Origin of the sequence: Lactobacillus sp. ESL0679 (genome assembly GCF_029433515.1) — a bacterium.
Lineage (GTDB): Bacteria > Bacillota > Bacilli > Lactobacillales > Lactobacillaceae > Lactobacillus.
The window spans coordinates 1-108,218 of record NZ_JAQTIG010000008.1; the positions used below are offsets into that span (position 1 = coordinate 1).

A 108,218-nucleotide genomic window follows, 5' to 3' on the forward strand; every position below is an offset into this window, starting at 1 on the left:
TGAAGATGGTGGTCAAAGTAAGTTGGAAGCAATCAGCGCAGCAGCAAGCTATAAGCTAACTGGTGGGACAACCACGCCGGCTAACACTGAAGACTTAATGTCTGATGCGATGGAAACTGAGAATTACTCAGTTGTCACCACAGCAGGCTATCCAGAAAATAGCAACATCCATAGCTTGTTAGTTACTACTGTCAAGCGTTTAAGAGATACGGAAGGCATGAAGATTCGTGGTGTGATTCCAGCAAGCTCAAGTATCAATAATGTCAACTACGAAGGCATTTCAGTTGTCTCTAACGGCTTAACGTTGAGCGATGGCACCGATTTATCTGTGACTAATGCCACTGGTTACTTTGCTGGTTTGTCTAGTTCAGTTGATGGTTCAGTTTCACTGACCTATACAGAAATTGAAGATGCAATTAGCGCTAATCCACGGTTGAACAATGAGAAAACTATCGCGGCATTGAATGCTGGTCAGATTGTCTTTTCAACACGTCCGGGTCAACGAGTTGTAATTGAGCAGGACATCAATTCACTGACGAAGTTTACCAAGGATAAGCCTAAGAGCTTCAGCAAGAATAAGGTTCTGCGAGTATTGGACGAAATTGCCACTGACACTGAACAAGTATTTGAACAAAGCTATTTGGGTAAGGTTGGCAATAACGCAGCTGGTCGTGATTTATTTAAGGCTAATCGAGTAAGCTACTTACAAGGTTTAAACGACAGTAACGTAATTCAAGATTTCAGTGCAACCGATATTACGGTTAATCCGGGTGAAGATAGTGATTCTGTTGTTGTTGATCTGGCAGTAAAGCCTGTGGATGCAATGGAGAAACTCTACGTCACGATTAACGTAGGATAAGGAGGTAAAACATGGGATTAGAAGCAGCAGAATTTTTAAGTGGGAAAGATACTATTTCCACTAAAGAAGCTACAGTAACTATGACATTTAATGGCCAAGTTTATAAGATGCTTGAGTGTAAAAAGTTTTCTGCAAAGTTAGAAAAAAATAAAGAGGATATTCAAACTCTGGGAACGCACTGGAAGCGGAAAAAGACAACGTCCATTGAAGGGACAGGGACTATTGGAGCATATATCATTAACTCTAATTTTATTAAAATGGCTCTTCCTTATATTCAAAATGGTAAGGATGCTTATTTTGATATTACATTTACAATTGAAGATGAAACAACCGCTTGGGGTAAGCAAGTTATTCAATTACATAATGTAAACTTTGATGACATTCCAATCGCTGACTTCGAAGCAGATGATGGTGTAATGGATGAGGAAACTGATTTCACATTTGAGGGCTTTGATTTAATTCAAGGCTTTGATAGTACAACTTTTTAAGGAGATAAATGATGGCTGAAAATATTAAAGACTTTTTAATGGAAAATGTTGAGAATCCAATTAAGACAGAAGAAGTTAAATTTAAGCGGTTTAAATCGCCGTTTAAAATTAAGTCGTTAATGGCAGATGAATTAACTAAATTACGTAACGACGCAACTAAACAAGTTTTAAATAAAAAGACCCACCAATATGAGGCTAGAACAGATCAGAACAAACTAACTGACTTGATGATTGAAGCAAGCATTGTGTCACCGAATTTGCACAATGCAGAATTAATGAAGAGTTATGGTGTGGTGGACGGAGATCCGACTGAATTACTTCAAAAAATGCTTACTATGAGTGAGTATGGTGAATTAGCTACTAGAATCAATGACTTATCTAGCGTTGAAGATGCTCAAGCTGTTAAGGAAACGGCAAAAAACTAATAGAAAATTCAATTGGTGATTTCGCTGTTTATCATTATGTACTTAATGAGTACCATTGGACACCAAAACAATGGAGTTCTATGAGTATGCGTGAACAAGCTTTAGTGGCTGGATCAATTGAAGTAAGAGTTAAAAAAGAAAAGGAAGAAGAACGAAAAGCAAAAAGAAAGGCAAGGTCTAAGCATGTTTAGGTCTTGCCTACTTTTTGTTATTTAAAGAGAAAGGAGGTAAATATATGGGGGTAATTGAAACAACTATCAAATTAAATGATGCTTTTAGTGGTACGCTACGAAAACTTGAATCAGGCTTGAATGCTGGTATGAGTGGCTTTAGCAAGCTTAAAAGTTCACTTGGAAATAGTTCTTTTAGCGGAGCAGAAAAGCAATCCAATAGTCTTTTTAAGTCAATGGTTGGCGCACAGGTTGTTGTTGGTGCAATTAGCAAAGGCATAGGACTAGTAAGCAACGGCGTAAATGGTATGATTGGCGAATTAAATGAAGCTAGCGTGTCATGGCAAACTTTTGAAGGCAATATGTTGCAGATTGGCAGAACACCTGCTCAGATTGCAAGTGCTAAGGCTTCGATGCAGGACTTTGCTCAGAAAACAATTTATTCTGCATCTGATATGTCTTCAACATATAGTCAATTAGCAGCTGTTGGTATAAAAAATACAGGCAAACTGGTTAAAGGCTTTGGTGGACTGGCTGCAGCTGCAGTCGATCCACAGCAAGCTATGAAAACACTATCGCAACAAGCAACACAGATGGCAGCTAAGCCTAAAATCCAGTGGATGGACTTTAAGTTGATGCTTGAGCAGACTCCTGCAGGGATGGCAGCTGTTGCTAAAACAATGGGTAAATCTACTAAGCAATTAGTTGCTGATGTTCAAGCTGGTACTGTAAAAACTAAAGACTTTCTTGATGCCGTTGCTAAAACAGGTACTAACGCTAATTTTAGTAAAATGGCTACAGAATATAAGACTGTTGGACAAGCTATGGATGGTCTTAAAGAAACTTTAGCAAATAAATTACAGCCACAATTTCAGAAATTGAGCAAAGTCGGTATTAATGCAATCTCCCAATTAACTGATAAGATTTCATCTATTAATTTTGATTCAATCACAAATAAAGCACTTGGAGCAATCAATTCAATTAAAAATACTATGAGTAGTTTAACTAAAGGATTTAGCTCTAGTGGAATGTTTTCTGGCTTTAATAAAACAGTTCAACATTTTAAGAAAGTTTTTGGGTTACTTGAGGGCAAAAATCCCAAAAAGCCACTAGCAATGGATGGCATGATGAGAAAATTAGCCCCTCCCAAGCTTGATTTAAAAAGCCCTCTATTGAAATCTGGCACAATGAAGCTTTTAGTTACTCCCCAAGTGTCTACTAAAGGAATTGATTTTAAGAGCTTAGCGCAAAAAATTGGAGGATCAATTAATGATTTATTAGCCGGCTTTAATCAGTCTAATGCACTTGAATCAGCTAAGGGAATGATCGATGACATTACTAACTCTGTAAACAACCTAACTAGTAAGACGTCCAAATCCGGACAAAACAGTTTCTTTGAAGAACTTGGCAAGCTGGGTGGTGGTGCTATTGCCGGTGCTGCTAAAGCAATCGGAACCATAGCAAGTGTGATTGGAAAATTAGATCCGGGTATGATTACTGCAATTGGTACAGCGTTTATCATAATGAAAGGCGGAATAAAGGGACTAAAGTTTACGGCTATTGTATGGGGGCTTAATATGCTAAGCAAGATGAATCCAACTGAAATAAAGCTGGTAGCTGGTGCTTTAGGAGCTTTAGCAACTGCAATTGGTGCATTCAAAGTGATTAAAGGCTTCCAAAAAACGATTGATAGTGTTAAAGGTGCTTTTGATTGGTTTGGTAATAAGAAAAAAGTACAAGCACCGAAAATAGAGGCTCCTGCAGACAACGCAGTTAAGCCGTTTGAAGCTTTTTCAAATTTGGCAGGTGGATTACTTAAATTCGCTGGAGCATTACTTTTAGTTTCGGCAGCAGTATGGGTGTTTGCTCAGGCTTCATCTTCGATTAGCAAAAATGGAGGATTAAGTACCTTTATTGGCATGATTGCTACAATTGGTGTGCTTTTAGGACTGGTTATTTTGCTCGGCCCTGCACTTGGAGCAGTAAGTGTAGATTTCTTACTTTTTGGAGCTGCTCTATTAATAATTGGATTGGCAATAGTAATTGCATCGGCTGGACTAGCTTTGCTAGGAACACAGCTGCCTAATATTGCTAATTATGGCTTATCTGCAGCATTAAGTATTCTTGCATTGGCTGGAGCAATTGCAGTGTTTGGATTAACTGCCATAATCGGTGCAGTTGGAATTATTGCTCTTGCATTGGGAATTACAGTTTTGGGCATAGCAATGGTAGTTGGAGCAGTTGGAGCTACTCTTTTTGCAGCATCTTTGATGCTACTTTCAGTATTTGTACTAATAGCAGCACTTGGTGTCAGTATGCTTGGCTTAGGATTATTAGTTGTTGGTCCGTTATCTTTGATTGCTGCAATTGGCTTAATGCTTATGGCTGCAGCATTAGTTATTATCGGCGGTATTGCGATAATAGCTGGTTTAGGCTTAATGATATTGGCAGTTGGCTTAATTATGGTTGCTCCGTTGTCGATGATTGCTGCAGTTGGATTACTTCTTTTAGGAGTTGCAGCAATCGTTCTTGGAGCAGGCTTGATGATAGTAGCAGCAGGTTTAATCGCTGTAGGAACAGGATTCATAGTAGTTGGTGCTGGAATATTGATGATGGTATCAATGTTTATTATGGCAGGGTCGATGATGGTTAGTGCTATTTCTAGTGCTATGAGTGGTGTAGTTAATAGCGTACGTAATGGCATAAGTAACGCTGTTAATGCTGCTAGAGGCTTTGCCAATAGTCTTGTAAGTGTTGGTAGAGACTTGATTCAAGGACTGGTCAATGGTATCCAATCAATGATTGGTAGTGCTATAAGTGCTGTTTCAAGCGTTGCAAGTAAAGTGGTAGGTGCAGCCAAAAGTCTGTTCCGTATTGGCTCACCATCTAAATTATTCAATCAATATGGACGATGGCTTGATCAGGGGTTAATTATTGGTCTTAATCGTGATGCTGGTGCCGCAGCAGATGCATCTGCAAATATGGCACAAGGAGTAGTTGATGCTGCTTCTGGAATGGAAATTAGTAAATTTAATGGAGTTAATCCAGGAGATTTGTTAGCTAATGGCTTTAATCGGGCATTAGATTCAATCGGTGATGTTGTAGATGCAATAACTGGCCTGGACGGAAGCAGAGCTAATATTGGCATATCAGGAATCGGAACTTTAGATTCAAAAACTATTAATTCTGATACAGTTGGATCAGATTTAATTGGTTCTGGCAGCTATGTGGATTCTAATTCGACAGCTGATTATAGTAATAGCCAAGTAGTGACCATTGCTAAAGGTGCCATTGTTGTTAATGGCTCAGACAAGCCACAACAGACGGCTGATGACATAATGACAGCAATTGAGAATCGTATGGTTGAAATTGATAATAGGAGGCTTTAATGGACAATGATGATAAGTTTGCCGTTTACATAACCAACTATGCTGATAACTCAACAATTGAATTGCCACTTAATCCGAGTGACCTAAAAATCAAGTATGAGTCTGATGATAAGACACAAACGGTAATTAACTTGGGTGAGATTAATCAGTTGGGCCCACTGAAGCTTAGCACGATCGAAATTGCGAGTACCTTCCCTAAAGACGATCATTTTGTTTCAACAACAGATTTTCACGAACCGACCTACTATATCGATTGGCTGGAGGAAATTCAGAAGAGTAAAGGTCGAGTGCAGCTAGTAGTCGCTTCTACTGAACTAAGTAGGACAATGACGATTGCTAGCTTTGAGCCAGGTTTCAAAGACGGTTATGATGGCGAGTATATTTACACCTTGGAGTTAAAAGACTATCGGAAAGCAACGTATAAGAAAGTTAAAAAGAAGAAGAAAAAGCGCAAGTCTGGTCATAAGAAGAACCGTAATAGCCCTGCTAAGAAAATTGGTCGTGGCTCAACTGTGATTGTGAATGGCCGCTTGCACTTAGATAGTGATGGCCGTGGCCCAGGAGCTTATGAGAAGAATGCCAAACGTAAGATAACCAACATAGCAACGGGTCACAAGTACCCAATTCATGTTTCAACGTTATCAGGTGGCGCTCGTGGTTGGGTTAAGAAAGGTGATGTGAAGCGAGCATGATAACCTTTTTTCAAATTTGGTCACGAGATAAAAAGAAAGGCTACGATGTTAAAAACATTGTCGCTAATCTGAAATGGGTAACTGATTTGAATTTTTCGGCTGGTCAGCTTAATTTTGATTTAGTTTATCAGGGCAAGACTTATCTACCAGCACTTGGCAGCATTGTTAAGTTTTACTGGGATCATCATAAGGTCTTTTATGGTTATGTGTTTAATGCCAAGCTAAAACATGATAAGACAGTCAGTGTCGTAGCGTATGACAAGACGCGATACTTGAAGAATCAAGATTCTATTGTCTGGAAGACAGGAACAATTGCTGATCGTTTTACTAACGTATGCAAGCGTGCCGGCATCAATCATAAAGTTATTAATAAGCCTAAACATAAGGTAGCTGCGGAAGTGTGTGATGGCAAGTCGTATTTTGACATGCTTAAATCTGCAATATCTAAGACACTGCGAGCAACAGGGCACATGTACTTCATTTACGCTAATTACTCAAGGGTTGAATTATGTCGAGCGCCTCGTAAGAAGCTGAAACTGATTTTGGATCCTGATTCTGGCATGACTAGCTTCACTTTTTCTAAAGACATCGATAACACGGCAAACGTGGTTAAGATTATTCAGAAAAATGTTAAGAAGTCTAAGTCGAAAACAGCTACTGCTTCAGGTGATGATCCTTCTAAGACTAGCTTTAAGGCAGTAACTAAGAAAATGCCGAGCGTTAAGCGTTGGGGCAAATTACAGATTACGCAGAATAAGAAGTCGAAAGCTAATCATGCGCAAATGGTTAAGCAAGCTAAAAATGTCTTAAAGCAAAAGGATTTAGCTAATAAGACATTGACTGTTGATTGCATTGGCAACCTTGATTTGGTGGCTGGCAATTCAGTTGAAGTAAAAATTGTAGGTTATAAGACAATCAAGAATTGCGGGATTCTAAAGGCAACGCATAATTTTAGCACTGATTATAATTGCAGTTTAGAAATGAAGGTGATGGCATCATGGCTGGTGAACGACTCTACAGAATGATGCACGAGAGAGGCGGCTCAGACAATGAGTATTGTGATATTGTTTATGGCACGGTTGATTCAGTTGACCCACTAAAAGTGCAACTGGCTAACGACATGATTCTGACCGATGATTTTATCGTTCTGGGCAAAAATATTGGCAAGATTGTGCTGAATGGCAGAGTTAAAGTCTATGCTCACAGCGACAAGGTTGGCAATGCGTCAGGTAATCGTCCTGAATTGATTGAAAAGGTCAGATATGAGCTTGATAACAGTTTGAAAAAGGATGATAAGGTGACCATGATTCGTATGGATGGTGGCCAGCAATTCTACTTGTTTGAACGTGAACCCAAGAAGCCGCTAAAGCTTGAATAGGAGGTGATAAGTCGTGGACGATGATGATGTGATTATTGATGAAGATGATGACCTAGATACAGTTGACGAAGATCAAGATAATGATGAAGAAGTTGAGGAGGATCAACCGACACTGACTTTTCAAATCAAGAATGGCCGCATACGTAACAAGGTTGATGGATTACCTGCGATGGTGCAGGCGATGTGGAAAATTCTGAAAACTGAACGCTTTGTCTATCCAATTTATAGTGACCAGTATGGCAACGACTTACCAGATTTATTTGGCAAGTCGTTTTCTTATGCTCGTGTTGAAATTAAGCGAATGTTGGAAGAAGCACTGCTTGATGATGACCGAGTAACCGAAGTGACAATTGACAGCATTGAGCAGTCAGACAGCACCACGTTATCCGTGACCGGTACTTGCACCACAATTTATGGCGATGTGCCAATAGAAAGTGAAGTGAAGATAAGTGACACCAGATGATTTAGCAGCGGAATTTGAAGAGCATGACGTTGACTACTATATGGAAGAAATGCTGGACGCAGTACCAGACGACATTGATAAGCGTGAAGGTTCCGTTATTTATGATGCGATTGCACCTGCAGCTTTGGTCATGGCTCAAGAAAATCAGCGTATGGCAACGATTATTAAAGAGACATATGTAAGAACAGCAGACGGCGAGTTCTTAGATTATCGTGCTCAAGAGCGAGGGACGGCTCGATATGCGGCGACACAAACAGAGGTCAAAGCGAAGATAACTGATAGTGATGGGCAACCATTAACAAATATACAGATAGGCGACCAATTCGCAAGTATTGGCGAAACGCCTATTTTTTATACCGTTACGCAAATTTATGATGACTTAACGGTTGCGATGACCGCTGACGACCCTGGGACAACACCTAATGGCTATCTAGGGCAAATTCTGCCAGTTACGCCAAATGACGAGTTGTCCTGGGCGGAAATTACGGAGATTATTGCACCCGCTCGAGATGAAGAAACTGACGACCATTTGCGAGCCAGACTGCTGGGTTCAGATGATTGGATTGCCTACGGTGGTAATGTCGCGGACTACCTAGCAATGACAAGCAAAATTACCGAGGTCGGTGCAACACAGGTTTATCCAGTCTGGAATGGTGCGGGAACAGTCAAGCTGGTCATTCTGAATAACGATTTAATGCCAGCTAATCAGGATTTAATTACAAAGGTTAAAAATTTGATTGACCCTACCGATAGTGAAGTTCAAGGTTATGGCTTAGCACCGATTGATCATCAGGTTACTGTAACTGCACCCACAGACTTGACCGTTGATATTGCGACAAATATACAGATTGACAGTCAACACAGTGCAGATGCAGTGAAACAGCAAATTAATGACCAATTGACCGAGTATTTTAAAAACTTGCGAGCAAGCTGGAATTTAATTGATCCGAAAACTGGTCGTGGTTACGCCATGATGATTTACCGATCAAAAATACTGTCGCAAATCATGCAAATTGAAGGCGTAATGAATGCCACAATTCCTAGCTTGAATGGGAAAGATGAAGATGTGTCGTTAGTGTTTGATAATAATACTTCGCAATTACCAATCTTGGGGACGGTGACACTGAATGAGTAATAACTTGATGAATTATTTACCAGATTACTACCAAGATGTGTACGAAATGCAGGCAATTATGCATGCACACGGGCAAGTCTTAGATGAATTTGAGAGTAGGCAAATTCGGACGCTACTCAATCAATTTGTCACGCAGACCGATAGCAAGGGCATTGCAGTATTTGAAAATCAGGTTGGTGTGCAGCCAAGTCCTGGTGATGATTTAGCTACCAGACAGAACAGAGTGCTGATGCACTTACTGCCACCAAGACCAATAACAATCAGATATTTGCGAGAGTTATTTCAGACATTGAAAATACCAGTCAACATTACGATTGATTATGGTCAAAGAAACGCTATCGTTGAAGGCAATAGTAGCAGTATTACTGATACGCAAATTGACAATATACGTTATATTTTGAACGTTTATTTGCCAGCTAATATGATTTATGAAATCAAGATTGCCTTGAAGCAGGCACTAATTGGTAATGACTTATTTATTGGCATTGGCATGAAGTCAAAAGTAACAACGGTAATTGATGCGAATGTGTCGCAGATTTTTTAAAGGAAGTGATAAAAATTGTCAAAATATAATAAGACCGTACTGACGAATGCTGGGATTGACTTAGCTAAGAAAGTAAACGCTGGACGAGCCAAATTCAGCATTACTAAAGCAGCTACTAGTTCAGAGAACTTGTCTGATAAAAGCATTGCAGACTTGCAGAATATGACTGAACTGCCAAGCATTATGCAATATGGCTTGATTACTGACGTTGAGGACTCAGCGTTAGATAAAGATACCGTAATTGGCATGGATTTAAAGTTCAATAACAAAGAATTGGCACATGGTTACAGCGTTAATGCGATTGGCTTGTATGCCAAAGAAGATGGAGGCAACGAATTTTTGTATGCCATTGCCACAGCTGTTGATCCGGAGCATATGCCTGACTTTAACAACAAGGCAATGTTCCAATTCAACATAACTATGTATGTGGTAGTTGGGCAGTCTAGTAGTGTTACGATTAACGTCACTGAAGAAGGCGTGGCGACTAAGCAAGATTTGGCAGCAGTTGAAGTAGAAGTAGGCAAAAAAGCTAACGCCACCGATGTTTATGATAAGACTACCATTAACCAGAAGTTTGGACTTAAAGCTAATAAAACTGACGTTACCAATCAAATCAATCAAGCTAAGGGTGAGGCTGAAAAATATGCTTACGACCAAGCTAAAATTAACGATGATAACTTTAAAGCGTTAAAGCAGCGAGTTGATACTGACGAAACTACTAAGGCCAATAAAGCCGATGTTTATAATAAGCAAGAAGTTGACGATAAAGTTGCTGCAGCAGGTAAAGTTAAATCGGTAAATGGTGGCATGGGTGATGTGCAGCTAGGTGGAACTAACCTTTTTATCAAATCGACATTGCAACATGGCTGGCTAGACCATACAGCTCAAGGCGGCGTCCAGTATAGTGAAGTTGATTATCATACGGACTATATTTGGGTAAATGGTAAATCAAAATTTACCTTAATCTTTTATCAACCCAGTGAGTACGTCAAAAGTCACTATACCAATGCTCAAATCGACTTTTATGATGAAAACCAAAGTTGGATAGGTCGGGTTGATACTGGTAATGGATGGATAGTGGAAGCTGATGATATATGGCTTCCCTTTAGTCTAGCTGATGGTACTTTTTGGCTGCGAGTATCGATAAACTACGGCAGCACGGCTGAAAAAGATAGCAGTAAAACTAAACTTGAGTACGGTACAGTTGTGACGGATTGGTCACCAGCTCCAGAAGACATGATTAGTGATAAGGATTTTGAGCAGTTCAAGCAAGACAATCAGAATGCTTTGAATAGCAAAGCGACACCTAATGATGTGGCTCAAGCTGAAAATCGTGCTAATGCTCATGCAGACAGTGTTGCAGGCACTGCACAATCGAATGCCCAAAATTATACTAGTTCTCAGTTAGCTAATTACTATAATAAACAACAAGCTGACAATGCCTTAACTCAAAAAGCACCTTCGACCGTTGATGGTCATGATGTGGCGCACCTGCTGCACAACTTCGTTTCTCTATGGGGCGGCGATGCCGAACGTGAGCCACAAATCAACGGAAATTCAACCCACTTTTTCGATCAAATTGAACTGGTCGGTAGAGTACTTACTGCCAGTGGATTTTTTTCGACAGATAGTAACAATTTCACGTTCCCAATTCGAAAAGATGACGGGAGTTATTCAAATGAACAGTTGGCTACTGCATTAAAGTTAATCAGTGAATATGTGTATGCTGCTAAAGGTTATACAGATACAAGTGTCAATGCGATACCTCGTTATTCTGAAAATTTATTAATTAATTCTTCGACTTACTTACAGTCAATTGGTGGGAATGGGCTGATAAATGAAACTAAGGTACCAGCTGCTAAGGGAGATAAGTTTTCCATCGGTGCTTGGATTGATAACACTAAAGACGCAGGCGATGATTGCGTTGCAATATGGCTTTACGATGCTCAAGATACAGCTATTGCTGTTGCTAAAGGGAATGTTATTGCAGCTGGAAAATCAGGATACTCAAACGTAACTACTACTATTAGCTATGATCAAACTACTTATGTTACAGCTCATATTTCTGGAACAGGTACGCAGTATAAAGAAGTTAAGTTGGCGAAATGGGAAAATGGTTTGCCGCCTAATATGACGTATAATCATAATCCTGCTGATGAGGAATTGGATGCTAATCTAGCTTTAGATAAAGCTAAGAAGTATGCAGATAGTGCAGCAACTAGCGCTCAAAACAATGCTAACAGCTATACTAATGGTATTTTGATTGCGCCTAAACAAGATATTAGCAATCTTAAAGGACGTGTAACTGCATTGGAAAATCGCGAGTATGCTAAAGATGCAGGTACCGATGCCGACGCGTTAACATATTCGCAAGCACACCCTAGTGTGATTGTGTTTGGCGACTAGAAAGGAGCGGAATAAATGATTTTTAACGGTAAAAAGCATAGTCATTTTTTCTTAAATGGTTTTAAGTTTGAGTACAGTCTGAGAGATTTAATTGGTAAAACTATTACGGTTAAGACTGACACCCAAGCTTATGATGAGCATGGTCATCAAATTGCGATTGCTAATAACAATCAAATAGTCAAAGTGGTCAATTATTTAGAAAATAAAGATGTTCGGTTAATTTACGCTTGGGTTTTTACCACTAATCAAGAGTCTGAATATTGCTATTTAAAGCCAGAAAATATTTTGTTTGGTAATCAGCTTGATGCTTTAAGTAAAAATGGGGGGGTAAAAGCCCTAGCTATCAGCCTTCTTAGACGTTTCTTTAGCATGGAGGTGATTCCATGCTGATGTACAATGGCAAGCAATATGACCATTTATTTTATGCTGGACAGAAGCTAATGCTGGAAAATTATTTACCAAAATATTTTAGTTTTACAAATAGTGGCAATCAAAATGCAAAAGAATATTCTTTAAATTTATATGATGGTAAACCAGTTTTTATCAAATCTGATAAAAATATTTTAGGAGTTGATTCTGCTTATGTAGAATTTGGTAATTTTCATCGAGTAATGATAAATCAAATTGTTAGTTATAATGATGAAGATTACGCTCTGGTTAGATGTATATCCCATGCTGCAGATTATGCAGGTGGTGACATCTATACTGAAATTACTTGGATTAAAATGAGCGATTTTGGCGGAGCGGTATTAATAGAAAATTAATTTGCACTCTTAATGAGTGCTTTTTTAATAGAAAGGATTTTTTAAAATGACAGAAGAAGCAAAAACATATATTTATTACAGAAGTGACAATCAAGTGCCGTATGCAATTGATAGAGAGGAACAGCCTTTTGGTGATTATATTCCATATCCTTTTGTGGCTGAGGCACCAGACCCGTCAATTCAATCGCCTAAGTATGACTGGAATAAGCGTGAATGGTTTGAATATCAGCCTGATGCGCAGGGGCAATTGATCAATCAACTGTCAGCTGATGTTGAAAACGTAAAGACTGATACAGAATCAATTAAGGAAGATAAGACGGCAATTGACCAGACACTTACTTCGCTTCAAACAGGGCAAACAACAATTGGACAACAGGTCGGCAATGTTGTTGATATGATGTCACAAATGATGGCAGCCATGGCAGAAACACCCACAGCTGATACTGGAAAGGAAGCTAAATAATGTTTAATTTGAAACAATTTGCACCAATGATGGAAAAAGTATATCAATCACTTTATAATTCAAAGATTTACGATAAAGCTAAAATTGCTTCGTTTGTAGCACTGGGCACGATTGACGCTGCAGCGTATAAACGAATTATAGGGGAAGATTATTCAGAAGCATCTACTGAAAATAGTAAGTAGGTGCTATTTTATTGGACTGGAACAGCTTGATACAAGTAATTATAGAATCAGGTATTATTCAATTTTTTGTTGGTCTTTGGACCGGTCATCGTAAAAAAGTAAAAACAAATCAGCAATTAACTTCAGAAATACCAGACATTGAGAAGACATTAAAAAATCTGAACAACAAGCTAAATGATATTGGTGACGGTGTAAAAGAAGTGTTGCATTCAGAATTAGATGGCTTGTGTTTTAAAATCAAACGTCAAGATGGTGGCACGGAAGAGCAAAACAATCGTTTGGATAATATCTACAAGAGTTATAAGGCACTACATGGTAATGGTGCTGGAACCAAATTATATGAAGAAACTAAAAAATTACCGATTATTGATAAGGAGACTGAAAGATGAGCATTAAAGATTATTTAGACTTAGGTTATGCAGGTTTAGTAGTTGTTGCTATTGTGGCTTATGTTGGCGTTAAGGTCTACGGCGAACATCATACTATTAAAAATAAATGGGTGGCTGAAATTCCTAATTTAGCAGCGGCCTTTGTTCACGAAGCAGAAACTACTGGCGGTGATGGCACAAAAAAGATGGACATCGTAATCACTAGTGTGGTAAATATTTTAACCAGTCACGGTGTCAAAATTGATCCTACCATTGAAGCTGCGATTAAGGCGTATGCCGAAAAGGAAGTAGCTAAGATGAATGCCAATAAACCTACTACAAAACCAGCCGATAAAGCAGAATCAGTAGATAATTTTGACGAAACTAAGGTTAAAGATGAAGTAGGAACTGATAGCAATGCTTAATGTTATTGACGTTTCGAACAATAATGCAGGTCTTGACCTAACTAAAATCAAAGCTGATGGCGTGATTGCGAAAGTAGCCGAAGGTACCAATTTTACTGATTGGACCATGCCTACTTTTATGAGGCAAGCTGATAAAGCACATATACTTAAAGGCCTGTATTTTTTCGCAAGACCTGGTGATTGGAAAATACAAGCTGATTTCTTTCTCAGAATTGCCAAACCATACCTCAGTGATGTTATCTTGGTGCTTGATTATGAGAGCACCGTAGTAAATTATGGCGGTGTGCAGTGGGCTAAGAACTGGCTTGACTATGTTTATAGCAAGACTGGCACTAAGCCATTAATTTACATGGGTCTAGCTGACGAAAATTACTATGATTGGACAACTGTTGCTAAGAAATACTCCTTGTGGGTGGCGCAATACAACGATATGAATATTCATTATGGCTTCAAGGTTCGTACGCTTTACGGTAAGGTAAATCACTGGCATAAGATGGCCATATTTCAGTACACACCTAACGGTAGACTAACAGGTTATCCAGGACCTTTGGATTTGGATACTTATTATGGTAAGAAAAGTGATTGGGACAATCATAAGCATAACGATACAGGAAGTGATGAAGAAATGACTTGGAAAGTTAAGGTACCGATTACGGCATACGGTGGCTTTTTAGTAACCAAGCAAGCTGGAGCTACCTTATGGGACGGACCCAACAATGATAAAAAGCTAGGCATGTTAGGATATGGCAAACCGATTGTTGTTACTGGGTATGAAAAGGGATTTTACAAAACTAGCAAAGGCTACATTGACCCACGAACTGGGGTCTTTAAGAAAAATCCGTTGCTGGATAATCCTGACATCCACAGTGTGATTGAAGTAACTGGTAATGCTAAAGGCCATGCAGAAGCTGATGGTCCAGTGACAGGGCGAAAGTTTAAGAAAGGCGATAGGTACAAAGCTTATAAGCTGCGTAAGAACTACCTGCTGATTGGTGCAGGTAAAGATAAATGGATTAATGGCGAAAAAGTAGGATTAATTTTATAATAGCGATGATATGTTATTTAAACATATTGATACAAAGAAAGACCGCTCTGGAGGACAAAACCTCTGGGGCGGCCTTTTTTCGTTCATAAATCGAAAAAGATTCAAAAGGGCCATTATTGATGTAGCAGTGTTAACAGCAATTTTCGAAAAAGAATCAAACGTGTTATAATTTAGCTAATCAAGTAATTGCCACGTTTGTGGCCGACAGCAGCTATTAAATTAGCGTAGTAAGCAATCTGATCAGTTACTGAAGCTGTCTTAATAAAACAAATACCACCCGTTAATTCGAGTGGTATTTTTGATAGCTATGTTAGCCAAAATGTTAGCCAACTTTTTTATTTCTTAGGTTTTCTAAAGGTTTCTTTTTATAAAAAATAGCTATTTAAAGGCATTTCTGCTTACTAAAGTTTTCTAATATTTATATTAGATAGACCACCGGGGTCATTGAAATATGGCGGTAGTGCCTTAAAAAGTAAAAAGACTGCGGATATTGACCGCAGCTTTTTTTACTTTAGGTAGCTATTAAATCCTTCGTGTTTATGCGCGAAGGAATTTTTTGTGTTTTATAGATTTAATAATTGCTTCTTCTTAGCATCATATTCTTCTTGGGTGATTAAGTTATCGTCTAATAGTTGCTTATATTCTCGTATTTCTGCTGGAATATCAGTTGGCGTGGCAGGACTCTGAGATTCTTGTGCTTGCCAACCATCTAAAATTGCAATGACATGATTTAAATCTGAATATGCATGTCTAACAATAAAACCATCTGCCTTATTATCTTTAGCATTTAAAAGATTAACACTAGCGGTTCTACCATTAGTTAGGCTGATAACTACGCTCAGCTTATCGATATATTCATTCATTTTGCCACCAGTGGTACCAGCAATAATGGCACCTGGTGTGCCAGCAATGATTGCACCAACAGCTGCACGAGTAATAGTGTGGTGCTTAGTTTTATCATGGCCTTTTTCATTTACGTGGTATGAAACAATATCATCGGCATTTGCAGTAAATATGAGTCCATGAAACAACGTATTATCATAAATTTTTCTTTTTTCAATATCGAAGTAATAACCACCATAGCAAACAGATTCTGCCTTGATAGAGTCTTGTTCTTGTTTGTGCTGTTGCTTTGCAGCTTTTTCGGCATCTATTTCTGCTTGTTCCTTCTGTGCCTGTTTTAAATAAATATTATGAAAATCTACCCCTTGTTTAATAGATTTCCTAAAGTCCTCAATCGTATGTTCAGAAGCCCAGCCATGGGATTGAGTAGCTTTATACTTAGCTGCACAGTCTAGGCAGACGTAGGTAGAGTCTTTAAACTTTAGGGGATCATCTACTTTATAAATATCTTTTCCACAAAATGAGCATTGTGCTATAGATTGACGAAAACGATGGCTTACAGGAGCAACTTTTCTTTTGATAGCTTCTAACTTTACCGGATCATCAATCAATTCTTTTATTTCTGCAATAGTTTGATTGCCTATAAATTTATTCATATGTGCTTGATTAGCACCACCAGAAAAGTTACCCGTTTCAAAACAGTTTTCACAAATCACACTATCTTTTAAAGAAATTTGAATATCCCAAAAGCCCAACTCTTTACCACAAATACCACATTTCTTTGTTGCCATGATTAAAACCTCCTTCTCGATTCAATAACTTTACCTAAGATTTTACCTGGATTTTCTTTATTTAAAATGATTGGTTCCATTGAGGTAACGTAAGGCAAAAATTGTTTCACTTCTTGGTGATTAACAAAATACATTGATACGTAACCATCAGAATTTATTACTTAAATCTGAAATTATTGTACTACTTTTATTAATAGCTTTATATATTTTAATTATATAGTTGATTTCTGAATGAAATAACTAAATTTGATGCGCAAGAGACTTAAAAACAAATAAGCTGAAATTTTTCAAACCAACGGATTTTTAATAATTAATCCTGCTAAGACAGCAGCGATTACCAAGCAACTACCCCCAAATATTAGTAAAATTTTTCTAGTTTTGTGACCTTGACGCTTATCTAAGCTGTAAACAAGACTAAAACTGGCAAAAACAATGAGGAGCCCAGCAATTAATAATAAAGCAAAACTGTGATTCATATAAACGACCTTTTCTAAATTCTGTCTTAATTAAACCATACAAGCTTGTTTTTGGCCTATTAAATCGGGTATGATTATATCAAGATGGAGGCTTTTATGACTAAAATTAAGGTAATGACGGTTTTTGGCACTAGACCTGAGGCAATTAAAATGGCGCCGCTTGTGCTCGGATTAAAGGCTGATGAGCGGTTTGACGAGGTGACGGTGGTTAGCGCGCAGCACCGTGAAATGCTTGATCAGGTTTTGGAAATTTTCAAAATTCAACCGGATTACGACTTTAATATAATGAAGCAGAATCAAACGCTTGAAGAAATTACGGCTAAGGTAATGATTGACCTAGCTAAAGTAATTAAAAAAGAAAAGCCGGATATTGTCTTGGTGCACGGTGATACGACGACCAGTTTTGCGGCTAGCTTGGCCAGCTTTTATGAGCAGAGTACAATTGGTCACGTTGAGGCTGGCTTGCGCACGTGGAACAAGTATTCGCCATATCCCGAAGAAATGAACCGGCAGATGACTGATGACTTGGCAGACCTGTATTTTGCCCCAACTAAATTAAGTAAGGCTAATTTGTTAAAAGAAAATCACCAAGCTGACAATATTTTTGTCACAGGAAATACCGCAATTGATGCACTCAAACAAACGGTCCAAAAAGACTATCATCATGATGTTCTTGACCTGATTGAACCGGGGCACAAAATTATTTTGGTAACGATGCATCGCCGTGAAAATCAGGGTGAACCAATGCGGCGCGTATTTAAGGTAATGAAGCAGGTAGTCGATAGTCATGAGGACGTTGAGATTATCTATCCAGTTCATTTATCGCCACGTGTTCAACAAGTTGCCCGTGAAATTTTGGGTAATGACCCGCGAATTCATCTGATTGCTCCATTGGATGTAGTTGACTTTCATAATTTAGCCAAACGCAGCTACTTCATTATGACAGATTCTGGCGGGGTGCAGGAAGAAGCCCCATCGCTTAATAAACCAGTGCTAGTTCTGCGAGATACGACTGAGCGGCCTGAAGGTGTTAAGGCGGGAACATTAAAGCTGGTTGGAACTGAAGTTGATGCAGTACGTACGGCAATGCTTGACCTGCTTGAAGATAAGGCTGCTTATCAAAAAATGGCGAATGCCAAAAATCCGTACGGTGATGGTCACGCTGCTGAGCGAATAATGGACGATATTGCTTATTATTTTGATAAATCAAAGATGACTAAGCCAGCAGATTTTGAATGATTGAAAATTTATCTGCCTAAATTAAAGCCGATAAAGACTAAAATAATGCCACCTAAGTATGATAACAGTGCGTAAATCCAAAAGGTTTTGTAGGAATGGTTATGCCACAGAGCTACTAATTCAGTATTTAAAGTTGAAAAAGTTGTATAGCCACCCAAAACACCAGTGCCGAGTAAAGCATAGAGATATGGCTTAGCACCGCCACCAAAGAGTAATCCCAGCAAAAACGCTCCAGAGAGGTTAATCACTAAGGTTGCCACTGGCAAATTCTGGGTAAAATGTTTTTTGCCGTAATTAGTTAACCAGTATCGTACTAAGGAGCCAAGCGCGGCACCTAGTCCAGCAAGTAAGAGGGTCATCTTATGCTTCCTTTCTGGTTAAAGTAGCGCTTAAGCTATTGCCGCAATATTTCCCCAAAAAGGCGGAGAACATGCCAACGATAATTGAGCCAGCAAAGTAAATGAGTGCAATCTGTGACTTATTGTCTGTCAAGAGCTTTAGCGTATCAAGATTGAAGGTTGAAAAAGTAGTAAAAGCACCAATAAAGCCAGAACAGAGCCCGACGTTAAGCCAGTCACGCATGTCTTTAAATTCTAAGAAAAGATAAGTGCAGAAAGTTAATAAAAAGCAGCCGACGATATTTCCTAAAAAGGTACCGTAAAAACTAAAGTAATTGTTTAGCAGTGCGCGAGCAATACCGCCTAAAAAGGCGAATCCGGCAACACTTAGATAATTGATAAATTTATGCAAATTAACCATTCACTTTCAAATTAGCATTATTTTCTTTAGTAAAATTATAAAACAAAAAAGTCAAAAACTCATTTAAGAATTTTTGACTTTTATTTATTATTTTTATGCTTTTGCATTCGCTGTTTAGCTCGCTGCATCATCGTTGTTTCCTGTGCTTGGAACACCGACCGTGTAGTTAGGTAATTGAAAATCCCGACTAATACTTGATCAATAATTTTAACTGGTAAAGCATTAAGGTGCAACCATGAAATACCAACGGACATAATCATTTGGTCAGGAATCAAGCTAATAATTCGATAGGTAAAAAAGACGATTAGCTTGTGCCAAGTTGAATGATCCTGGTCGACATTATTAATAAAGACGGCCTTCTGGTTAAAGAAGTAAGAAGCTAGATTAGAAATTACAAACGCAATAATGTTAGAAAAGAAAACTGCTCCGCGCCACCATTTGTGCAGGATCATAAAGACAACTGTATTAATTAATGCGGCAATAAACCCAAAAACCATGTAAACAAATAGATTGCGGTGGCGTTTAACAAATTTAATGGGATGACGCCATGGATTAATCCTATTAGCCATTTAACCGATCAGCCATTTCCTCTGCAGCTTTATCGATTGCAGCGATTGCATCATCGTCTGGCGCATTTTCAATCGTTACTGGTGCGACAACTTCTTCAGCACCAACTTGTTTGAACATTTTTTCAAAGTCAAAAACATTCTCACAAAAATGGTCGTTGTAGGTCTTGTCACCGCTGCCCATTACTGCAAAATATTTGCCGCTTAAATCTAGCTCTTTTAGTTGTTCATAAAAGTCGGCAACATCGTCAGTCATCTTGCCCTCACCATAAGTGTAGGTCACAAAAATGCACAAGTCGCTTGCCAAGTAGTCGCTAGCGTCCGTGAACTCGGCCTCGCTAGTCTCTACATCAAAATCATAATCCTGTAGATCTTCTTCTAAAATCTCTGCCATATCTGCATCATTGCCAGTCATACTAGCGTAGACAATCCTTGCCTTCATGCTGTTCATACCTTTCCTATTTAGTTCATCATATTATTATACATAATTTAGGCAGATTGATGAAATTCTTTAGTAAACTTTTAAAAAACGCTATAATGTAAGCAAAGATAATTTTTAAGAGGAGAGTTTAGTTTTGATTACAATTAAATCCGTTCGGGAACTTAAAGGGATGCAGGCTTCAGGTCGATTACTGGCATCAATGTTTGAAGGCTTGCGTGATGTGATTAGGCCGGGAATTACGACTTGGGATATTGAAGAATTTTGTCAAGAATTTGTTAAGAGTCGTGGCGGGCGCTTATCTGAGCAAGGGTTTGAAGGCTATAAGTATGGCACTTGTATTTCGGTAAATGACCAGATTGCTCATGCAACACCGCGTAAAGATACGGTTTTAAATGAGGGCGACCTTGTTAAAGTTGATGTTACTTGCAACCTTAATGGCTTTGAGACTGATTCATGTACCACTTATCCAGTTGGTCAAATTTCAGATGCTGATCGCGATTTGATGGAAACGACCAAGAAGGCAATGTATCTGGGAATTGACCAAGCGGTTCTAGGCAATCGGATTGGTGACATTGGGGCAGTAATTCAACATTTTGTCGAAGACGAACACGGCTATGGCGATGTTAAGGAATTAGTCGGTCATGGTATCCAGCCAAGTATCCATGAAGATCCAGAAGTACCTCATTGGGGTAAGGCTGGCCATGGCTTGCGTTTGCGTGAGGGCATGACAATTACGGTTGAGCCAATGGTTGAAGCTGGTGGCGACTGGCGCATTGAGCAAAAGTCGGTTAGTGATCCTAATGATGATTGGGTTTATTACGCTACACCAGATGGCTCCAAGTCAGCACAGTTTGAGCATACTTTTGCCATTACCAAAGATGGTCCTAAGATTCTAACTTTACAAAAGCCTTATGACGGTTACGAAAAATACTTGCCGCATTTTGATGAAATGGATGATTAAGGTTGCATGAATAAAAGAAAAGAGACAACACCAAATCGTGTTGCCTTATTTTATAAGACGCTATCGCTCAAATTCTCGCAAGGTGAAGTGTTAACCAGCGCGATTGTCATTGCTTATTATGTTTTGTTTTCGATTTTTCCTTTAATTATTATTATCGGAAACATTTTGCCGCTGTTTCATATTGATACGACGCCAATTGCCAGTTATCTTGACCTGATTTTTCCAGATCGGATCGCCAAATTTATTATGCCGATTATTAACTCACTGTTGAAGCGTAAGTCGACTGGCTATATTTCGTTTGGTATTATTTTGGCCTTGTGGTCGGTTTCGTCGTTAGTTAACGCGATTAGAATTGGGATGAATCGCATTTATGGCGTGCGCATGACGGAATTAAAGCAGAAGTGGCAGATAACGGTGTGGACACGGTCAATTACTATTTTATTAACTAACCTAATGATTGTTATTTTTACTTTGCTAAGTTTAACCTTGATTTTTGGGCAGCAAGTGTTGGAATTTTTACGGCCAATTTTTTCTTTTTCAGTTGGTGAAATTGAAAAAATCTTCAGTTACCGTTACCCAGTTGTTGGCATTATTTTGCTTGGTGCGCTATTTTATTTAAATTACGTTTTGCCTAATGTTAAGCTGAAAAAGCGGGTAATCTGGCCAGGTGTCTTTACAACCTTAATTGGCTGGCTGCTACTATCTTATTTGTTTAGTTTTTACCTCCATCATTTTCACATCAGCTGGGAAAATTATGGCATTATTGGTACTTTTATTATTTTCATGTTATGGCTCAACATCTCTTCTATCTTGTTATTATTTGGTACCTGTGTTAATGCGGCGATTGTTTCACTTCGTGTTGGTAAAGTGAAATATTCTGTCGGTCATTTAGCAGAGTATATTCAAAGAAAACGCCACCAATAAAGTTGGCGCAATTGTGCAAAATCTGGTATATTGGATTTTAAAGTATGGATAAGAGAAAGCGTAAAAATATGAAAGTAAGGAAAGCTATTATTCCGGCAGCGGGATTAGGGACGCGGTTTATGCCCGTGACTAAAGCAATGCCCAAGGAAATGCTGCCAATTGTTGATAAGCCGACGATTCAATTTATTGTTGAGGAAGCTAAAAGTTCAGGAATTGAAGATATTTTAATTGTTACCGGTAAAAATAAACGGTCAATTGAAGATCACTTTGATTCTAATCCCGAGCTTGAGCAAAATCTGCAGGAAACAGGGAAAACCAATTTGCTGAAGATGTCGCGGGAAATTACGCAACTAGGGATTAATATCTACTATACCAGGCAGCCACATCCCTTAGGCTTAGGGGATGCCATTGCCCGCGGACGCAGCTTTGTTGGGGATGAGCCGTTTGTTGTTATGCTGGGTGACGACTTGATGCTGGACAAAGTGCCGCTAACTCAGCAACTAATCAACCGTTATAACAAGACCCATGCGTCAACAATTGCCGTCATGCCGGTGCCGCACAAGGAAGTTTCTAAGTATGGTGTCATTGAACCAGATAATGAAATTGTGCCGGGGTTAATTAATGTTAAGTCTTTCGTAGAAAAGCCAGATGTTGATAAAGCACCCAGTGATTACGCCATTATTGGTCGCTACTTACTAACGCCAGAAATTTTTGATATTTTGGCTAACCAAAAACCGGGACGTGGTGGCGAAATTCAACTGACTGATGCCATTGATACAATGAATAAGACCCAGCGTGTTTTTGCTCATGTGTTTACGGGTGAACGTCACGATGTGGGCAATAAGGAAAGTTACCTTGAAACTTCTATTGAATATGGCCTTAATCATCCTGAAATTAAAGATGATCTGCGCAAGTATATTATTAATTTGGGCCACAAGTTAGAGACTCAAGATAAGAAAAAGAAATAAGTAATATGATTTTAAAGCATTTTAGACGTTTTGTTTAAAATGCTTTTATTTTTATGAAAATGACTTTAAACTTTTTCTTAACCTCATCCAAACTCCTAGGTAAACATGCCAAAATCCGCTAAGATTTGGAAGTGAATCTGGTAGTAGGAGAATTTATTAATGAAAGACATTTTTGTTGTTGCTGCTAAAAGGACACCCTTTGGTCGTTATCGCGGGCAATGGACTGACCAAAACGCAGTTGACCTAGGCCAACTGGTTCTTACTGAAACTTTGCGCAGTATTGGCGTTGAGTCTAGTGAACTTGACGCTTTATTTATGGGCAACGTCTTGGGGAGCGGCTTGGGCCAAAACATGGCCCGACAAGTGGCGATCAATGCTGGCATGAAAACAACCAGCAGTAGCGTAACTATTAATGAAGTCTGCGGGTCAAGTTTAAAGGCGTTGCGCTTAGCTCAAGGGCAAATGGAGCTCGGCGACTTTGATTTTGTTGCTGTTGGTGGTAGTGAAAGCATGACTAACGCAGTTTATTACAATGAGGTTCGTAATCAGCCGGCAGAAAATAGTATCATGATGTCCGACGGCTTGACCGATGCTTTTTCCAGACAACTGATGGGAGTGACAGCGGAAAATGTTGCTGAAAAGTACCACATTTCACGCCAAGAAATGGATAGTTACAGCGTGCAGTCACATCAAAAAGCCGCACAAGCTGTTAAAGAGGGCTATTTTGCTTCCGAAATGATTTCGCTTAGCATTGATGGTCGCCGAATTAGCCAAGATGAAAATATTCGGTCTGATACCAATATGGCAGCATTAGCTAAACTATCTCCTGCGTTTGTTGCAGATGGTCAAGTGACTGCGGGTAATTCTTCGCCGCTCAGTGATGGTGCAAGCATGGTGCTTTTAGCAACTGCTACAAAAGTAAAGGAGTTGGGACTCAAGCCACTAGCACGTCTTGGGGCATTTGCGGAGTCCGGCACTGATTCAGCTTATATGGGTTTTGCGCCGTATTATGCTGTGCAAAAGTTGTTAAGAAGAACAGATCACAAGATTACTGATTATGACGTGGTGGAAGTTAACGAGGCATTTGCGGCGCCAAGTGTTGCTCTTGCGCATGCTTTAGCAATTCCACAGTCGCACCTAAATATTTTTGGTGGGGCAATTGCAGTGGGGCATCCCTTAGCAGCCACGGGCACAAGGCTAGTAGCAACCGCGATTAATGCACTTAACCACGTTAATGGCAATCGCGCCTTGGTCACGTTGTGTATCGGTGGCGGGCAAGCAATTGCCTGCGAATTAATTAGGGTGGAATAGATGAAGTTTTATCAATTAACGCCAGAAGAGCGGCGAGCTCTGCTTACAAAGCAGGGGATAAAATTAGATGCAATTGACCCAGCAACATTGCATCAGCTTGACCAATTGAGTGAAAATGTCGTGGGACAATTACGCTTACCAGTAGGATTGGTCCCAAATTTGCTGGTTAATGGCCAGCGCTATTGGGTGCCGATGGCAACAGAAGAACCCTCAGTTGTGGCAGCTGCTAATCATGGCGCTAATATTTTTAGCAAAAATAGTGGTGTGATTGCTCAAAGTGACCGGCAAGGGCTAGATGGTCAAATTATTTTGCAAAGTACGAGTGATTTTGAACCAACTGCCTTGCGGACATTATTTCCCCAACTAATTGAACAAGCTAATCATGAATTTGCCAGCTTGGTTAAGTACGGCGGTGGCGTAAAACGGATTGAGATGCGGCAAGAAGCTGAATTGGTCTACTTGAAAGTACTAGTTGACCCGGCCGAAGCAATGGGCGCCAATAAGGTTAATTCAATTTTGGAATTTTTGGCTGGAAAAATGGAAAAATTGCCGGGAATTAAGGCAAAATTGTTTGCGATTTTATCAAATTATCCGAGTCAATTAACAACTGTGCGAGTTAAGTTAATGGTAAATACAATTGGCGGGCTGGCGGTTGCTAACAGGATTGCATTATTAAGTAAGATTGGGCAAACCGATGTGTACCGTGCTGTGACTAACAATAAGGGTATCATGAATGGCGTTCATGCTGCGCTTATTGCAACGGGCAATGATTCGCGTGCTGTTGATGCTGCATGTGGTGTGCTAGTTAGTCAATCGGGGCAATATGCTAGCTTAAGTAAGTGGTATGTGCAGGGTGATAATTTATGCGGTGAATTAACTTTACCATTAGCAATTGGTACAGTTGGCGGCTCAATTACGGCCCGCTCTGATGTGCGTCAGAATTATCGTATTTTAGGAAAAAAGATTACAACGGCAGAACTAGCTAATGTGATTGCAACAATTGGTCTAGCTAATAATTTGGCTGCCTTGCTGGCGATTTCAACCGATGGTATCCAAAAGGGACACATGAAACTGCAGGCACGTAATTTAGTTGCGAATTTATCCGCAACAACTCAAGAAAAAGAGCAAGTCTTGCAATTATTAACGCAAAATCGTGAGTATTCACAGGCCGCAGCCGTTAAATTTTTACAACAAGTTAGAGAAAAGGAATAGTAATGCAAGTTGGAATTGACCAAATAGGATTTTATACACCCAATAAGTATATGGATATGGTAGATTTGGCTCATGCGCGTAATGAAGATGTTGATAAGTATTTAATCGGTATTGGTCAAAGTCAGATGAGTGTGGCCGACCAAACGCAAGATGCCGTTTCAATGGGGATTAATGCGACGCAATATCTACCGCAAATTGATCGCGAGCAGGTTGGACTTCTGATTTTTGGAACTGAAAGTGGTGTGGATCAATCTAAGTCAGCTTCCTTATTTGTCAAAAGTGCCCTGAACTTAGCACCTGAAGTGCGAACTTTCGAAGTGAAAGAAGCGTGCTTTGGCATGACGGCTGGTGTGATGATTGCCCGTGATTATGTTCGCCTGCATCCTCACCACAGTGCGATTGTTATCGGTAGTGACTTAGCTCGTTACGGTATCGGCACTTCTGGGGAAGTGACGCAGGGTGCGGGCAGCGTGAGTTTGCTAATTAAGGCTAACCCGCGCATTTTGACTTTAAATGACGGTCATAGCGCCTTTAGTCAGGACATTAACGACTTTTGGCGGCCCAACAATTCAGTGACGGCGCTAGTTGATGGTAAGTATTCCACGCAGGTTTACTTAGACTTCTTTCAAAGAACCTTTACTGATTATCAAAAACTAAAAAAGCTGCAAACAAGTGACTTTACGGCCCTGATCTATCATTTGCCTTTTACCAAAATGGGCTTGAAGGCTAACCGGTTGGCGATTGCTGACCAAGATGAAGCAACAAGTGAGCTGCTGGCGACTAATTTTACAACGGCCGCACGTTATGGCCGGGTGGTGGGAAATATCTACACAGCATCACTTTATTTAAGCTTACTTAGTTTACTCGAAAATAGCATTTTACCAGCTGATGCCTTAATTGGTCTGTTCTCATATGGTTCTGGTGCCATGGGGGAGTTCTTTTCGGGAAAAACAGTAGCAAATTATGAAAAAATGCTCAATCCTTCTGGAACTAAAAAGCTGCTGCAGCGACGGCAAAAGTTAGCGATTCCAGAATATGAACGAATTTTTACCACGGCTCTGAGTGATCCAATTGATGGGACAACATTAATTAGTGACGAGGAGGCAGGTTACTGGTATTTTGCAGGGACGAAAAACCGCATTCGCCAATACCGCCAAAAATAATAAAAGCAGGCTAAATTGACAGCCTGCTTTTTAAGTTAATCTAACTGAATTGGTCTCCGGTAAAATCTGGACGCCATAAAGCGGCAAACGTTTATTGCCATTTTGTACCCACAAAGGGATGCTGCGACCATGCATGTGTTTAACCAAGTGGAAGATTTTGACCTTAGTCATTGGCATTTGCCCTGGATAGAGCAAACATTCGCTTGCCGTGATTTTTAACCGAGCAAGCGGCAGCACTTTTTGCTCAATTGTTAAATAAAAGGTTGTTTGTTCGCTTAAATCGTTGGTTAATTGGAGTAAATCTGTAAGTCTCATTTTATTATACCTATACAAAATTAAAATGCTATACTAATGATATTGTATTTTTGATAGAAAGTTGGCTTAACTCTTTGAAACAATTAAAACACAAAAAATTATGGCTTTCATTAGTTACTGTGATTTTATTAATCTGTCTAATATTTACTGGTGCAGGCTTTTACTTCTTTAAAGTTGCCTGTGTTCCGGGACACAAGAGCTTTTTATCTTCTTCAAGTAAGGTAATTAAGAAGTCTGCCCCGCTATATAAGCAAAAGACGTGGTTCAAGCAGGTTAAAAAAGAAAAATGGTATATGCAATCTGCCGATGACAAGTATCGTCTAGATGCAAATTATATTCCTAGCAAAAATTCGCGTAAGACGGCGATTGTTTTGCCCGGCTACATGGACGTTAAGGAAAATATGGGCAAGTACGATGCGCTTTTTCATGAGTTAGGCTACAATACGTTAACACCGGATCCGCGTGCTCAAGGCAAGAGCCAGGGAAAATATATTGGCTATGGCTGGGTTGAAAAGGCTGATGTCAAAAAGTGGATTAATCGGGTGCTTGCCAAGAACGGTCAAAATCAGCAAATCGTTGTCTTTGGTGTCAGCATGGGCGGCGCCACAACAATGATGGTCAGTGGGTTGCAGCTGCCGAAGCAGGTTAAGGCGTTTGTTGAAGACTGTGGCTATACCAGTGTTAAGGACGAAATTGAGCATGAGGCTAAGGCGCTGTACAACATGCCAGCTTTTCCAAGGTTCCCATTAGTTGAAATTTTAAGTGGGATTAATCGCGTTAAAGTTGGTTATTTCCTTAAAGATGGATCAAGCATTAACCAGTTGCAGCAAAATCACCGACCAATGTTGTTTATTCATGGTGGTAACGATACTTTTGTGCCAACTAAAATGGTTTACAGTAATTATCGCGCTACTAAAGGCCCCAAAGAGCTTTGGGTTGCACCTAAGTCTAAGCACGCTCACTCTTATGAAGATCATCCTCAGGCATATAAAGCTCATGTCAGCAAGTTTTTAGCGCAATACGTTAAATAATAGCTAGTATTTGCAAGCGCTTACAATAGATGGTATGATAATTAGGTGGATAGTGTATCAGCAAAATCTAATCTCTTAAATTGTATATTGTCAAAATGCTCTGCTAATAATGAAATAATAGTAGGAATAATACCTTATCCGCAAACAAAAACAGTTGCCGCTTAGCGACAACTGTTTTTTATTTACGTAAGGTTAATTTGGCAATACATTCGCATCGCGGTGTTTGTGGTAACATGTCCACGTTCTCAATTAAACGCACGTCGTAGGCTTCGGTTAGTAAAATTAGGTCTTGAGCTAACGTTGATGGATTACAGGAAATGTAAACAAAGGTTTGTGGTTTAATCTTGAGCAGCGTTTTAATTAAGCTCTTAGCCAAACCAGTTCTTGGTGGATCAACGATTAGGGCATCAACTGCTACGCCAGTTTCTTGCAAGTGCGGCAAAACCTTTTCGACGCTGCCTTGAAGATAGTCGGCGTTTTTAATATGGTTGAGTTCAACGTTATGCTTGGCATCTTCAACGGCTTCAGGAATAGTTTCAATTCCGATAACTTGTTTTACTCGGTCAGCGGCTAGGATACCTAGGGTACCAACGCCGCTATATGCGTCGATTAAAGTTTCGTCTTCTCGGAGGTCTAAGAACTTCAATGCCTCAGAATACAAATTGGCTGTTTGCTGCGGATTTAATTGGAAAAAGGCGCGCGGTGACAGGGCGAACTTTTTACCTAAAATTTCTTCAATAATCTTGTTTTTACCAGCAAGCTTTTCGGTTTTATTACCCCAGACTTGTGGGTTGCGCCAGTCGGTTTCGTTTTGATAAACGCTAGCAACGTCAGGCAGGTTCATGATTTCTTTACTTAGTGGCAGTAAATTCTTGATTTCGTGACCAACCGTAATTAGGGTTACCTGAATTTCTTTAGTTGCCTCAGCTTCGCGAACAACGATGGTCTTTAAGCCCGGTGTATGTCTGTATGGATTAGCCACAGCCACGTGCATCTTTTCAACCAAAGCCTTGATCTGCCGTTCAACCTTTTGCGTAGACTTACTTTGCGTTGGCATGACTGGTAAGTCATAAAGGTGGTGCGAGTTAGGAGCGAACAAACCTAAGTTGGTCTTGCCGTGGTCTTGTTCAATTTGGTATTGTGCTTTGTTACGGTAATGCCATTCGTCTGGTGCTGCAATGGTCGGCTTAACCTTATATTTTTGGTAGCCACGAGGATGAAATTTTTCTAAAGCCTCGAGCACATTGTCCCGCTTAAATTCCAGTTGCTTAGGATAAGCCAAATGAGCTAATTCTAGGCCACCAATTGCTGGATTGACACCCTTAGGAAAGGCAACGCGGTCAGGACTTTGTTCTTTAATGCGGACAAGTTCGCCCTGAAGATAGTGGGGAAAGTCCTTAATGATTTTGGCAACTACGACTTCACCCGGTAAAGCACCCGGAATAAAGATAATCTTCTTGCGGTAATAGCCAATCCCCTCGCCGTTAATTCCAAGGCGTTTAATGGTGATAATGACGTCTTTTTCTTTTGCTTGTTTTTGTTTAAAATTTTTGCGCATAATGTTCTTTCTACAATAAATAATTAACTGTTAATTATTTATTGTACTCCTCAGAAAAAGTTTTTAGCAAGAAACACGAAAATTTGCTAGCATATAAAGGTAAGGTAAAGAGTTAGAAAGGTGAGGCCAAAATGCCAATCATTACTAAAGTCAGCAGTCAAAAGCGGCCGGGGCGCTATAATATTTTTCTCGATGGGCAGTACGCCTTTTCAGCTAGTGAACAAACCGTTGCCGAATTTATGTTATTAAAGGGTCAGGAGTTAAACCTAAACGAATTAACAGCAGTTAAAAAGTTTGATGTGTGCAGTAAAGCAACGGCACTGGCTTCAAATTATCTCAGTTACCAAGCCCGGACGGTTTATGAGGTCTTGCAGTATTTACAAAAGCATGGCATTGAGGACGAGGCTGCGCAAAATGCGGTAAGCCAGTTAAGTGCGATGGGCTTTTTGGACGATCGCAAATATGTCACTTTATCAATTAAGCAGAGTCTGCGCAGCGGCACTGACGGGCCATTGACGTTAACGCGCAAGTTAACCCAGAAGGGAATTGATCCGGCGATTGTTCAAGAAGAATTGGCAGAAGTGGCAGATGAGGACTGGCTGGACACAGGATTACGCGTACTAAAATCCCTAAAAAGTCAAGTTGGCAAGGTTTCAGAGCGTGAGTTAAATCGTAAAATGAATTCAAAGCTGTTGAGTCACGGCTTTTCTAGCGGCATTGCCAGTTTGGTCGTTGAAGAAGCTGACATGAGACCAGACAGTGATGCTCAAGTTGAGGCGCTTAAAAAGCAGGGCGTCAAAGCCTATAAACGTTTTCGCCGGCTGCCGGAAAGCGAGCGCGAACGCAAAATTCGTAATTATCTGTTTACTCATGGCTTTGCCAGCAACGAAATCGACGCGTTTTTAGCTGGTGAGATTATACCGCTGGATGAATTAGCCGAATACTAGGAGGATTATAATGAAACAAGCACAAGAAGAATTAACTTTTGTTGGTAGACCTTTTCCAGATGCGATGATGGATCAGGAAAAGACTTTTTCCGGTTGTAATTTAGAAATGGAAAACAATGTGGTTTTCCAGAAATTTTTAAAAAGCAATCATTTAACAGGTAAGCGCAGCAGTCTAGTGGTGTTTGGCCCAGAAAACTTCATGTATTGGTATGGTGTCATTGCACCTAAAGAAGTTAAAGTACCAGCTGGCTTAATGAAGTTTGTCTTGCCGCAAACTCAGGTAGCCCGAGTTGAATTACCAGAGCAAAGTCTTGCCTTTTTCAATCAGCCACTTAACTTCGTTTTACCCGAATTAATTGGCAAGGTAACTGACGCAGGAATTCAGGTATATGAAAATATGGGCGATAGTACCACACCATATATCTTGCAAAGTTTAGATTTGGATACAAAAAAACTGTCCCAAGACTTGTATCTTGAAGACAGTAAATAATTAATGTTGTTTGGGGTCGATTGATAAGTTGTCGTATTCGACATATGCCCCAAGGCAAGTTGACAGTAACATAACCAAAAAGACAATGCCAACGGATTTACCAACAATCTGGTCGAGTGTCAGGCAATTGCGGACTAAAAACGTTGCCGCAAAGCAAAGGATAAAGTCGAGTGCCATGTTGGCAAACAAGAGAAGATAGCGCCGTCTGATACTGAAGAAGCGCAATAATTGTTTAAAGAAGCCGTCATCAACAGAGATTGCCAATAGGTCAACGGGGCGTTGAATTGTCGCCTTAATGGCAAACATGATTGTGGCACCAACTAGTGCGCCAATGGTAGTTCTGAATAAGTCGGCCGAATGCAGTACTAGTGCATCATAGCCAATACCGATAATTAGTAGACTGCATAGGTAGGGAATTAGCAATAAAAACGTAAAAACAAGCAGAACATGACTTTTTTTCATTAAATTAACCTCGTTTCTTACGTGCTATTCTAACATATCGCGGGCTTACATGATATAATGTTATTATTTATGTTGATGTTTTAAGAAAGAGAGCAAAAATTATGACTAGCGACCCTGCCAAGGGGAATTTATTTAAGCGAATTAAAAATAAATTTTCCCCTGCAAGCGATGAAGAAACCAAAGAACATTTAGCCACGGAAATTACGACACTGCGTGAGCATAATAAAATTAGTGAAACGGAATGTTCCATGCTAAATAATGTTTTGGATTTTCAAGGGCGGATGGTCCGCGAGGTAATGGTTCCGCGGATTGACGCGTATATGGTGGATTGCTGTGATAGCTTTCAGGATAATCTTGACGACATTTTGCGTGAGCCTTATTCACGCATTCCTGTGTACAAGCAGGATAAGGATAAAATTATCGGGGTCATCCATATTCGGACAGTGCTGCGGAAGGCGCGAGAAAAGGGCTTTGACAATATCGATTATGAAGATGTGATGAACCCGCCGCTATTTGCACCAGAAACAACCGATTTAAGTGAATTACTAGTTGAAATGCAGCAGACGCAGCAGCAACTAGCTATTTTGACGGACGAATACGGCGGCGTGGTTGGCATTGCTACAATTGAAGACTTAATTGAAGAAATTGTGGGTAATATTGATGATGAAGTCGATCATGCTGAGGTCTTATTTAATCAAATTGGTCCTAATAAATACGTCATTTATGGTAAGATGCCGCTAGTAGACTTTAACGAACAATTTGGCACTGACCTCGAAATGGAAGATGTCGATACAATTGCCGGTTTTATGATTACTAAGCTAGGAATTATTCCGGCCAAGGGTGAAAAGTTATCGGTTAAGCTTGATAACGGCATGGTATTGACAACTAGAAGAATGATGCGGTCACGGCTTATGACGGTGTTATTAACAATTCCAGAAGAAAAACAACAGGAAGAAGAACAAGATAATTAATGAGTAAAGAACTTTTAGATAAAGTAAAAAGAAGAAGAACATTTGCAATTATCTCGCACCCCGATGCTGGGAAGACGACGATTACGGAGCAAATGCTTCTTTTTGGTGGGGTAATTCGTAGTGCCGGAACGGTTAAGGCACGTAAAACCGGACATTATGCCACCAGTGACTGGATGGAAATTGAAAAGCAGCGTGGGATTTCAGTTACCAGTTCCGTGATGCAGTTTGAATATCAGGGCAAGCGTATTAACATCCTTGATACTCCAGGACACCAAGACTTCTCAGAAGATACTTATCGAACCTTAATGGCTGTAGACTCGGCTGTGATGGTAATTGACTCCGCTAAGGGGATTGAGCCACAGACCAAGAAGCTGTTTAAGGTTGTTAAGCAGCGTGGTATTCCAATTTTTACCTTTATGAACAAGTTGGACCGCGATGGTCGCCCGCCACTAGACTTAATTGCGGAATTAGAAGACTTACTTGGCATTGAAGGCGTTGCGATGAACTGGCCGATTGGGTCTGGACAAACGCTGCAGGGACTGTATGATATTGCTAATAACCAAGTGGAATTGTATCGCAAGGATGGCGAAGATCGCTTCTTACCTTTAGATAAAGATGGTAAATTATCGGCAAGTGAACCATTTGGTCAAAATCCACAATTTCAAGATACCTTGGATGAGATTGATTTAATTAAGGAAGCGGGCAATACCTTTGACTTTGATAAGATTATCAAGGGCGACCAGACACCAGTGTTCTTTGGCTCAGCTTTAACTAATTTTGGTGTGGAAACTTTCTTAAAGAGCTTTGTGCAATTAGCACCGGCTCCTGAAAGTCACGTAGTTAACGGTGATGAAAAATTAAGCCCCGACGATTCTGAATTTTCTGGCTTTGTCTTTAAAATTCAGGCTAATATGAACCCACATCACCGCGATAGAATTGCCTTCGTCAGAGTTGGTAGTGGTGAGTTCAAAAAGGGACTTGATGTTACTTTAGCTCGGACTGATAAGCCAATCCGCTTAAATAATGCAACCGAATTTATGTCTAGCGAACGTGTGCAGGTTACAGATGCCGTTGCTGGTGATATTGTCGGCTTGTACGATACCGGTAATTTCCAAATTGGCGATAGTATCTACGCTGGTAAGCGTAGAGTTGTGTATCCAGCGCTACCTGAATTTACGCCGGAACTATTTGTGCGTGTTACTGCTAAAAATGTGATGAAGCAAAAGTCCTTCCACAAGGGGATGACGCAGCTGGTTCAAGAAGGGGCCATTCAGCTTTACCGTAATTACCAGACTGATGAGTATATTTTGGGTGCCGTTGGTCAACTGCAGTTTGAGGTCTTCAAGTTCAGAATGAAGAATGAATATAACTCAGATGTAGAAATGACGAGTATTGGTCACCGGGTTGCTCGTTGGATTGATCCCGATCAGCTTGATCCGGCAATGTCGAACAGTCGTAACTTGCTTGTTAAGGATCGTTACGATCAACCGCTCTTCTTATTTGAAAATCAATTTGCGGAGCGCTTCTTCAAAGACAAGTATCCAGATGTTAAATTAACTGAAAAACTATAACAGCAAAAATGGTTGGCAAAATGCCAACCATTTTTGCTATGCTCTAATTTTTCCTTATCCATGTTCAAATTTATGATAGTTGTTAATTAAATTTTCTGATAATTTAGAATAAATAAAAAAGCACTTTAAGAATTACCTTAAAGTACCTAAAACTAGCAACGGTTATCTTACTTATCAACGTGAATTTCGACCACGCGTTGATTTTTATCAAAGGTTACTAAGTATGAAGGGTCACGTTCTTTAATCAAGCGTTTGATAATGAACTCAACTTCATCCTTGCGCACACGGCGATCGTGATTTTCGATAGCAATTCCGATTGCCGTGTCGCTTTCGGTATAAACAACAGAAGTATTACCCAAAGAGTAAACTTTGACATAGTTAACATCAGTTGAGTTAAGCTGACTGTGTACTAAATCCCGATAACTATTGGTTACATCTATTAAATGCATGGATTTCACCCGTTTCTTGTAGTAGTTTTGTCAACTCTAGTATAACGCTAATTTGTTGTTTTTTCTCTAAATAAAAGCATGATTATTGTAATTTTGAATAATCATGCTTTTGCTGTATTTTATTAAAGTTCAGTATCTGGAGTAGTTGCTGGGGCAGGATCTACTTGCTCATTAATCACAATGTGATTGTCAGAAACACTTGCAGTTAAGTTCTTGGCATCTGGATGATCAAGCTTGAAGTCAGCTACGCGATCTTCAATTTCTTCTTGAATAGTTCTGCGCAGAGGCCGTGCACCCATTGCTGGATTGTAGCCATCCTCGACTAATTTCTTCTTGGCATCGTCAGTTACCGTAATTTGTAAGCCCTGATTTTTGACCATATCATTGGTTTCATCAAGCATCAAGTTAACAATCTTAACGAGGTCGTCCTTTGATAATTCGTTGAACTCAATGACGTCATCAAGCCGATTCAAAAATTCAGGCTTGAAGAATTGACTCATGGAGCTTCTAGCTGAATCTTTTTCTTCGTCGGTATTTTCAGCCGCAAACCCAACACTGGTATTTTTAATTCCCTGACCAGCATTAGAAGTCATAATGATGATTGTGTCTTTAAAGGAAACAGTCCGTCCTTGTGAGTCGGTTAGCCGGCCGTCGTCCAAGATTTGCAAGAACAAGTTCATTACCGACGGGTCAGCCTTTTCGATTTCATCGAGTAAAATCAGGCTGTAAGGGTGGCGGCGTACTTGTTCGGTTAATTGTCCAGCTTCTTCATAGCCGACATAACCAGGAGCAGAACCGATTAATTTGGAAACAGAATAGGATTCCATAAATTCCGACATGTCAAAACGAATCATGGCGTTTTCTGACCCAAACATTTGCTTAGCTAATTGCTTAGCTAATTCTGTCTTACCGACCCCAGTTGGACCAACAAAGAGGAAGGAACCAATTGGACGACCAGACTTATTAAAGCCGATTCGGTTGCGGCGGATTGCGCGAGCAACTTTATCAACGGCTTGATCTTGACCGATAACGTGGGCCTTTAAAGTTGGCGCCAAGTTTTGCAACTGGTTTTCCTCTTGCTTTTGCAAATCGCCAACAGGAATACCAGTTTTTTCTTCAACAATCTTGTTCATAATCTTGCTGGTAATAATCGGTGACTTATCAGGATCGATCTTTTGATCTTTTACCTTATTATATTTTTCGATTTGGTCGCGGTAATATGCGGCCTTTTCGTAGTCTTCGTTTTTTAGTGATTCCTGCTTCAATTGTTGAGCAGCAGCAATTCGTTCTTTAATCTTATCTTTATCAACGTAAGGAATGGTCAGATTCATTCTTGAACCGGCCTCATCGAGCAGGTCGATGGCCTTATCAGGCAAGAAACGATCTTGAATATAACGCTCAGACAGTTCGGCCGCTGCTTTAATTGCATCGTCTGTGTAGTGAACGTGGTGGTAATCTTCGTAGCGCTTTTGGATACCTTGCAAAATGCGAATGGTTTCTGCAACTGATGGTTCCTTGACGTCAACAGGTTGGAAGCGGCGGGCTAAAGCCGAATCCTTTTCGATTTCACGGTATTCTTTTAACGTAGTTGCGCCGACTAATTGCAGATCGCCGCGGGCAAGGGCAGGCTTAATAATATTACCAGCGTCCATTCCGCCTTCTGCGTTCCCAGCACCGACAATTTCGTGAATCTCATCAATGAACAAAATAATGTCGTCATGTTGTTGCAATTCTTTAATCAGCTGTTGCATCCGCTGCTCAAATTGACCACGAATACCGGTTCCTTGAACAAGTGAAACAACGTTTAGTGAAATAATTCGCTTGTCTTGTAATTTAGCAGGTACCGAACCATCGACGATTTGTTGGGCGAGGCCTTCGACAACTGCTGTCTTACCAACGCCGGCTTCACCAATTAGAACCGGATTATTTTTAGTTCTCCTATTTAAAATCTCGATTACCCGAGCAATTTCCTTATCCCGACCAATCACTGGGTCAATTTTGCCCTTTTTAGCTAATGCCGTTAGGTCAGTGCCGTATTGGTCAAGTAATGAACGACCACCATTATTGCCGCCGTTAGCTCTTTGCGGCTGGCCTTGATTAGCGTTGTTAAATGCAGCGTTATTACCGTTCATGCTATTAAATAAGTCATCAAAGTCTCCGAAGAAACCGTTGTTGTCATTATTCATATTAATATTTCCTTGTTGTTTAAGTTCTTGATAACATTGTCCACATAAATTAATTTCGCGACTTTGGCCATTAACCTTCGCATAAAGGTGAATGGAAGCAGGCCGCTTTTGACAATTTTGACAAAGCAATTATACTTACCGCCTTTCATTTCAAGTTTACTAAATTATATAATTAGCACTCTCAATAATCAAGTGCTAAAACTCAAAAACTTATTTTTTGTAAGTTCAATAAATATGTTAAAATAACAGTGGTCGTTAAGTAAAAAAGACAAAAAAGACGGTGATATTTTAGTGGATTATCAAAAAATTCTTGAACAATTGGCTGATGGTGAGCTTGACCAATATGAAGTTGAACCCCAAGATGCCTTTGGTTTTCAAACTGCGTTGCGCGCGTTTGGCAAAAGACAAAATATAACAGGCCGCGCCTTACGTGGTGGAAAAATCATTTATTCACAGTCAAAAGTAGAAAATTGATGATGTAAACTGTTACATTTATGTTGTCTAATTCACAAAAAAATGATAGTCTAATATTCGAATAGGTATTTACTACCGTTTTGATTTTTCAATTTAAAAGGAGATAATTATAATGGAAAAACGCGATTTTCATGTTGTTGCAGAAACAGGTATTCATGCTCGTCCAGCTACACTTTTAGTACAAGCTGCTTCTAAATTTGGTTCAGATATCAATTTGGAATACAACGGCAAGTCAGTTAACTTGAAGTCAATCATGGGTGTAATGTCACTCGGCGTTGGTAAGGGTGCAGATGTTACAATCAGCGCTGAAGGCGATGACGAAAAAGACGCCATTGCTGCTATTACAGACACAATGAAAAAAGAAGGTTTAGCTGAATAATGACCAAGACTTTAAAAGGAATTGCTGCAAGTGATGGTATCGCTGTAGCACCTGCTTATCTCTTGGTAGAACCAGATCTTTCATTTACGAAGACCACTGTTGCCGACACTGCTAGTGAATTGGCTCGCTTTAAAAAGGCGACTGCTGCTTCAGTTAAAGAAGTTGAACAAATTCGCGACAGCGCAAAAAAGAGTTTAGGCGAGGACGAAGCTCAAGTATTTGAAGCCCATTTGATGATTTTGAATGACCCTGAATTTACAGGAGCCATTGAAACTGAAATCAAAGATCAAAAAGTTAATAGTGAAGCCGCACTTGATGAAACTGCACAAAAGTTTATTGCAATTTTTGAAGGAATGACCGACAACGCTTATATGCAACAACGTGCTGCTGATGTACGCGATGTTTCTAAGCGGGTAATGGCCCATCTTTTGAATAAAGAATTGCCTAATCCAGCTGCAATTGATCATGAAGTTATTGTGGTTGCGCATGATTTGACACCTAGTGACACTGCTCAATTAAATAAGCAATTTGTTAAGGGTTTTGTAACTGATATTGGTGGTCGGACTGCGCACTCAGCAATTATGGCTCGTTCACTTGAATTGCCAGCTGTTGTTGGGACTGATTCAGTTACTAAGGACGTTGAAAACGGCCAGACTTTGGTAGTTGACGGTTTGAACGGTGATGCAGTTGTTGAACCAAGTGATGAGCAAGTAGCTGATTACAAGCAAAAGAGTGAAGCATTCTTAGCACAAAAGGCTGAATGGGAAAAATTAAAGAACGAACCGTCAGTTACTGCTGATGGTAAGAAATTCACCATTGCAGCTAACATTGGTACACCAAACGATATGCAAGGTGTTAATGATAACGGTGCTGAGGCTGTTGGCTTGTATAGAACCGAATTCTTGTACATGGATTCTAAGGACTTCCCAACAGAAGACCAACAATTCGAAGCTTATAAAGAAGTTATCGAAGGAATGCACGGTAAGCAAGTTATCATTCGGACAATGGATATCGGTGGTGATAAGCACCTCGATTATTGGGACTTACCAGACGAAATGAACCCATTCTTGGGTGTCCGGGCAATTAGACTGTCACTGAAGAACGAAGACATTTTCCGAACCCAATTAAGGGCATTGCTTAGAGCTTCTGCTTATGGTAAGTTAGGAATTATGTTCCCAATGATCGGTACGTTGAATGAATTACGCAAGGCCAAGGCAATCTTAGCTGAAGAAAAGGCTAAGTTGACGAGTGACGGCGTTAAAATTGGTGATAACTTAGAAGTTGGGATGATGATTGAAGTTCCAGCTGCTGCAGTTTTAGCTGATCAATTTGCCAAGGAAGTTGATTTCTTCTCAATTGGAACTAATGACTTAATCCAATACACAATGGCTGCTGATCGGGGTAATGATAATGTTTCTTATCTTTACCAACCAGCTAATCCATCAGTATTACGCCTAATTAAGCATACAATTGATGCAGCTCATGAAAATGGTATTTGGTGTGGCATGTGTGGTGAAGCCGCTGGCGACAGCACCATGTTCCCAATTTTATTGTCAATGGGTCTTGATGAATATTCAATGAGTGCAACCTCTATTTTGCGGATTAGAAGCTTAATGAGGGAGTTCAATACTGAAGATATTAAGGAATTGGCAAATAAAGCATGTTACATTTCTGAAACTGCTGAAGAAAATGAACAGTTAGTTGCCGACTTGATGAATAAGGTTGACAAGTAAAAAAAACAAAGAAATAGTACATTATCAAAGGTAATGTACTATTTTTTGTTTCACCTTTAATCTTTCTTGGTAAAAAAGTCACAGTTTATTCACTTTTAGGCTGTAATATAAAAATATAATTAATTACGAAAATACTACTTACAAAAAAGAAGTAATATGCTATAATAGATATTAGTTAAGAAGTAGTATGTTCAAAGGAGCGTGAAATATATGGTTAATTTATATATATCTCCGAGTTGTACCTCGTGTCGTAAGGCAAAGGCTTGGTTGAAGAAACATGACATTGCTTTTAAAGAAAGAAATATTTTCTCTGAGCCTCTTACTAAAGACGAGCTTATTCAAATTTTGCGGATGACAGAAAATGGTACCGAAGAAATTATTTCAACGCGTTCAAGAGCTTTCCAACAATTAAAAGTTAATCTTGATGATTTATCAATCGATCAATTGCTTGATTTGGTTGAGAAGAATCCAAGCTTATTGAGACGACCAATTATTATGGATGATCGGCGTTTGCAAGTTGGTTACAATGAAGACGAAATTCGTCGGTTCTTGCCACGGAAAGTTCGTCGGCTTGAACTCGAAGAAATGCAAAAGATTGCCGACTTATAATCTAGCAGTGTTTTTAATAAAAAAAGCGTTGGTTTTTTAGACTAACGCTTTTATTTTACCTGCAAAGTACGCTACAATGAATAAAAGGATCCAATGGAGGTGAAAACTCGTGCAAGTTGATCATATTAATGAAAATACTATTCGCGTCCGGATAGATAAAAATGAATTAGCTAATCGTGGATTAAAGGTTTTAGATTTATTGGGTGATCGGGATAAGATCCAGCATTTCTTTTATTCTATCTTAGATGAAGTTGATACCGATCATTCCTTTAGTCAGGATGCTCCGGTAACTTTTCAAGTAATGCCAAATAACGGCGGCTTAGACTTGTTAATTAGTAAGGTAACTGATAAAGATCGCGATCATTTAACACAAATGTTTGGTGGTAATACAGACTCTCAGGAAGCGTCTGATGATCCGCGTAAGACGTCGTTTATTGATTTGGATTCTGATGAGGAGCCAGATGATGACGAAACTGAAGAACCTCCTGTTAGCAGCTCTCAAGGTGGTGCGCAACCGCAATCAAAGAAGCCATTTTGGAAATTTCAAAAGAAACAAGCGTATAGCTTCAAAGATCTCGATCCGCTAACTGAACTAGCAGATAATTTGCGGGCTAGTGATTTGTCCTCAAGTCTATATTTTGAACGAGGAGAATTTTACTTAGAATTAACATTTAATAATGAAAATTACGCGGAGATTAAACCAGCAGATGCTTGGGCAATTGCGAATGAGTATGGCATTAAAGTCAAGGCTAGCGAGATGGCGCGAGTACGGACAACGGGTAAATGCCTAATTGCTTGTGATGCATTGGGCTATTTGCGGCAGTACTTTGGTAAAAATAATCGCTAAATAATTTTAATTAAAAAGGCAAGTGAGTAACTTGCCTTTTTGCGTACTTAAATTTAGGTGATAAATTTGTACGCAGCATTATTAAATAAGCAATTGGTTTTGGCCGCTACTGAAGCGGCACAAATTAAAAGTAAAACACAAAAAAACTATTCTTGTCCGCGATGCCATCATCGTGTGCAACTGATTAAAACAGCTCAAGGTGCATATTTTAAGCACTTAACGCGGTCAACTAACATGATGGGAGAAAAGGCAGAACATGCGTTGAGTAAAGCGCTTCTAAAAGAAGCATTGCGAGAGGCCGGCTTTAACGCACAACTAGAAATTCCACTTGCTCAAGGGCAGCTGCGAGCAGATGTTTTAGCAAGCCCGCAATTAGCGTTTGAAGTGCAATGTGCGCCGTTAAGCCTGGCAGAATTTAATCATCGACATCAGTTATATTTTGAAATTGGAGTTGTTGATGTTTGGGTTGTAGGTCAGCGTCATTATTTACAAAGGCAAATAAAAAAGTCACAGCTGATTTTTTTCCGTAAAAACCAGTTGTGGCGCGATTATTATTTGGAAGTTAATCCTAAAAGAAAGAAATTAATTCTTAAGTACAATGTTTTACTTGAGCCGGTAACTAGTCGAGTTCATTATCAAATGATGACATTTGCTTTAAACGCACAAGGGTTACAACGTTTGTGGCATTTTCGGCCGCAGCTGAAGACATATCAAGTTAATTCTGCTGAGCAGCGGCAATATTTGATGCGGCAATTAATGCAGAAAACAAAAATAGGGCAGTCAATTGCGACTGCCCTGTATGTTAAAAAGATGACACTCGATGATCTACCAGAAAAAGTTTTTACTGAGATGCGTTACGTGGGCCAACTTAATAATGTTCTTGCGTACTTAAATTAAGCGCAAATGATTAGTTTTGCGCAAAGCACAATCTTTGGTTTCTTCTTCAAAGTTTTCGATTAAGCAGGAATCATGTTTTAAAACCTTAATTAATCTGTCGTGAGCAACAATTCCCTCTAATAAAATGCCGTTGTAATTACCGCTCTCATTATAAATAATGGTGGTTGGTGTGTTGCGCACACCAAGTTTATCGGCGAGCTCTAGGTCCTGTTTGATAGACTTATCAACATACTTATTAGTTTTGGGACTGGTAATCTTGTTAAAATCGATATTCAATTTTTTAGTTATTTTTCGGGCTAAATTTTCAGAATAACGATAGAAATTAATGTTCAGGGCCTGTTGCAATTCAAACAAATAGGCCCGAGCTTTTTTATTACCATATTCAAACTTAATCGCATGATAAAGGCGCAATGTTTGAAAAGAGGCCATTGTATACTTGGAAATATCAGTTAACTTTTGACCTTCTTTACGCCGTCGTAAAATATCCTCTTTAATTACTTTGGTGTTAGTAATCGGAATGTAATTGAAACAAGTATCAATGTTAAGTTCATCAATGGCTTGCTTAATTAAAAGTTCTGTCTCATAACAGTAGATGCCAATTGGATTGACAAAGAGAAAAATCTCAAACATCTTTAATTTCTCCTTCAAATTTCCAGTTAGTTATAACTTTAACAAATAACTAATATAGAAACAAAGAATACGCTCACATAATTACATTCTAACACAATGACTGAAGGCTCGAGCAATTTTGGGTTGATTAGTATTAGTTTTAGTTTGCTTAAAATTATAGCTGTTTTCAAGTGAAATAAGAATTTTTTTGATTAAAGTGGGATTAGAGTTTTCAATCTCTAATTCGTAATCTTCGTAAGAATCTGGGTAAGTAGTGGCATCTAATGTTAACTCACAATTTTCGGGTCCAGTAGCTAGAATGCGGTGAGTTTTACTAAAAGTTTGCAAGTGTAAATTAAGCTGGGAACCGAAATTATCTTGCAAGTATTGTTCCACATTACCGTTAAATGTTACGATCGTCCCCTTTTCTGCATGCTGGACAAGTTTTTGAGCAGCTGCTAGTTTTAAATCGTCATTAATTTCGACTGCTTCATGAAAATCGTGTTGCACAAGCTTTGAGTGGGGAACCTTAAGCGTTTGTTCAGCATGATCCGTGAATAAGCGCACGCGGCAGCTAATCTGGTGCTTTTTTAATAAGCTATCGGGGGTGTCAAAATAATAATTCGCCTGTACAAAGTCACTTTTAACGGGGAAAGCCGTACATAATTTTTGATAAACTTCTTTAGTTAACAATGTTTTAGCTTCAATTTCAGTATTTTTAGTCATCAGTAATTACTCCAATCTGTTTACTCTTATTGTATGTTAAAATGAAGATGCTGTTTGAGAAAGGAATTATTTCAATGGAAATGGATTGGGACAACTTTTTATGGCCATACACAGAGGCCGTTAATGAGCTAAAAGTAAAATTTCGGGCCCTTAGACAAAGTTTCTTGACTAAGGGAGAGCACTCACCAATTGAGTTTGTCGTTGGTCGGGTGAAAACAGTTGATTCGATTAAAGAAAAAATGACGCGGCGGGTAATCAGTCCCGACGTGATTGAAACCGATATGCAAGATATTGCCGGCATTCGGATTGTGTGCCAGTTTGTTGACGATATTTATAAGGCAGTGGATTTAATTCATGACCGGCAAGACATGGAAGTCCTGGAAGAACGTGACTATGTACAGAACGCCAAGCCTTCTGGGTATCGATCTTACCACATGGTAATTTCTTATACGGTTTATTTGCCGGACGGCGCTAAAAAGTTGCTAGCCGAAATTCAGGTGCGGACATTAGCGATGAACTTTTGGGCAACGGTCGAGCATACTTTAAATTACAAGTATCAGGGCTCTTATCCAGATGATATTTCTGAACGTCTTAAGTCAACGGCGGAGACGGCATACAAGCTAGATGAGGAAATGTCTTTAATTAAGGATGAGGTTCAGGAAGCGCAGAAGATTTTTACCAAGAATAAAGGTAAGGAAAAATCATGAGAATAACGATTGCTCATAATACCAATGAGGAAACGTTGCGAGTGGTAGCACATTTAAAAAAGCTGCTGCAGGAAAAAGACGATGTTGTTTTTGATGCTAAATATCCGGATGTGGTAATCACGGTGGGCGGTGATGGCACGTTAATCAATGCCTTTCATCGTTACGAAGCCCAGGTCTGTTCAATCCGGTTTATTGGGATTCATACTGGTCATTTGGGATTCTATACTGATTGGCGCAGCGATGATGTTGATAAGATGGTTGATGCACTCTTTTTGCATAAGCCAGAGTCGGCCAATTATCCGTTATTGGAAGTTGAACTTGAAACCGAGGCGGGCGAAAAAAAGCATTTCTTAGCCTTGAACGAATCGGCGGTAAAACGTGTTTCACGCACTTTGGAAGCCAATGTCTATATTGAGGGGCAATTGTTTGAGAATTTTCGCGGTGATGGCTTATGCGTGTCAACGCCAACTGGCTCAACTGCTTACAACAAGTCGCTTGGCGGCGCCGTGATTCATCCGCGGTTAAAAGCCTTGCAAATGGCTGAGATTGCCTCGATTAATAATCGGGTATTTCGGACTTTGTCTTCGCCGATTGTGATTGCGCCTGACCAGTGGATTACGATTGTTCCGGATGCCGATCATTTGGTGATGACAATTGACGGTCAGCGTATTGATGTTCGCAATGCGAAAAAGATTACTTATCGGATTTCGCAAAAGGTAATTCGCTTTGATCGTTTTGGTCACACCCGATTTTGGTCGCGGGTGCAGAGTGCCTTTATTGGTGATAAAGATGACACTATTTAAGTTAAAATTTACAAGTGATAGCCCCCAAAAATTAGGGGCTTTTTTAATGAAGAATGGCTTTTCAAAGCAAGCCGTTAATAATGCCAAAAATCACGATGGTCTAATATTGGTTAACCATAAACGGCGCTACACAAGTTACCAATTGCATTGCGGTGATGAAATTATTTTTGTACCGGGTCAAGAAAAGGCGAACCCGTGGTTGCGGCCCTCAAATAAGCCGTTAAATATCATTAAAGAAACGGCCAATTATTTGGTTGTAAACAAGCCAGCTGGCGTTTTGTCGATACCTTCACGTTATGAGGACGATGACGCTCTAGTTAATCGTGCTTTAGGATATTTTGCGCAAGATAAAGGAATAGCTAAACCGCATGTAATTACTCGTCTTGACCGTGATACTTCGGGGTTAGTTTTAATTGGCAAGAATCCGATTGCCCACGCGCGTTTTGCCAAGCTAAGTAAGAATGATTTTGTAAAAAAATACCATGCTGTGGTGCACGGCAATTTTGTGGAAAATAAGTTAATGGGGATGATTAAGGCGCCGATCAGTCAAAAAGCCGGCACGGTTGTGCGGCAAGTTGATCCTGCAGGGCAACCAGCTGCCACTGAATACCGCGTTCTTGAGCAAGTATCTGGTGCCAGCCTAGTTGAATTGTGGCTGTTTACAGGTCGCACGCACCAGATTCGCGTACATATGCAGTCGATTGGACATCCGTTATTTGGTGATCCGCTTTATGGCGTGGCGGATAAGTTTACAAGACAAGCTTTGAATTGCTATTATTTGGCTTTTCCGGACCCTTTTGCAAATCGGCAAGTGGAAATTAAAATTGCGGAGCCAGATGATATGCGGCAATTATGGCAAGAATTGAAAAAATAAGCATCAAAAAAAGAGTTGTGTTTATGCACAACTCTTATTAATCATTCGAATAATACGCATGTGCCTTCTGGTACGGCAATATCCTTTTGGATAGGTGTTAGACAACCATTGTTGGCATCACGGGTGTAAAGCGTGGCGTTATCTGTATTTTGATTAGCAACAACAACGTATTCTTCGTTTTTATCCCAGTTAAAGTCACGTGGGAACTCGCCAAACGTGGAAACTCGTTGAGCAAGTTGCAAGGTGTGGTCAGACTTAACACCAAACACGGTGATTGAGTTATGGCCTCTATTAGAGACGTAAACGTACTTGCCATCGCTGCTCATCCGAATTGCAGCGGCGCCATTATGTTCAGTGTAGTCTTCTGGAATGGTTGAATAAGTTGCAATATTTTCAAAAGTCCAATTATTTTCATCGAACTTAACGACATTAACTTTGCTGGATAATTCGCCAGCAACGTAAAAGTAGTTGCCATCGGGGCTAAAAGTAATGTGGCGACTGCCAAAGCCCGGTTCGTTCTGGTAGCTAGCCAGGTGCTTCAGTTTGTTATTGCTTAATGCATAAAAGTCGACACAATCATTACCCAAGTCGCAGCTAACGAGGTTACCGTTAGGTGTTTCATTGAAGAAGTGTGGATGCGGACCATCGACTTGCTCAGGCCGCGGACCCAACGTATCAGCAGTATGCGTTACTGAATCGAGCAAGGTTAATTTACCATCCCCAGTGTAAGAAAAGACTGCTAACACGGCTGTATGATAATTGGCGGTGTAGAGCAGTTTTTGCTGTTTGTTGATGCCAACATATGCAGGAGATGAGCCAGCTGTTAAATAAGAATCAGTTTCTTGATATGCACCGTTAACTAATTTGTAGGCGCTAATTCCGCCTTTATCGCCAGCATTATTAATCGTAAAAATCAGGTCGCTATCTTGAACAAAGTAGGTTGGACCACCAATTTTAATAATTTCTTTTGCCTGGCCAACTTTAGCCGAATCCTTGGTCTCAAGCGGTAATTCGTAAATTCCGGTGGCTGCTTTTTTAGTGTAGCCGCCAATTAATAGCCTCATATTTTAACCTCCAATTAAATTTTGTAATATAATTGCCTCTAATAAGTATAGCACGAGGTGCAATTATTTAATTTTAGGTAGTTAACTTTTGTAAAAAAAGTGTTAAAGTAGATTGTCGACTTTTTTAAAAGTAGGAAATTTTAGTTAAGAAGGTACCGTTAATGGACGAAAGTAAAATTCGTGAACTTTATGCAAAAAACGATATTGCAGAAGTTTTTACAAATTTAAATTCCTCATCCGATGGCCTAAGCTCACAAGAAGCTGCCAAAAGACTGCAAAAATATGGTTCTAACGAGATTAAAAAGTCTCAAGAAGAATCACAGTGGAAAGTATTTTTTAAAAATTTTGTCAGTATGATGGCAATTTTGTTGTGGATCTCAGGTGCGATTGCGATGTTCAGTGGCACAATTGAATTGGGAATCGCAATCTGGATGGTTAACATCATCAATGGCCTGTTTAGTTTTTGGCAAGAACGTGCGGCTAAAAGGGCAACTGACGCCTTGAACAATATGTTGCCGACTTATGTGCAGGTCATTCGTGATGGCAAAAAAGTGCAGATTGATTCTAAGGAATTGGTTCCTGGTGACGTATTTGTATTGCAGGCTGGGAATGCAATTCCTGCTGATGCTCGGCTAATTTCAGCAAGTTCAATGCAGGTTGACCAGAGTGCCTTAAACGGCGAGTCGGTGCCAGAATCTAAGACGACAAAGTATGATCCCGGTGAGGGTAGTTATGCTGAGACTAACTTGGTTTATTCAGGGACGACAGTTGGTGCCGGAACGGCGCGGGCAATTGCCTTTGCGACGGGAATGGACACCGAATTTGGTCGCATTGCGCAATTGACCCAAAAGCAAGACAAGGTTGATAGCCCGTTAACTCAAGAGCTTAACCGGTTGACCAAGCAATTATCAATTATTGCGGTTTCGATTGGGGTATTGTTCTTAATTGCAGCGATTTTCTTTGTTAAGTATCCATTTGCTAAGGCGTTTATCTTTGCGTTAGGGATGATTGTTGCCTTTATTCCGGAAGGTTTGCTGCCAACGGTTACTCTAAGTTTGGCGCAGGGTGTTCGCCGAATGGCGAAAAAGCACGCCTTGGTTAAAGAACTGAACTCAGTTGAAACCTTGGGTGAAACAACAGTTATTTGTTCCGATAAGACTGGGACATTGACCCAAAACCAAATGACAATTCATTATATCTGGACCTTGAAAAACGAATATAAGGTTACGGGTAATGGCTATGTTAATAATGGTCAAGTTGAATTAAACGGTAAGCAATTGTGGTATGAAGAAAACCCAGATTTACATAAGTTGATTCAGATTGCTTCGCTTGATAATGACACCGCGGTGCAGTCAAGTAAGGTTAAGGGTGGCAAGCCTAAAATTTTGGGGACACCAACCGAAGCTTCATTAATTATCATGGCGCAAAAGGCTGGTTTTGACCGGCAAAAAGTGTTGGTTAAGTATCCAAGAATGCGCGAATTACCGTTTGATTCTGATCGAAAGCGAATGACGACGATTCACCGCTGGAATGATAAACAATACATCATCTTCACTAAGGGTTCCTTCAGTGATGTGCTTAAGCAATGTGATCAAGTACAAGTTGATGGTCAAGTACGACCAATGACCCAAGATGATATTGACCGAGCTAATAAGGCTAATGCGCAATACGCTGCTCAAGGATTGCGGAGTATGGCAATGGCTTATCGGATTGTTGACAAAGCTGACACTGATGTCGCTAAGTTAACAATTGATACAGCCGAGACACACTTGGTCTTTGTTGGATTAACGACAATGAGTGATCCGCCACGGCCAGAAATTTATAATGCTGTTAGACGCTGTCACGAAGCCAAGATTAAGATTATCATGGTTACAGGTGACTCAAAGCTTACAGCTAAGTCTGTTGCGGTTCAAATCGGATTAACTTCTGATAAAGCGCGCGTTATTTCTGGAACAGAACTTGAGGCGATGAGCGATGATGAGTTGCGTGAAGCCTTGAAGGGAGAAGTTATTTTCGCTCGAGTTGCTCCTGAACAAAAGTACAAGGTTGTTAAGACTTTACAAGAAAATGGTGAAATTGTTGCCTCAACAGGTGATGGTGTTAATGACGCGCCAGCCTTAAAGCAAGCTGACATTGGGATTGCAATGGGGATGACTGGTACTGATGTTGCTAAAGACGCTGCCAATATTATCTTGACTGATGATAACTTTGCTTCAATTGTTGCCGCAATTGAAGAAGGTCGGGCCGTTTACAGCAACATTCGGAAGTTCTTGACGTATATTTTGACGTCTAATGTTCCTGAAGCCTTTCCGTCAATCTTGTTTCTTTTCTCCGGTGGTTTGATTCCACTCCCAATGACAGTTATGCAAATCCTAACGGTTGACCTTGGAACAGATATGCTGCCAGCATTAGGGCTTGGTGGTGAGGCCGTTGACCCAGACGTGATGAAGCAAGCTCCGAGAAAGCGTAATGAGCACTTGCTCAATCGCAGTGTTATCCTCCATGCATTCTTATGGTATGGCTTGATTTCAAGTATTATCTCGATTGGCGCATACTTCTTTGTCAACTCGCAAAATGGTTGGCCGCAAGTTGCCTTAGCCTCCAGTGGTCCTGTTTATATGCGGGCAACAACGATGGTCTTGGGTGCAATTGTCTTTACTCAGGTTGCCAATGTTTTGAACTGCCGGACCAACAAGGTTTCGATTTTCAAGAAGGGCTTGTTCAGCAATCACAATATTTGGTACGGGATTATCTTTGAAATCCTGCTCTTCCTTATTTTGACAGTAACACCTGGTTTACAACAATTATTCAACACGACAAGATTGTTACCAACAGATTGGTTATTCCTCTTCTGCCTGCCAATTCCACTTGTGTTAATTGATGAATTACGTAAATGGCTCTTTTTCCATAAAAAAGTTAAAGAATAAAAATAATAAAAACCGCTTATATATTAGGTAAGCGGTTTTTATTATGCTAAAATTAACTATTAAGGAGCATTAAAAAATGAAATGGATATCTACAATAACGCAAATTGGTAAACAAGCAATTAACCCGAAAGATAAAATGGTTATTTTGTTTGGTGAAAATGTTACTAAAGACTTAGTTGATGTATCGGTGATCCAAAAGTTTAGTGTGCAGACACCTGATAGTACATTCGTTTTTAAAAAGGGTGATACTATCACAATTGATGGTCAAACCTATGTTGCTGCGTTTGTTGGCAGTATGGTTGAAAGTAACATGCGCGCCTTGGGTCATGCAACTTTATTTTTAGACCAGAAGAAGCCCAAGAACCCATTAGCCAATGGTATTTATCTTGAATTGGATGCTAAACAGACGCTGCCAGAATTCAAGGTAGATGATGACATTGTCTACGAACACATATAATTAGGATGGTTTAATGGAAAATCAACGAAAACACTTAAAGCGCAGTATTTTTGAAAAATGGTTTTTAAATAATCGCTTTAGTATTGTGTTGCTTAATGTCTTATTGTTCTTCCTTGTGATTTGGTTGTTCAATAAGATTTCTTTTGTTTTAAATCCAGCACGGCTGTTTTTTAGTGCGATCTTGCCGCCGCTTTTACTAGCAGTAATTCAATATTACATTATGAATCCACTGGTAGATATGCTTGAGCGTAAGTTTAAAGTGCCACGAGTTATTACCATTGCTGGACTTTTTATCTTAGTAGCAGTGCTGCTTGTTTGGATTGTCAACACGCTTTTGCCGATTATTCAAAGTCAGATTAATTCGTTAGTTAAGCATTGGCCCTACATTTGGCATAATGCAACTATCGTTATCCAGGATAAGTTAAGTGATCCGCAATTTCATAGTGTTAAAAACAACATTAACGATGCTATCACGCATGCGCAAAACATGTTATTCAAGTCGAGTCAAACAGCGATTAACGCAGCGCTAGATAATATTTCATCGGCCATTAGTATTATTACCATTATTTTCATGACAGTTGTCACAGCACCGTTTATCCTGTTTTTTATGCTAAAAGACGGCCACCAATTACGACCATATATTACGGAATTTGCTCCCAAACGCTGGCAAGAAAGTTTTAGTAAATTATTATATGAAATCAATGCTGCTTTAGCTTCATATATTCGTGGTCAGATAACCGTTGCTTTTTGGGTTGGCATTATGTTTTCAATTGGCTACACTATTATTGGGCAGCCATACGCAATTGCTTTGGCGGTTTTAAGTGGTGTTTTAAACTTGATTCCGTATTTTGGAACGTTTATTGCCTTTATTCCGGCTTTAGTGATTGCAATTATGATCTCGGTGCCAATGCTAGTTAAGGTGATCATTGTGTTTGCGGTTGAGCAAACAATTGAGTCGCGGGTAATTAGTCCACTGGTCTTGGGTAATAAGATGGAAATGCATCCAGTGACCACGATTTTGCTCTTAATCGGCGCCAGCTCTGTTTGGGGTCTTTGGGGTGTGATTTTTGGGATTCCGATTTATGCAATCTTGAAAATTATTATCATGCGCGTGTACAATTATTACCGTAAGGTTTCGCAGGTTTTTGCGGAGGATAAGAATGTTGCTTTAACCACAGAAGCTACAAATAAAAAAGAAAAAATAACAAAAGAATAGAAGAAGTGTGGTTGTGAGCCACGCTTTTTTATTAAGGAGAAAACTATGACGAATCACGTTGTGTTGTATGAACCGTTGATGCCAGCTAACACTGGTAATATTGCTCGGACTTGTGCGGGGACAAATACAGTGCTAGATTTGATTGAGCCATTGGGCTTTCAGATTGACGATAAAAAGATGAAGCGCGCGGGACTTGATTATTGGGATAAGGTAGATGTCAAGCGCCACGATGACCTAGAAGCATTTTTAAAAACATTAGGTCCGCAAGACGAGATGTACTTAATTTCGAAGTTTTCAGCGAAAAATTATGCTGAGGTTGATTATACTGACCCAGATAAAAATTATTACTTTGTTTTTGGAAAAGAAACAACTGGCTTGCCTGAAACCTTCATGCGCGAGTACTATGACCGCAATTTGCGTATTCCAATGTCGGATAATATTCGCTGTTATAACCTATCTAACTCTGTGGCAATGGTCTTACTTGAGGCGCTGCGCCAGCAAGGCTTTCCGAATATGGAAACGGCCCATCATTACGAAAATGACAAATTGAAGGATGATTATAATCGCCCTGAGCGTTACGAAAGAAATTTAGGAGAAGAATAAATAATGGATTTTGTTAAGGAAACACCAGTGATGGTTAAGAACTTTCACTATGACATTAATGAAGAATCAGAAACAAAGGATCAAGTTAATTTTGGTCTGAAAAAGGTTGAAAAACAAAATGATGACGGGACAACTGATGCTGGTAAAGATGGCAATTACTTTGATGTGACAGTTATTTTTGATGTTGCACCAGCTCCCGGAGAATTTTCTGTGAGTGGGATGATTAGTCAAATCGTTCAAATTAAGGACTATTTTGGTGATGGCAGCGATCTCGATAAGACCGACTACAAGCTGCTCAGCCGCCCGTTAGTTGAGTATATTGAGACTTTAACTTATGAAGTTACGCAAATTACCTTGGATCAACCAGTTAATTTGAACTTCCAAGCTAATTTTTAGGCCCTAATTAGGTGCAATTATGCCTAAGAAAAGGAGAAAAACAACTAAAAAACGTAAGAAGGCGCAAAATACAGGGATAACTTGGTCAGTTATTGGTCTAATTCAGCTTATTATTGCTGTTTGGGCATTTGTCAAATTTGGTATTTTAGGTAGACAAATTGCCAATTGTTTTCGTTTGTTTTTTGGTGATTCTTATTTACTGGCAGCAGGTCTGTTTGACTTGTTTGGCTTGGTAATGCTGATTTATAACAAGCCGATGCACTTTAAATTCAAACGCAGTTGCGGCTTGTTTTTGGCGATTTTAGGAATACTGGTAATTCAGAGCAGCATTTATTTTGAGCATGAGCTAGTTAATAATGCTTTTATGAATGTCTTTTGGCACGAGATTTCTGCCGAATTTGGTCGAGCAGCGATAACAGTGCCAGTTGGCGGCGGGATGATTGGTGCTCTCTGCTATCAATTATTTTATCAATTGCTTGGTCATATTGGCCTACGCGTAATCGCAGTCTTATTGATTCCGATTGGGCTGTTAATGTTTTTTGATGTTAAATTTAGAACAATTATCGGAAAATTTCAGTCCATCAGCCAGCTTTTTATAGTTAAAAACCAACAAGCAGGGACTAAAATCAAAGATAAGTACGCGGTGTTACGTGAGAAGCAATTACAAAAACGCGAAGAGCAACAGGCGCGTGATTTAAATGATCCGCTGAACTCGGAATCAGCGATTTTTCCTAATGTTAATGATTTTACTGTTGAAAAAGATGAAACTGAAGAGCCGCCTGCGCAAGAAGATTCATCTGAAACAGAGCAGCTTCAACCCTCAATTACTGAGGATAATGAACCGCAAATTCAAATTGCCAGTCAGGAAGCTCCTAAAAGTGAGCCGACAGCGATTGAATCGCAGCCAGAAGCAGCAACTGATCAACAAGAAGAATCAAGTTTGCCGAAGTCACATTCGTTTGCCGACGAAGACAAGAAAATGCTACAAGAGTTGGCAGATGTTGACCATGGTGAATTGAAAACGCAGCAAAAGACTAATCCTAAATATCGTAAACCGCCGCTATCGCTGCTTAATCCAGTTAAAAATACTGACCAGAGCTCGGATAAGACGTTAATTCGGCAAAATACGCAAACCTTGCAGACCACTTTTAAGAGTTTTGGTGTCAATGTCATCATCAAGAAGGCGATTTTGGGACCAACAATTACGCGTTACGAAGTTCAACCTGCTGTTGGTGTTAAAGTCAGCAGAATTGTCAACTTAGCCGATGATTTGGCGCTAGCTTTAGCTGCCAAGGATATTAGAATCGAAGCGCCAATTCCTGGTAAACCGTTTATCGGGATTGAAGTACCTAACCGAACAACCTCAGTTGTTGCCTTTAAGGATGTCATGCAGCATCAAGATGCCAAGGCAGAGCAGGAGCCAATGGTTGTGCCTCTCGGTAAGGACGTAACGGGCCAGACAATTTCGGCTAATTTAGCTAAAATGCCGCACTTGTTAATTGCTGGTTCGACTGGTTCTGGTAAGTCCGTAGCGATTAATACGATTTTAACTAGTATTTTAATGAAGGCAATGCCTGACCAAGTTAAATTGATTTTAATTGATCCTAAGATGGTTGAATTGTCAGTCTATAATGGCGTGCCTCATTTGCTAATTCCAGTTGTAACGGATGCCAAGTTAGCTGCCAATGCATTAAGCAAGGCCGTTAAGGAAATGGAGCGGCGTTATAAATTGTTTGCCGCGAGTGGTGCCCGCAATATGGGTGAATTTAATGAAAAGGTTCGCCTAAACAATCTAGATAAGTCAAAGCCGGCAATGAAGCCGTTACCTTATATTTTGGTTGTGGTTGACGAGTTAAGTGACTTGATGATGGTTGGCGGCCATGATGTGGAAGGTGCAATTGTCCGTTTGGGACAAATGGCGCGTGCAGCCGGAATTCACATGATTTTGGCAACGCAGAGACCGAGTGTTGACGTAATTACAGGTTTAATTAAGGCCAATGTACCATCGCGAATCTCATTTGCTGTCTCCAGTGGGGTTGATTCACGAACGATTTTAGACCAAACTGGAGCCGAAAAATTGCTGGGCCGTGGCGACATGCTGTATATGCCTGTAGGTGCGTCAAAGCCCGAACGAATTCAGGGTGCTTATGTGTCTTCCAGTGAAGTTGAAAAAGTAATCTCATGGGTTAAAGAGCAGCAGAAACCCGTATATGATGAAGAAATGATTCCGCAACAGGGCAGCGATAATGTAGCAGATAACGATGAGCCGGAAGATGAATTCTATAATCAGGCGGTCGACTTGGTTAGACGCCAGCAGACCGCTAGTGTTTCAATGTTGCAACGCCGCTTTAGAATTGGTTATAATCGAGCTGCAAGAATTGTGGACGAGATGGAAGCAAAAGGGGTCGTTGGCCCTTCAGAAGGATCAAAGCCGCGCCAAGTCTTGCTGCCACCTGAAGAAACAACTGAAAAGTAATTTTTAAGAAAGTTTAGCATGTGGCAATTTTAGCTAATTTTACGGCTAAATAATGTTAGAATTAACTCGAACATTGTGATCGTAAAAGTGTAGAATTGAACAAGTAATTGTTATATAATTTGTAATGCTGTCCAGATTAATAGCTCTTAATTGAGCAGAAAAGGAATGTTAGAATGCAGCGAGCAATTGTTTTTGGCGCTACTGGTGGAATAGGACAGGCTATTTGTGCAGATTTGGCACGAGATGGCTGGTCGCTTTATGTTCATTGCAGTCAAAATTGGCAAGCTGCTTGTGAATTAAGTGAAAACTTAGCCAAGCAGTTTCCCCAGCAAGATTTTATTCCAATTAAACTTAGTTTTTTAGTTGATAATAATGATTTACAAACCTTTGTCCAGGGGTTATTGCCGATTAATGCGGTTGTTTTTGCACAAGGCATTACCGATTATAATTTTGTCAGCGGGCAAAATTTATCTAAGATTGACCAAGTTATGACGGTTAATCTGACGGTACCAATTAAATTAACTGGCTTGCTTGAGCCGCTATTAATTAAAAATGATTTTAGCCGGATTGTATATTTGGGTTCGGTTTATGGCGGTCAAGGTAGTGCGATGGAAGCTGTTTATAGCAGTTCAAAAGCGGGACTAACCCGTTTTGCTCAAAGCTATGCGCGCGAAGTTGCGTCAGCTAATTTGACAGTTAATGTCATTGCTCCTGGTGCGGTTAACACGCCGATGAACGCGATGTTTGCACCGGAAACAATGGAAGAGGTCAAGGGTGAAATTCCTGCTGGTCGGCTTGCCGAAGGCAGCGATATTTCATTCTGGGTCAAGAATTTGCTCAATCTTCGCTCTGGCTATTTAACAGGTCAGACGATTTATGTCAGCGGCGGCTGGCTTTTATAAATGTAAAATAAAGTAGTAGTATATGTTATACTCAAGTTGTTAGTAAAGATTTTTAAAGAGGTAACTATGGCAGATATCGGAGATAAATTACGCAGTGCCAGAGAGGCAAAGGGACTTTCAATTGCAGATATTGAAAAAGCAACCAAAATTCAAGGTAGATATCTGACGGCAATTGAACAAAATGATTTTGATAAACTTCCCGGAGATTTTTATGTACGGGCTTTTATTAGACAGTATGCCCAGATTGTCGGCTTAGATGGCAAGCAGCTGCTCAGTGAATACCATCAAGAAGTTCCCGCAGCCCAACCAGATGAGTACGTTGAGGATTCGATTGATAATAAGAGCGAGGAAGTTCGCAAGACAACCAGTAACAAAAAGAAATTATGGAAGAACTACCTCCCACGGATTATTGTGGGTCTGGGAGTAATTGGTGTGATTTTGGTTTGTTACGTGGTCTACGCTCACTTTTCAGCAAGTCATAATCAGGATGTTAATCCAGATAAGGGTGTTTCAATTTCTTCAGGAAATACTAATAAGCCTAAGAAAAAGCAGCCAGTCGTAGCTAATTCGGTTAAGATTAAGGAGTTAGCTGCTAACCAATTCCAAATTACTGGCTTGAAGAAAAATCGTAATTTAGTTGTGCGTGCTGGCGATCAAAGTATTACTGTCACTATTTCATTTAATGGTGTTAGACAAGCATCACAAACTTTGGCAGCTGGGCAAAAGCAAACGATTGCTATACCGACTAATGCTCAAAATGTGGGTGTTAACTTGAGTAATGCTTCAGGCACTAAGGTGACAGTTGGCGGTAAAAAAGTACCATATGACGACCAGAATGGCTACTTGAATTTAACTTTGTTGATTGGTAAGCAACGCAGTCAGACTACGAGTCAGTCAAATTCAACTAATAATTATCGTTCAAATACCAATAATGGCACTAATAGTACCAATTCTAGTCAGTCTACTCATAGTTCAAATAATCAGGCTACTCATAACAATAGTACTAACAATAATTCACAACATAATCAAACTACCCAGAATAATGGTCAGAGCAATAACCAGACTAATACTACTAATAATGGTAACCAGTCTGGAAGTTCAACTCACTCTTCAACCACTAATAATGGCAGATAATTATCAAATATAGGAGAAGTAGTAGAGAATGAATTTACCTAATAAATTAACTGTTTTTAGAATATTTTTAATTCCAGTATTTGTGTTAATCGTCATGTTTGGCGGCAACGCAAGTACACAAGTTGGTAGCAGTACCGTATATTGGCGGTTAGTAATTGCTGCAGTTGTCTTTGCAGTTGCTTCTGCAACTGACTGGTTTGATGGTCACATTGCGCGGTCACGCAATATGGTAACTAACTTTGGTAAGTTTGCCGATCCGTTGGCCGATAAGATGTTAACAATGACTGCCTTCATTATGCTGGTTGAATTAAAATTGGCACCAGCTTGGGTGGTTGTAATTATTGTTTGTCGTGAGCTTGCAGTTACTGGCTTGCGGCTGATTTTGGCAGAAAATAAGGGCCAAGTAATGGCTGCAGCAATGCCTGGTAAGATTAAAACAACTTGCCAAATGTTGTCTGTTATCTTCTTACTGATTGGTAATTTTTACTACATTGGGACAATTTTATTGTACCTAGCATTAATCTTTACAATCTACTCTGGCTGGGACTACTTCCACAATTCATGGGATGTTTTTAAGGGTTCAATGTAACAAAATAAATGAATTTAAGTAAAAAAGCACTGACAAAGTTAGTGCTTTTTTTGTGCATATTTTTAAAATACTAAAATATAAAAAATTCAATATTTTTGCTTAATTAATTCTCGATTGTTAGCATTAAATTAATAGAACTGTTAAAAAGGAGAATATATATGAGTAAAAAAATTCCAATGGTTGAATTTAGAAATGTCTCGAAAATTTACTCTAAGAGCGAAAAGCCGGCTGTTGAGAATATTAGTTTCACAATTGACAAGGGCGAGTTTTGCTGCTTAATTGGTACTTCTGGTTCTGGCAAAACAACTTTAATGCGGATGATTAATCGGATGAATAGTGTGACTAAAGGTGAAGTTTTTGTGGAAGGTAAAAACGTTAAGTCGTTTAATCCTGTAAATCTCCGACGGCATATTGGCTATGTTATTCAGAATAATGGCTTGATGCCACACATGACAATTCGCCAGAATATTGTTTTGGTTCCCAAATTGTTGAAATGGCCAAAAGAAAAATTAGATAAGGAAGCAGAAGAGCTAATTGCAATGGCAGAATTGCCTAAAGATTATTTGGATCGCTATCCTAAAGAGTTATCTGGCGGACAGCAACAACGAATTGGTGTCGTGCGGGCTCTTGCAGCGGACCAAAGTTTGATTTTAATGGATGAGCCGTTTGGTGCGCTTGATCCGATTACACGTGAAAGTTTGCAAAATTTGGTGCAGCACTTACAGACTAAGTTAGGCAAAACAATCGTGTTTGTCACCCATGACATGGATGAGGCGTTAAAATTGGCAACAAAGATTGTCGTTTTGCATGACGGCCAGCTAATTCAGGTGGGGACGCCGGATGAAATCTTGCATCATCCTGCTAATGACTTTGTAGAGACCTTAATTGGCGAGGAACGTTTGGCGGCTGCTAAATACGAAACGGTGCAGGTCAAAAATGTGATGTTAACTAATCCGGTTCAGATTAATCTTGGTGCGACGCTATCAGAGGCCTTAACCATGATGAAAGAGCATCATGTCGATACCTTGCTAGTAGTTGATGATGAAAATCACTTAAAGGGCTACATTTCAATTGATGCGTTGCAGCGCAAATACCAATCGCTCACTAGTGTTAGTGATATTTTGCAACAGGTAGCTTATACTGTTGGACCCGAAGAATATTTGCGTGATAATTTTAGTCGTATTCTAAGCCGTAATGGTCAATATATTCCAGTGGTTGATTCTGAAGAAAAGTTAGTTGGTATTGTTACGCGGTCGAGCTTAGTTAATGTTGTTTATGAATCAATCTGGGGCGGTAAATCAGCCAATAAGCAATCAGCAAAAGAGGCGAAATAACATGTCAGCTTTTTTTGCACAACATGGTTCAGAATTAATTGTTAAAACATGGCAGCAGATTTATATTTCGGCAATTGCCTTAGCGCTGGGGATTTTAGTTGCAGTGCCACTAAGTGTTATTTTATTAAAATTTCCCCGAACAGCTAAAGTAGTCGTTGCCTTTGCTAGTATGTTGCAGACAATTCCGGCATTGGCACTACTCGCGATTATGATTCCCTTTTTTGGAATTGGTCAAGTGCCAGCAATAATTGCGTTATTTTTATATAGCTTAATGCCGATTTTGCGTAACACCTATGTTGGCTTAACAGGAGTAAATCAGGATACGATTGATTCAGCGCGCGGTCTAGGTATGACGCAGCTGCAATTAATTACGAAAGTCGACTTGCCTCTAGCAATGCCAGTGATTATGGCCGGCATCAGATTATCGGCAATTTATGTAATTGCGTGGGCAACTCTGGCTTCCTACATTGGAGCCGGCGGGTTAGGTGACTTCATTTTCAACGGGTTAAGCCTCTACCAGCCAAGTTTGATTTTGGGCGGCACAATTCCTGTAATTATTTTGGCGTTACTAACTGATTATCTCTTAGGTAAATTGGAAAAAAGATTAACGCCGAAAGGAATATAGGGGGTGCTAGAAATGAAAAAACAAGTCAAAAAATTCTTTTTAATTGTTAGTATTTTAATTGTAACCGTAGCTACAAGTGGATGTGGGTTGCCCGGCTTGTCAGACAGTCAGGGCAGTGGTCAAAATATTCGCATCACAGCTTTGACGACAACAGAATCACAAACAGTAGCGAATATTATTGCGCAACTGATTGAGCATGAAACGCCATACAAAGCAACTATCGTGAATAATTTAGGCTCGGCACCAATGCAGCATCAGGCGTTATATCGCCATGACGCCGATATTCAGGCTGCAGCTTATGACGGTGGAGAGCTAACCGCCAATCTTTTAATGGCACCGATTAAAGACTCTAAAAGAGCAAATGACACGGTTCGTCGTGAAGTTAAAAAGCGGTGGGATCAGACATATTTACATACATATGGTTTTGCTAATAATTATGCTTTTATGGTTAATCGAAAAGAGCAAAAGCAAGATCATCTTTACAATATTTCTGACTTAAAAAAATATCAGAACAAGTTTTCTGTTGGAGTTGCGTCAGAGTGGGTTAATGCACCAGGAGTTGGCTATTCTAACTTCCAGACAGCTTACGGCATTACTTTTAGCAAGTTGCATCCGATGAACATTGGACTGGTATATTCGGCACTTAAAAGTGGCAAAATGAATGTTATCCTTGGTTATTCAACCGATGGGCGAATTGATAGCTATCACTTGAATTTGCTTAAGGATAACAAGCACTTTTTCCCACCGTATAATTGTGGGATGTTGATTAATAATTATGTTTTACGCGAACATCCAGAGTTAAAGCCATTATTGATGCGACTGGTTGGTCATATTAATGTTCATGAAATTCGGGCGATGAATTACCAAGTTGATGATCATTTGCTTGAGCCCGCAACGGTTGCTCATCAGTTTTTAGTTAAGCATCATTACTTTAAGGAGGCGCAATAATGGCTAAGTTATCGTTATGGCAGCAGTTTATCTATTATTACCAACACAATGGCAGTTATGTGCTAGCGCAATTTAATCGAACATTTTTAATTTCAATTTATGGTGTTTTATTTGCAGCTATTATTGGCATTCCCGTTGGCATTTTTATCTCTCGCAATACTCACTTAGGTGACTTTGTGGTTGAAATTGCTAATTTTATCCAAACTATTCCGTCGCTAGCGCTACTTTCAATTGTCATGATTGGGCTGGGACTCGGCGTAATGACGGTAATTGTTACCGTGACGCTATATTCGCTGCTGCCAATTATTAAGAATACTTATACGGGCATGCGTAATGTCGATCGAAACATAATTGATTCGGGAAAAGGAATGGGTATGACAAGATTGCAGCTTTTGTACTTGGTAAAGTTGCCACTATCAATGTCTGTTATTGTTGCCGGCTTGAAAAATGCGCTTGTGATTGCAATTGGTATTACCTCGATTGGCTCCTTTGTCGGTGCTGGCGGGTTAGGCGACATTATCATTAGGGGAACGAATGCGACTAATGGTAGTGCGATCATTTTAGCTGGTGCCGTGCCAACAGCGTTAATGGCGATATTGGCTGACGTGGTTTTAAATCTTTTACAAAAGTGGTTGCAACCAAAAGGATTGCGCCAGTAATTTTTTCGCAAAAAAAGAGACTTTTAGCGTACTTAATAATGTGGGATAAAAGAATAAACATTTGTTCGGTTTTCCTTGCAAATTAGCAAGAAATCAAAGTATAATTAATTGGTATTAAATAGAGGAGGCAAATCGCTTGGCCAAAGACGAAAAACAAAAGGCACTTGAAAGTGCATTGAAAAAAATTGAAAAGAATTTTGGTAAAGGCGCCGTAATGCGAATGGGCGACAAGGCTGATACCGAAATTTCGACGGTTCCGTCCGGTTCGCTGGCACTTGATGCGGCTTTAGGTGTTGGCGGTTATCCACGAGGAAGAATTATTGAAATTTATGGGCCTGAATCTTCAGGCAAGACGACGGTTGCTTTGCATGCCGTTGCTGAAGTTCAAAAGCGTGGCGGCACCGCTGCTTATATCGATGCCGAAAACGCAATGGATCCTGCATATGCACAAGCTTTAGGTGTTGACGTTGACGCGCTGATTTTGTCACAGCCAAATACTGGTGAAGAAGGGTTGCAGATTGCTGATACCTTGATTGCCAGTGGTGCCATTGATATTTTGATTGTCGATTCTGTTGCCGCCTTGGTGCCGCAAGCTGAAATTGACGGCGATATTGGTGATAGTCACGTGGGTTTGCAGGCGCGGCTAATGAGTCAGGCGTTGCGTAAGCTTTCTGGTAATATTAATAAGACCAAAACCATTGCGATTTTTATTAATCAAATTCGGGAAAAAGTTGGTATCATGTTCGGCAACCCTGAAACCACGCCTGGTGGTCGTGCCCTGAAATTTTATTCAACAATTCGTTTAGAAATTAGACGAGCTGAAAAAATCAAGCAAACTGGCGGCGACATTACTGGTAACCGAGTAAAAATCAAGGTGGTCAAGAATAAGGTTGCGCCACCATTTAAGGTTGCTGAAGTCGACATGATGTATGGTAAGGGTATTTCTCAAAGTGGAGAATTGCTCGATATGGCAGCTGATAAGGATATTATTGCTAAGGCTGGTTCGTGGTATTCATACAATAATGAGCGAATTGGTCAAGGCCGAGAAAACGCTAAGAAGTATCTTGAAGAGCACCGAGACATTTATAACGACGTTCAGCATCAAGTCCGCCAAGCTTATGGAATTGATGAAAAGTCAATCGCTGACCGTGAAGATCCGGAAAAAGTTAAAGTTAAAAAAGCAAAAGATGAAAATGTGACAAAGGAAGCTGTAGAAAAAGAAACTGACAACAAAAGCAAATAGAGTTGAAGAAATTAACCTTGACCTTGGAATTTAAGGCAAGGTTTTTTTCTTGGTGATTGACATGTGTCCCGCGGTTCTTTATCATTAATATTGTGTGAATAATCTAAAAAATAAAAAAAGGCGATAGTAATCATGACAAATATAATTTTGATTCCCGTCGCAGTTGCTATTATTTCAATTATAATTGGCTTAGGAATTGGTTATGCAATTCGTAAACATATTTGGGAAAAAAATGCCCAGAATGCGCAAAATGATGCTGACCATATTTTAACCGATGCAAAAGCACAAGTTGCTGCTGCAAAAACCGAGGTTAATGCACAAAAGCAGGCTACCGAGGCCTTAAAGCAAAGTGCTGAAAACACTAAAAAAGAGAAGATTCTTGAAGCTCAAGAAAAAATTCAGGATTATCGGCAAAAAGTGGAAGACGAATTAAATGTTAAGCGTGACACAATTGCGCGTGACAATAATCGGCTGAAACAACGAGAAGATACCCTTGATCATAAGAATTCTTTACTTAAAGAACAAGAGAATGAACTTAACCAGAAAAAGGATCAATTACAAAAACAGCAGGAAGAACTGAATGATAAGGTTAAAACTGCTGCTGAGTTAGTCGATCAAAGACAACAGAAGTTGTATGAAGTTGCTCACCTTGACAAGCAGCAAGCTAAGAAGTTGGTGTTAGACCAATTAGCTGATGAATTAGTCAAAGAGCGGGCAGAAATGATTAAGGACAGTAATGAAGAGGTAGTTGCTAAGGCAGACCACTATGCTCGTCAAATAATCATTGATGCTATTCAAAGTAGTTCTGCAGATACAGTGGCTGAAACCACGGTATCTGTAGTTGATTTGCCTAATGAAGAGATGAAAGGACGAATTATCGGTCGTGAAGGCCGGAATATTCGTTCATTTGAGGCGCTGACAGGTATTGATTTAATTATTGATGATACGCCTAAAGTGGTTACTCTTAGCGGTTTTGACGCAATTAGACGTGAGATTGCCAAGCGGGCAATGGAGCGGCTGGTTAAAGATGGCCGAATTCATCCTGCTCGAATTGAAGAGACGGTGGATAAGGCTCGTAAAGAAGTCAATGACGATATTTATGAGGCCGGTGAAAGCGCATTAATGGAACTTGGGATTCACAAGATGAATCCTGAACTAGTTAAGACGCTTGGGCGCTTGAAGTATCGTACTTCATACGGACAAAATGTGCTTGGTCACTCAATTGAGGTGGCCAAGCTTGCTGGTACTATGGCAGCAGAACTTGGTTTAAATGAAAAATTAGCGGTTCGCGCGGGATTATTACACGATATTGGAAAAGCCATCGACCATGATATTGAAGGTTCACACGTAGAAATTGGTGTGGAATTAGCACGGAAGTATCATGAGTCAGATGTTGTTGTTAACGCAATTGCAGCCCACCACGGGGATGTGCCGAAGTTGTCGTTTATTGCTGAACTAGTTGTTGCAGCAGATGCGCTTTCTTCGGCAAGACCGGGTGCGAGAAGTGAGAGTTTGGAAAACTATATTAGACGGCTGACTGAACTTGAGCAGATTGCTAAGCGGTATGAAGGAGTTAAGCAGGCTTACGCCATTCAAGCTGGACGTGAAGTTCGGGTAATGGTCGAGCCAGAGAAAATTTCGGATGATCGAATTACCGTTTTGGCACGTGATATTCGGAATCAGGTTGAAAAAGAACTTGATTACCCTGGTAATATTAAAATTACAGTTATCCGTGAAAAACGGGTTGTGGCAGTTGCAAAATAAAATTAAAGCTGGATTCGAGAGAATTCAGCTTTTTGCGTGGAATTAATTATATTATTTATTGTCTTTTTAGCCATTTTGCTAGATGAAAGTCATAATTCTTGTTGATTAAAAAAAAAAAAGATTATTATTAAATATGTAGCGAATAATTTAATGCAGGAGGAAATTAATATGCATTTTAATAATAGGAAAAAATTAGTTAAAGCCTTTTTGAAGAATAATAAGACGGCTAGTCGTAATTTGCTGGTCGGGGCTGCCATAATTGCTGGTACAGTTGGCGGGTTAACAACAGTTAATCAGGCTCATGCAGCAACTGTAGCAAGTACCCAAACAAGTGTTAAAAAAGCAAAAAGTTCAGTTCAAGTTGCTAAGTTAACCAAGAAAACCTATCTTTACAACAAGTCAGGTAAGCGTGTTGGTAAAAAGGCACTAAAGAAGAATAAGACAATTAAAATTTATGGTACTAAAACTATTAAAGGAAAAACATATTATTCTTTAGGTCACGGCAAATATGTGCTTGCAAGTCGGGTAAAATTTGCTAAGAGTGCAGAAATTACTAAAAAGTCATATTTATACAATAAAAAAGGTAAGCGCATTAGTAAGAAAGCCTTTAAGGCTGGAAAAACTGTCCAAACTTACGGTACTAAAACTATTAAAGGTAAGACTTACTATTCATTAGGCAGTGGTAAGTATATTTTAGCTAAAAATGTAATGTTTAATGATAGTACATCTGCACCAAGTCCTGCTAATGGAACTAATTCATCCAAGCCAAGTGGTAATACCGCTGGTTCTGATAGCTCCACAAGCACGGGCAGTTCAACAGGTTCGAACACGTCAAATAACAATGGTTCAACATCTTCTGATATTAAAAAGGGTGTAAGTGGTCAGTGTGATCTAACTTATGATCCAAGTACCAAGACCTTGCATATTGCTGCTGGTAAAGATGGCAATATTTTGTCTAATGATGATACTATTGCAACTTCAGTAAGTAATATGAAAGTTAATTCGGATGATATTAAGACGATAAGCATTGATTCAAAAGTTAGTTTTCCTGCAGATGCAAGTCAATTATTTGAAGGCTTGAAGAACATTACTGAAATTAATGGCTTAAATAAAGTTGATACAAGTAATACGACAGATATGTCTTACATGTTTGGTGGCGATATTAGTCTACAAAGTTTGGATTTAAGTAATTTTAATACAAGTAAAGTTATAAATATGGAATCAATGTTTGATATGGTTGATTCTGATAATGGTGCTGATTATGATAATCGCACAATCACTGGTAGTTTAACAAGTCTGGATTTAAGTAACTTCGATACAGGTAAAGTAACTGATATGTCGTATATGTTTAATGGGGATAATAGGTTGACTAGCCTAGATTTAAGTAATTTTGATACTAGTAAGGTAACAGATATGTCTAGTATGTTTGCCAATGATAAAGGCTTAAAGAGCTTAAATATAAGTAACTTTAATACTGGTAAAGTGACAGACATGTCATTTATGTTTTTCCTTGATGAATCTTTAGCAAGCTTGGATGTAAGCAATTTTAATACTGCTAATGTAACAAATATGTCATATATGTTTGAAAAAAATGAACTGCTAACTAGTTTAGATGTAAGTAATTTTAATACGAGTAAAGTTACAAATATGGCAGTAATGTTTGGATATGATCCAAATCTGAAAGATTTAGACTTAAATAAATTCGATACTGCTAATGTAGTAAATATGTCAAGAATGTTTACAGCTGATGATAGTTTAACAAGTCTTGATTTAAGTAGTTTTAATACTAGTAAGGTAACGGATATGTCTGGTATGTTCAATATGGAAGGACCTACTAACTTTGTCCCTGCTCTAACTAGTTTGGATTTAAGCAATTTTGATACTTCAAACGTAACTGATATGCATCAGATGTTTGCGTTTAATAAAAACTTGACTACTTTAAATATAAGTAGTTTCAACACTAGTAAGGTTACTTCGATGGCAAGTATGTTCCATGATGATATTAATTTAAGAAATCTTGATGTTAATAATTTTGATACACATAATGTTAAGAGCATGATTGCAATGTTCCATAAAGTTCCTGGTCCAATTTCAGGAATTGATCATTTTGACTTTAGTTCAATTAATGATGGCTTGAATGGTAATGCAAGTAACCATTACAATATGTTTAATACGGTAATAGCTAACGATTAGTTTCTTAATCTTTAAATTAATAAAGTGCTCTACTGGGAAAGTTTTCCTAATAGAGCATTTTTGCGTTTCTGCCTAATTTGTGCATTTTTGCCCAAGCCTGTATAATTAAAACCAACTAAATTATGAAAGTAGCCGAATTATGTTTAAAATTATTGTTGAATTATTCTTCTTAGTGATTATTCAAGCTGCAATTACGCCATTTATTAGAAGGTTAGCGTTTGTATTAGGTGCAGTTGATAATCCTAATGCTAGACGTGTCAATAAAACGCCGATGCCAACTTTAGGTGGTCTAGGTATCTTTGTGACTTTTAATATTGGTGTTTTCGTGCTGCTGCGGGAACAATTTCCAACGCATGAAACGTTCAGTATTTTGCTTGCATCAAGTGTCGTTGTACTGACGGGAATGATTGATGATATTTTGGAGTTGCGGCCCAGACAAAAAATGTTTGGGATTTTTGTTGGCGCGTTAGTGATTTATTTTTTGGGCGGTATCAAGATGAATGTTCTTAACGTGCCCATTATTAATAAGCAAATTAATTTAGGGTGGTGGAGCCTGCCAATTACCATCTTTTGGATTTTAGCTTTGACTAATGCTGTTAATTTAATTGACGGTTTGGACGGACTAGCCGATGGTGTGTCGATGATTTCTTTGTTTACGATGGGAATTGTTGGTTACTTTTTCTTGCATACGCGGCAATTGTATATTCCGATTGCGTGCTTTATGTTAGCAGCCTGCTTGCTCGGCTTTTTACCTTATAATTTTCATCCGGCAAAGATGTTTTTGGGGGATACCGGCGCACTGTATATCGGCTTTATGATTGCCATTTTCTCACTTAAAGGATTAAAAAACGTTACGTTTATTTCATTGCTGGTGCCAATTATTATTTTGGGTGTGCCAATTACCGATACAATTTATGCAATGATTCGGCGTAAACTAAACAAACGCCCAGTCTCTCAGGCTGATAAGCATCATTTACACCACCAGCTAATGCGAATGGGGTTAACCCACCGCCAAACTGTGCTGACGATTTATGCGTTGTCGCTGATTTTTTCCTTCATTTCATTACTCTTTTTACTATCGCCAACTTGGGGAACGTGGCTGCTGATTATTGGCCTCTTGCTTGCTCTGGAGCTATTTGTGGAATCAATTGGCTTGCTGGGCGAAAAGTATAAGCCATTTTTGCATTTAACGCAGAAGATAATCAGTGCGCGTAGTACCAAGGATCCGACAATCGAGGTTTGGCATTTAGGCCAGGATAAACCAGAACAGTTAAAGCATCACCATAGTAATGAAGAATAGAATTAGTTTAATAGCATTAAATTATTACTGCTGTTAAAAATTGCTGCATCAGAAACTCAAAAAGACCTAGTAGGAACGACGCCTATTAGGTCTTTTTCTATTTTTCATGATAATTATGCGTGATAATTGGCAGTTCATTATAGCGCTTTTCACCGTTAGTAAACGCGACTTTGCCGGCAAGCAAGTTGGTTAGCTCTTTTTCAAGGGCAGCTTGGTCATCTTCATCGATAAAAAGGTGAATGGTAATGTCAACCCCATAATCAATTTTTGCAACATAAATCTCTTTTTGTTTTAAAAAATGGTCTACTTCGTCAAAACGGTTATAGACGACGTGAAAAATGACTTCCTGCTGCTGAACCCGTTTAACAACGCCGATTGCTTGTGCGCCTTCGCTGACACTGTTGGAATATGCTCTAATTAAGCCGCCAGCACCAAGTTTGATGCCGCCAAAATAGCGGGTAACAACAACAGTTACATTCTTCAACTTCATTAGTTGCAGTGCCTTTAATTCTGGAACACCGGCGGTTCCAGAAGGTTCGCCATTATCGCTGGCCTTGACGTGATCGTCGTTGAGGCCGATTGTGTATGCAAAGGTGTTGTGAGTAGCGTCGCGGTATTTTTTACTAATTGTCGCAATAAATTCTTCGGCCTCGGCTACAGAAGTTGTTCTTGCTAAACTGGCGATAAAACGGCTTTTTTTGATGATAATTTCATGGTCGCCGTTTGTTTTAATTGTTAAATAATTTTTGTTAGTCAAAAGATTTTGCCTTCTTTTTGCGTATTTATTAATGGAGGCAGTGAAATGGAAGATTTAATGAGCCTCGCAGGTCGCCAATGGATTGGCGGTCAAGAGGATTTTAGCACAAATAAGGCACTGACGAAAATTGCTGCGATTGTTGATGACCAGTGTAATCGCTGCGGCGCTAAGGTCAGCACCCAACTGCCTAATGGTAAAAAATACTGCCGCGCATGCATAAATATTGGACGAATAGTTGAAGGCGATTATTTGGTGCGCAATCAGATGGTGGTTAATTTTCCACCTCTCAAAACTGACGGGTTAACGTGGCAAGGTGAACTAACTGCTGCGCAGGCACAAATCTCACAGCAGCTCGTTGATAATTTTAACCAGCACCATAATGTCTTGGTTCACGCTGTAACGGGTGCGGGTAAAACAGAAATGTTGTTTGCCTTACTAGCAGAATGTTTTAAGTTGGGCCAGCGCGCCTGTATTGCTACACCGCGAATTGATGTGGTAAACGAATTGTACCCTAGACTGCAAGCGGCATTTGGTCAAATTACAATCGGGATGTATCATGGTCGCAAATACCAAGAGCCGCAGCTAGACCAGTTGACGATTTGCACAACGCACCAATTATTAAAATTTTATCAAGCCTTTGATTTATTAGTGATCGACGAAGTTGACTCGTTTCCTTATGCCAATAATGCCCAGCTTCATTTTGGTGCGCAAAATGCGGTTAAGGGAAATGGGGTTCGGGTTTATTTAACCGCGACGCCGACCGCTGATTTACTAGCTCAAGTCAAGGCTGGACAACTGCAAATTTTAAAGTTAAAGCGGCGCTTTCACGGGGGCAAACTTCCAGTTCCCAAGGAAAAGCTGTTTTTGCGGTCGTTTTTAAATCGCGGCAAGATTCATCCTAAATTGATGGCTGCGATTTTAAAAGTAATTGCGGCAGATCATCCGTTGCTGCTATTTGTGCCGCGAATTGAGCAAATACCGCTGTATTTAGCAGCACTTAAGCAAGAGGCGGAATTAGCAGATGTAGCAATGGCTGGCGTTCATGCTGGCGATAAAAAGCGTCTAGAAAAGGTGCAGCAATTTCGGCAGCAGCTGCTGCAAATTTTAATAACCACGACGATTTTAGAGCGCGGCGTAACGTTTAATCATGTTTGGGTAATTGTCATTGCCGCCGATGACCGCATTTATCAGGCAGCCAGCCTTGTCCAAATCGCCGGTCGAGTTGGACGGGCAAAAGAAGACAATAATGGGTTAGTCTTATTTTGCTACCACAAATATACAGCAAGCTTGCGCAGTGCGATGAGGCAGATTAGGGCGATGAACCGATGAATAATTGTCTATTGTGTGGCCAGCAATTTGTGCCTGCTGTTTCGTTGCTACAAGTTTTTTCATGGAAAAAGGCGCGGATGCAGTGCATTTGTACCAATTGCTTGGCTAAATTTCAGCGATTAAAATCCCCCAGGTGTTCCACCTGTGCCGGTGAATTATCACAAAATGGTGTGTGCTTAGATTGTCAATTTTGGCAGCGTATTTATGGTCCTAAATTATTGCAGCACCATGCTATTTTTCGTTATAATGATGCCTTTCACGACCTGATGGTTAATTACAAACGCTATGGCGATTATGTCTTGAGAGCAGTGCTTCAGGAATTGTGCTATCAAGAACTGCAATTAATTGCAGCAGATTATTATGTTCCTGTGCCAACTTCGTCTGCTCACTTTAATAAGCGACAGTTTGACACGATTAGCGCAATTTATGGTGATTTGGTTCCGCTAACAGAAATTTTGGTTAAAAAAGTTGATTCTGGTGCTCAAGGCGAAAAGAACCGGCGCGAACGTTTAATCACCCCACAAAGTTTTGGTGTAAAGAATAAAATACATAATCTTAATCGAAAAAAGATATTACTTTTGGATGATATTTATACTACCGGACGAACGCTGTATCATGCGCGGGATGCACTAGTAGCCGAATTTCCAACGGCTAAGATTGAAAGTTTTTCAATTTGTAGGTAGGTTATCCCTTGTTTAGCGCTTTCAAGTTTTGTTATAATATAAATAACGAAAGGCTGTTAAGCAGCTCGAAAGGAGAATCTCATTATGTTAAAGTATAATGTTCGTGGTGAAAATATTGAGGTAACTGATGCGCTAAGGAGTTACGTGGAGAAGCGGCTAAAGAAGCTAGAAAAATATTTTGAATTAAATCAAGATATGATTGCTCACGTTAATTTGAAAGTTTACCGCGACCATACAGCTAAAGTTGAAGTTACTATTCCACTACCATACTTAGTATTGAGAGCTGAAGATACAACAGATGATATGTATCGCAGCATTGACTTTGTTTCCGAAAAATTGGAACGGCAAATTAGAAAATATAAGACACGGGTAAATCGTAAGAGTCGTGAAAAAGGAATTAACGATTTCTTTGTAGAAACTCCAGAAGAAGAAAAGAAAGAGAAGCCAATCAGCGAATTTGATATTGTCCGCAATAAGCAAATTGGTTTGAAACCAATGAGTCCTGAAGAAGCAATTTTACAAATGAATATGTTGGAACATGATTTCTTTGTCTTTCAGGATGCAGAAACTAACGGTACAAGTGTTGTTTATCGCAGAAATGATGGTCGTTACGGTTTAATTGAAACTAAATAAAAATAACGATTTATTAGCTAGGGCCCCACATTTAATGTGAGGTCTTTGTTTTGTTTATTTTTCATTTTGCGTTAATCATGGTAAAATTATCTTGTGTTTTTATACTTAAGTACAATTTAAGGATCGATTTAATGGTAAACATTTTAAAGAAACTCTATAACAACGATAAACGAGAACTTAAAAAGTTCGAAAATATAGCAAGTAAGGTTGAAAGTCATGCTGACGAATACAGTAAACTTTCTGATGAGCAACTGAAAGCTAAAACGCCAGAATTTCAGGAACGATTGAAGAAGGGCGAGAACCTAGACGCAATTTTGCCTGAAGCTTTTGCGGTTGCCAGAGAAGGTGCCAAGAGAGTCTTGGGGTTATATCCATTCCACGTTCAAATTTTGGGTGGAATTGCCCTGCACTTTGGAAATATTGCCGAAATGATGACTGGTGAAGGTAAAACTTTAACAGCCACTATGCCGGTTTATTTGAATGCGCTAACTGGTAAAGGTGTTCACGTGGTTACGGTTAATGAATACTTGTCAAGCCGTGATGAGGAAGAAATGGGTCAACTATATAAGTGGTTAGGTCTGACAGTGGGCTTGAATTTGAACTCAATGGCACCAGATGAAAAACGAGCTGCATATAGTTGCGATGTTACTTATTCGACTAACTCGGAACTGGGCTTTGATTACTTGCGTGACAACATGGTTGTTTACAAGGAGCAGATGGTTCAAAGACCGCTTAATTATGCAATCATTGATGAGGTTGACTCAATTTTGATTGATGAAGCCAGAACGCCACTGATTATTTCTGGTGAAGCTGAACAGGCTAATGGCGATTATATTCGTGCTGACAGATTTGTTAAGACACTTCAAGAAGATAAAAGTGATGACGATGCTGATGATGACAAGGATTACGGCGATTACAAGATTGATTGGCCGACCAAAACGATTTCATTCACGCGGACAGGAATTGAAAAGGCCTGTGAACATTTTGGCTTAAAGAATTTATATGATGTCGAAAACCAAAAATTGGTTCACCACTTGGATCAAGCGCTGAGAGCTAACTATATTATGCTCAAGGATATTGACTATGTTGTCCAAGATGGCGAAGTCTTGATTGTCGATTCATTTACCGGACGGGTAATGCAAGGTCGGCGGTATTCTGACGGCTTACACCAAGCGATTGAAGCTAAGGAAGGCGTTAAAATTCAAGAAGAATCCAAGACGCAGGCAACCATCACTTACCAGAACTTCTTCAGAATGTACAAAAAGCTTGCTGGGATGACTGGTACCGCTAAGACAGAAGAAGAGGAATTCCGTGAAATCTACAACATGCAGGTAATCACGATTCCGACTAACCGGCCAATTGCTAGAGTTGATAATTCAGATATTTTATATCCAACTTTGGAATCAAAATTTAATGCGGTTGTTGCTGATATTAAGGATCGTCATGAAAAGGGTCAACCTGTCTTAGTTGGTACGGTAGCTGTTGAAAGTTCAGAACGGTTAAGTAAATTACTTGATCGTGCTGGCATTCCGCACGCAGTTTTGAATGCGAAAAACCACGCTAAAGAAGCTCAAATTATCATGAATGCTGGTCAACGCGGTGCCGTAACAATTGCGACGAACATGGCCGGTCGTGGTACTGATATTAAGTTGGGGCCTGGTGTTACAGAGCTAGGCGGCTTAGCTGTTATCGGAACTGAGCGGCATGAATCACGTAGAATTGATAATCAGCTTCGTGGTCGTTCTGGTCGTCAGGGTGACCCTGGTGAAACCAGATTTTACTTATCACTTGAAGATGACTTGATGAAGCGCTTTGGTGGTGATCGAGTTAAGGACTTTTTGGACCGCTTGTCAGATAATGACGATGACAAGGTAATTGAAAGTCGGTTGATTACTCGGCAAGTTGAATCTGCGCAAAAGCGGGTTGAAGGTAACAACTATGATACGCGTAAGCAAACCTTGCAATATGATGATGTTATGCGGATTCAACGTGAAATTATTTACAGTGAACGGATGCAAGTCATTGGCGAAGAAGACTCCCTGAAGGATGTTTTGGTGCCAATGATTAAACGCACAATTAATAGCCAAGTTGATATGTTCACGCAAGGTGACCGCAAGAAGTGGCGTTTGGATTCTTTACGGGACTTTATCGTTTCCAGCATTACAAATGAAGAAACTGCCGATAGTTTTGACTTTAAGACAATTACGGTGCCAGAATTGAAGCAGAAACTGTACGATATTGTTGAAGCTAACTTTGAAGAAAAAGAACGTGCTTTGGCTGATCCGTCTGAGATGCTTGAATTTGAAAAGGTTGTTATTTTGCGCGTTGTTGATGATCGCTGGACCGACCATATTGATGCAATGGATCAATTGCGTCAATCAATCAGTCTGCGTGGTTACGGTCAACTTAACCCTTTGGTTGAATACCAGGATTCAGGTTACAACATGTTTGAAGAAATGATTTCAAATATCGAGTTTGATGTAACTCGGTTATTTATGAAAGCTGAAATCAGACAAAATCTTAGCCGTTAATATAAGATTTGAGGGAAAGCAAGGGTGCTTTCTCTTTTTTGCTGATAATAAAAGAAAGGGACTAGACAATGGAAATTAGTGAAATTCAAAGTGCGCTAGACGAATTAAAAAAGCGACTAGATCACTTTAGGGGGTCTCTTTGACCTTGAATCAATTGATGAGAGCATTGCCGTAAATGAAGGCAAGATGCAAGAGCCGAATTTTTGGGATAATCAAGAAAAGGCCCAGCGGCTAATTACTGACAATAATTTACTCAAAGAAAAGCGCGACTCGTTTATTCATTTGCAGGAAAATTATCAAAATGAAGTAACTGCATTGGAATTATTGCGTCTTGAGCCAGATCATGACTTGCAAGAAGAAGTTGAAACTGACTTAACCAAATTGCAGGATGAATTTCATGATTATGAAATGGACCTGCTTTTATCGGGGAAATATGATAATCACAATGCCTTGTTAGAAATTCATCCCGGTGCAGGCGGCACGGAAGCGATGGACTGGGCTTCGATGCTATTGCGGATGTATCAGCGATATGCTGATGCACGCGATTTTAAATTTGAAATCAATAATTATGAACCCGGTGAAGAAGCCGGCGTTAAGAGTGTTAGCGTTCGCGTTGCTGGAAAGAATGCGTATGGGCTATTAAAGTCTGAAAATGGTGTTCACCGGTTGGTGCGGATCTCACCATTTGACTCTGCTAAACGCCGCCACACCTCGTTTGCTTCGGTGGAAATTATTCCTGAAATTGACGACAGCATAAAAATCGACATTAATCCTAAAGATTTGCGCATCGATGTTTACCGTTCAAGTGGAGCAGGTGGACAGCACATCAATAAGACGTCCAGTGCTGTTCGAATTACTCATTTGCCAACAGGCTTTGTGACGACTTCGCAGGCCCAACGTTCGCAGCTGCAAAACCGTGAAACAGCAATGAATGAATTACGGGCTAAGCTGTTTCATTTGGAAGAAGAAAAGAAGCGTCAGCACAAGCAAGAACTCAAGGGCGACCAGAAAGAAATTGGCTGGGGCTCGCAAATTCGGTCCTACGTTTTTCATCCTTATAATTTAGTTAAGGATTTGCGCACTGGCTATGAAACGGCTGACACAAGTGGTGTAATGGATGGAAAGTTGCAGCCGGTTGTGTATGCATATTTGCAATGGCTGCTTAGTCAAGATAATCCAGAATAGGTGAAAAAATGAGTTTTTGGGGAATAGTAGGCTTAGTGTTAGGTGCGGCAATCATTTTGATTATGCTATTTGCGTTCTTCCATATTTTATTTATGTTGCTGCCAGCAATTATTGTTATTGCGGTGATTATTTGGTTGATTAACCACTTTACTAAGAATGATGATTATGAACACACACCAAGTAGCAGTAGTGGTAATTGGACCAATTGGCAAAATAGTAGTGTCAAGCCTAAACGGAAAAAAGCACGTGATGTTAAGACCAAGGATGTTGATAAGTAACCAAAGAGGCAGTTAAAATGGTAAATGCTGTTAAATTAGAGAAGTTAATTCGCGATAACAAGATTATTCATGTCGCTCACGGTAAGCAGTATGTCGCAAAGACAGAGATTGTGGTGTCGGATATTTACCGGCCGGGATTAGAGTTGACGGGGTACTTTGACTTTTATCCTAAGCAACGCATTCAGCTGCTCGGCCGAACGGAAATTTCTTATGCTGCCAGGCTGGATCATGAGAGTCTGGTGCATGTTTTTAATAAAATGTGTACACCGCAAACACCATGCTTCTTTATTTCGCGTTCGCTGCGGGTTCCGCCTGAACTTGTAGAAGCTGCGGATAAAGCCCAGATTCCGATTTTGACTTCGCCAGAGTCGACCACCTATGTTTCAAGCATTTTAACGGAATACTTGCGTGAACGGCTCGCAGTACGTGATACAATTCATGGAGTTTTGGTTGAAGTCAAGGGCCTAGGCGTTTTACTGACTGGTGATTCCGGCGTTGGTAAGTCGGAAACCGCGTTAGGATTAATTCATCGCGGGCACCGGCTGATTGCTGATGACCGAGTTGACGTTTATCAAAAAGACGTTGAAACTGTTATGGGCGAAGCGCCAAAAATTTTGAAACATTTGATGGAAATTCGCGGGATTGGGATTATTGACGTGATGGACTTGTTTGGTGTTGGTGCGGTAAAGCGCCGGTCCAGCATCAAATTAGTAATTAAACTGGTCAATTGGGATAACAATGCTAGTTATGATCGCCTTGGCTTTGAAGAAAGTACGCGCGATATTTGTAACGTGGAAATTCCGCAAATCACCATTCCTGTCAAAGTTGGTCGGAATATGGAAGACATTATTGAAATTGCCACCATGAATTTCCGAGCTAAAAGGTGGGGCTATGATGCAACGCGAACTTTTGATAATAATTTAACCGCCTTAATTGCCGAAAATTCCCAAAAGAATACGTCAGGAGATAAAAGTAAATGACATTAGCGATTAATCCAGTTGCTCTTGAATTGGGCGGGATTAGTATTAAGTGGTACGGCGTTATTATGGCTGTTGCAATCGTGATTGCAGCGTCAATGGCAATTATTGAAGGTAGGCGTCGGCAAATTGCCAGCGATGACTTTATTGACCTGCTGCTGTGGGGTGCGCCGCTTGGTTATGTTGGTGCCCGCATTTATTATGTGGTTTTTGAATGGGGTTATTACTCGCAGCACCCAGATCAGATTATTGCGATTTGGAATGGCGGCATTGCTATTTATGGCGGTTTAATTGCTGGGGCAATTGTCCTGTTAATTTTTTGTCGTAAGAGAGATTTACCACCATTTTTAATGCTTGATGTGATTGCACCGGGCGTACTTGCCGCGCAAATTTTGGGTCGTTGGGGCAATTTTATGAACCAAGAGGCGCACGGCGGCCCGACAACCCTGCACTTTTTACAGAGTCTTCATTTGCCGCAATTTATTATTGCGCAGATGAGAATTAACGGCGTTTATTACCAGCCAACTTTTTTATATGAATCATTTTTCAACTTAGTTGGTTTGGTAATACTTCTAAGCTTGCGTCACCGCACACACCTGTTTAAGCAGGGGGAAGTTTTTATGTTTTATCTTGGGTGGTACGCAATTGTCCGCTTTTTTGTTGAGGGACTTAGAACTGACAGCCTATATTTAGTTGGCAATATTCGCGTTTCGCAATTATTAAGTTTAGTGCTATTTTTAGTTGTGATTGCACTATTTATTTACCGCCGAGTAAAAGTAAAACCAAAGTGGTACCTTGATGGTAGTGGCCTTAAGTATCCGTATACAAGAGATTAAAAAGTATTGATTAAAGAAAGTTAGGAATAAAAATGACAAAAATTGCAGTTTTGGGAGCAGGTTCATGGGGAACCGTTTTGGGCTCAATGCTTGCTGATAAGGGAAACGAAGTTGTCTTGTTTGGTAATAACGAGCAAGTTAATAGAGAAATCAATGAGCAACATACTAATTTGCATTATATGAAAAACTGGCACGTTAACGAAACGGCCACAGCAACTGGTAATCTTGAAAAAGCTTTAGCTGGAGCTGAAGTTGTTTTGTTTGTTTTACCAACCAGCGCGATTCGCAGTGTTGCCAAAAACGTGCACCAAGTTTTAGTAGCAACTGGCACTAAGCCATTATTAGTTACTGCAACTAAGGGAATCGAACCAGGAACGAAAAAATTAATTTCTGAGATTCTGACTGAAGAAGTTTATCCAGACGATACTGATAAGATTGTTGCCATTTCTGGTCCTAGTCATGCCGAAAGCGTTGCCCAGAAGGATTTAACAGCCATTTCTTGTGCTTCAACTAGTATGGAAAATGCTAAAAAAGTTCAAGAAATGATGTCCAATGACTACGTGCGCTTTTACACCAATGATGATTTAATCGGTGTTGAAGTCGCTGGTGCCGTTAAAAACGTTATCGCCATTGCTGCGGGAATTTTAGTTGGTAAGCATTATGGCGATGATGCCAAAGCGGCTTTAATGACAAGAGGACTAGCTGAAATTACGCGCCTGGGGGTTAATTACTTTGGTGCTAAACCTTTAACTTTTAGTGGCTTAGCTGGTATTGGTGATTTGATTGTTACTTGTACTTCTGTCAATTCTCGTAATTGGCGCTGTGGTAAGCAGATTGGTGAAGGTAAGAGTTTGGATTACATTCTTGAAAATATGGGCCAAGTAGTTGAAGGTGCAACAACCGTTAAGGCTGTCCACGAATTATGTGCAGAAAAGCAAATTGACATGCCGATTAGTGAGGCCATTTACCGTGTTTTATATGAAAACACTAATGTGGATGATGAAATCGTCAAGATGATGGGTCGTAGTCCAAAACAGGAAATTAGACTCTAAGCGGTTGCTGATGTATAATTTACTTACTAAAAATAAGAAACTATTTGAGGTGAAAACATGGCAAAGAGTTATGATGTAATTATTATTGGTGCTGGTCCCGGCGGAATGACCGCCGCACTTTATGCTTCGCGTGCTAATTTGTCAGTGTTAATGCTTGATCGTGGACTTTATGGCGGTCAAATGAACAACACTGACGCAATTGATAATTATCCTGGTTTCAGTGACGTTAAGGGTCCTGAATTAGGCGAAAAGATGTACAATTCAATCATGCGTTTTGGTACCGAATTTGAATATGGTGATGTACAGTCAGTTGAACTTGATGGTAATACCAAAATTGTTAAAACCGATGCTGGTGAATACACTACGCAAGCTTTAATTATTGCAACTGGTGCTGATCACCGTCACCTAGGTGTCCCGGGTGAAGAAGAATATTCCGGTAAAGGTGTTTCTTATTGTGCCGTTTGTGATGCCGCATTCTTTAGGGATGAAGATATTGCGGTCATTGGTGGGGGCGACTCCGCCATCGAGGAAGGTATCTATCTTGCTCAATCTGCAAAATCCGTTACAGTTATTCACCGCCGCGATCAATTGCGCGCACAAGCTACTTTACAAAAACGTGCTTTTGCTAACGACAAGATGCACTTCATTTGGAATGCTAATACTGAGTCAATTGATGGCGATGGTCAGAAGGTTACTGGCGTTACCTATAAAGACAAGGAAACTGGTGAAGAAAAGCAGTTAGCCACTCGTGGTGTGTTCATTTATGTGGGGATGCTGCCGCAAACTACACCATTTAAGGATTTAGGCGTTTTGGACGATAAAGGCTGGATTCCAACTGACGAACACATGCAGACTAAGGTACCTGGTGTGTTTGCTTTGGGAGATGTTCGTGCTAAAGACTTGCGCCAGATTGCTAATGCAGTTGGTGAAGGTAGTGTTGCTGGACAAGAAGCCTACAACTATTTACAAAATTTAAATGATTAATCTTAAGAATTCATCGAAAGATGAATTCTTTTTATTTACTGCTAACGATAAATGCTAAAATAGACTAGATGAAAACGAATTTATTGTATAAAAATTGAGGTGCATGACAGTAATGAATGCAAAAGAAATTTTTGAAAATTGGCAACAAGTCCAAAATATGCCGGATTATTTAAAGGAGCAACTGGTAACCTTGGGTCAGGATCCCAAGTGGGTTGAAGATGCATTTGGCCAAGAAATCAATTTTGGAACCGCAGGGATGCGCGGTAGATTGGAGCCGGGTACAAACCGGATAAATCTATTCACGATTGAGCGGGTTACTGAAGGCTTAGCTCGATTAATTGATGAAAATGGTGCTGATGCGCAAAAACGTGGTGTCGTTATTTCATTTGACTCGCGTTATCATTCACAAGAATTTGCAGAGATTGCTGCGCGCGTGCTAGGGGCACATGGTATTCACGTTTATTTGTTTGATGACTTGCGGCCAACGCCAGAACTTTCTTTTGCAGTGCGATACTTGTATACTTTTGCTGGAATTAACATCACAGCTTCTCACAACGCCAAACAATATAACGGCTACAAGGTTTACGGTGCTGACGGTGCTCAGATGGGACCAGAAAATGCTGCGCGCGTGTTTGCTCATGCACAACAAGTCCAAAACATGTTTACTATTAAGGCGTCACCTGTAACGCAATTGCGGGCACAGGGGCTATTGCAATTAATCGGCGAAGACCTCGATGAAGCATATTTGGCAGAATTAAAAACGGTCAATGTTAACTCACAAATGATTAAAGAAAATGCTGATAAGTTAACGATTATTTATTCGCCGCTGCACGGTACAGGAAAGATGGTTTATGACCGCGCGTTTCGGCAAGGTGGCTTTACCAATATTATCCCTGTGCCTAGTCAGTCAATTATTGACCCAGAGTTTCCAACTACCAAAAAGCCTAATCCGGAATATCGGGATGTCTTTGATCCCGGTGTGGCTTTAGCTAATGAAAAAAATGCGGATTTAATTATTGCCACTGACCCAGATGCTGACCGAATGGGGGCATGTGTTCGAACCGAAAATGGCGATTTTCAAGTTTTGACAGGCAACCAAATTGCAACTTTGATGGCATACTATTTGTTAACTAATTTGAAAGATAGTGGTCAATTGACTAGTGATTATGAATTGATTGCCTCAATTGTTTCTAGTCAAATGCCGTTAAAGATTGCGCAAAGCTTCGGCATTAAAACCAAATCAGTTTTAACTGGGTTTAAATTTATCGGTGAAGAAGTTGATCGGATGAACAAGGAGCATGACGGTAAGTTCTTGATGGGCTTTGAGGAAAGTTATGGTTACCTGTTTAAGCCGTTTGCTCGTGATAAGGATGCCATGCAGGGTGCATTAATGTTCGCAGAAGTTGCTTCATACTATGCTTCGCGGGGGATGACTGTTTTAGATGGTTTGAAGGAAATCTGGCAAAAGTACGGTACTTCTTACGAGATTACGCGGGCAATTGAAATGCCAGGCATCGGCGGCCAAAAGAAAATGGTGGTGTTAATGAGTAAATTACGCAGTGCCCACTTGACCCAAATTAATGGTGTGTCGGTTGTCAAAATGCAGGACTTTTTACTGCAAGAAGAAACGGTTAATGGGCAGACAAGGCCAATGACGGACTTGCCCAAGTCAAATGTCTTGAAATACTTCTTGGCCGATGAAACTTGGCTTGCTTTAAGACCATCTGGTACGGAGCCGGTAATTAAGGCTTATGTTGGCGTCAACAAGCCAGATATTGCGGCTGCCGAAAGGGCCGCAGAAGATTATCAGGCGGCTTTGGCGGAGCTATTAAAATAAGCTAAATAGCGTGCGAAAATATGTTCGCTGTAGTAAAATGGAATACATTAATAAAAGTTGGGCTTTTTGTCCAACTTTTTTACGAGGAGTCTTTTTATGATTAAGCGACAAGAAAAGCGTAAATTTGAACTTGTATCTAAATTTCAGCCTGCTGGTGACCAAGAGCAGGCTATTCAGAAGCTAACTCAGGGCTTTAAGAAGGGTGATAAGGAACAAATTCTTGAAGGGGCAACTGGTACTGGTAAGACTTTCACGATGGCGAATATTATTGCTAATTTAAACAAGCCAACTCTGGTTATTTCTCACAATAAAACTTTAGTCGGGCAGTTGTACGGTGAGTTTAAGGAATTCTTCCCGCATAATGCCGTTGACTACTTTGTGTCTTACTATGATTATTACCAGCCTGAAGCTTATGTGCCGCAGTCTGACACTTATATTGAAAAAGACTCGGCAATTAACGACGAAATTGACCAGCTGCGTCACCAGGCGACTAGTGACCTGATGGAACGTAACGATGTGATTGTCGTGGCCTCGGTTTCCTGTATCTATGGTTTGGGTGATCCACATGAGTATGCCGCTAGTGTGATTACCGTGCATGAGGGTGAAGAATATGAGCGCAATACTCTGCTGCGTGATTTGGTAAATATTCAATATGACCGCAATGATATTGACTTTCAACGTGGGCGTTTTCGCGTACGTGGTGATAGTGTGGAAGTTTTTCCAGCTGGTAATTCCAACCACGCATACAGGATTGAATTTTTCGGTGATGAAATTGACCGGATTGTGGAAGTTGACGCGTTAACCGGTGAAGTAATTGGTGAGCGTGAGAGTATTTCATTGTTTCCGGCGACGCACTTTATGACTAATGATGAGCAGATGCGGCGCGCACTTAAATTAATTTCACAAGAAATGAAATTGCAGGTAAAAGAATTCGAGGGCGAAGGCAAATTGCTGGAAGCCGAGCGGATTAAGCAGCGCACGACTTATGACATGGAAATGATGAGTGAGGTTGGTTATACTAACGGAATTGAAAACTATTCTCGCCACATGGAAGGTCGTAAGGAAGGCGAACCACCGTATACACTGCTTGACTTCTTTCCCGATGACTTTTTAATTTTGATTGACGAGTCACACGCCACAATGCCAGAAATCCGGGCAATGTATAATGGTGATCGCAATCGGAAAAAGACCTTGATTGACTATGGCTTTCGTTTGCCATCAGCGCTTGATAACCGGCCATTAAAATTACAGGAATTTGAAAAGCACGTTAACCAAATTTTATATGTTTCAGCCACACCGGGTGATTACGAATTGGCGCGCACGCCGCATAAGGTAGAGCAGATTATCAGACCCACAGGTTTGCTGGACCCTAAGATTGAAGTTCGACCGATTGAGGGACAAATTGATGACTTGGTAGCGGAAATTAACAAGCGTATTGACCATCATGAGCGGGTTTTTGTGACAACACTAACTAAAAAGATGGCGGAGGACTTGACTGATTATCTCAAGGACTTGGGAATTAAGGTCCAGTACTTGCATTCGGATGTTAAAACACTGGAGCGAATGCAGATTTTGCGTGACTTACGACTAGGGAAATATGACGTATTGATTGGGATCAACTTGCTGCGGGAAGGAATTGACGTACCGGAGGTTTCTTTGGTGGCAATTCTGGATGCGGACAAGGAAGGCTTCTTGCGGGCTTATCGGCCGTTAGTCCAGACGATGGGCCGAGCTTCGCGTAACCAGAATGGTGAAGTTATTATGTACGCCGATTCGATTACTGATTCGATGCGCGAAGCGATTGAGGCAACGCAAAGACGGCGGAAGTTGCAAATTGCTTTTAATGAAGAACACGGCATCACACCGACAACGATTGTGAAGCCGATTCGGGATGCCATTTCAGCAACCAAGACGGCGGATGATGTGCCTGACAGCGACAGCTTTGCGGACCTTAACTTTGATGAGTTGACTGCTAAGCAGAAGAAGACAATGATTTCTGATTTGCGTAAACAAATGCAAGATGCCGCTAAGAAGCTGGACTTTGAAGGGGCAGCAACCTTGCGGGATGCAATTATGGAATTAGAAAATTCGACGAGAAAACCGATTAAGAAAAAGGGAAAAACATTAAATGGCAAATGATAAAATCGTTATCCGCGGTGCGCGTGAGCATAACCTCAAGGATATTAATTTAACAATTCCGAAAGATAAACTGGTGGTTATCACCGGTCTGTCGGGTTCCGGCAAAAGTTCACTGGCCTTTGATACGCTCTATGCCGAAGGTCGCAGACGTTATGTGCAATCACTATCTAGTTATGCGCGGCAATTTTTGGGACAAATGGATAAGCCTGATGTTGATTCTATTGATGGTTTAAACCCAGCGATTTCAATTGATCAAAAAACGACATCGCATAACCCGCGTTCGACAGTCGGGACGGTTACGGAAATCAATGATTATCTGCGGTTATTGTGGGCGCGTGTTGGGCACCCAATCTGTCCTAATGACGGGACGCTGATTGAGCGGCAATCGGCGCAACAGATGGTTGAACGCATTTTGAGCTTACCTGAGCGAAGTAAAATACAATTGCTCGCACCTGTTGTGCGGGCAAAACGCGGCGAGCATAAGGAAGTCTTCAAGCGTGTTCAGCGTGCTGGCTACGTGCGGGTTATTGTTGATGGCGAAATGCATGAAATTGGCGAAGGTTTTAATTTAGCTAAGAATAAGCGGCACACGATTGACATTGTGGTTGACCGGTTAATCGTTAAAGAAGGAATTCGTTCGCGATTATTTGATTCTGTTGAGGCGGCTCTGCGTTTGTCTGATGGCTATATGAATGTTGATGTCATTGGGGACACCATGTTGAACTTCTCGGAATATTACGCTTGTCCTAAGTGTGGTTTTACGGTTGGTGAAATGGAGCCGCGGCTCTTCTCCTTTAACGCGCCATTTGGCGCTTGTCCTGATTGTGATGGCCTCGGGGTCAAGCTGTCAGTTGATAAGGATTTGGTGGTTCCTGATAAAAGTAAGACTTTGGCTGAAGGGGCAATTGCACCGTGGAAAAATTCTAAGTATTACGGTGAGATGCTGGCTCAAGCCTGCGATGAACTAAAAATTCCGCTGGATAAGCCATTTTCCAAATTAACTAAACAGCAGCAAGAGACAATTTTACATGGCTCGACGAAAGAAATTAAATTTCACGTTACCGGTGATTTTGGCGTTAACGATACCACGGCACCGTTTGAAGGCGCGATGGAAAATGTGGAAAGACGCTATAAACACCCAATGTCGAAGTTTATGCGTGATGTGATGGGCAAGTACATGACCGAACTTACTTGTTCAACCTGTCACGGCAAACGGCTTAATGAAAAGGCATTGGCTGTTAAAGTGATGGGTAAGGACATTGCCGAGGCTTCAGAACTAGCAATCAACAAGGCCCTGGATTTCTTTAATGGGGTTAAGTTTGACGAACAGGAAACAATTATTGCCAAGCCAATTTTGAAAGAAGTCCGTGATCGCCTAACCTTTTTAAACAGTGTGGGCTTGGATTACTTAACTTTATCGCGGTCAGCCAATACTTTATCCGGTGGGGAAGCACAGCGAATCCGCTTGGCAACGCAGATTGGCTCCAACTTGTCGGGGGTGATGTATGTCCTCGACGAGCCATCGATTGGGTTGCACCAACGTGATAATGATCGCCTAATTACTGCCTTAAAACGGATGCGCGACTTAGGCAATTCTCTGATTGTGGTTGAGCATGATGATGAAACAATGCGCCAGGCCGACTATCTGATTGATATGGGGCCGGGTGCCGGGACCTATGGCGGCGAAGTCATGGCTGCCGGGACACCGCAAGAGGTTGAGAAAAATCCTCAATCGCTCACCGGACAGTATTTAACTGGTAAAAAGTTTGTTCCTGTTCCGTTAAAACGGCGCAAGGGCAATGGCAACAAGATTACCATCACTGGCGCTGCCGAAAATAACCTGAAAAACATCAAGGTTGACTTTCCTTTGGGTAAATTTATCGTAGTTAGTGGTGTGTCGGGTTCTGGTAAATCCACGTTAATTAACATGATTTTAAAACGGGCACTGGCACAAAAATTAAATCGCAACCAGACCAAGCCGGGTAAGTACAAGAGTATCAGCGGCTATAAGAATATTGAAAAAATCATTGATATTGACCAAAGCCCGATTGGTCGGACACCGCGTAGTAACCCGGCCACTTATACCAGCGTCTTTGATGATATTCGGACGCTGTTTGCCCAGACTAATGAGGCTAAATTACGTGGTTACACCAAGGCGCGCTTCTCGTTTAACGTCAAGGGCGGTCGGTGTGAGGCCTGTCATGGCGACGGAATTATCAAGATTGAGATGAACTTTTTGCCGGACGTTTACGTACCGTGCGAAGTTTGTCACGGCAGTCGCTATAATTCGGAAACTCTGGAAGTTACATACCGGAAGAAGAATATTGCCCAAGTGCTGGATATGACTATTAGTGAGGCCTGCGATTTCTTTAAGAATATTCCTAAGATTGCCCGCAAGTTACAGACAATTGTTGATGTGGGGTTAGGCTATGTTAAGCTAGGGCAATCGGCAACAACCTTGTCTGGTGGGGAAGCTCAACGGATGAAGCTTGCAGCTGAATTGCAAAAATTATCAACAGGTAAGAACTTTTACATTCTTGATGAGCCAACAACTGGTCTGCACACGGATGATATTAAGCGGCTGCTTGAGGTTTTACAACGGCTAGTTGATGAGGGCAATACCGTTTTAATTATTGAGCACAACCTTGATGTCATTAAAAATGCTGACTGGCTAATTGATCTTGGTCCTGAAGGTGGCGAAGGCGGCGGTAACATCGTTGCGACAGGTACTCCTGAACAAGTTGCTGAAGTGGAAAATAGTTATACTGGACAATATCTCAAGCCAGTGTTGGTGCGGGATACAAAGCTAACAAAATTAGCTGTAAAAAAGAAAAGTTAAATAGCATTTAATTATTTGCTCAGAAGTGTACAATAAAGCACAAGGAGGACTGAAAATGGATAATTTTTCTAATTACAGAGAACATCGCGGCTTTGATTGGGCTGCATTTCTTGCAGGTGTTTTAATGATTGTGGCGGGGTTATTCCTGCTACGTCATCCGGGTAAGGCATTGCATGCCTTTGTTTTATTGTTTGCCATTTTGTCGATTGTTCAAGGATTTGTGTGGCTTGTGTTTTATAGTCATTTTCACTATTATATTTCCTTAAGTTGGATGTCGATTGTTTCTGGGGTGCTAGATATCTTAGTCGGTATTTTGTTCCTATATTCATACGACGCCGCTGGGTTGACGCTGGCATACTTGTTTGCGATTTGGTTTTTGTTTGATTCCATTTCCGGCATTATTGTTTCGTGGCATATGCGTAACCTCTCGCGATTTTATTTCTGGTTTAGCTTGATTTTAAATATTTTTGGCTTGCTAATTGCGATCAGCCTAATGTTTAATCCGGCTTTATCAGCATTAACCTTGATTTGGCTGATTTCATTCTGGCTGTTAATTTTTGGGGTTAATGAAATTGTCGTGGCTTTTGCCCGCAGATAATTATAATGATTAAAAAGAGTCCGTTAAGGACTTTTTTTATTGCTTAAAAGGGTTATGAAACACCCGGTATGCTATAATTTAGGTAATAGGAGGCTGGCAAAAATGGCTGACAAGAAAAAGCAATTGTTAATTGTCACAGGCATGAGTGGCGCCGGTAAAACGGTGACGGCGCATGCTTTAGAGGATATGGGCTATTTTGTGGTCGATAATTTGCCGCCAACGCTTCTGGGGAGCTTTTGGGATTTGATTGTTAATTCCGATGACTTCACAAAAGTTGCGGTTGTGATTGATTTACGGGTGAAAAATTTTTACCGTGATTTGCTTGATGAGGTCAATTCATTAGAAGACAATGGAACTGTGCAGACGACAATTGTCTTTTTGGATGCGTCAAACGATACGTTGGTTGCGCGGTATAAGGAAACACGTAGGCTGCCGCCGCTTGCCAGCAGTGGCCGCTTGCTTGACGGGATTGAGGAAGAACGGCAGATATTAACTGGAATCCGCAACCGCGCGAACTATATTATTGATACTTCCGAGTTAACGACCAAGCAGCTAAAGCAAAAGCTGCTTAAAGAATTTAGCGATCGGCAAAGGCAGCCATTTTCGATTGAAGTGATGTCCTTTGGCTTTAAATATGGGATGCCAATCGATGCCGATATTGTAATGGATGTACGGTTTTTGCCGAATCCATTTTATATACCAGAATTGCGGCCGTTTACTGGCTTAGACAAGCGGGTATTTGATTATGTGATGGATAAGGAGACAACACAGACCTTTTACGCGAAATTGCTTGACCTCTTAAAAATTGCTTTGCCTGGTTATATTAAAGAAGGCAAAGAAAAGTTGACGATTGCGATTGGCTGCACGGGTGGTCAACACCGCAGTGTGGCAATTGCTCAGCAGTTAGCCCGTGATTTAACTAAAGGCGGTTACCAAGTTGACATTACGCATCGTGAAATCAGCCGCTACACTAGAAAATAGGTGAATTAAATGGCGTATGGAGAAGGAAAAATTATCCGGGTAATTAAAAGTAGGCGTCCTAAAGTCGTAGTTATTGGCGGCGGGACTGGCTTACCCGTAATTTTAAATGCATTAAAGGACCAGAATGCTGAGATTACAGCGATTGTGACTGTTTCGGATGATGGGGGGTCGTCTGGTTCGATTCGCAACTTTATTAATGTTGTGCCACCTGGTGATATTCGCAATGTCTTGGTGGCTCTAAGTGATATTCCGCAAGAGGAGAAAAATATTTTTCAATACCGGTTTGATTCGTCAGACTCGTTCTTTTCCGGCCACGCAATCGGCAACCTAATTATTGCGGCGCTAAATGAAATGCACGGTAATATCTTTGACGCCGTGCAGTCTTTATCCAAAATGATGCACGTTGATGGCCATGTTTTTCCCGCATCAAACGAACCTCTAACCTTAAATGCGGAATTTATTGATGGTACCAAGCAAGCTGGCGAAAAGGAAATCACTGATAAAGACAAGCGAATTAAACGCGTTTGGGTAACGGACACCAATTCAGATGATGAGCCAGAAGCGGTTTTGCCGGTTTTGGCCTCTGTCATGCAGGCAGATGCGGTTGTACTGGGACCGGGTAGTTTATTTACGTCAATTTTGCCTAACTTGATGATTCCTAATCTTGGTCAAGCAGTCCGCGAAACCAGCGCGGAAGTGATTTATATTTGTAATATCATGACGCAACTGGGCGAGACCGACCATTTCTCTGATAGTGAGCACGTTGCGGTCATTAATAACCATCTCGGCGGCAATTATGTTGATACAACGCTGGTTAACGGTGCCAAAATCGACATGAGCAAGTTTAATCCAGCGGATTATGATGCATACTTGGAACCTGTTAAGAATGACTTTGCGGGATTACGAGCTCAGGGGAGTCGCGTGATTACTGATGATTTCATTGATCAGCGCAGTGGCCTGGTCTTTCATGATGGTAAAAAGGTGGCGCGTGAGATTATCAGTTTGGCGTATGAAGCAATGTCCCGTAGAAAGAGGACCGATAAGTAATGGCAAGTTATGCGAGTAATGTTAAAAAGGAATTGACGGCATTGCCAATTCATCCTGAACATGCAAAAGCAGAGCTGGCGGCATTTTTGCGGATGAATGGCGTGTTAAACTTTCACGATCATCAATTTAGTTTGGATATTACCACGGAAAATCCGGCGATTGCACGACGGATTTTTTCCTTGATTAAAACCGCTTATCGCGTTGAGCCGCTATTGATAGTATCACGGAAGATGAAATTGAAGAAGAATAACCAGTATCTTGTTCGTTTGCAAAATCATGTCCGAGAAATTTTAACCAATTTAGAAATCTTGTCTGCGGAATCCGGCTTACTGACGCGAATTCCTAAGCGAATTATTACTTCTAAAGAAGGTGCAATGTCTTATTTGCGTGGTGCATTCTTGGCAAGTGGCAGTGTCAACAATCCCGAGACCAGCCGTTATCATCTGGAAATTTATTCAGCTTATAAAGACCATAATGATGATTTGTTGGAATTAATGAATCATTATTTTTTCTTGAATGCGAAAACAACTAAACGGCGGCGCGGATTTATTGTTTATCTCAAAGAAGCAGAAAAAATTGGTGATTTTCTTCATATTGTGGGTGCGTTGAATGCAATGCTGGCGTTTGAAGATTTACGGATTATGCGCGACATGCGCAACTCTGTTAATCGGCTGGTCAATTGTGATACAGCTAATTTGAAAAAAACGGCAACAGCTGCTGCTAAGCAGGTTGAAGATATTGAATTAATTGAACGCAAGAAGGGCTTGGATACATTACCGGAAAAGTTGCGCGACCTAGCGCAATTGCGGTTAACTAATCCGGAGTTATCGTTAAAGGAACTAGCAGAGCAGGTGCCAGATGGTCCGATTTCAAAATCCGGTGTTAATCACCGACTTAAAAAGTTGCATGAGTTAGCAGAAATTTTAAGACAATAAAAAAAGAGTTCATTTTGAAATGAACTCTTTTTTGATAGTGATTAATTACTTTTTCTTGTTGACCATAATTTCGTCAATCAAGCCGTAATCCTTAGCTTCTTGTGCGCTCATGTAGTTGTCGCGTTCAGTGTCTTTTTGGATTTTATCTAATGGCTGACCGGTAGTTTCGTGGATAATATTGTTAATCTTTTCCCGACTCTTTAAAATTTCAGTAGCAGCAATTTGAATATCAGTTTGCTGACCCTGAGCACCACCTAAAGGTTGGTGGATTAAGACTGTTGAGTTTGGCAATGCAAACCGTTTACCCTTGGCACCACTAGTAAGTAAGATTGAAGCCATTGATGCGGCCATTCCGATAGCAATCGTGGAAACGTCGGACTTGATAAAGTTCATGGTATCCATAATTGCCAAGCCTGAAGTGATTACACCACCAGGTGAGTTAATGTAAAGTGAAATGTCTTTGGTGTTGTCTTGAGCATCAAGGAAAAGTAGTTGCGCAATAATCGTATTTGCCATATCATCGTTAATTTCGCCACTCAGCATGATAATCCGGTCTTTTAATAACCGCGAATAAATGTCGTATGCACGTTCACCGCGAGCTGTTTGTTCGATAACTGTAGGTACAAGCATGTTTCTGCCTCCTAAATTTAAGTTCTAATTATTAGCACTCTAATAAGTACAGTGCTAATTAAATCACTTACATGGGTGACTGTCAATGAAAGTGTATCAATTTTGTATTTTTTGTAACGGGCTTCTTATATTACAATATAGAGAGTATATTGAATTTTGGAGGAAAGATTTTGAAGCATTTTAATAAAATAGCAACTATTATGACGACTTTGATGCTGGGAGCGTCTGTCGCTACAAGCTCTCCCGCGGCAGCAGTTCTGGCCGCTACAACTGATTCTGATGCACCTGCTTCAGACACCAGTACAAATTCTAATTCGAATTCTGTGACCAAGCCTGACGACTCAAAGGATACAACTGGCACTGATACACCGGATGCAGACAAGCCAGCTGATAATACTAAGCCTGATGACACATCAAACGTTGCAGATACTGATAAACCAAAAAAGCATAAAGCTAAGCCTAAGCAAAAGGTTACTGGTTATTCGATGATGACCAAGGTTGCCGGTAATAAGAATTATAAGGTTTGGAAGACGGTTTCTAACGGTAAGGTTCATACTAAAGTTGCTGATGGTAAGATTTACCAATACAATCACATTCAGTCAGACCAATTGATTGAAACTAAGAAGGCTCGTTATTGGCGAATTTATGTTGATGGCCGTGAAGTTGGTTATGTTAACGAAAATTATTTTGCCAAAAACCAAATTGCAGTACCGAAGACAATTTCTTTAGTACGGAATGACAATTATGACTTTTTCTCATCCGACGCTATTTCTTATGTCACTAACAGCATGGGAACTGTAATTGATAGCAGTCAAGTTAAAATTTCTAAGCAAGACATTTCTTGTAGTAAGGCTAAAACTTACAAAGTTAAGTACAGTTACGGCTCAGCTAAAGCTACAGTTAAGGTAACGGTAAGAAAGAGTACTAGCGAAGGAATTGTAAATCCAAACGATTATGCTTCTGTGACTGGACAACCCGGTACTGAGGATTATAAGAGCTGGAAAAAGCACTATGGTTCTTCAGTTAATTACATTAGTCCAACTGAGTACACCCCAGAAACTGAATCTCATACTTTAAGCAGCAACGGTTTAACATTGAAGACCAAGTTTTATCAACCCGTGTTATTAAGTGTTAAAGATCCATCAGATGATAACATTAATCGTGTGGGTCATATTCCGGAAGGGATGACGGTTTCTAACGGTTGGGCTTACACAAGCTTATTAAGTCACACCAACTTAATGTCAGGACACGTTGTTGGCTATGATTTAAACAAGCTAAAGAGTCCATACAATGCTCAGCATTTGCTTGATATGTCGCAAACTGATTTTAATAATTATGTAAAGCATATCAAGGTTAGTCAATACATTCCAATTGGCCACGGTCAAGCAATGGGCGCAAGCAATAAATATATTTACGTGATTAACAATGATCATACGCAAAAGGAAAGCACTGACTCGGTTGAGTTGGTACAAATCCGCAAGAGTGATATGCAAATCAATAAGATTTGGACTTTTAAGACTTGGGTTGGTGACGATTCACAACCGCGTTATTTCCAAAATGGTGTTGTAATGTCAGATACTGATATGTACACCGTTTATCACGATGCCAAGAACAAGTGCTATGAGTACTGGGAATTGCAACGCAAAGGTGATAATTGGTATCCAACGCTTGTTGGTAAGACCAATGGTAATTTTGTTAGTAACGGTGCCCCAGTTCAGGGCTTTGCTTATGATCCCGTTAACCAAAAGTTCTATTTGGGCTTTAACGATTTGATCTTTAAGATGAGTCGCAACGGTGCAATTAAGCAGACCTACCAATTTGACACTGGTCGTGAGATTGAGGGTATGTCAGTTAGCGATAATCAGTTATATGTCAACTTGGCCCAGCGTGCAGAATTGTTGGTTAGCATGAATATTAACTAAAAAAAGTAAGAGCTGTAAGCTCTTGTTTTTTTGCCGTGAATAGGTAAGCTTAAGTAAATAACAATTGTTGAGTTAGCTTCTGCATGTTATAATAATGACGTAAATAAAAAGAAGTCTTGTTGGTATCAAGACTTCTTAACATGAGTTTCCGCATAAAAGCGGTGACTTACTAACGTTTTTAATAAATTAAATAATCGCTAGGGTCTCAAGCTAGGCGATTATTTTTTTACTTTAAAATTCTTTAAAGCAAGCTTTAGTTCATCAAGTGCTTTGATTAACTTGGTGGCCTTATCAGTTAACTTGATTAAGCTACTAATAATTTCAGCTAGTGCCCAAATAATCATTGCGAGTGATAAACCAAAAGCAATAACAATATCCAAGGTGAATACCCGACTAATCCTTTCTTTCGGATTCTGAGAGTTATAGTTGTTACACCATAAGCACCACTTCCTTAGGTTAGAAATTAGTCACCGCGATCTAGCTTCTACTCATGCTTGTTTAATTATATCAGAATAAAATTAAAATTGGATAAATAATTTTATAATGAGCTGACTCATTCTCTAGCAAAGCAGCGTTATACTATTAATTTTGCAGGAACTAAGTAATTAATAAACATTACTTAGTTTTTTGTTATTCACTTTTTTTCTGACAATCAGGACAGAGACCAAAAATTTCTAAATGACTGGCCGAGGTCACAAAGCCAGTTTGTTTTTTTGCCTTATGCCGCATTTGGTCTTCAATCGCGGATGTGTGATTTTTAAGTGATGCTGCCACAATAATTGCTCCGCCTCATTAGTTTGTCCTTAGTGTATCATTTTTTGCTAATAAAAAGCCGCCCAAAAAAGGGCGGCGAGATAATTTTACTATAAGCTACATTTTGGCATCTTGGTGGCGTTTGATTGTCGGTAAGATTAAACCAAGAAGGAAGAGGACAATTGGCGTTGCAATATTTAATGTCAATGTAAATGGATCAGGTGAGTACATCCCCAAGATACAACATGCAACTGTAACGGCAAAGCACCAGATACCAGCTGTAAACGCTAGACCTTGGTGAGTTGTCATTTGGTAAGTATTGTTAGTAATAAATTTCTTATATTGTTTACGCAATGCCACGTAAGCAGCAAAGACCCACAGGTAACGAACGGGCATGACAATTGAATTTAGCTTAACTAGTTGAGCCATTACAGCTTGAGCGTTTGGCATCAAAGCTTGCAGGACAATTAAGCCACCAGATAAGATAATAATTAACCAGATACCGTTGATATATGCACCGTGCTTATTTAATTTGAGTAATTTGTTAGGGATGAAGTCTTTGGCTTCTTTACTTCCTAAGAGCATTCTCAATGGTGCATCGATACTGATAACTAAAGTTGAAAACTGCCCGATGACATTGCACCAAGCATAAATATACATGAACAAACCACCGACATGATAGTATTGTCCCAGTTTGTTAAAGGCCATGTAGGGACCATTAGATATGTATTCGTTTAAATGGCTGCTGACAATTTTAGGATCGAACATCATCGCCATAGCAATGGTACCTAAAATCGCTGAAACCATAACCATTACAGCCAGACCAATCATCGCTTTTGGAAAGTTCTTAGATGGGTTCTTCAGGTTGTTAACGTATGGTGAAATTTTCTCAGCACCACCTACGGCGAAAACTAGAATTGATAGCGAGGTGAAATATTTCATGTTAAATGTTGGCATGAAATTCTTCCAGTTCCAGCTAATGTTGAAGTAGCCGGCATGTGGATTAATCACAGGTGCTGCAAACATCATGATGATGAATAAAATCGACATCACAAACATTGAAGTACCAGCGATTGTTGAGAGGGTCTTGATGACGGGCACGCCGCGGCTGGCAACCCAGCAGAAAAAGAGAAAGACGGCGAGTGTGGCAAGCTGCGTCCAAGCTGTTGGCACACTGTCGTACCAATTGGTATTGCCGAAGATGCCCCAAGCCATTCCTCTTAGGCCACCCGTGCCTTTACTAGAAATATAAACGATGTGGACAGCCCAAAAGGTCCAGCCAGCGTAATAGGCCCATTTTGGTCCCATTGTTGCGTTAACCCAGGAAGCCACACCACCTTCGGAATCTTTGAAAACGGAACCGAGTTCACCAACCATTAAGGCATAAGGAATAAAGAATAGCAGGAAGATCATAATCCAGCTAAAGATAACGTGGGTGCCATCGAAGTAGACAAAGCCGTTAACAACGTTCCCAAAGCTCCAAACGATGGAGAAGGCCATTGTTGCTAAGGTTGTCCACAACATTTTCTTGGAATTATCATGTGTTTCAGTCATGAAATAATATTCTCCTTTCAGATAATTATTAATATTGTACACTAGGATAACCTAAAAAGCTCTCATTTTTCACAAGTTAACAAGTACATTATGTCTTTTTCTTAAAAATTATATAACGCAGGTAACTATTGCGGAAGACTTATAATTGTGCAAGACTATCTTTATATTGTTAACTAGAGAGTAGGAGAATTATGAAAAAGAGACAAGTTGGGAAAAGTTTACTAACTGGTGCAATTATTGCAACTAGCTTATTTGCGTGTGGTAATTATCGCTCAGTAACCGCTAAAAGCTACAAAAAAGCGGTAACCAAAGTTGCAGGGAGTGGCAACTATACGGTTTATCATCATGCTTCTACAAAGGGACCAGCTGGTGCATTTACCTCAACCAAGTATTTTAAACATGCCAATTTGCAGGCGAAAAAATCAGTAGCAACTAAAAAGGGTAAATTTTGGCAAATTATTGTTGATGGTCGCACTGTCGGTTGGGTTAACCAGAACTTTTTTGCTAGAAACAAGATTGCGGTTGCTAAAAAAGTCAGCTTGGTTGAAAACAGCAATTATGAGTTTGAAACGCGAGATGCAATTAGCGTAGCGGCAGACAGCCAAGGAACAGCAATCAATCCTAGCAAGGTTAAGGCTTCACCAGCTAAAATTGATACGGATAAGCCAGGAACAACCACCGTTCATTTTCAATATGGCAGTGCTAAGGCCAGCGTTGATGTAACGGTGCGTGATGATTCGGATGAAGGAGTTGCACACGCTGACCAGACGCCGCAAAGCGGTCCAACTGCAGTGTCGACTTGGAAGGGTAGTTCTAAATCGTCATCACGTAATTGGAATGCCAAGCACCATTATGGCTTTGAAACAAAATCGGATACTTTTAAGGCCGGAAATTTGACGTTGAAGACCAAGCTTTACCAACCGCGTTTTGTTAGTTTGGACTACAATAAGGCAGCGGATAAGATGGGACAAGTAGGGGTAATTCCTGAAGGAATTACTGTTAACGGCAATAACTTTACAGTTGCAGTTTTCAATAATAGCAGCGATTTAAAGGGGCATTTAGTGTCTTATGATTTAGGGCATATTAATAAATATCGCGCGCAAAATTTGCCTGGATTAAGCTGGTCAACTTTTAAAAAGTACGCAGCTCACATTAAGGTTAGTCCCTACATTAAATTAGGTCATGGTCAATCACTGGGGTCTTCTAGCAAGTACCTTTATGTAATGGCAAATAACAATAAGGCGGGTAACTCAAAAGCTTCCGAAGAAATTTTGCAAATTCGCAAGTCGGATATGAAGATCAATCAGATTTGGTCATTCAAGATTTGGAATGGTTCGTCCGCGCGTTACATTCATAACGCAACTTTTAGTGGCGACAACACAATGTACTGCTTGTTCCATAATGCAAGTAACGGCCGCTATGAATACTGGAAGGTAACTAGAAGTGGCGATACTTGGACACCAGTTGAAGTTGGTGCAACGCAAAGCAACTTTATTGGCAATGGTTCACCGGTTCAAGGTTTTACCTATGATAGTGGTCATCAGCAATTTTATATCGGCTTTAATGATTACCTGTTCCGCGTTGGTAAAGATGGAACTTATAAGGGCAAAAATCATTTGCATGTTAAACGGGAAATTGAAGGCTTATCAGTTTCCGGAGGCAAGCTTTACGTTGAATTTGCGCAACGTGGCGAGTTAACGGCTGGAAAAGCAAAATAAGCAAATGAAAAAAAGCAGCTTCATTACGAAGCTGCTTTTTAGTATGGGTCCCCTGAGAGTCGAACTCAGATTTTAAGAACCGGAATCTTACGTGCGATCCATTACACTAAGGACCCAATTAGCACATCAACAAGTATACCAGAAAGAAAGAAAAAATAAAAATATTTTTTGCGAAAATTCGTTTAAAAGTTATTCTGCCGGTCTAAATTCTAGTATTTTATGTCAATTTAATAATTAATATTTCACTTGAATTATTTTCAAAGCATTGTTATACTGTAAGTGTCGATTGAGGAATAGCAGATTTAATGTTTAACAAGTCTATATTTCTCTTATATTTTTAAGCAATCTGGGACAGTAAGTGACACATATTGGGTCATAATTGTCCCGGCAGGAAGGAGCGAAGGCAATGTACTCGGAATTTCCAGTGCTTGAAGCTCTTGTTCCTGATATTTTAAAAGTATTTCGACAGAGGTATCTTGTCCTTGAGCAGATTTCGCTTAATGCACCGATTGGTCGCAGAAGCGTAGCACAAGCTTTAGGACTTTCCGAAAGAAACGTGCGAACAGAAACGGAGTATCTTCGTGATCTTGGTTTAATTGAAATCAAGAGTTTCGGCATGTTTATGACGGAAAAAGGCAAGAAGACCTTGCAGGATGCAGCCCCCTTGATTGATCGGTATTTCAATGCCCGCAAGACAGAGATTGAGTTAGCGCACAAGTTAGGGATTGAACGGACAGTTATTGTTCCGGGCGATAGCGACTTGCAGGAACGAGTTTATGAGCGCATGGGTGAAGAACTTAGTTCAGCTTTAAATCTGCTTTTGCCGCTGGGTAAGTCAATCATTACTGTTTTAGGTGGTGTTGCTCTTGCAAAGTCTGCGAAGTACTTGTCCAAGAACCTGAGCGATAATCGGCAGTTGGAATTTGTTCCAGGGCGCGGTGCCTTGGGCGAGAATGTTGCTATTCAAAGTAACACTATTGTTCAAGAAATGGCCGTCAAAACTGGTGGTAAATATAAGACTTTATACTTACCTGAACAAATTTCGACTCAAGCTTATAAGTCACTCATTAGAGAGTCGACTTTTGCGGATGTTTTAGAAGACATTGCCAAAAGCGATGTCGTCATTCATGGCATTGGCTTAGCTCATGACATGGCTCGGCGCAGAGGATACGATTCGATTCGTTTATCCGAATTGCGCGAGAAAAAGGTGGTCACCGAATGTTTCGGGTGTTTCTTCGATGGCCGAGGAAAGATTGTCGATCGCGTGCAACAGGTTGGCTTGCAGTTCGAGAATCTAAATAAAATCCCGCACATATTTGCCTTTGCTTGCGGTAGCCATAAGGCTCAAGCAATCAAGGCTTATATGCCTAATGCTCCTCATCAAACCTGGTTAATTACTGATGAAGGAGCCTCAGATAAGATTTTAAAGGGGATTTAAGTCTCATTTAAAATAAATTGGTGTTTACAATTCTTACATAGTTCTTAAGGAGGACTTTAGAATATGACAGTTAAAATTGGTATTAACGGCTTTGGCCGTATCGGTCGTTTAGCATTCCGTCGGATCATGGATTTGGGCGAAAAGTCAAAGGATATTGAAGTTGTTGCTATTAACGACTTGACTACTCCTGCACTTTTGGCACACTTGTTGAAGTATGACTCAACTCATGGTACTTTCAACCACGAAGTTTCAGCAACTGAAGACTCAATCGTTGTTGATGGTAAAAAATACCGCGTATACGCTGAACCACAAGCACAAAACATTCCTTGGGTTAAGAATGACGGTGTTGACTTTGTTCTTGAATGTACTGGTTTCTACACTAGCAAGGCTAAGTCACAAGCTCACCTTGACGCTGGTGCCAAGAGAGTCTTGATTTCAGCTCCTGCCGGCAACGACTTGAAGACTATTGTTTACTCAGTAAACGATGACACTTTGGATGCAAACGACAAGATCGTTTCAGCTGGTTCATGTACTACTAACTCATTGGCTCCAATGGTTGATGCTTTACAAAAAGAATTTGGCATCAAGGTAGCTACTATGACTACTATTCACGCTTACACTTCAACCCAAATGATCTTGGATGGACCTGTTCGTGGTGGTAACTTACGTGCTGCTCGTGCTGCTGCAGCTAACATTATTCCTCACTCAACTGGTGCTGCTAAGGCTATTGGTCTTGTTGTTCCAGAATTGAACGGTAAAGTTAACGGTCACGCACAACGTGTTCCAGTTGTTGATGGTTCATTGACTGAATTAGTTTCAATCCTTGACAAGAAGGTTACTGCTGACGAAGTTAACGCAGCAGTTAAGAAGTACGAAAGTCCTTCATTTGCATACAATGATGACGAAATCGTTTCAAGCGATGTTATTGGTATGACTGCTGGTGCCATTTATGACCCAACTCAAACTATGGTAACTACTGCAGGTGACAACCAATTAGTTAAGACTGTTTCATGGTATGACAATGAATACTCATTCACTTGCCAAATGATTCGTACTTTGTTGAAATTTGCTACTCTTTAATCATTAATTTTTGATTACTGCTGATAGTAAAAAGAGAAGGCGGAGGGAGATTCTTCCTTCCGCCTTTTTTTGAAAGAAAAATAATTGAGTTATCGGAGGATATAGATGGCTAAATTAATTATTTCAGATTTAGATGTTAAGGGTAAAAAAGTTTTAGTCCGTGTTGACTTTAACGTCCCAATTAAAGATGGCGTGATTGGTGATGACAACAGAATTGTTGCCGCATTGCCAACAATCAAATACATTATTGAAAATGGCGGTAAGGCAATCTTGCTTAGTCACTTGGGCCGCGTTAAGTCTGACGATGATAAAAAAGAATTGTCACTTAAACCAGTTGCTGAACGCTTGAGCGAACTCTTGAAGAAGCCTGTAACTTTTGTACCTGCAAATGAAGGTCAAGAAGTTGAAGATGCAATCAGCAAGATGAATGATGGCGATGTTGATGTGCTTGAAAACACTCGTTTCCAAGATATTGACAATGACTTTGGCAAGCGTGAATCTAAGAATGATCCTAAGCTGGGTGAATACTGGGCAAGTCTTGGTGACATGTACGTTAACGATGCCTTTGGTACCGCGCACAGAAGCCATGCTTCCAACGTCGGAATTGCTGAAGCAATGAAGAAGGCCGGTAAGCCAGTTGCTGCTGGTTACTTGATGGAAAAGGAAATCAAGTTCTTAGGCGATGCTGTTGCTAACCCAGTTCACCCATTTGTAACTATTTTGGGTGGTGCCAAGGTTTCAGACAAGATTGACGTAATTACTAACTTAATTCCTAAGTCAGACCATATCTTAATCGGTGGTGGAATGGCTTATACCTTCTTAGCTGCCCAAGGTCACGATATTGGTAAGTCGTTATTTGAGCCAGATAAGGTTGAATTAGCTAAGCAATTGCTTAAAGATGCTGATGGCAAGATTGTTTTACCAGTAGATAACTTGGCTGCAACCGAATTTTCTAACGATGCTTCTCGTGAAGTTGTTGGTGACGATATTCCTGACAACATGATGGGGCTTGACATCGGTCCTAAGACTGTTGACAAGTTCAAGGAAATCTTGAAGGATGCTAAGACTGTTGTTTGGAACGGACCAATGGGTGCCTTTGAAATGTCCAACTTTGCTAAAGGTACTTTGGAAGTTGGTAAGGCTTTGGCAGATCTTAAAGATGCCACAACCATCATTGGTGGTGGTGACTCAACTGCCGCTGCTAAGCAATTAGGGATTGCACCTAAGATTACCCATATCTCAACTGGTGGTGGCGCAAGTTTGCAATACCTCGAAGGTAAGGAATTACCAGGAATTGCCTGCATTTCAGACAAGTAAATTTAGGAAAGGACGTTATTATGCGTACACCAATTATTGCTGGTAACTGGAAGTTGCACATGAATCCAGAACAAACAACTGAATTTGTTGATGCAGTTAAAGGCAAGTTGCCAGAATCTACTAAAGTTGAAGCATTAATCTGTGCTCCAGCTGTTGACCTTGATGCTTTAAGAAAAGCTGCTAAGGGTTCGGAATTAAAAGTCGGTGCAGAAAATGCTTACTTTGAAGACGAAGGTGCATTCACTGGCGAAACTTCACCTAAAGTTTTGAAAGAAATGGGCATGGACTACTGCATTATCGGTCACTCAGAACGCCGCGGTTACTTCCATGAAACTGACGAAGACATTAACAAGAAGGCTAAGGCTTTGTTTGCTAATGGTATTACCCCAATCATTTGCTGTGGTGAATCACTTCAAAGACGTGAAGCCAATCAACAAGAAGAATGGGTTGTTGGTCAAATCGAAGCTGCCTTAAAGGACTTATCTGCTGAACAAGTTGCTAGTTTAGTAATTGCTTATGAACCAATCTGGGCAATTGGAACTGGTAAGACTGCTAGTTCAGACCAAGCCGAAGAAATGTGCAAGACGATTCGCGATACAGTTAAGAACTTATATAATGAAGAAACTGCCGCCAATGTTCGCATCCAATATGGTGGTTCTGTTAACCCTGGTAACGTTAAGGAATTAATGGCTAAGCCTGATATTGATGGTGGTTTAGTTGGCGGTGCCAGCCTTAAGCCAGACTCATTCTTGGCTTTGGTTAATTACCAAGACTAATTATTGATTATAATATTTAAAAAACCCAGCCACTGCACATGCAGAAGCTGGGTTTTTGATAAGCAAATTTTGCTACTAAATAGTAGCAACAGCTAAAAAAATAATTTATAGTTATACTATATTAAATTTTTGGAGGTTACGAAATTTGAACTTAATAGAGGTTCTTGCTCGTTTAAAATATTTGGTTGCAAAAGATCAATTTTGTTTGCTAAATAGGCGAGCAAGAAGGGCTCAAGCTGTAACCTCTGCTTTAGCTAAGGAAATTGTTAAGCAGCTTAGTATAGAAGATTTTCGTAGTTTTGAAGAAGATAGAGATCGTATTGGTGAATATCTTTGGATATTTCAAACGGAATATGGTGAAGTCTATTATTTGAAATTTAAATTTGTTGAAAATAATCAAAGAGTAAAATTTATTAGTTTTCACCTTTCAAATTAGCGATTAGGAGGTATGAAATAATGAATACATATATTAAAGATTATACAAATACGTTTATTATTCATAGTCACGAATATGAGGTTACTTCGCCAGCTAAATTCGATCAAGAAACAAATGAAGTAGTTTCTGATACTAAGTTAGATGATCAAGCCGTTGAAATTGCCAATTCGCTGTATCGTGAAGAATTCGGCTTGATATCTCCGCAAGATATAAAAAAATATCGCGCAAAGATTGGCCTTTCACAAAGAGAATTTGCCAAGTTGACAGGATTAAGTCCTAATACAGTTGCACTATATGAAACAGGAGCTTTCCCAACCAAAGCAAATAATAAGTTGTTAAAGCTGTTGTTTTCTGATGATAACTTACTAGAAGAATTAGTTCAGCAAAATAAGCGAACGCTTTCTGACGTAATTATTAAAAAGACAAATAATTATTTGCAATCTAAAGAAGAATTAATTACTAATACAAGTGTAAAACCTAAATTTAATTCAGTTCAACTTACTAATTGGTATCGTGTTACAAATTATTTTGCTGCACAGGCAGATGAGAATGTTGAGCATTTAACACAAATGAAAGTATTAAAATTATTGTATTTTGCGTACGGACGTTATGGTGCTCGTTCTGCATCAAATTTGTTTTTGTCACCAATTTTGGCATTAGCTTATGGTCCGGTAGTTAAAGAAGTTCATGAAAAATTTAATGGGCAAAAAGATTTAATTGCGAATGGCCTCAATGATAAGGCATTTGCTGATTTTTCTGAAATTGCTAAGGATGCTGAAATTACTGGTATATTAAATGAGATTTTGCAAGATTATGGCAATCAAACAGCTTATAGTCTAAGCAAGATAACACATCAACTAGGTTCGCCATGGTCATTAACTGAAAAAGGTAAGATTATTAATCCTAATTCGATTATAGAAACATTTAGTCGTGGAATTGAATGGTAAAGCCCTAAAACCCAGCTTCTGCATGTGCAGGGGCTGGGCTTTTTGTTTGACTTTAATTATTTAACTGTACAAAAAAGTGTACAATATTTAAAAATGAAGATGAGGTGATTTTATGGAAACTCTAAATCAAACTTATTTTAGAAACAATATTAAAGCTTGTTTAGATCAAGTGAACGATCATGACGAAGTGATTTATATTACAAGACCTAAGAATAAAGCGGCTGTGGTGATTTCTGCGGAAAAGATGGCAGAGCTGGAATTAATGGAACAATATACTAAAGCTCCAGAAGGCTCGATTGATAAGGGGATTGCGGAAGATAAGTTAATTCAGATGGGTGTGTTGCCAGAATCTCCCGAAGTCAATGATAATAATTGGAATGAATTTTGGAATCAATTTAAAAAATGAAAAAGTTGGCGTTTCACTATACGAACAGTTTTAGAATTAATTTAAAAAGGTTAGCCATGCTAGATTCTTAAATTGTTGATGAAGTAATGGCTGCCATAGAAATATTACGCGAAGATCATCAGCTACCTGATGAATTTGATGATCATCCGTTATCGAGACAGTTAGAAGGCTATCGTGATTTTCATGTTCGTGATACGCCTAAGGGTAATTTACCTTCCGAAAGTAATGATGTAGTTGTCGTGTACCGAATTGATGAGAATAAGTTAACAATCGTTGCAATTAATATTGGCTCTCATAGTACTCTTTTTGGTGGTAATAAGTCTTCTAAAAAATATCGTAAAAATAACTAAAACCAGTCACTGCTCTAGTAGCAGTGGCTGGTTTTTAGCTTTAGTTAAATTTATTCAGGTAAGTCAATGCAACTAAAAAATGTGTTAATATAATTAGTAAAATGGTAGTAAATTAAATTAGTTGGAAGTTTGCAATAATGGAAAAAGGCAAGACCACAATTAGAGAACAATTATTGACAGAGCGCGCCTATAAGATTGGTTGGTTGATTGCGCTAGGTGAACTAGTAATAATTTTAGTTTTAGCAATTTTCAAAAAGCTCGATTTAGGTGCTGACGTTTTAGTATTGCTCTTATTGAGCTTGATGGATTTGTTTACTACCTTTTTTCAGAAGCACCACATTACTTTTATTATCAGCCTACTATTAGGTGTAGTGTTAGCCATAGTCATTTGTATTATTCTGTTTGTTGGGATAATTTGGCTTTCGGGTAATATGATTTTTACAAAATAATAAGATGTAAAAAAGTCAACTGCTGTTGTTGAGACAGTAGTTGACTTTTTTAGTTTATATTAGAATTATGAGCTTTAAATTCTTCAATTTCGTCACGGATCCCTTGGGCAAAATAGTCAGCGCCAATTTCTTCAAGTAAGTCAGCAAAGTATCGAGTAGTCCGATAATCTCGTTTGCAAAGTGCCAATTCAGCTTTACAGATAATTAATTTATCATATTGACCAAGCTCTTGTGCAATGGTGATTGCTTGTTTTAGAGCTTCTTGTGCAAGAAAAATTTTTTGCTGATCAACTTGAAAATTAGCTTGATTAATTAGGACAGTACATTTTATTGACTTTAAAAAAGGATAGTAATTATCAATTATATTAATAATTTTACTAATAATATCCATATTAGTTTGATAGTCAAAAGCATAAGAAATCATGTTTAATAGGTAAATGTCAGTAATTGTCAAAATTTTAATCTTAGATAAGTAATTATTCCAAATAGGTTGAACCAATTTTTTAGTTTTAGACAAGCCATGAGGTTTATTTAATAAAAGACTCGCACGTAGGATTCTAATGATACGCTCAATATCACCATCACTTTTGACTGTTAAACATTCATTTAAAAGCTGCTCAATCTTATCGGTATCCATACTACTTTCTAAACTTAAAAGTTGATATAGAATATGTTGTTTGGCTGTAGGTTGATAGTCGTGCATAATGTATTCAAATTCAGCTAGGCTAACGTTCAAGCGAGCAATCATTTCATTGGCATTTTCTCTTGAAGGAGATACAGTTCCAGCTTCAATTTTAGATAATGTACTACGATCAAATAATCCTTTAGCAAGTGTTTCTTGACTAATTGAGCGCGATTTACGTAATTTCTTAACAGTAGTACCAAATGTTTTCATAAATATTTCCTTCCACATATGCTATTTATTTTTATTATTGCATAAATAAATTTGCGATTCAATTTATAATTTACATACATAATGTTCAAAATTTGCACACTTTTAACGAATTAAAAATGATAATCTAAATATGAAGCATAAATAAAAGCGCTTTATTTAATGTCTATAAGTTTTATTAAAAGAAAGGAGAAGTTATGGATCAATTATTTAGATTTGTTTTTTTACTTTTTCGTAAATTAAGTTAGTAATGAATAGTTTTTTGTAAAGGAGAAATTTATTATGAAGAAACTAAATACTGCAAAGGTTGTAACAGCTTTGTCAGCTTGTTTAATTATGGGAAGTACAATTTTACCTGCAAGTACAACCTTTGCTGCAGAAATGGATAATCAACAATCGGTTGTTTCAAGTAGTAATACTGTTAAACAAGATGTAACTAAAACTATTTCTAACAGAGAAATGTTTAAGTCACTTGAAGCTCAAGGTGTAGATGTTAAGGGTATTCTAGGTGAAAAAGGGTATCAAGAAGCCTTAGCTCAAGATCTTATGCGTCATGGTGGAACATATATTAAAACCCATAAACATGGCTTTACTATTTATTTAAATAGTGCAATAGTAAAAATCTTGGTTTGGGGCGGTGCTACAGCAGCCAGTTCTGTTGTTGGATCATTATTGTCTTCAGTAGGCCTTGAAGGATTAGGAGCAACTGCTATTACTCGAATTGTAAAATCAGTAATAAAAGGTTCTGCAAGTAAGGCATCAAAACGAGGAGTTTATGTCAGCTTTAGTAATAGAGGTAGTTACGTTAGCTGGGGTTACCAATAAATAGATTATTTGTGAATAACAGATAGAATGGAATGATTCAAATGAATACTATTAGAAATTATATTGCAAAAAATAGGCTAAAATATCTTGAAAAGTCCAAAAAACAGAAAAGATGGAATTTCATTTTTACTTTTATCTATTTTGGAATAATTACAGCAATTTGTCAGGCTTGGGGTAGTCAAATAACTGGATTACTGGAAAATGCTTTGTTTGCTGTAATGGGTGGTATTGGCTATGTGTTGCTTTTAAAAATTGCTGATCATTTGTATCTTAAGTTTATTCAATAAATATTTATTCATAATTTTTAACATAGTAGATAGAAGTATAGATTGCTTCTATCTACTTTTTGATATTGTTAGTATTTATTAAAATCGCTTTATATTTTATTAGTATTATGGTATATATTAGGTTAATTAACTAATTTTTATATTATTTATATCTTCAATATATGGAGAACTACATGCTGAGAAAAATCAAAATCTTTCTTTGTGCAATAATTGCAGTGACGATCGTTGCAATGTTATCAGAAACGCTGCAGTCGTATGATAATGAATCCTTACCGAATAATCCGACAATTATTGAAGTTGGTGTTAAGCCTGTAAAGAAACACTACGAACTTAACAATACAAATAAGAATGGTACCAAGGCTGTCTTTTTCGACAAATTAACCAAATTTGTCAAATCTAAAAATATTTCACTTAAGAAGTTACGTGTTAATAGTTTTAACAATCAGAAAAGCAAGGTAATCTATAATTTTAATAAGAAACAGAACGACTTTTCGCTCTATCGCAATGCGCGTGTTAAGCAATTAACTAAAAAAGAACTTAACTTAGAAGATATTTTTGGTATTTATTGTACTAATGCACACGGTGATTCTTTAGCAGCTCTAACTGGTTATCTGAGGGCGCAAGGATTAATAATCCAAGTTAGTGATAATTCATTGTCAGTTAAAACATTATTGATGGTGGTACTATCTAATATTTCGGAGTCGCTAATAGTAATTTTTGCTAGTGTAATCGGTATCTTATTTATTATTATGTTGCTAGAAAAGATTTACCGCTTTAAAGCTTATGCGGCAATGAAGATTAATGGTCTCAGTAATTGGCAAATGATTAAGCGTGACTTTAATGCCCAAGCAAAATTATTAGGTATCAGTCTACTTTTAATCATTGGCGCAATCGTTATTTGGGTACTGCATGAATTGACCTATGCGGGCTGCTTGCTGTTCCTGCGTTATGCTGTCGGGATAATCTTAATAATCTATCTTGGATTTTTCATATTAGATATTTTATCTTATGGCGTATTGGTCTTGCTAGAACCATATCAAGCGATTAAGGGTTCCGAAAAGTCGCACTCATTTGTGGTTATTGGTTATCTTTTGAAACTGATTTTGCTAGCTTTAGTGGTAGTAAATTCGGTAACACTTAATAATCATCTTCAAACCTATGCGCGCGATACAAAGATTATTGAGAAGTGGCAAGCTAACAAAGAGATGTATTCTCTTGGGCTTAACTGGAACGATCAAAATCGTGAGGAAAATAAGTCGGTTGAACGATCAGGTCATCAATTGATCGTTCAAGCAAGAGATGTAATTATCTCTGATAATTCTGAGATGTTTCATCCAGCACCTCGTTCTACTGATCCAGAAAATGGTAATGTAATCATTGCAAATGATAATTTTATCAAGCAAAGTAATCTTCGTCCGCAAGGGTTAAAAATTGACACTAAAAAAATCACAATGCTTGTACCTCATAATCGCCTAGATCAAGCGTCGCGGGCTAAAAAACAACTGATTGAACTTATTAAGTTTCAACGTAAGCTGCCTAATTATTATCAACAGAAGCGCTTTCCTGAAATTGAAGTAAAGGCGATTGCTAGCGGACAAAAACTGTTTAACTATACGGTGGGTGATGAAATTACGTCTTCTGTATCTGTCAATCCGATTATTATTGTGATTAATAAGAAAGTATTTTCAGATGATTATTATACAGCGGCAAGTACTCGAACGATGGTTCAGTTTCCACATCTTCGGCAACTTAGAAAATTAATACAGCGGTTTAAATTAACTCCTTACTTAGTAGGAATAATCAGTGAGCGTTCACAATTGTCAGATTATAACATGCAAGCTAGTAGAGAACTTTTAATGCTAACAGTGACAACTGTTTTGTCATTATTGCAGATGATTTTTATTATTTTATTTGTGACCTCCACCTTTTTACAAAATGAGCGCCATAAAATGGCCGTTACTAAAGTGTTTGGTAAATCTAACATTAAACTAACCGGACTATTTTTACTTGCTAATCTGGGGATGGATGTCCTTGTGATTATGCTGGTTTTATTTAAATTAAATGCTATTAATTTACTGATGTTTGCCAGCGGGTATTTACTATTAGAAGGATTGATAATTTGGCTAACTTGCTGGCACGCAGAACATAATTTATTAGTAACACTTAATCACGGAAACTAGGAGCTAAAAGATGATTAAAGTAGAAAAGCTTTCGAAGAAATTTAAACAAAAGACCATTTTTGACGATATTAATTGTAGTTTAGCAACTGGTAAAAGTTATGCCATTGTTGGCAAGAGCGGTGCGGGCAAGACAACATTTTTGAATATTTTAAGTGGCCTAGAAGCACCGACTTCTGGCAAGGTCATGATTGACGATATTACGGTAAATGCCAAGAATCAAAAGAAACTATATCGGGACTATTGTGGCTTTATTTTTCAGAATTTTGGCTTGATTGATACTGAAACAGTTAAGCAAAACTTAGACTTGGGCTTTGCTAATCAAAAGTTATCGCGAGCTGAAAAAGAAGCCAAAATGAAAGCTGTTTTGAGTCATTTAGGGTTAGATTATTTGGATTCAAAACAAAAAATTTATACTTTAAGTGGGGGAGAGCAGCAGCGGATAGCGTTAGCCCGAATAATTCTAAAAAAGCCACAGGTGATTTTTGCGGATGAACCCACTGGGTCCCTTGATGCGGAAAATGGCAAAGTGGTTTTGCATTCTTTACTCAATGACTTTGGCTCGGATGCAACTGTCATTATTGCAACCCATGCCCAAGAAGTCTGGCAGCAATGTGATTATGTAATTACAATTGAAAATAAGCAAATTCAGTTAAGAGAAAATAATAACGTATCTTCTTGTTAAAAATTCTGCAAGGTATTGACAATATAGTGTGAACATGTTATTTTGATTATGCTTAATACTGTATTATTAATATAGAACACTTGAATTGATAACGGAGATCAAAATGAAGCATATTGAAAATTTTTTCTTAAATAGTGTAGTTGTAATGATAGCGCTAGTTGCACTTTTGTCGATGATTCATATTCCGCTTGTCGATGAGGTTAAGGATTACTTTAATCCGTTTATTACAATGCAAACCGACTATGCCAAGGTACCTAAAGGTACGCAGGATTATTATAATATTCAAGCTGTTGATAAAAGCGGCAACAAGCTGCCTTACAAGCTTGAGGAATTTGGCGGCTATGATCCTAATCAGCAATATGTTGTTATTAAACATAAGGGACAATTTGTAAAACATATTGATTACATTTCAAAAAGTAAAATGCCAATTGTAAAAAAATAAAGCTGTTAGAGTGATTGACTCTAACAGCTTTATTTAATATTTTTGTCGCTATCTGCTTTTCTTCTAGCTATATCCGCTTCAACTTTGGCATTTGCTGCAGCAATTTCTTTATAAAATTGGCTGTACACTTTTTCCTGTTGATGAATTTCCTTATGGTATTCTTTAACAGGATATTTTTTATGCTCAAAAACAAA

Annotated in this window: 107 protein-coding genes and 1 pseudogene; 89 read left to right on the plus strand and 19 right to left on the minus strand. The window is 39.6% G+C overall.

Annotated features, from left to right (window positions below; all coding sequences use genetic code 11):
* The 18 genes from PT287_RS08985 to PT287_RS09070 form a co-directional block, all read left to right on the plus strand.
* Positions 1–859: phage tail sheath C-terminal domain-containing protein (locus tag PT287_RS08985; protein ID WP_277134335.1), on the plus strand; the 859-nt coding region annotated here is incomplete at its 5' end.
* An 11-nt stretch (positions 860–870) separates the two neighbouring features.
* The gene (locus PT287_RS08990; protein ID WP_277134336.1) at positions 871–1,347 is read left to right on the plus strand and encodes a phage tail tube protein; all 477 of its coding nucleotides are present in this window, start codon (positions 871–873) and stop codon (positions 1,345–1,347) included.
* Between the two features lie 11 nt (positions 1,348–1,358).
* Positions 1,359–1,772, plus strand: a complete 414-nt coding sequence (locus tag PT287_RS08995) for a hypothetical protein (RefSeq protein ID WP_277134337.1) — start codon at positions 1,359–1,361, stop codon at positions 1,770–1,772.
* 235 nt (positions 1,773–2,007) lie between these two features.
* The gene (locus PT287_RS09000; protein ID WP_277134339.1) at positions 2,008–5,331 is read left to right on the plus strand and encodes a tape measure protein; all 3,324 of its coding nucleotides are present in this window, start codon (positions 2,008–2,010) and stop codon (positions 5,329–5,331) included.
* A complete protein-coding gene (locus PT287_RS09005; protein WP_277134341.1) occupies positions 5,331–6,023 on the plus strand; it encodes a hypothetical protein in 693 nt (230 codons plus the stop codon). The genes PT287_RS09000 and PT287_RS09005 overlap by 1 nt, the downstream gene beginning before the upstream one ends.
* Positions 6,020–7,048, plus strand: a complete 1,029-nt coding sequence (locus tag PT287_RS09010) for a late control protein D (protein ID WP_277134342.1) — start codon at positions 6,020–6,022, stop codon at positions 7,046–7,048. Before PT287_RS09005 ends, PT287_RS09010 begins: the two co-directional genes overlap by 4 nt.
* On the plus strand, positions 7,021–7,401 hold the full coding sequence (locus PT287_RS09015; RefSeq protein ID WP_277134344.1) for a DUF2577 domain-containing protein: 381 nt from the start codon (positions 7,021–7,023) through the stop codon (positions 7,399–7,401). The genes PT287_RS09010 and PT287_RS09015 overlap by 28 nt, the downstream gene beginning before the upstream one ends.
* A gap of 112 nt (positions 7,402–7,513) precedes the next feature.
* Positions 7,514–7,864 (plus strand): DUF2634 domain-containing protein, encoded by a 351-nt coding sequence (locus tag PT287_RS09020; protein ID WP_277134512.1) that lies wholly within the window; start codon positions 7,514–7,516, stop codon positions 7,862–7,864.
* Positions 7,851–8,999, plus strand: a complete 1,149-nt coding sequence (locus PT287_RS09025) for a baseplate J/gp47 family protein (RefSeq protein ID WP_277134345.1) — start codon at positions 7,851–7,853, stop codon at positions 8,997–8,999. The genes PT287_RS09020 and PT287_RS09025 overlap by 14 nt, the downstream gene beginning before the upstream one ends.
* Positions 8,992–9,543: a putative phage tail protein gene (locus tag PT287_RS09030; protein WP_277134347.1), complete on the plus strand. Its 552-nt coding sequence runs from the start codon at positions 8,992–8,994 to the stop codon at positions 9,541–9,543. Before PT287_RS09025 ends, PT287_RS09030 begins: the two co-directional genes overlap by 8 nt.
* Before the next feature lie 15 nt (positions 9,544–9,558).
* Positions 9,559–11,949 (plus strand): hypothetical protein, encoded by a 2,391-nt coding sequence (locus PT287_RS09035; protein WP_277134348.1) that lies wholly within the window; start codon positions 9,559–9,561, stop codon positions 11,947–11,949.
* A gap of 15 nt (positions 11,950–11,964) precedes the next feature.
* Positions 11,965–12,339: a hypothetical protein gene (locus PT287_RS09040; RefSeq protein ID WP_277134349.1), complete on the plus strand. Its 375-nt coding sequence runs from the start codon at positions 11,965–11,967 to the stop codon at positions 12,337–12,339.
* On the plus strand, positions 12,339–12,713 hold the full coding sequence (locus tag PT287_RS09045) for a hypothetical protein (protein WP_277134351.1): 375 nt from the start codon (positions 12,339–12,341) through the stop codon (positions 12,711–12,713). The genes PT287_RS09040 and PT287_RS09045 overlap by 1 nt, the downstream gene beginning before the upstream one ends.
* Before the next feature lie 46 nt (positions 12,714–12,759).
* Entirely contained in the window at positions 12,760–13,176 is a 417-nt protein-coding gene (locus PT287_RS09050) for a hypothetical protein (protein ID WP_277134353.1), read from the plus strand.
* Positions 13,176–13,358: an XkdX family protein gene (locus tag PT287_RS09055; RefSeq protein ID WP_277134355.1), complete on the plus strand. Its 183-nt coding sequence runs from the start codon at positions 13,176–13,178 to the stop codon at positions 13,356–13,358. Before PT287_RS09050 ends, PT287_RS09055 begins: the two co-directional genes overlap by 1 nt.
* A gap of 11 nt (positions 13,359–13,369) precedes the next feature.
* Positions 13,370–13,747 carry a hypothetical protein gene (locus PT287_RS09060; protein ID WP_277134357.1) on the plus strand — a complete coding sequence of 126 codons (378 nt, stop codon included), beginning with the start codon at positions 13,370–13,372 and terminating at the stop codon, positions 13,745–13,747.
* Positions 13,744–14,151: a phage holin, LLH family gene (locus PT287_RS09065; RefSeq protein WP_277134359.1), complete on the plus strand. Its 408-nt coding sequence runs from the start codon at positions 13,744–13,746 to the stop codon at positions 14,149–14,151. Before PT287_RS09060 ends, PT287_RS09065 begins: the two co-directional genes overlap by 4 nt.
* The gene (locus PT287_RS09070; RefSeq protein ID WP_277134360.1) at positions 14,144–15,196 is read left to right on the plus strand and encodes a GH25 family lysozyme; all 1,053 of its coding nucleotides are present in this window, start codon (positions 14,144–14,146) and stop codon (positions 15,194–15,196) included. The genes PT287_RS09065 and PT287_RS09070 overlap by 8 nt, the downstream gene beginning before the upstream one ends.
* Before the next feature lie 563 nt (positions 15,197–15,759).
* Here PT287_RS09070 and PT287_RS09075 read toward each other — a convergent pair.
* A complete protein-coding gene (locus PT287_RS09075; protein ID WP_277134361.1) occupies positions 15,760–16,830 on the minus strand; it encodes an SHOCT domain-containing protein in 1,071 nt (356 codons plus the stop codon).
* A 572-nt stretch (positions 16,831–17,402) separates the two neighbouring features.
* On the opposite strand from PT287_RS09075, the gene wecB reads away from it, so the two are divergent.
* Positions 17,403–18,545, plus strand: a complete 1,143-nt coding sequence (gene wecB, locus PT287_RS09080) for a UDP-N-acetylglucosamine 2-epimerase (non-hydrolyzing) (protein WP_277134363.1) — start codon at positions 17,403–17,405, stop codon at positions 18,543–18,545.
* Between the two features lie 8 nt (positions 18,546–18,553).
* Here the strand turns inward: wecB and crcB are convergent, their stop codons facing one another.
* The 4 genes from crcB to PT287_RS09100 form a co-directional block, all read right to left on the minus strand.
* Complete coding sequence (gene crcB / locus PT287_RS09085; RefSeq protein WP_277134364.1) at positions 18,554–18,904, minus strand: fluoride efflux transporter CrcB; 351 nt, start codon at positions 18,902–18,904, stop codon at positions 18,554–18,556.
* A 1-nt stretch (position 18,905) separates the two neighbouring features.
* The gene (locus tag PT287_RS09090; RefSeq protein WP_277134366.1) at positions 18,906–19,304 is read right to left on the minus strand and encodes a CrcB family protein; all 399 of its coding nucleotides are present in this window, start codon (positions 19,302–19,304) and stop codon (positions 18,906–18,908) included.
* A gap of 80 nt (positions 19,305–19,384) precedes the next feature.
* Positions 19,385–19,873, minus strand: a complete 489-nt coding sequence (locus PT287_RS09095; RefSeq protein ID WP_277134368.1) for a GtrA family protein — start codon at positions 19,871–19,873, stop codon at positions 19,385–19,387.
* Positions 19,866–20,312, minus strand: coding sequence for a flavodoxin domain-containing protein (locus PT287_RS09100; RefSeq protein ID WP_277134370.1), 447 nt, complete (start codon positions 20,310–20,312; stop codon positions 19,866–19,868). The genes PT287_RS09095 and PT287_RS09100 overlap by 8 nt, the downstream gene beginning before the upstream one ends.
* A 133-nt stretch (positions 20,313–20,445) precedes the next feature.
* Here PT287_RS09100 and map point away from each other — a divergent pair, with 133 nt between their 5' ends.
* The 6 genes from map to PT287_RS09130 all read left to right on the plus strand — a co-directional run bounded on the left by map (position 20,446) and on the right by PT287_RS09130 (position 26,851).
* Positions 20,446–21,273, plus strand: coding sequence for a type I methionyl aminopeptidase (gene map, locus PT287_RS09105; protein ID WP_277134372.1), 828 nt, complete (start codon positions 20,446–20,448; stop codon positions 21,271–21,273).
* Between the two features lie 6 nt (positions 21,274–21,279).
* The gene (locus PT287_RS09110; protein ID WP_277134374.1) at positions 21,280–22,197 is read left to right on the plus strand and encodes a YihY/virulence factor BrkB family protein; all 918 of its coding nucleotides are present in this window, start codon (positions 21,280–21,282) and stop codon (positions 22,195–22,197) included.
* 68 nt (positions 22,198–22,265) lie between these two features.
* On the plus strand, positions 22,266–23,165 hold the full coding sequence (galU, locus tag PT287_RS09115; protein ID WP_277134375.1) for a UTP--glucose-1-phosphate uridylyltransferase GalU: 900 nt from the start codon (positions 22,266–22,268) through the stop codon (positions 23,163–23,165).
* Positions 23,166–23,324: 159 nt separating this feature from the next.
* Positions 23,325–24,476 (plus strand): thiolase family protein, encoded by a 1,152-nt coding sequence (locus PT287_RS09120; protein WP_277134377.1) that lies wholly within the window; start codon positions 23,325–23,327, stop codon positions 24,474–24,476.
* Positions 24,477–25,688 carry a hydroxymethylglutaryl-CoA reductase, degradative gene (locus PT287_RS09125; protein WP_277134378.1) on the plus strand — a complete coding sequence of 404 codons (1,212 nt, stop codon included), beginning with the start codon at positions 24,477–24,479 and terminating at the stop codon, positions 25,686–25,688.
* Between the two features lie 2 nt (positions 25,689–25,690).
* Positions 25,691–26,851, plus strand: a complete 1,161-nt coding sequence (locus PT287_RS09130) for a hydroxymethylglutaryl-CoA synthase (RefSeq protein ID WP_277134380.1) — start codon at positions 25,691–25,693, stop codon at positions 26,849–26,851.
* Between the two features lie 30 nt (positions 26,852–26,881).
* Here PT287_RS09130 and PT287_RS09135 read toward each other — a convergent pair whose 3' ends face one another.
* Positions 26,882–27,166 (minus strand): hypothetical protein, encoded by a 285-nt coding sequence (locus tag PT287_RS09135; protein WP_277134382.1) that lies wholly within the window; start codon positions 27,164–27,166, stop codon positions 26,882–26,884.
* A gap of 119 nt (positions 27,167–27,285) precedes the next feature.
* Here PT287_RS09135 and PT287_RS09140 point away from each other — a divergent pair, with 119 nt between their 5' ends.
* A complete protein-coding gene (locus tag PT287_RS09140; RefSeq protein WP_277134514.1) occupies positions 27,286–28,197 on the plus strand; it encodes an alpha/beta hydrolase in 912 nt (303 codons plus the stop codon).
* 178 nt (positions 28,198–28,375) lie between these two features.
* Here PT287_RS09140 and rlmD read toward each other — a convergent pair whose 3' ends face one another.
* Positions 28,376–29,755 (minus strand): 23S rRNA (uracil(1939)-C(5))-methyltransferase RlmD, encoded by a 1,380-nt coding sequence (rlmD, locus tag PT287_RS09145; protein ID WP_277134384.1) that lies wholly within the window; start codon positions 29,753–29,755, stop codon positions 28,376–28,378.
* A gap of 131 nt (positions 29,756–29,886) precedes the next feature.
* Here rlmD and recX point away from each other — a divergent pair, with 131 nt between their 5' ends.
* Complete coding sequence (recX, locus tag PT287_RS09150; RefSeq protein WP_277134386.1) at positions 29,887–30,702, plus strand: recombination regulator RecX; 816 nt, start codon at positions 29,887–29,889, stop codon at positions 30,700–30,702.
* A 10-nt stretch (positions 30,703–30,712) separates the two neighbouring features.
* Positions 30,713–31,192, plus strand: a complete 480-nt coding sequence (locus tag PT287_RS09155) for a hypothetical protein (protein ID WP_277134387.1) — start codon at positions 30,713–30,715, stop codon at positions 31,190–31,192.
* Here PT287_RS09155 and PT287_RS09160 read toward each other — a convergent pair whose 3' ends face one another.
* The gene (locus PT287_RS09160) at positions 31,193–31,654 is read right to left on the minus strand and encodes a hypothetical protein (protein WP_277134389.1); all 462 of its coding nucleotides are present in this window, start codon (positions 31,652–31,654) and stop codon (positions 31,193–31,195) included.
* Between the two features lie 101 nt (positions 31,655–31,755).
* Between PT287_RS09160 and PT287_RS09165 the strand changes: the two genes are divergently transcribed.
* Positions 31,756–32,625 (plus strand): hemolysin family protein, encoded by an 870-nt coding sequence (locus PT287_RS09165; protein ID WP_277134392.1) that lies wholly within the window; start codon positions 31,756–31,758, stop codon positions 32,623–32,625.
* Positions 32,625–34,196, plus strand: a complete 1,572-nt coding sequence (locus PT287_RS09170; protein ID WP_277134394.1) for a peptide chain release factor 3 — start codon at positions 32,625–32,627, stop codon at positions 34,194–34,196. The genes PT287_RS09165 and PT287_RS09170 overlap by 1 nt, the downstream gene beginning before the upstream one ends.
* A gap of 167 nt (positions 34,197–34,363) precedes the next feature.
* Here PT287_RS09170 and PT287_RS09175 read toward each other — a convergent pair whose 3' ends face one another.
* Together PT287_RS09175 and PT287_RS09180 are read right to left on the minus strand one after the other, a co-directional pair.
* On the minus strand, positions 34,364–34,645 hold the full coding sequence (locus tag PT287_RS09175) for a DUF1827 family protein (protein WP_277134396.1): 282 nt from the start codon (positions 34,643–34,645) through the stop codon (positions 34,364–34,366).
* Between the two features lie 122 nt (positions 34,646–34,767).
* A complete protein-coding gene (locus PT287_RS09180; protein WP_277134398.1) occupies positions 34,768–36,960 on the minus strand; it encodes an ATP-dependent Clp protease ATP-binding subunit in 2,193 nt (730 codons plus the stop codon).
* 162 nt (positions 36,961–37,122) lie between these two features.
* Here PT287_RS09180 and PT287_RS09185 point away from each other — a divergent pair, with 162 nt between their 5' ends.
* The 6 genes from PT287_RS09185 to PT287_RS09210 all read left to right on the plus strand — a co-directional run bounded on the left by PT287_RS09185 (position 37,123) and on the right by PT287_RS09210 (position 41,770).
* Positions 37,123–37,305, plus strand: coding sequence for a hypothetical protein (locus PT287_RS09185; protein ID WP_277134399.1), 183 nt, complete (start codon positions 37,123–37,125; stop codon positions 37,303–37,305).
* Positions 37,306–37,417: 112 nt separating this feature from the next.
* Positions 37,418–37,684 (plus strand): phosphocarrier protein HPr, encoded by a 267-nt coding sequence (locus PT287_RS09190; RefSeq protein ID WP_277134401.1) that lies wholly within the window; start codon positions 37,418–37,420, stop codon positions 37,682–37,684.
* Complete coding sequence (ptsP, locus tag PT287_RS09195; protein ID WP_277134402.1) at positions 37,684–39,417, plus strand: phosphoenolpyruvate--protein phosphotransferase; 1,734 nt, start codon at positions 37,684–37,686, stop codon at positions 39,415–39,417. The genes PT287_RS09190 and ptsP overlap by 1 nt, the downstream gene beginning before the upstream one ends.
* 210 nt (positions 39,418–39,627) lie before the next feature.
* Positions 39,628–40,026, plus strand: coding sequence for a transcriptional regulator SpxA (gene spxA / locus PT287_RS09200; RefSeq protein ID WP_277134404.1), 399 nt, complete (start codon positions 39,628–39,630; stop codon positions 40,024–40,026).
* Between the two features lie 109 nt (positions 40,027–40,135).
* On the plus strand, positions 40,136–40,873 hold the full coding sequence (locus PT287_RS09205) for an adaptor protein MecA (RefSeq protein ID WP_277134406.1): 738 nt from the start codon (positions 40,136–40,138) through the stop codon (positions 40,871–40,873).
* Positions 40,874–40,939: 66 nt separating this feature from the next.
* A complete protein-coding gene (locus PT287_RS09210; RefSeq protein WP_277134408.1) occupies positions 40,940–41,770 on the plus strand; it encodes a competence protein CoiA family protein in 831 nt (276 codons plus the stop codon).
* Here PT287_RS09210 and PT287_RS09215 read toward each other — a convergent pair.
* Positions 41,762–42,400 (minus strand): DsbA family protein, encoded by a 639-nt coding sequence (locus PT287_RS09215; protein ID WP_277134410.1) that lies wholly within the window; start codon positions 42,398–42,400, stop codon positions 41,762–41,764. The two genes, PT287_RS09210 and PT287_RS09215, sit on opposite strands and share 9 nt — an antisense overlap.
* Positions 42,401–42,481: 81 nt before the next feature.
* Positions 42,482–43,105, minus strand: coding sequence for a CYTH domain-containing protein (locus PT287_RS09220; RefSeq protein ID WP_277134413.1), 624 nt, complete (start codon positions 43,103–43,105; stop codon positions 42,482–42,484).
* A gap of 74 nt (positions 43,106–43,179) precedes the next feature.
* On the opposite strand from PT287_RS09220, the gene PT287_RS09225 reads away from it, so the two are divergent.
* Genes PT287_RS09225 through PT287_RS09235 form a run of 3 tightly spaced genes read left to right on the plus strand, consistent with a single transcriptional unit; the run spans position 43,180 to position 45,489 of the window.
* On the plus strand, positions 43,180–43,812 hold the full coding sequence (locus tag PT287_RS09225) for a GTP pyrophosphokinase family protein (protein ID WP_277134415.1): 633 nt from the start codon (positions 43,180–43,182) through the stop codon (positions 43,810–43,812).
* A complete protein-coding gene (locus PT287_RS09230; RefSeq protein ID WP_277134417.1) occupies positions 43,809–44,615 on the plus strand; it encodes an NAD kinase in 807 nt (268 codons plus the stop codon). The genes PT287_RS09225 and PT287_RS09230 overlap by 4 nt, the downstream gene beginning before the upstream one ends.
* The gene (locus PT287_RS09235) at positions 44,602–45,489 is read left to right on the plus strand and encodes an RluA family pseudouridine synthase (protein ID WP_277134419.1); all 888 of its coding nucleotides are present in this window, start codon (positions 44,602–44,604) and stop codon (positions 45,487–45,489) included. The genes PT287_RS09230 and PT287_RS09235 overlap by 14 nt, the downstream gene beginning before the upstream one ends.
* Positions 45,490–45,530: 41 nt before the next feature.
* On the opposite strand, the gene PT287_RS09240 is transcribed toward PT287_RS09235, so the two are convergent.
* A complete protein-coding gene (locus PT287_RS09240) occupies positions 45,531–46,553 on the minus strand; it encodes a lactonase family protein (RefSeq protein ID WP_277134421.1) in 1,023 nt (340 codons plus the stop codon).
* A 161-nt stretch (positions 46,554–46,714) separates the two neighbouring features.
* Between PT287_RS09240 and PT287_RS09245 the strand changes: the two genes are divergently transcribed.
* The 17 genes from PT287_RS09245 (at position 46,715) to PT287_RS09325 (ending at position 67,319) form a co-directional block, all read left to right on the plus strand.
* Positions 46,715–49,480 carry a cation-transporting P-type ATPase gene (locus tag PT287_RS09245; RefSeq protein WP_277134423.1) on the plus strand — a complete coding sequence of 922 codons (2,766 nt, stop codon included), beginning with the start codon at positions 46,715–46,717 and terminating at the stop codon, positions 49,478–49,480.
* Positions 49,481–49,556: 76 nt separating this feature from the next.
* A complete protein-coding gene (locus PT287_RS09250) occupies positions 49,557–49,937 on the plus strand; it encodes a PTS glucitol/sorbitol transporter subunit IIA (protein WP_277134425.1) in 381 nt (126 codons plus the stop codon).
* A 13-nt stretch (positions 49,938–49,950) separates the two neighbouring features.
* Complete coding sequence (locus PT287_RS09255) at positions 49,951–51,153, plus strand: AI-2E family transporter (protein WP_277134427.1); 1,203 nt, start codon at positions 49,951–49,953, stop codon at positions 51,151–51,153.
* Positions 51,154–51,198: 45 nt separating this feature from the next.
* A complete protein-coding gene (gene trmL, locus PT287_RS09260; protein ID WP_277134429.1) occupies positions 51,199–51,756 on the plus strand; it encodes a tRNA (uridine(34)/cytosine(34)/5-carboxymethylaminomethyluridine(34)-2'-O)-methyltransferase TrmL in 558 nt (185 codons plus the stop codon).
* 3 nt (positions 51,757–51,759) lie between these two features.
* On the plus strand, positions 51,760–52,152 hold the full coding sequence (locus PT287_RS09265; RefSeq protein WP_277134430.1) for a DUF1149 family protein: 393 nt from the start codon (positions 51,760–51,762) through the stop codon (positions 52,150–52,152).
* A 19-nt stretch (positions 52,153–52,171) separates the two neighbouring features.
* Positions 52,172–54,628 (plus strand): DNA translocase FtsK, encoded by a 2,457-nt coding sequence (locus PT287_RS09270; protein WP_277134432.1) that lies wholly within the window; start codon positions 52,172–52,174, stop codon positions 54,626–54,628.
* A 173-nt stretch (positions 54,629–54,801) separates the two neighbouring features.
* Entirely contained in the window at positions 54,802–55,530 is a 729-nt protein-coding gene (locus PT287_RS09275) for an SDR family NAD(P)-dependent oxidoreductase (protein WP_277134434.1), read from the plus strand.
* 66 nt (positions 55,531–55,596) lie between these two features.
* Entirely contained in the window at positions 55,597–56,664 is a 1,068-nt protein-coding gene (locus PT287_RS09280) for a RodZ family helix-turn-helix domain-containing protein (protein WP_277134436.1), read from the plus strand.
* A 28-nt stretch (positions 56,665–56,692) separates the two neighbouring features.
* Entirely contained in the window at positions 56,693–57,253 is a 561-nt protein-coding gene (gene pgsA / locus PT287_RS09285; RefSeq protein ID WP_277134438.1) for a CDP-diacylglycerol--glycerol-3-phosphate 3-phosphatidyltransferase, read from the plus strand.
* Positions 57,254–57,411: 158 nt separating this feature from the next.
* Positions 57,412–58,587: an ABC transporter ATP-binding protein gene (locus PT287_RS09290; protein ID WP_277134440.1), complete on the plus strand. Its 1,176-nt coding sequence runs from the start codon at positions 57,412–57,414 to the stop codon at positions 58,585–58,587.
* Between the two features lies 1 nt (position 58,588).
* Positions 58,589–59,212, plus strand: coding sequence for an ABC transporter permease (locus PT287_RS09295; protein WP_277134442.1), 624 nt, complete (start codon positions 58,589–58,591; stop codon positions 59,210–59,212).
* A gap of 12 nt (positions 59,213–59,224) precedes the next feature.
* Positions 59,225–60,160, plus strand: a complete 936-nt coding sequence (locus PT287_RS09300; protein ID WP_277134445.1) for a glycine betaine ABC transporter substrate-binding protein — start codon at positions 59,225–59,227, stop codon at positions 60,158–60,160.
* Positions 60,160–60,819, plus strand: a complete 660-nt coding sequence (locus tag PT287_RS09305; protein ID WP_277134447.1) for an ABC transporter permease — start codon at positions 60,160–60,162, stop codon at positions 60,817–60,819. The genes PT287_RS09300 and PT287_RS09305 overlap by 1 nt, the downstream gene beginning before the upstream one ends.
* 136 nt (positions 60,820–60,955) lie before the next feature.
* Positions 60,956–62,062 (plus strand): recombinase RecA, encoded by a 1,107-nt coding sequence (recA, locus tag PT287_RS09310; protein WP_277134449.1) that lies wholly within the window; start codon positions 60,956–60,958, stop codon positions 62,060–62,062.
* A 132-nt stretch (positions 62,063–62,194) separates the two neighbouring features.
* Complete coding sequence (gene rny / locus PT287_RS09315; protein WP_277134451.1) at positions 62,195–63,826, plus strand: ribonuclease Y; 1,632 nt, start codon at positions 62,195–62,197, stop codon at positions 63,824–63,826.
* A gap of 168 nt (positions 63,827–63,994) precedes the next feature.
* Positions 63,995–66,019: a BspA family leucine-rich repeat surface protein gene (locus PT287_RS09320; RefSeq protein WP_277134453.1), complete on the plus strand. Its 2,025-nt coding sequence runs from the start codon at positions 63,995–63,997 to the stop codon at positions 66,017–66,019.
* 139 nt (positions 66,020–66,158) lie between these two features.
* The gene (locus PT287_RS09325) at positions 66,159–67,319 is read left to right on the plus strand and encodes an MraY family glycosyltransferase (RefSeq protein ID WP_277134456.1); all 1,161 of its coding nucleotides are present in this window, start codon (positions 66,159–66,161) and stop codon (positions 67,317–67,319) included.
* A 97-nt stretch (positions 67,320–67,416) separates the two neighbouring features.
* On the opposite strand, the gene PT287_RS09330 is transcribed toward PT287_RS09325, so the two are convergent.
* Positions 67,417–68,076, minus strand: coding sequence for a YigZ family protein (locus PT287_RS09330; RefSeq protein WP_277134458.1), 660 nt, complete (start codon positions 68,074–68,076; stop codon positions 67,417–67,419).
* Between the two features lie 45 nt (positions 68,077–68,121).
* Here PT287_RS09330 and PT287_RS09335 point away from each other — a divergent pair, with 45 nt between their 5' ends.
* The 17 genes from PT287_RS09335 to whiA all read left to right on the plus strand — a co-directional run bounded on the left by PT287_RS09335 (position 68,122) and on the right by whiA (position 88,940).
* Positions 68,122–69,405, plus strand: a complete 1,284-nt coding sequence (locus tag PT287_RS09335; protein WP_277134460.1) for a DEAD/DEAH box helicase family protein — start codon at positions 68,122–68,124, stop codon at positions 69,403–69,405.
* Positions 69,402–70,088: a ComF family protein gene (locus PT287_RS09340; protein WP_277134462.1), complete on the plus strand. Its 687-nt coding sequence runs from the start codon at positions 69,402–69,404 to the stop codon at positions 70,086–70,088. Before PT287_RS09335 ends, PT287_RS09340 begins: the two co-directional genes overlap by 4 nt.
* A gap of 84 nt (positions 70,089–70,172) precedes the next feature.
* A complete protein-coding gene (gene raiA / locus PT287_RS09345; protein WP_277134464.1) occupies positions 70,173–70,721 on the plus strand; it encodes a ribosome-associated translation inhibitor RaiA in 549 nt (182 codons plus the stop codon).
* A gap of 131 nt (positions 70,722–70,852) precedes the next feature.
* Complete coding sequence (gene secA, locus PT287_RS09350; protein ID WP_277134466.1) at positions 70,853–73,252, plus strand: preprotein translocase subunit SecA; 2,400 nt, start codon at positions 70,853–70,855, stop codon at positions 73,250–73,252.
* A 68-nt stretch (positions 73,253–73,320) separates the two neighbouring features.
* Positions 73,321–74,437 (plus strand): peptide chain release factor 2 gene (gene prfB, locus PT287_RS09355; protein ID WP_277134467.1). Its coding sequence is split into 2 segments (ribosomal slippage): positions 73,321–73,392 and positions 73,394–74,437, totalling 1,116 coding nucleotides; the frame shifts between segments, so codons are not numbered across the junction.
* An 8-nt stretch (positions 74,438–74,445) separates the two neighbouring features.
* Positions 74,446–74,715, plus strand: coding sequence for a hypothetical protein (locus tag PT287_RS09360; protein ID WP_277134469.1), 270 nt, complete (start codon positions 74,446–74,448; stop codon positions 74,713–74,715).
* A gap of 17 nt (positions 74,716–74,732) precedes the next feature.
* Positions 74,733–75,695, plus strand: coding sequence for an HPr(Ser) kinase/phosphatase (hprK, locus tag PT287_RS09365; protein ID WP_277134470.1), 963 nt, complete (start codon positions 74,733–74,735; stop codon positions 75,693–75,695).
* Positions 75,692–76,528 carry a prolipoprotein diacylglyceryl transferase gene (gene lgt / locus PT287_RS09370; protein WP_277134471.1) on the plus strand — a complete coding sequence of 279 codons (837 nt, stop codon included), beginning with the start codon at positions 75,692–75,694 and terminating at the stop codon, positions 76,526–76,528. The genes hprK and lgt overlap by 4 nt, the downstream gene beginning before the upstream one ends.
* A 32-nt stretch (positions 76,529–76,560) precedes the next feature.
* Positions 76,561–77,580 (plus strand): NAD(P)H-dependent glycerol-3-phosphate dehydrogenase, encoded by a 1,020-nt coding sequence (locus tag PT287_RS09375; RefSeq protein ID WP_277134472.1) that lies wholly within the window; start codon positions 76,561–76,563, stop codon positions 77,578–77,580.
* 57 nt (positions 77,581–77,637) lie between these two features.
* Entirely contained in the window at positions 77,638–78,564 is a 927-nt protein-coding gene (gene trxB / locus PT287_RS09380) for a thioredoxin-disulfide reductase (protein ID WP_277134473.1), read from the plus strand.
* A gap of 112 nt (positions 78,565–78,676) precedes the next feature.
* On the plus strand, positions 78,677–80,401 hold the full coding sequence (locus tag PT287_RS09385) for a phospho-sugar mutase (RefSeq protein ID WP_277134474.1): 1,725 nt from the start codon (positions 78,677–78,679) through the stop codon (positions 80,399–80,401).
* A 96-nt stretch (positions 80,402–80,497) separates the two neighbouring features.
* Positions 80,498–82,540 carry an excinuclease ABC subunit UvrB gene (uvrB, locus tag PT287_RS09390; RefSeq protein WP_277134475.1) on the plus strand — a complete coding sequence of 681 codons (2,043 nt, stop codon included), beginning with the start codon at positions 80,498–80,500 and terminating at the stop codon, positions 82,538–82,540.
* Positions 82,530–85,379, plus strand: coding sequence for an excinuclease ABC subunit UvrA (uvrA, locus tag PT287_RS09395; RefSeq protein ID WP_277134476.1), 2,850 nt, complete (start codon positions 82,530–82,532; stop codon positions 85,377–85,379). The genes uvrB and uvrA overlap by 11 nt, the downstream gene beginning before the upstream one ends.
* 55 nt (positions 85,380–85,434) lie before the next feature.
* Positions 85,435–85,977 carry a DUF308 domain-containing protein gene (locus tag PT287_RS09400; RefSeq protein ID WP_277134477.1) on the plus strand — a complete coding sequence of 181 codons (543 nt, stop codon included), beginning with the start codon at positions 85,435–85,437 and terminating at the stop codon, positions 85,975–85,977.
* 102 nt (positions 85,978–86,079) lie between these two features.
* A complete protein-coding gene (gene rapZ / locus PT287_RS09405) occupies positions 86,080–86,958 on the plus strand; it encodes an RNase adapter RapZ (RefSeq protein WP_277134478.1) in 879 nt (292 codons plus the stop codon).
* Positions 86,959–86,967: 9 nt separating this feature from the next.
* On the plus strand, positions 86,968–88,005 hold the full coding sequence (gene yvcK / locus PT287_RS09410; protein WP_277134479.1) for a uridine diphosphate-N-acetylglucosamine-binding protein YvcK: 1,038 nt from the start codon (positions 86,968–86,970) through the stop codon (positions 88,003–88,005).
* On the plus strand, positions 88,005–88,940 hold the full coding sequence (gene whiA / locus PT287_RS09415) for a DNA-binding protein WhiA (RefSeq protein WP_277134480.1): 936 nt from the start codon (positions 88,005–88,007) through the stop codon (positions 88,938–88,940). The genes yvcK and whiA overlap by 1 nt, the downstream gene beginning before the upstream one ends.
* A gap of 45 nt (positions 88,941–88,985) precedes the next feature.
* Here whiA and clpP read toward each other — a convergent pair whose 3' ends face one another.
* On the minus strand, positions 88,986–89,570 hold the full coding sequence (clpP, locus tag PT287_RS09420) for an ATP-dependent Clp endopeptidase proteolytic subunit ClpP (RefSeq protein ID WP_277134481.1): 585 nt from the start codon (positions 89,568–89,570) through the stop codon (positions 88,986–88,988).
* A 200-nt stretch (positions 89,571–89,770) separates the two neighbouring features.
* On the opposite strand from clpP, the gene PT287_RS09425 reads away from it, so the two are divergent.
* Positions 89,771–91,492 (plus strand): SH3-like domain-containing protein, encoded by a 1,722-nt coding sequence (locus PT287_RS09425; RefSeq protein ID WP_277134516.1) that lies wholly within the window; start codon positions 89,771–89,773, stop codon positions 91,490–91,492.
* A 218-nt stretch (positions 91,493–91,710) separates the two neighbouring features.
* Here PT287_RS09425 and PT287_RS09430 read toward each other — a convergent pair whose 3' ends face one another.
* The 3 genes from PT287_RS09430 to PT287_RS09440 all read right to left on the minus strand — a co-directional run bounded on the left by PT287_RS09430 (position 91,711) and on the right by PT287_RS09440 (position 93,799).
* Complete coding sequence (locus PT287_RS09430; protein ID WP_277134482.1) at positions 91,711–91,872, minus strand: hypothetical protein; 162 nt, start codon at positions 91,870–91,872, stop codon at positions 91,711–91,713.
* 250 nt (positions 91,873–92,122) lie between these two features.
* Positions 92,123–92,266: a hypothetical protein gene (locus PT287_RS09435; protein ID WP_277134483.1), complete on the minus strand. Its 144-nt coding sequence runs from the start codon at positions 92,264–92,266 to the stop codon at positions 92,123–92,125.
* Positions 92,267–92,362: 96 nt separating this feature from the next.
* A complete protein-coding gene (locus PT287_RS09440) occupies positions 92,363–93,799 on the minus strand; it encodes an amino acid permease (RefSeq protein ID WP_277134485.1) in 1,437 nt (478 codons plus the stop codon).
* Positions 93,800–93,990: 191 nt separating this feature from the next.
* On the opposite strand from PT287_RS09440, the gene PT287_RS09445 reads away from it, so the two are divergent.
* The 10 genes and pseudogenes from PT287_RS09445 (at position 93,991) to PT287_RS09490 (ending at position 102,716) form a co-directional block, all read left to right on the plus strand.
* Entirely contained in the window at positions 93,991–95,517 is a 1,527-nt protein-coding gene (locus PT287_RS09445) for an SH3-like domain-containing protein (protein WP_277134487.1), read from the plus strand.
* Positions 95,518–95,923: 406 nt separating this feature from the next.
* Positions 95,924–96,955 carry a sugar-binding domain-containing protein gene (locus PT287_RS09450; protein WP_277134488.1) on the plus strand — a complete coding sequence of 344 codons (1,032 nt, stop codon included), beginning with the start codon at positions 95,924–95,926 and terminating at the stop codon, positions 96,953–96,955.
* 63 nt (positions 96,956–97,018) lie between these two features.
* Positions 97,019–98,035, plus strand: coding sequence for a type I glyceraldehyde-3-phosphate dehydrogenase (gap, locus tag PT287_RS09455; RefSeq protein WP_277134490.1), 1,017 nt, complete (start codon positions 97,019–97,021; stop codon positions 98,033–98,035).
* Between the two features lie 105 nt (positions 98,036–98,140).
* Positions 98,141–99,352, plus strand: coding sequence for a phosphoglycerate kinase (locus PT287_RS09460; protein ID WP_277134491.1), 1,212 nt, complete (start codon positions 98,141–98,143; stop codon positions 99,350–99,352).
* 20 nt (positions 99,353–99,372) lie between these two features.
* Positions 99,373–100,128, plus strand: a complete 756-nt coding sequence (tpiA, locus tag PT287_RS09465) for a triose-phosphate isomerase (protein ID WP_277134493.1) — start codon at positions 99,373–99,375, stop codon at positions 100,126–100,128.
* A 145-nt stretch (positions 100,129–100,273) separates the two neighbouring features.
* A complete protein-coding gene (locus PT287_RS09470; protein WP_277134495.1) occupies positions 100,274–100,564 on the plus strand; it encodes a type II toxin-antitoxin system MqsR family toxin in 291 nt (96 codons plus the stop codon).
* Between the two features lie 20 nt (positions 100,565–100,584).
* Entirely contained in the window at positions 100,585–101,511 is a 927-nt protein-coding gene (locus PT287_RS09475) for a type II TA system antitoxin MqsA family protein (RefSeq protein ID WP_277134497.1), read from the plus strand.
* Positions 101,512–101,623: 112 nt separating this feature from the next.
* Positions 101,624–101,917 carry a type II toxin-antitoxin system Phd/YefM family antitoxin gene (locus PT287_RS09480; protein WP_277134498.1) on the plus strand — a complete coding sequence of 98 codons (294 nt, stop codon included), beginning with the start codon at positions 101,624–101,626 and terminating at the stop codon, positions 101,915–101,917.
* Positions 101,914–102,267: pseudogene (locus PT287_RS09485) on the plus strand (type II toxin-antitoxin system YafQ family toxin). Before PT287_RS09480 ends, PT287_RS09485 begins: the two are co-directional and overlap by 4 nt.
* A gap of 137 nt (positions 102,268–102,404) precedes the next feature.
* Positions 102,405–102,716 (plus strand): hypothetical protein, encoded by a 312-nt coding sequence (locus PT287_RS09490; RefSeq protein WP_277134500.1) that lies wholly within the window; start codon positions 102,405–102,407, stop codon positions 102,714–102,716.
* A 49-nt stretch (positions 102,717–102,765) separates the two neighbouring features.
* On the opposite strand, the gene PT287_RS09495 is transcribed toward PT287_RS09490, so the two are convergent.
* On the minus strand, positions 102,766–103,611 hold the full coding sequence (locus PT287_RS09495) for a helix-turn-helix transcriptional regulator (RefSeq protein WP_277134502.1): 846 nt from the start codon (positions 103,609–103,611) through the stop codon (positions 102,766–102,768).
* A 279-nt stretch (positions 103,612–103,890) separates the two neighbouring features.
* Here PT287_RS09495 and PT287_RS09500 point away from each other — a divergent pair, with 279 nt between their 5' ends.
* The 5 genes from PT287_RS09500 to PT287_RS09520 all read left to right on the plus strand — a co-directional run bounded on the left by PT287_RS09500 (position 103,891) and on the right by PT287_RS09520 (position 108,024).
* Positions 103,891–104,433 carry a hypothetical protein gene (locus PT287_RS09500; protein WP_277134503.1) on the plus strand — a complete coding sequence of 181 codons (543 nt, stop codon included), beginning with the start codon at positions 103,891–103,893 and terminating at the stop codon, positions 104,431–104,433.
* Positions 104,434–104,474: 41 nt separating this feature from the next.
* Positions 104,475–104,720 (plus strand): hypothetical protein, encoded by a 246-nt coding sequence (locus PT287_RS09505; RefSeq protein ID WP_277134505.1) that lies wholly within the window; start codon positions 104,475–104,477, stop codon positions 104,718–104,720.
* A gap of 173 nt (positions 104,721–104,893) precedes the next feature.
* Positions 104,894–106,900, plus strand: coding sequence for a hypothetical protein (locus tag PT287_RS09510; protein ID WP_277134506.1), 2,007 nt, complete (start codon positions 104,894–104,896; stop codon positions 106,898–106,900).
* 10 nt (positions 106,901–106,910) lie between these two features.
* Positions 106,911–107,582 (plus strand): ATP-binding cassette domain-containing protein, encoded by a 672-nt coding sequence (locus tag PT287_RS09515; protein WP_277134508.1) that lies wholly within the window; start codon positions 106,911–106,913, stop codon positions 107,580–107,582.
* Between the two features lie 103 nt (positions 107,583–107,685).
* Complete coding sequence (locus PT287_RS09520; protein WP_277134510.1) at positions 107,686–108,024, plus strand: YxeA family protein; 339 nt, start codon at positions 107,686–107,688, stop codon at positions 108,022–108,024.
* Positions 108,025–108,218 lie beyond the last annotated feature (194 nt).

What these genes read in the sequence shown, in the direction of transcription:
- PT287_RS08990 (WP_277134336.1), top strand. Translation starts at nt 871, where the DNA reads ATGGGATTAGAAGCAGCAGAATTTTTAAGTGGGAAAGATACTATTTCC.
- PT287_RS08995 (WP_277134337.1), top strand. Translation starts at nt 1,359, where the DNA reads ATGGCTGAAAATATTAAAGACTTTTTAATGGAAAATGTTGAGAATCCA.
- PT287_RS09000 (WP_277134339.1), top strand. Translation starts at nt 2,008, where the DNA reads ATGGGGGTAATTGAAACAACTATCAAATTAAATGATGCTTTTAGTGGT.
- PT287_RS09005 (WP_277134341.1), top strand. Translation starts at nt 5,331, where the DNA reads ATGGACAATGATGATAAGTTTGCCGTTTACATAACCAACTATGCTGAT.
- PT287_RS09010 (WP_277134342.1), top strand. Translation starts at nt 6,020, where the DNA reads ATGATAACCTTTTTTCAAATTTGGTCACGAGATAAAAAGAAAGGCTAC.
- PT287_RS09015 (WP_277134344.1), top strand. Translation starts at nt 7,021, where the DNA reads ATGGCTGGTGAACGACTCTACAGAATGATGCACGAGAGAGGCGGCTCA.
- PT287_RS09030 (WP_277134347.1), top strand. Translation starts at nt 8,992, where the DNA reads ATGAGTAATAACTTGATGAATTATTTACCAGATTACTACCAAGATGTG.
- PT287_RS09040 (WP_277134349.1), top strand. Translation starts at nt 11,965, where the DNA reads ATGATTTTTAACGGTAAAAAGCATAGTCATTTTTTCTTAAATGGTTTT.
- PT287_RS09045 (WP_277134351.1), top strand. Translation starts at nt 12,339, where the DNA reads ATGTACAATGGCAAGCAATATGACCATTTATTTTATGCTGGACAGAAG.
- PT287_RS09050 (WP_277134353.1), top strand. Translation starts at nt 12,760, where the DNA reads ATGACAGAAGAAGCAAAAACATATATTTATTACAGAAGTGACAATCAA.
- PT287_RS09055 (WP_277134355.1), top strand. Translation starts at nt 13,176, where the DNA reads ATGTTTAATTTGAAACAATTTGCACCAATGATGGAAAAAGTATATCAA.
- PT287_RS09065 (WP_277134359.1), top strand. Translation starts at nt 13,744, where the DNA reads ATGAGCATTAAAGATTATTTAGACTTAGGTTATGCAGGTTTAGTAGTT.
- PT287_RS09070 (WP_277134360.1), top strand. Translation starts at nt 14,144, where the DNA reads ATGCTTAATGTTATTGACGTTTCGAACAATAATGCAGGTCTTGACCTA.
- PT287_RS09075 (WP_277134361.1), bottom strand. Translation starts at nt 16,830, where the DNA reads ATGGCAACAAAGAAATGTGGTATTTGTGGTAAAGAGTTGGGCTTTTGG.
- wecB (WP_277134363.1), top strand. Translation starts at nt 17,403, where the DNA reads ATGACTAAAATTAAGGTAATGACGGTTTTTGGCACTAGACCTGAGGCA.
- crcB (WP_277134364.1), bottom strand. Translation starts at nt 18,904, where the DNA reads ATGACCCTCTTACTTGCTGGACTAGGTGCCGCGCTTGGCTCCTTAGTA.
- PT287_RS09090 (WP_277134366.1), bottom strand. Translation starts at nt 19,304, where the DNA reads ATGGTTAATTTGCATAAATTTATCAATTATCTAAGTGTTGCCGGATTC.
- PT287_RS09095 (WP_277134368.1), bottom strand. Translation starts at nt 19,873, where the DNA reads ATGGCTAATAGGATTAATCCATGGCGTCATCCCATTAAATTTGTTAAA.
- PT287_RS09100 (WP_277134370.1), bottom strand. Translation starts at nt 20,312, where the DNA reads ATGAAGGCAAGGATTGTCTACGCTAGTATGACTGGCAATGATGCAGAT.
- PT287_RS09110 (WP_277134374.1), top strand. Translation starts at nt 21,280, where the DNA reads ATGAATAAAAGAAAAGAGACAACACCAAATCGTGTTGCCTTATTTTAT.
- galU (WP_277134375.1), top strand. Translation starts at nt 22,266, where the DNA reads ATGAAAGTAAGGAAAGCTATTATTCCGGCAGCGGGATTAGGGACGCGG.
- PT287_RS09120 (WP_277134377.1), top strand. Translation starts at nt 23,325, where the DNA reads ATGAAAGACATTTTTGTTGTTGCTGCTAAAAGGACACCCTTTGGTCGT.
- PT287_RS09125 (WP_277134378.1), top strand. Translation starts at nt 24,477, where the DNA reads ATGAAGTTTTATCAATTAACGCCAGAAGAGCGGCGAGCTCTGCTTACA.
- PT287_RS09130 (WP_277134380.1), top strand. Translation starts at nt 25,691, where the DNA reads ATGCAAGTTGGAATTGACCAAATAGGATTTTATACACCCAATAAGTAT.
- PT287_RS09135 (WP_277134382.1), bottom strand. Translation starts at nt 27,166, where the DNA reads ATGAGACTTACAGATTTACTCCAATTAACCAACGATTTAAGCGAACAA.
- rlmD (WP_277134384.1), bottom strand. Translation starts at nt 29,755, where the DNA reads ATGCGCAAAAATTTTAAACAAAAACAAGCAAAAGAAAAAGACGTCATT.
- recX (WP_277134386.1), top strand. Translation starts at nt 29,887, where the DNA reads ATGCCAATCATTACTAAAGTCAGCAGTCAAAAGCGGCCGGGGCGCTAT.
- PT287_RS09155 (WP_277134387.1), top strand. Translation starts at nt 30,713, where the DNA reads ATGAAACAAGCACAAGAAGAATTAACTTTTGTTGGTAGACCTTTTCCA.
- PT287_RS09160 (WP_277134389.1), bottom strand. Translation starts at nt 31,654, where the DNA reads ATGAAAAAAAGTCATGTTCTGCTTGTTTTTACGTTTTTATTGCTAATT.
- PT287_RS09165 (WP_277134392.1), top strand. Translation starts at nt 31,756, where the DNA reads ATGACTAGCGACCCTGCCAAGGGGAATTTATTTAAGCGAATTAAAAAT.
- PT287_RS09170 (WP_277134394.1), top strand. Translation starts at nt 32,625, where the DNA reads ATGAGTAAAGAACTTTTAGATAAAGTAAAAAGAAGAAGAACATTTGCA.
- PT287_RS09175 (WP_277134396.1), bottom strand. Translation starts at nt 34,645, where the DNA reads ATGCATTTAATAGATGTAACCAATAGTTATCGGGATTTAGTACACAGT.
- PT287_RS09190 (WP_277134401.1), top strand. Translation starts at nt 37,418, where the DNA reads ATGGAAAAACGCGATTTTCATGTTGTTGCAGAAACAGGTATTCATGCT.
- ptsP (WP_277134402.1), top strand. Translation starts at nt 37,684, where the DNA reads ATGACCAAGACTTTAAAAGGAATTGCTGCAAGTGATGGTATCGCTGTA.
- spxA (WP_277134404.1), top strand. Translation starts at nt 39,628, where the DNA reads ATGGTTAATTTATATATATCTCCGAGTTGTACCTCGTGTCGTAAGGCA.
- PT287_RS09215 (WP_277134410.1), bottom strand. Translation starts at nt 42,400, where the DNA reads ATGTTTGAGATTTTTCTCTTTGTCAATCCAATTGGCATCTACTGTTAT.
- PT287_RS09220 (WP_277134413.1), bottom strand. Translation starts at nt 43,105, where the DNA reads ATGACTAAAAATACTGAAATTGAAGCTAAAACATTGTTAACTAAAGAA.
- PT287_RS09225 (WP_277134415.1), top strand. Translation starts at nt 43,180, where the DNA reads ATGGAAATGGATTGGGACAACTTTTTATGGCCATACACAGAGGCCGTT.
- PT287_RS09230 (WP_277134417.1), top strand. Translation starts at nt 43,809, where the DNA reads ATGAGAATAACGATTGCTCATAATACCAATGAGGAAACGTTGCGAGTG.
- PT287_RS09235 (WP_277134419.1), top strand. Translation starts at nt 44,602, where the DNA reads ATGACACTATTTAAGTTAAAATTTACAAGTGATAGCCCCCAAAAATTA.
- PT287_RS09240 (WP_277134421.1), bottom strand. Translation starts at nt 46,553, where the DNA reads ATGAGGCTATTAATTGGCGGCTACACTAAAAAAGCAGCCACCGGAATT.
- PT287_RS09245 (WP_277134423.1), top strand. Translation starts at nt 46,715, where the DNA reads ATGGACGAAAGTAAAATTCGTGAACTTTATGCAAAAAACGATATTGCA.
- PT287_RS09250 (WP_277134425.1), top strand. Translation starts at nt 49,557, where the DNA reads ATGAAATGGATATCTACAATAACGCAAATTGGTAAACAAGCAATTAAC.
- PT287_RS09255 (WP_277134427.1), top strand. Translation starts at nt 49,951, where the DNA reads ATGGAAAATCAACGAAAACACTTAAAGCGCAGTATTTTTGAAAAATGG.
- trmL (WP_277134429.1), top strand. Translation starts at nt 51,199, where the DNA reads ATGACGAATCACGTTGTGTTGTATGAACCGTTGATGCCAGCTAACACT.
- PT287_RS09265 (WP_277134430.1), top strand. Translation starts at nt 51,760, where the DNA reads ATGGATTTTGTTAAGGAAACACCAGTGATGGTTAAGAACTTTCACTAT.
- PT287_RS09270 (WP_277134432.1), top strand. Translation starts at nt 52,172, where the DNA reads ATGCCTAAGAAAAGGAGAAAAACAACTAAAAAACGTAAGAAGGCGCAA.
- PT287_RS09275 (WP_277134434.1), top strand. Translation starts at nt 54,802, where the DNA reads ATGCAGCGAGCAATTGTTTTTGGCGCTACTGGTGGAATAGGACAGGCT.
- PT287_RS09280 (WP_277134436.1), top strand. Translation starts at nt 55,597, where the DNA reads ATGGCAGATATCGGAGATAAATTACGCAGTGCCAGAGAGGCAAAGGGA.
- pgsA (WP_277134438.1), top strand. Translation starts at nt 56,693, where the DNA reads ATGAATTTACCTAATAAATTAACTGTTTTTAGAATATTTTTAATTCCA.
- PT287_RS09290 (WP_277134440.1), top strand. Translation starts at nt 57,412, where the DNA reads ATGAGTAAAAAAATTCCAATGGTTGAATTTAGAAATGTCTCGAAAATT.
- PT287_RS09295 (WP_277134442.1), top strand. Translation starts at nt 58,589, where the DNA reads ATGTCAGCTTTTTTTGCACAACATGGTTCAGAATTAATTGTTAAAACA.
- PT287_RS09300 (WP_277134445.1), top strand. Translation starts at nt 59,225, where the DNA reads ATGAAAAAACAAGTCAAAAAATTCTTTTTAATTGTTAGTATTTTAATT.
- PT287_RS09305 (WP_277134447.1), top strand. Translation starts at nt 60,160, where the DNA reads ATGGCTAAGTTATCGTTATGGCAGCAGTTTATCTATTATTACCAACAC.
- rny (WP_277134451.1), top strand. Translation starts at nt 62,195, where the DNA reads ATGACAAATATAATTTTGATTCCCGTCGCAGTTGCTATTATTTCAATT.
- PT287_RS09320 (WP_277134453.1), top strand. Translation starts at nt 63,995, where the DNA reads ATGCATTTTAATAATAGGAAAAAATTAGTTAAAGCCTTTTTGAAGAAT.
- PT287_RS09325 (WP_277134456.1), top strand. Translation starts at nt 66,159, where the DNA reads ATGTTTAAAATTATTGTTGAATTATTCTTCTTAGTGATTATTCAAGCT.
- PT287_RS09335 (WP_277134460.1), top strand. Translation starts at nt 68,122, where the DNA reads ATGGAAGATTTAATGAGCCTCGCAGGTCGCCAATGGATTGGCGGTCAA.
- PT287_RS09340 (WP_277134462.1), top strand. Translation starts at nt 69,402, where the DNA reads ATGAATAATTGTCTATTGTGTGGCCAGCAATTTGTGCCTGCTGTTTCG.
- raiA (WP_277134464.1), top strand. Translation starts at nt 70,173, where the DNA reads ATGTTAAAGTATAATGTTCGTGGTGAAAATATTGAGGTAACTGATGCG.
- secA (WP_277134466.1), top strand. Translation starts at nt 70,853, where the DNA reads ATGGTAAACATTTTAAAGAAACTCTATAACAACGATAAACGAGAACTT.
- PT287_RS09360 (WP_277134469.1), top strand. Translation starts at nt 74,446, where the DNA reads ATGAGTTTTTGGGGAATAGTAGGCTTAGTGTTAGGTGCGGCAATCATT.
- hprK (WP_277134470.1), top strand. Translation starts at nt 74,733, where the DNA reads ATGGTAAATGCTGTTAAATTAGAGAAGTTAATTCGCGATAACAAGATT.
- lgt (WP_277134471.1), top strand. Translation starts at nt 75,692, where the DNA reads ATGACATTAGCGATTAATCCAGTTGCTCTTGAATTGGGCGGGATTAGT.
- PT287_RS09375 (WP_277134472.1), top strand. Translation starts at nt 76,561, where the DNA reads ATGACAAAAATTGCAGTTTTGGGAGCAGGTTCATGGGGAACCGTTTTG.
- trxB (WP_277134473.1), top strand. Translation starts at nt 77,638, where the DNA reads ATGGCAAAGAGTTATGATGTAATTATTATTGGTGCTGGTCCCGGCGGA.
- PT287_RS09385 (WP_277134474.1), top strand. Translation starts at nt 78,677, where the DNA reads ATGAATGCAAAAGAAATTTTTGAAAATTGGCAACAAGTCCAAAATATG.
- uvrB (WP_277134475.1), top strand. Translation starts at nt 80,498, where the DNA reads ATGATTAAGCGACAAGAAAAGCGTAAATTTGAACTTGTATCTAAATTT.
- uvrA (WP_277134476.1), top strand. Translation starts at nt 82,530, where the DNA reads ATGGCAAATGATAAAATCGTTATCCGCGGTGCGCGTGAGCATAACCTC.
- PT287_RS09400 (WP_277134477.1), top strand. Translation starts at nt 85,435, where the DNA reads ATGGATAATTTTTCTAATTACAGAGAACATCGCGGCTTTGATTGGGCT.
- rapZ (WP_277134478.1), top strand. Translation starts at nt 86,080, where the DNA reads ATGGCTGACAAGAAAAAGCAATTGTTAATTGTCACAGGCATGAGTGGC.
- yvcK (WP_277134479.1), top strand. Translation starts at nt 86,968, where the DNA reads ATGGCGTATGGAGAAGGAAAAATTATCCGGGTAATTAAAAGTAGGCGT.
- whiA (WP_277134480.1), top strand. Translation starts at nt 88,005, where the DNA reads ATGGCAAGTTATGCGAGTAATGTTAAAAAGGAATTGACGGCATTGCCA.
- clpP (WP_277134481.1), bottom strand. Translation starts at nt 89,570, where the DNA reads ATGCTTGTACCTACAGTTATCGAACAAACAGCTCGCGGTGAACGTGCA.
- PT287_RS09425 (WP_277134516.1), top strand. Translation starts at nt 89,771, where the DNA reads ATGACGACTTTGATGCTGGGAGCGTCTGTCGCTACAAGCTCTCCCGCG.
- PT287_RS09440 (WP_277134485.1), bottom strand. Translation starts at nt 93,799, where the DNA reads ATGACTGAAACACATGATAATTCCAAGAAAATGTTGTGGACAACCTTA.
- PT287_RS09445 (WP_277134487.1), top strand. Translation starts at nt 93,991, where the DNA reads ATGAAAAAGAGACAAGTTGGGAAAAGTTTACTAACTGGTGCAATTATT.
- PT287_RS09450 (WP_277134488.1), top strand. Translation starts at nt 95,924, where the DNA reads ATGTACTCGGAATTTCCAGTGCTTGAAGCTCTTGTTCCTGATATTTTA.
- gap (WP_277134490.1), top strand. Translation starts at nt 97,019, where the DNA reads ATGACAGTTAAAATTGGTATTAACGGCTTTGGCCGTATCGGTCGTTTA.
- PT287_RS09460 (WP_277134491.1), top strand. Translation starts at nt 98,141, where the DNA reads ATGGCTAAATTAATTATTTCAGATTTAGATGTTAAGGGTAAAAAAGTT.
- tpiA (WP_277134493.1), top strand. Translation starts at nt 99,373, where the DNA reads ATGCGTACACCAATTATTGCTGGTAACTGGAAGTTGCACATGAATCCA.
- PT287_RS09475 (WP_277134497.1), top strand. Translation starts at nt 100,585, where the DNA reads ATGAATACATATATTAAAGATTATACAAATACGTTTATTATTCATAGT.
- PT287_RS09480 (WP_277134498.1), top strand. Translation starts at nt 101,624, where the DNA reads ATGGAAACTCTAAATCAAACTTATTTTAGAAACAATATTAAAGCTTGT.
- PT287_RS09490 (WP_277134500.1), top strand. Translation starts at nt 102,405, where the DNA reads ATGGAAAAAGGCAAGACCACAATTAGAGAACAATTATTGACAGAGCGC.
- PT287_RS09495 (WP_277134502.1), bottom strand. Translation starts at nt 103,611, where the DNA reads ATGAAAACATTTGGTACTACTGTTAAGAAATTACGTAAATCGCGCTCA.
- PT287_RS09500 (WP_277134503.1), top strand. Translation starts at nt 103,891, where the DNA reads ATGAAGAAACTAAATACTGCAAAGGTTGTAACAGCTTTGTCAGCTTGT.
- PT287_RS09505 (WP_277134505.1), top strand. Translation starts at nt 104,475, where the DNA reads ATGAATACTATTAGAAATTATATTGCAAAAAATAGGCTAAAATATCTT.
- PT287_RS09510 (WP_277134506.1), top strand. Translation starts at nt 104,894, where the DNA reads ATGCTGAGAAAAATCAAAATCTTTCTTTGTGCAATAATTGCAGTGACG.
- PT287_RS09515 (WP_277134508.1), top strand. Translation starts at nt 106,911, where the DNA reads ATGATTAAAGTAGAAAAGCTTTCGAAGAAATTTAAACAAAAGACCATT.
- PT287_RS09520 (WP_277134510.1), top strand. Translation starts at nt 107,686, where the DNA reads ATGAAGCATATTGAAAATTTTTTCTTAAATAGTGTAGTTGTAATGATA.